The organism is Pseudomonas anuradhapurensis, assembly GCF_014269225.2.
Lineage (GTDB): Bacteria > Pseudomonadota > Gammaproteobacteria > Pseudomonadales > Pseudomonadaceae > Aquipseudomonas > Aquipseudomonas anuradhapurensis.
Map to the genome: position 1 here is coordinate 1041074 of NZ_CP077097.1, position 113431 is coordinate 1154504.

General features: G+C 62.2%; 101 protein-coding genes (2 of these 101 cut by a window edge). 55 read left to right on the forward strand and 46 right to left on the reverse strand.

Annotated elements, in window-relative coordinates; translation table 11 throughout:
- The 5 genes in view from lptB to HU763_RS04830 are tightly spaced (at most 12 nt apart) and all read right to left on the reverse strand, a layout consistent with a single transcriptional unit that may run on beyond the window.
- Nucleotides 1-136: the beginning of an LPS export ABC transporter ATP-binding protein gene (lptB, locus tag HU763_RS04810; RefSeq protein WP_012270657.1), read on the reverse strand. 590 nt of this gene lie to the left of the window's left edge; only the first 136 of its 726 coding nucleotides appear in the window; it begins with the start codon at nt 134-136; the stop codon falls past the left edge of the window.
- The gene (gene lptA / locus HU763_RS04815; protein ID WP_170028407.1) at nt 137-661 is read right to left on the reverse strand and encodes a lipopolysaccharide transport periplasmic protein LptA; all 525 of its coding nucleotides are present in this window, start codon (nt 659-661) and stop codon (nt 137-139) included. It lies immediately after the preceding gene.
- Nucleotides 648-1220: an LPS export ABC transporter periplasmic protein LptC gene (lptC, locus tag HU763_RS04820; RefSeq protein WP_170028408.1), complete on the reverse strand. Its 573-nt coding sequence runs from the start codon at nt 1218-1220 to the stop codon at nt 648-650. The genes lptA and lptC overlap by 14 nt, the downstream gene beginning before the upstream one ends.
- Before the next feature lie 8 nt (nt 1221-1228).
- Complete coding sequence (locus tag HU763_RS04825) at nt 1229-1753, reverse strand: KdsC family phosphatase (RefSeq protein WP_085623989.1); 525 nt, start codon at nt 1751-1753, stop codon at nt 1229-1231.
- A gap of 12 nt (nt 1754-1765) precedes the next feature.
- On the reverse strand, nt 1766-2740 hold the full coding sequence (locus HU763_RS04830) for a KpsF/GutQ family sugar-phosphate isomerase (protein ID WP_170028409.1): 975 nt from the start codon (nt 2738-2740) through the stop codon (nt 1766-1768).
- Nucleotides 2741-2988: 248 nt separating this feature from the next.
- On the opposite strand from HU763_RS04830, the gene HU763_RS04835 reads away from it, so the two are divergent.
- The 10 genes from HU763_RS04835 (at nt 2989) to hisC (ending at nt 11001) form a co-directional block, all read left to right on the forward strand.
- Nucleotides 2989-3798, forward strand: a complete 810-nt coding sequence (locus tag HU763_RS04835; protein ID WP_012270662.1) for an ATP-binding cassette domain-containing protein — start codon at nt 2989-2991, stop codon at nt 3796-3798.
- On the forward strand, nt 3798-4595 hold the full coding sequence (gene mlaE / locus HU763_RS04840; protein ID WP_186673349.1) for a lipid asymmetry maintenance ABC transporter permease subunit MlaE: 798 nt from the start codon (nt 3798-3800) through the stop codon (nt 4593-4595). The genes HU763_RS04835 and mlaE overlap by 1 nt, the downstream gene beginning before the upstream one ends.
- Nucleotides 4595-5080 carry an outer membrane lipid asymmetry maintenance protein MlaD gene (gene mlaD / locus HU763_RS04845; RefSeq protein ID WP_170028411.1) on the forward strand — a complete coding sequence of 162 codons (486 nt, stop codon included), beginning with the start codon at nt 4595-4597 and terminating at the stop codon, nt 5078-5080. Before mlaE ends, mlaD begins: the two co-directional genes overlap by 1 nt.
- Nucleotides 5081-5089: 9 nt before the next feature.
- Nucleotides 5090-5737, forward strand: coding sequence for an MlaC/ttg2D family ABC transporter substrate-binding protein (locus HU763_RS04850; protein WP_170028412.1), 648 nt, complete (start codon nt 5090-5092; stop codon nt 5735-5737).
- The gene (locus tag HU763_RS04855) at nt 5734-6036 is read left to right on the forward strand and encodes an STAS domain-containing protein (RefSeq protein WP_186686203.1); all 303 of its coding nucleotides are present in this window, start codon (nt 5734-5736) and stop codon (nt 6034-6036) included. The genes HU763_RS04850 and HU763_RS04855 overlap by 4 nt, the downstream gene beginning before the upstream one ends.
- 117 nt (nt 6037-6153) lie before the next feature.
- Nucleotides 6154-6393 carry a BolA family protein gene (locus tag HU763_RS04860; protein WP_003255121.1) on the forward strand — a complete coding sequence of 80 codons (240 nt, stop codon included), beginning with the start codon at nt 6154-6156 and terminating at the stop codon, nt 6391-6393.
- Between the two features lie 23 nt (nt 6394-6416).
- Nucleotides 6417-7682, forward strand: a complete 1266-nt coding sequence (gene murA, locus HU763_RS04865; protein ID WP_170028414.1) for a UDP-N-acetylglucosamine 1-carboxyvinyltransferase — start codon at nt 6417-6419, stop codon at nt 7680-7682.
- A 179-nt stretch (nt 7683-7861) separates the two neighbouring features.
- Nucleotides 7862-8497, forward strand: coding sequence for an ATP phosphoribosyltransferase (gene hisG / locus HU763_RS04870; protein WP_051096610.1), 636 nt, complete (start codon nt 7862-7864; stop codon nt 8495-8497).
- Between the two features lie 126 nt (nt 8498-8623).
- On the forward strand, nt 8624-9949 hold the full coding sequence (gene hisD / locus HU763_RS04875; protein ID WP_170028415.1) for a histidinol dehydrogenase: 1326 nt from the start codon (nt 8624-8626) through the stop codon (nt 9947-9949).
- A 2-nt stretch (nt 9950-9951) separates the two neighbouring features.
- Nucleotides 9952-11001 (forward strand): histidinol-phosphate transaminase, encoded by a 1050-nt coding sequence (gene hisC, locus HU763_RS04880; protein WP_186686202.1) that lies wholly within the window; start codon nt 9952-9954, stop codon nt 10999-11001.
- Nucleotides 11002-11050: 49 nt separating this feature from the next.
- Here the strand turns inward: hisC and HU763_RS04885 are convergent, their stop codons facing one another.
- Nucleotides 11051-12247: an alkaline phosphatase family protein gene (locus HU763_RS04885; protein WP_186686201.1), complete on the reverse strand. Its 1197-nt coding sequence runs from the start codon at nt 12245-12247 to the stop codon at nt 11051-11053.
- A 139-nt stretch (nt 12248-12386) separates the two neighbouring features.
- Between HU763_RS04885 and HU763_RS04890 the strand changes: the two genes are divergently transcribed.
- The 3 genes from HU763_RS04890 (at nt 12387) to HU763_RS04900 (ending at nt 14914) form a co-directional block, all read left to right on the forward strand.
- Nucleotides 12387-13037: a FadR/GntR family transcriptional regulator gene (locus tag HU763_RS04890; RefSeq protein WP_170028418.1), complete on the forward strand. Its 651-nt coding sequence runs from the start codon at nt 12387-12389 to the stop codon at nt 13035-13037.
- Nucleotides 13038-13049: 12 nt separating this feature from the next.
- Complete coding sequence (locus HU763_RS04895) at nt 13050-14330, forward strand: CynX/NimT family MFS transporter (RefSeq protein ID WP_186686200.1); 1281 nt, start codon at nt 13050-13052, stop codon at nt 14328-14330.
- 98 nt (nt 14331-14428) lie between these two features.
- The gene (locus HU763_RS04900) at nt 14429-14914 is read left to right on the forward strand and encodes a nuclear transport factor 2 family protein (protein ID WP_186686199.1); all 486 of its coding nucleotides are present in this window, start codon (nt 14429-14431) and stop codon (nt 14912-14914) included.
- Here HU763_RS04900 and HU763_RS04905 read toward each other — a convergent pair.
- On the reverse strand, nt 14893-15669 hold the full coding sequence (locus HU763_RS04905; RefSeq protein WP_186686198.1) for a hypothetical protein: 777 nt from the start codon (nt 15667-15669) through the stop codon (nt 14893-14895). The genes HU763_RS04900 and HU763_RS04905 overlap by 22 nt on opposite strands.
- Before the next feature lie 151 nt (nt 15670-15820).
- On the opposite strand from HU763_RS04905, the gene HU763_RS04910 reads away from it, so the two are divergent.
- Nucleotides 15821-16114 (forward strand): GIY-YIG nuclease family protein, encoded by a 294-nt coding sequence (locus tag HU763_RS04910; RefSeq protein ID WP_225931924.1) that lies wholly within the window; start codon nt 15821-15823, stop codon nt 16112-16114.
- A 183-nt stretch (nt 16115-16297) separates the two neighbouring features.
- On the opposite strand, the gene yejK is transcribed toward HU763_RS04910, so the two are convergent.
- Nucleotides 16298-17305: a nucleoid-associated protein YejK gene (gene yejK / locus HU763_RS04915; RefSeq protein WP_186686196.1), complete on the reverse strand. Its 1008-nt coding sequence runs from the start codon at nt 17303-17305 to the stop codon at nt 16298-16300.
- Between the two features lie 371 nt (nt 17306-17676).
- Here yejK and HU763_RS04920 point away from each other — a divergent pair, with 371 nt between their 5' ends.
- The gene (locus tag HU763_RS04920) at nt 17677-17958 is read left to right on the forward strand and encodes an HU family DNA-binding protein (RefSeq protein ID WP_112250800.1); all 282 of its coding nucleotides are present in this window, start codon (nt 17677-17679) and stop codon (nt 17956-17958) included.
- A 50-nt stretch (nt 17959-18008) separates the two neighbouring features.
- On the opposite strand, the gene rlmF is transcribed toward HU763_RS04920, so the two are convergent.
- The 5 genes from rlmF to HU763_RS04945 form a co-directional block, all read right to left on the reverse strand.
- Nucleotides 18009-18962, reverse strand: coding sequence for a 23S rRNA (adenine(1618)-N(6))-methyltransferase RlmF (gene rlmF / locus HU763_RS04925; protein WP_186686193.1), 954 nt, complete (start codon nt 18960-18962; stop codon nt 18009-18011).
- A 179-nt stretch (nt 18963-19141) separates the two neighbouring features.
- Nucleotides 19142-21988 (reverse strand): valine--tRNA ligase, encoded by a 2847-nt coding sequence (locus HU763_RS04930; RefSeq protein WP_170028424.1) that lies wholly within the window; start codon nt 21986-21988, stop codon nt 19142-19144.
- A gap of 210 nt (nt 21989-22198) precedes the next feature.
- Entirely contained in the window at nt 22199-22558 is a 360-nt protein-coding gene (locus HU763_RS04935; protein ID WP_186686190.1) for a DNA polymerase III subunit chi, read from the reverse strand.
- A 5-nt stretch (nt 22559-22563) separates the two neighbouring features.
- Entirely contained in the window at nt 22564-22992 is a 429-nt protein-coding gene (locus tag HU763_RS04940) for a DNA polymerase III subunit chi (protein WP_170028426.1), read from the reverse strand.
- 49 nt (nt 22993-23041) lie between these two features.
- A complete protein-coding gene (locus HU763_RS04945; protein WP_186686188.1) occupies nt 23042-24535 on the reverse strand; it encodes a leucyl aminopeptidase in 1494 nt (497 codons plus the stop codon).
- Nucleotides 24536-24836: 301 nt separating this feature from the next.
- Here HU763_RS04945 and lptF point away from each other — a divergent pair, with 301 nt between their 5' ends.
- Entirely contained in the window at nt 24837-25952 is a 1116-nt protein-coding gene (gene lptF / locus HU763_RS04950; RefSeq protein ID WP_186686185.1) for an LPS export ABC transporter permease LptF, read from the forward strand.
- Nucleotides 25945-27006 carry an LPS export ABC transporter permease LptG gene (gene lptG / locus HU763_RS04955; protein ID WP_170028429.1) on the forward strand — a complete coding sequence of 354 codons (1062 nt, stop codon included), beginning with the start codon at nt 25945-25947 and terminating at the stop codon, nt 27004-27006. Before lptF ends, lptG begins: the two co-directional genes overlap by 8 nt.
- A 179-nt stretch (nt 27007-27185) precedes the next feature.
- Here lptG and HU763_RS04960 read toward each other — a convergent pair whose 3' ends face one another.
- The 10 genes from HU763_RS04960 to HU763_RS05005 all read right to left on the reverse strand — a co-directional run bounded on the left by HU763_RS04960 (nt 27186) and on the right by HU763_RS05005 (nt 38208).
- Nucleotides 27186-27674 carry an RDD family protein gene (locus HU763_RS04960; protein WP_186686183.1) on the reverse strand — a complete coding sequence of 163 codons (489 nt, stop codon included), beginning with the start codon at nt 27672-27674 and terminating at the stop codon, nt 27186-27188.
- 90 nt (nt 27675-27764) lie between these two features.
- On the reverse strand, nt 27765-27977 hold the full coding sequence (locus tag HU763_RS04965) for a cold-shock protein (RefSeq protein ID WP_075043881.1): 213 nt from the start codon (nt 27975-27977) through the stop codon (nt 27765-27767).
- A 358-nt stretch (nt 27978-28335) separates the two neighbouring features.
- Nucleotides 28336-29457, reverse strand: coding sequence for a glycine cleavage system aminomethyltransferase GcvT (gene gcvT / locus HU763_RS04970; protein WP_186686181.1), 1122 nt, complete (start codon nt 29455-29457; stop codon nt 28336-28338).
- 27 nt (nt 29458-29484) lie between these two features.
- Nucleotides 29485-30861: an L-serine ammonia-lyase gene (locus tag HU763_RS04975; RefSeq protein WP_186686179.1), complete on the reverse strand. Its 1377-nt coding sequence runs from the start codon at nt 30859-30861 to the stop codon at nt 29485-29487.
- 111 nt (nt 30862-30972) lie between these two features.
- Entirely contained in the window at nt 30973-33828 is a 2856-nt protein-coding gene (gene gcvP, locus HU763_RS04980; RefSeq protein ID WP_186686177.1) for an aminomethyl-transferring glycine dehydrogenase, read from the reverse strand.
- Between the two features lie 11 nt (nt 33829-33839).
- Nucleotides 33840-34223 (reverse strand): glycine cleavage system protein GcvH, encoded by a 384-nt coding sequence (gene gcvH, locus HU763_RS04985; protein ID WP_186686175.1) that lies wholly within the window; start codon nt 34221-34223, stop codon nt 33840-33842.
- A gap of 328 nt (nt 34224-34551) precedes the next feature.
- Complete coding sequence (locus HU763_RS04990; protein WP_186686173.1) at nt 34552-36006, reverse strand: TrkH family potassium uptake protein; 1455 nt, start codon at nt 36004-36006, stop codon at nt 34552-34554.
- A 153-nt stretch (nt 36007-36159) separates the two neighbouring features.
- Nucleotides 36160-36732: a histidine phosphatase family protein gene (locus tag HU763_RS04995; RefSeq protein ID WP_186686170.1), complete on the reverse strand. Its 573-nt coding sequence runs from the start codon at nt 36730-36732 to the stop codon at nt 36160-36162.
- A 3-nt stretch (nt 36733-36735) separates the two neighbouring features.
- The gene (locus HU763_RS05000; RefSeq protein ID WP_186686166.1) at nt 36736-37782 is read right to left on the reverse strand and encodes an SDR family oxidoreductase; all 1047 of its coding nucleotides are present in this window, start codon (nt 37780-37782) and stop codon (nt 36736-36738) included.
- A gap of 3 nt (nt 37783-37785) precedes the next feature.
- Entirely contained in the window at nt 37786-38208 is a 423-nt protein-coding gene (locus HU763_RS05005; protein WP_186686163.1) for an ester cyclase, read from the reverse strand.
- Nucleotides 38209-38325: 117 nt separating this feature from the next.
- Between HU763_RS05005 and HU763_RS05010 the strand changes: the two genes are divergently transcribed.
- Nucleotides 38326-39195, forward strand: coding sequence for a LysR family transcriptional regulator (locus HU763_RS05010; protein WP_186686160.1), 870 nt, complete (start codon nt 38326-38328; stop codon nt 39193-39195).
- Between the two features lie 11 nt (nt 39196-39206).
- On the opposite strand, the gene HU763_RS05015 is transcribed toward HU763_RS05010, so the two are convergent.
- From HU763_RS05015 to arcD (HU763_RS05040), 6 genes are all read right to left on the reverse strand, one after another.
- Nucleotides 39207-40715 (reverse strand): sigma-54-dependent transcriptional regulator, encoded by a 1509-nt coding sequence (locus HU763_RS05015; RefSeq protein ID WP_186686157.1) that lies wholly within the window; start codon nt 40713-40715, stop codon nt 39207-39209.
- Between the two features lie 221 nt (nt 40716-40936).
- Complete coding sequence (locus tag HU763_RS05020; RefSeq protein ID WP_170028439.1) at nt 40937-41305, reverse strand: DUF5064 family protein; 369 nt, start codon at nt 41303-41305, stop codon at nt 40937-40939.
- A 56-nt stretch (nt 41306-41361) separates the two neighbouring features.
- Nucleotides 41362-42291, reverse strand: coding sequence for a carbamate kinase (gene arcC / locus HU763_RS05025; protein ID WP_170028440.1), 930 nt, complete (start codon nt 42289-42291; stop codon nt 41362-41364).
- Nucleotides 42292-42466: 175 nt separating this feature from the next.
- Entirely contained in the window at nt 42467-43477 is a 1011-nt protein-coding gene (locus tag HU763_RS05030) for an ornithine carbamoyltransferase (protein WP_170028441.1), read from the reverse strand.
- Between the two features lie 68 nt (nt 43478-43545).
- The gene (gene arcA / locus HU763_RS05035; RefSeq protein WP_186686155.1) at nt 43546-44799 is read right to left on the reverse strand and encodes an arginine deiminase; all 1254 of its coding nucleotides are present in this window, start codon (nt 44797-44799) and stop codon (nt 43546-43548) included.
- Between the two features lie 32 nt (nt 44800-44831).
- Nucleotides 44832-46259: an arginine-ornithine antiporter gene (gene arcD, locus HU763_RS05040; RefSeq protein ID WP_170028443.1), complete on the reverse strand. Its 1428-nt coding sequence runs from the start codon at nt 46257-46259 to the stop codon at nt 44832-44834.
- 436 nt (nt 46260-46695) lie between these two features.
- Between arcD (HU763_RS05040) and arcD (HU763_RS05045) the strand changes: the two genes are divergently transcribed.
- A complete protein-coding gene (arcD, locus tag HU763_RS05045) occupies nt 46696-48123 on the forward strand; it encodes an arginine-ornithine antiporter (protein ID WP_186686152.1) in 1428 nt (475 codons plus the stop codon).
- Here arcD (HU763_RS05045) and HU763_RS05050 read toward each other — a convergent pair.
- From HU763_RS05050 to gap, 6 genes are all read right to left on the reverse strand, one after another.
- Complete coding sequence (locus tag HU763_RS05050) at nt 48103-48516, reverse strand: YbaN family protein (protein ID WP_170028445.1); 414 nt, start codon at nt 48514-48516, stop codon at nt 48103-48105. The two genes, arcD (HU763_RS05045) and HU763_RS05050, sit on opposite strands and share 21 nt — an antisense overlap.
- Nucleotides 48517-48571: 55 nt before the next feature.
- On the reverse strand, nt 48572-49165 hold the full coding sequence (locus tag HU763_RS05055) for a biliverdin-producing heme oxygenase (RefSeq protein WP_186686149.1): 594 nt from the start codon (nt 49163-49165) through the stop codon (nt 48572-48574).
- Nucleotides 49166-49365: 200 nt separating this feature from the next.
- A complete protein-coding gene (locus tag HU763_RS05060) occupies nt 49366-51954 on the reverse strand; it encodes a TonB-dependent receptor (RefSeq protein WP_186686146.1) in 2589 nt (862 codons plus the stop codon).
- 242 nt (nt 51955-52196) lie between these two features.
- On the reverse strand, nt 52197-53159 hold the full coding sequence (locus tag HU763_RS05065; protein WP_186686143.1) for a FecR family protein: 963 nt from the start codon (nt 53157-53159) through the stop codon (nt 52197-52199).
- Between the two features lie 74 nt (nt 53160-53233).
- Nucleotides 53234-53746 (reverse strand): RNA polymerase sigma factor, encoded by a 513-nt coding sequence (locus tag HU763_RS05070; protein WP_170028449.1) that lies wholly within the window; start codon nt 53744-53746, stop codon nt 53234-53236.
- Nucleotides 53747-53982: 236 nt separating this feature from the next.
- Nucleotides 53983-54984, reverse strand: a complete 1002-nt coding sequence (gene gap, locus HU763_RS05075; RefSeq protein ID WP_170028450.1) for a type I glyceraldehyde-3-phosphate dehydrogenase — start codon at nt 54982-54984, stop codon at nt 53983-53985.
- A gap of 265 nt (nt 54985-55249) precedes the next feature.
- Here gap and edd point away from each other — a divergent pair, with 265 nt between their 5' ends.
- From edd to HU763_RS05130, 11 genes are all read left to right on the forward strand, one after another.
- Nucleotides 55250-57076 (forward strand): phosphogluconate dehydratase, encoded by a 1827-nt coding sequence (gene edd / locus HU763_RS05080; RefSeq protein WP_186686140.1) that lies wholly within the window; start codon nt 55250-55252, stop codon nt 57074-57076.
- Complete coding sequence (locus HU763_RS05085; protein WP_186686138.1) at nt 57073-58032, forward strand: glucokinase; 960 nt, start codon at nt 57073-57075, stop codon at nt 58030-58032. The genes edd and HU763_RS05085 overlap by 4 nt, the downstream gene beginning before the upstream one ends.
- A 173-nt stretch (nt 58033-58205) precedes the next feature.
- On the forward strand, nt 58206-58931 hold the full coding sequence (gltR, locus tag HU763_RS05090) for a two-component system response regulator GltR (protein ID WP_170028453.1): 726 nt from the start codon (nt 58206-58208) through the stop codon (nt 58929-58931).
- Complete coding sequence (locus HU763_RS05095) at nt 58912-60366, forward strand: ATP-binding protein (RefSeq protein WP_186686136.1); 1455 nt, start codon at nt 58912-58914, stop codon at nt 60364-60366. Before gltR ends, HU763_RS05095 begins: the two co-directional genes overlap by 20 nt.
- 119 nt (nt 60367-60485) lie before the next feature.
- Entirely contained in the window at nt 60486-61733 is a 1248-nt protein-coding gene (locus tag HU763_RS05100) for a D-mannose isomerase (RefSeq protein ID WP_186686134.1), read from the forward strand.
- Between the two features lie 107 nt (nt 61734-61840).
- Nucleotides 61841-63139 (forward strand): ABC transporter substrate-binding protein, encoded by a 1299-nt coding sequence (locus HU763_RS05105; RefSeq protein ID WP_186686132.1) that lies wholly within the window; start codon nt 61841-61843, stop codon nt 63137-63139.
- A gap of 181 nt (nt 63140-63320) precedes the next feature.
- Nucleotides 63321-64229 carry a carbohydrate ABC transporter permease gene (locus HU763_RS05110; protein ID WP_186686130.1) on the forward strand — a complete coding sequence of 303 codons (909 nt, stop codon included), beginning with the start codon at nt 63321-63323 and terminating at the stop codon, nt 64227-64229.
- Nucleotides 64222-65067, forward strand: a complete 846-nt coding sequence (locus HU763_RS05115) for a carbohydrate ABC transporter permease (RefSeq protein ID WP_170028458.1) — start codon at nt 64222-64224, stop codon at nt 65065-65067. The genes HU763_RS05110 and HU763_RS05115 overlap by 8 nt, the downstream gene beginning before the upstream one ends.
- Nucleotides 65068-65070: 3 nt before the next feature.
- Nucleotides 65071-66225: an ABC transporter ATP-binding protein gene (locus HU763_RS05120; RefSeq protein WP_186686129.1), complete on the forward strand. Its 1155-nt coding sequence runs from the start codon at nt 65071-65073 to the stop codon at nt 66223-66225.
- Nucleotides 66226-66266: 41 nt separating this feature from the next.
- Complete coding sequence (locus HU763_RS05125) at nt 66267-67610, forward strand: carbohydrate porin (RefSeq protein WP_170028460.1); 1344 nt, start codon at nt 66267-66269, stop codon at nt 67608-67610.
- A 116-nt stretch (nt 67611-67726) separates the two neighbouring features.
- Nucleotides 67727-68581 carry a D-hexose-6-phosphate mutarotase gene (locus HU763_RS05130; RefSeq protein ID WP_186686128.1) on the forward strand — a complete coding sequence of 285 codons (855 nt, stop codon included), beginning with the start codon at nt 67727-67729 and terminating at the stop codon, nt 68579-68581.
- On the opposite strand, the gene hexR is transcribed toward HU763_RS05130, so the two are convergent.
- The gene (hexR, locus tag HU763_RS05135; RefSeq protein ID WP_169774905.1) at nt 68574-69437 is read right to left on the reverse strand and encodes a DNA-binding transcriptional regulator HexR; all 864 of its coding nucleotides are present in this window, start codon (nt 69435-69437) and stop codon (nt 68574-68576) included. The two genes, HU763_RS05130 and hexR, sit on opposite strands and share 8 nt — an antisense overlap.
- A gap of 211 nt (nt 69438-69648) precedes the next feature.
- Between hexR and zwf the strand changes: the two genes are divergently transcribed.
- The 3 genes from zwf to HU763_RS05150 are packed head-to-tail and all read left to right on the forward strand — an operon-like array spanning nt 69649 to nt 72516.
- Nucleotides 69649-71118, forward strand: a complete 1470-nt coding sequence (zwf, locus tag HU763_RS05140; RefSeq protein WP_186686126.1) for a glucose-6-phosphate dehydrogenase — start codon at nt 69649-69651, stop codon at nt 71116-71118.
- Nucleotides 71105-71818 (forward strand): 6-phosphogluconolactonase, encoded by a 714-nt coding sequence (gene pgl / locus HU763_RS05145; protein ID WP_186686124.1) that lies wholly within the window; start codon nt 71105-71107, stop codon nt 71816-71818. The genes zwf and pgl overlap by 14 nt, the downstream gene beginning before the upstream one ends.
- A 17-nt stretch (nt 71819-71835) precedes the next feature.
- Nucleotides 71836-72516, forward strand: a complete 681-nt coding sequence (locus tag HU763_RS05150) for a bifunctional 4-hydroxy-2-oxoglutarate aldolase/2-dehydro-3-deoxy-phosphogluconate aldolase (RefSeq protein ID WP_170028464.1) — start codon at nt 71836-71838, stop codon at nt 72514-72516.
- Nucleotides 72517-72754: 238 nt separating this feature from the next.
- Here the strand turns inward: HU763_RS05150 and leuA are convergent, their stop codons facing one another.
- The 4 genes from leuA to HU763_RS05170 all read right to left on the reverse strand — a co-directional run bounded on the left by leuA (nt 72755) and on the right by HU763_RS05170 (nt 78085).
- Nucleotides 72755-74428, reverse strand: a complete 1674-nt coding sequence (leuA, locus tag HU763_RS05155) for a 2-isopropylmalate synthase (protein WP_170028465.1) — start codon at nt 74426-74428, stop codon at nt 72755-72757.
- A gap of 431 nt (nt 74429-74859) precedes the next feature.
- Entirely contained in the window at nt 74860-75687 is an 828-nt protein-coding gene (locus HU763_RS05160) for a M23 family metallopeptidase (protein ID WP_186686122.1), read from the reverse strand.
- A 3-nt stretch (nt 75688-75690) separates the two neighbouring features.
- The gene (xseA, locus tag HU763_RS05165) at nt 75691-77070 is read right to left on the reverse strand and encodes an exodeoxyribonuclease VII large subunit (protein ID WP_186686120.1); all 1380 of its coding nucleotides are present in this window, start codon (nt 77068-77070) and stop codon (nt 75691-75693) included.
- A 136-nt stretch (nt 77071-77206) separates the two neighbouring features.
- Nucleotides 77207-78085 carry a LysR family transcriptional regulator gene (locus HU763_RS05170; protein WP_186686118.1) on the reverse strand — a complete coding sequence of 293 codons (879 nt, stop codon included), beginning with the start codon at nt 78083-78085 and terminating at the stop codon, nt 77207-77209.
- A gap of 97 nt (nt 78086-78182) precedes the next feature.
- Here HU763_RS05170 and HU763_RS05175 point away from each other — a divergent pair, with 97 nt between their 5' ends.
- The 8 genes from HU763_RS05175 (at nt 78183) to HU763_RS05210 (ending at nt 88793) form a co-directional block, all read left to right on the forward strand.
- Complete coding sequence (locus tag HU763_RS05175; RefSeq protein ID WP_186686115.1) at nt 78183-78938, forward strand: sulfite exporter TauE/SafE family protein; 756 nt, start codon at nt 78183-78185, stop codon at nt 78936-78938.
- Between the two features lie 50 nt (nt 78939-78988).
- On the forward strand, nt 78989-79546 hold the full coding sequence (locus tag HU763_RS05180; RefSeq protein ID WP_186686113.1) for a sugar ABC transporter ATPase: 558 nt from the start codon (nt 78989-78991) through the stop codon (nt 79544-79546).
- 86 nt (nt 79547-79632) lie between these two features.
- A complete protein-coding gene (gene guaB / locus HU763_RS05185; RefSeq protein WP_085624113.1) occupies nt 79633-81102 on the forward strand; it encodes an IMP dehydrogenase in 1470 nt (489 codons plus the stop codon).
- A 78-nt stretch (nt 81103-81180) separates the two neighbouring features.
- Nucleotides 81181-82758, forward strand: coding sequence for a glutamine-hydrolyzing GMP synthase (guaA, locus tag HU763_RS05190; RefSeq protein WP_170028471.1), 1578 nt, complete (start codon nt 81181-81183; stop codon nt 82756-82758).
- A 307-nt stretch (nt 82759-83065) separates the two neighbouring features.
- Nucleotides 83066-84277: a tyrosine-type recombinase/integrase gene (locus HU763_RS05195; RefSeq protein WP_186686418.1), complete on the forward strand. Its 1212-nt coding sequence runs from the start codon at nt 83066-83068 to the stop codon at nt 84275-84277.
- Nucleotides 84278-84544: 267 nt separating this feature from the next.
- Nucleotides 84545-86185 (forward strand): ATP-dependent nuclease, encoded by a 1641-nt coding sequence (locus HU763_RS05200; protein ID WP_186686111.1) that lies wholly within the window; start codon nt 84545-84547, stop codon nt 86183-86185.
- Nucleotide 86186: 1 nt separating this feature from the next.
- Nucleotides 86187-86999 carry an HNH endonuclease gene (locus HU763_RS05205; RefSeq protein ID WP_186686110.1) on the forward strand — a complete coding sequence of 271 codons (813 nt, stop codon included), beginning with the start codon at nt 86187-86189 and terminating at the stop codon, nt 86997-86999.
- A gap of 465 nt (nt 87000-87464) precedes the next feature.
- Nucleotides 87465-88793, forward strand: a complete 1329-nt coding sequence (locus HU763_RS05210) for a hypothetical protein (RefSeq protein WP_186686109.1) — start codon at nt 87465-87467, stop codon at nt 88791-88793.
- Nucleotides 88794-89239: 446 nt separating this feature from the next.
- On the opposite strand, the gene HU763_RS05215 is transcribed toward HU763_RS05210, so the two are convergent.
- Complete coding sequence (locus HU763_RS05215) at nt 89240-90190, reverse strand: LuxR family transcriptional regulator (RefSeq protein ID WP_186686108.1); 951 nt, start codon at nt 90188-90190, stop codon at nt 89240-89242.
- Between the two features lie 82 nt (nt 90191-90272).
- Here HU763_RS05215 and HU763_RS05220 point away from each other — a divergent pair, with 82 nt between their 5' ends.
- Nucleotides 90273-90491, forward strand: coding sequence for a helix-turn-helix transcriptional regulator (locus tag HU763_RS05220; protein ID WP_186686107.1), 219 nt, complete (start codon nt 90273-90275; stop codon nt 90489-90491).
- Between the two features lie 57 nt (nt 90492-90548).
- Complete coding sequence (locus tag HU763_RS05225) at nt 90549-91688, forward strand: replication protein (RefSeq protein ID WP_225931925.1); 1140 nt, start codon at nt 90549-90551, stop codon at nt 91686-91688.
- Between the two features lie 424 nt (nt 91689-92112).
- Here HU763_RS05225 and HU763_RS24660 read toward each other — a convergent pair whose 3' ends face one another.
- The 3 genes from HU763_RS24660 to trbJ form a co-directional block, all read right to left on the reverse strand.
- The gene (locus HU763_RS24660) at nt 92113-92436 is read right to left on the reverse strand and encodes a hypothetical protein (protein WP_225931926.1); all 324 of its coding nucleotides are present in this window, start codon (nt 92434-92436) and stop codon (nt 92113-92115) included.
- A complete protein-coding gene (gene trbL, locus HU763_RS05230; RefSeq protein ID WP_186686105.1) occupies nt 92433-93998 on the reverse strand; it encodes a P-type conjugative transfer protein TrbL in 1566 nt (521 codons plus the stop codon). The genes HU763_RS24660 and trbL overlap by 4 nt, the downstream gene beginning before the upstream one ends.
- Before the next feature lie 193 nt (nt 93999-94191).
- A complete protein-coding gene (gene trbJ, locus HU763_RS05235; RefSeq protein WP_186686103.1) occupies nt 94192-94986 on the reverse strand; it encodes a P-type conjugative transfer protein TrbJ in 795 nt (264 codons plus the stop codon).
- Between the two features lie 412 nt (nt 94987-95398).
- On the opposite strand from trbJ, the gene HU763_RS05240 reads away from it, so the two are divergent.
- The 5 genes from HU763_RS05240 (at nt 95399) to HU763_RS05260 (ending at nt 102388) form a co-directional block, all read left to right on the forward strand.
- On the forward strand, nt 95399-95779 hold the full coding sequence (locus HU763_RS05240) for a plasmid mobilization protein (protein WP_186686101.1): 381 nt from the start codon (nt 95399-95401) through the stop codon (nt 95777-95779).
- A gap of 285 nt (nt 95780-96064) precedes the next feature.
- Entirely contained in the window at nt 96065-98824 is a 2760-nt protein-coding gene (locus HU763_RS05245) for a class I SAM-dependent DNA methyltransferase (RefSeq protein ID WP_186686098.1), read from the forward strand.
- Nucleotides 98825-98882: 58 nt separating this feature from the next.
- Nucleotides 98883-100949 carry a DEAD/DEAH box helicase gene (locus HU763_RS05250; protein WP_186686095.1) on the forward strand — a complete coding sequence of 689 codons (2067 nt, stop codon included), beginning with the start codon at nt 98883-98885 and terminating at the stop codon, nt 100947-100949.
- Nucleotides 100942-102126, forward strand: coding sequence for a GIY-YIG nuclease family protein (locus HU763_RS05255; RefSeq protein ID WP_186686093.1), 1185 nt, complete (start codon nt 100942-100944; stop codon nt 102124-102126). The genes HU763_RS05250 and HU763_RS05255 overlap by 8 nt, the downstream gene beginning before the upstream one ends.
- A gap of 31 nt (nt 102127-102157) precedes the next feature.
- Entirely contained in the window at nt 102158-102388 is a 231-nt protein-coding gene (locus HU763_RS05260) for a hypothetical protein (RefSeq protein ID WP_186686435.1), read from the forward strand.
- Between the two features lie 117 nt (nt 102389-102505).
- Here HU763_RS05260 and HU763_RS05265 read toward each other — a convergent pair whose 3' ends face one another.
- Nucleotides 102506-103450, reverse strand: coding sequence for a helix-turn-helix transcriptional regulator (locus tag HU763_RS05265; RefSeq protein ID WP_186686091.1), 945 nt, complete (start codon nt 103448-103450; stop codon nt 102506-102508).
- A gap of 176 nt (nt 103451-103626) precedes the next feature.
- Here HU763_RS05265 and HU763_RS05270 point away from each other — a divergent pair, with 176 nt between their 5' ends.
- The 6 genes from HU763_RS05270 to tadA all read left to right on the forward strand — a co-directional run bounded on the left by HU763_RS05270 (nt 103627) and on the right by tadA (nt 108860).
- Nucleotides 103627-104073, forward strand: a complete 447-nt coding sequence (locus HU763_RS05270) for a hypothetical protein (RefSeq protein ID WP_186686089.1) — start codon at nt 103627-103629, stop codon at nt 104071-104073.
- Entirely contained in the window at nt 104070-104735 is a 666-nt protein-coding gene (locus HU763_RS05275; protein ID WP_325166789.1) for a hypothetical protein, read from the forward strand. Before HU763_RS05270 ends, HU763_RS05275 begins: the two co-directional genes overlap by 4 nt.
- Nucleotides 104728-105393, forward strand: a complete 666-nt coding sequence (locus HU763_RS05280; protein WP_186686087.1) for a hypothetical protein — start codon at nt 104728-104730, stop codon at nt 105391-105393. The genes HU763_RS05275 and HU763_RS05280 overlap by 8 nt, the downstream gene beginning before the upstream one ends.
- 31 nt (nt 105394-105424) lie before the next feature.
- The gene (locus HU763_RS05285) at nt 105425-106909 is read left to right on the forward strand and encodes a M48 family metallopeptidase (protein WP_186686412.1); all 1485 of its coding nucleotides are present in this window, start codon (nt 105425-105427) and stop codon (nt 106907-106909) included.
- Between the two features lie 89 nt (nt 106910-106998).
- Nucleotides 106999-108381: a multicopper oxidase family protein gene (locus HU763_RS05290; protein WP_186686085.1), complete on the forward strand. Its 1383-nt coding sequence runs from the start codon at nt 106999-107001 to the stop codon at nt 108379-108381.
- Nucleotides 108381-108860, forward strand: coding sequence for a tRNA adenosine(34) deaminase TadA (gene tadA, locus HU763_RS05295; RefSeq protein WP_170028477.1), 480 nt, complete (start codon nt 108381-108383; stop codon nt 108858-108860). Before HU763_RS05290 ends, tadA begins: the two co-directional genes overlap by 1 nt.
- A gap of 93 nt (nt 108861-108953) precedes the next feature.
- Here tadA and mltF read toward each other — a convergent pair whose 3' ends face one another.
- Nucleotides 108954-110411, reverse strand: a complete 1458-nt coding sequence (mltF, locus tag HU763_RS05300; protein WP_170028478.1) for a membrane-bound lytic murein transglycosylase MltF — start codon at nt 110409-110411, stop codon at nt 108954-108956.
- 326 nt (nt 110412-110737) lie between these two features.
- Here mltF and purL point away from each other — a divergent pair, with 326 nt between their 5' ends.
- A protein-coding gene (purL, locus tag HU763_RS05305) for a phosphoribosylformylglycinamidine synthase (RefSeq protein WP_186686083.1) crosses the window boundary here: on the forward strand, nt 110738-113431 show its 5' portion. The gene runs 1206 nt beyond the window's last position; only the first 2694 of its 3900 coding nucleotides appear in the window; the start codon lies at nt 110738-110740; the stop codon falls past the right edge of the window.

The window sequence follows — 113431 nt, forward strand, 5'->3', positions numbered from 1 at the left end:
AGCAGGTGGTCTTGCCGGCGCCGTTGGGGCCGAGCAGGCCGACGATCTGGCCGCTGTCGATCGACAGGCTGACGTCACGTACGACTTGCCGCCCCTTGTAGCTCTTGGCCAGGTGCTGGGCTTTGAGGGTTGCCATTTACTCGGCCTTCTTCTTGGGCTGGATCACCATGTCGATACGCTGACGCGGCGAAGTCACGTTGCCACCACGACCGGCGGTCGCCACCTGGGTCTTGGTGTTGTAGACGATCTTCTCGCCTTCGGTGGTGTTGCCTTCGTTCTCGACCTTGGCGCGATCGGTGAGCACCACCATGTCCTTCTGCGCCTGGTACTGGATGGTAACTGCCCAGCCTTTCATCTTGTCCGGCTTGGCTGCGCTCTGCTGCTGCTCGAAGTAGGCCAGGTTGCCCACCGAGGTCACCACGTCGATGTCGCCGGAGGCGGAACGGGTGATGGTCACGGTGTTGCCTTTGATCATCATCGAACCCTGGGTGATGATCACGTCGCCGGTGTAGGTGGCCACGCCCTGCTTGTCGTCCAGGTGGGCGTTGTCGGCCTGGATGCGGATAGGCTGGTCACGGTCATTCGGCAGGGCGAGGGCGCTCGCGCTTCCCAGTGCTGCGCTCAGGCTGAGCAAAAGGGGGAGGGTTTTAACGAGCCTCATACTGTCCTCTTACGTTAGAGAGCAAGTCCATCTTGCCTTCTTTCAAATACGCTTTCATTCCTTTACCCGTAGTCGTGCCACCGGCGCCGTCGATTCTAACGGCTTGCTCGGTCTGCGCATATTGCTTCTGCGGGAACACGGTCATGCGTGAGCTGGTAATGATGGTTTCGCGCTGTTTTTCGTCGGTGCGGGCAACCCGCACGTTGTCGATCAGTTCAACTTCGCTGCCGTCCGGGTTGACCTCGGCGCGGGTGCTCTGCACGTGCCAGGGGAACGCGGTGCCGCGGTACAGGTGCAGGTCCGGCGTGGTCAGCAGGGTGATTTCGCTGGCCTTGAGGTGCTCGACCTTGTCGGCGGTCATTTCGTACTGCAGCTTGCCGTCGGGCAGGAACTGCACGCTGTGGGCGTTGACTGCGTAGTAGTCGATGGCGCTCTTGTCGACCTGCGCTACCGGTTTGTCGAGGAAGCTTTCCGGGCTGACATTCCAGTAGCCGATCGCCACCAGCAGGGCGGCGATCACCGCGAGCAGCGCAATGTTGCGGGCTTTCTTGCTGAACATGGGCAGCCTTACAGGTAGTTGGCGTTGGCAGCGTCCAGGGTGCCCTGGGCCTGCATGATCAGTTCGCAGAATTCACGGGCCGCGCCTTCGCCGCCACGTGCCTGGGTCACGCCATGAGCGTGCTGGCGAACGAATGGGGCGGCGTTGGCCACCGCCATGCCCAGGGCGACCCGGCGAATCACCGGCAGGTCCGGCAGGTCGTCGCCGAGGTAGGCCACTTGAGCATAGCTCAGGCCCAGTTCGGCGAGCAGGCCGTCAAGCACCACCAGCTTGTCCTCGCGGCCTTGATAGAGGTGCGGGATGCCGAGGTTCTTCGCCCGGCGCTCGACCACCGGGGTCTTGCGCCCGCTGATGATCGCGGTGGTCACGCCCGAGGCCATGAGCATCTTGATGCCCTGGCCGTCGAGGGTATTGAAGGTCTTGAATTCGCTGCCGTCCTCGAGGAAGTACAGGCGTCCGTCGGTGAGCACGCCGTCCACGTCGAACACTGCCAGCTTGATGTGCTTGCCGCGTTGCATGAGGTCCTGGTTCATTCCATCGTTCCTTTACATTACGCCGGCGCGCAGCAGGTCGTGCATGTTCAGGGCGCCGGTCGGGCGGTCCTCGCGGTCTACCACCACCAGGGCGCCGATCTTGTGGTCTTCCATGATTTTCAGCGCCTCGGCCGCGAGCATGTCGGCGCGGGCCGTCTTGCCGTGCACGGTCATGACCTGGTCGATCAGGGTGGTGTGGACGTCGATGTTGCGGTCCAGGCTGCGGCGCAGGTCGCCGTCGGTGAAGATCCCGGCCAGCTTGCCGTCGGCTTCGACGATCACGGTCATGCCCAGGCCCTTGCGGGACATTTCCAGCAGGGCGTCCTTGAGCAGGGTGCCGCGCGGCACCTGGGGCAGGTCGTCACCGGCGTGCATCACGTTCTCGACCTTCAGCAGCAGGCGGCGGCCCAGTGCCCCACCCGGGTGCGAGAAGGCAAAGTCCTCGGCGGTGAAGCCACGCGCCTCGAGCAGGGCGATGGCCAGGGCGTCGCCAAGTACCAGCGAAGCGGTGGTGGAAGAGGTGGGGGCCAGGTTGAGCGGGCAGGCCTCTTGCTCGACGCGCGCGTCGAGGTTGACCTCGGCAGCCTGGGCCAGGGGCGAATCCGGATTGCCGGTCAGGCTGATCAGCTTGATGCCCAGGCGCTTGATCAGCGGCAGCAGGGTGACGATTTCGGCGGTGCTGCCGGAGTTCGACAGGGCCAGGATGACATCATCGCGGGTAATCATGCCCATGTCGCCATGGCTGGCTTCGGCGGGGTGCACGAAAAATGCCGGCGTACCGGTGCTGGCAAGGGTGGCGGCGATCTTGTTGCCGATGTGCCCGGACTTGCCCATGCCGACCACGACGACCCGGCCCTTGCTGGCCAGGATCAGTTCGCAGGCCTTGACGAAATTGTCGTCGATGCGCGCCAGCAGGGCCTCTACGGCCTCGACTTCCAGGCGCAGGGTGCGTTGGGCGGATTGGATCAGCTCGCTGGATTGGCTCATGTCGAAAAAGCAATGCCTGATGAAAAGGCGGCGATTATAGCTGCAATGAAAGAAACCCTCACGCTTTCGATTGCCCTGGCGAATCTCTCGCCAGCCTGTCACAGGGCTGAACGACTCGTTAGCCGACCTTGGGGCGGCGCTGTCAGCGGTGCTATAGTTCGCCGCTATTCGGCCTGCCAGGGGCGCGTGTGCCTTCCAGAAGGAGGCCGGCGTCCATTAGGACGAGGCTGCATCAGCAAGGAGTCTAGATGAGTGTGGATAGCGCCTACGCGGTCGAGTTGAAGGGGGTTACCTTCAAACGCGGTTCGCGCAGCATTTTCAGCAACGTCGACATTCGCATCCCGCGCGGCAAGGTCACCGGCATAATGGGGCCATCGGGTTGCGGCAAGACCACGTTGCTCCGTCTGATGGGCGCGCAGTTGCGCCCTTCCAGCGGTGAGGTCTGGGTTGCCGGGCAGAACCTGCCGACGCTGTCGCGCAGCGACCTGTTCGACGCCCGCAAGCAAATGGGGGTGCTGTTCCAGAGCGGCGCGCTGTTCACCGACCTCGATGTGTTCGAGAACGTCGCGTTCCCGCTGCGCGTGCACACCCAGCTGTCGGACGAAATGATCCGTGACATCGTGCTGATGAAACTGCAGGCCGTGGGCCTGCGTGGTGCCATCGACCTGATGCCGGACGAACTGTCCGGCGGCATGAAGCGCCGCGTGGCGCTGGCCCGGGCGATTGCCCTGGACCCGCAGATCCTCATGTACGACGAACCGTTCGTCGGCCAGGACCCGATCGCCATGGGGGTGCTGGTGCGCCTGATCCGCCTGCTCAACGATGCGCTGGGTATCACCAGCATCGTGGTCTCCCATGACCTGGCGGAAACCGCCAGCATCGCCGACTACATCTATGTGGTGGGTGACGGCCAGGTACTTGGCCAAGGGACCCCTGACGAGCTGATGGGGTCGGACAACCCGCGCATTCGCCAGTTCATGAAAGGCGACCCGGACGGTCCGGTACCTTTCCATTTTCCCGCGCCTGACTACCGCGCCGACCTGCTGGGGGCGCGTTGATGCGCAGAAAATCCTTACTCGAACGTGTGCGCCTGCTCGGGCGTTCGGCAATCGACGTGCTGGCGGTGCTGGGGCGTTCCTGCCTGTTCCTGTTCCATGCCCTGGTCGGCCGTGGCGGTATCGGTGGCGGATTCCAGCTGCTGACCAAGCAGCTGTACTCGGTGGGTGTGCTGTCGCTGGCGATCATCGTCGTGTCCGGGGTGTTCATCGGCATGGTGCTGGCGCTGCAGGGCTACAGCATCCTGACCAAGTACGGCTCGGAGCAGGCCGTGGGGCAGATGGTGGCCCTGACCTTGCTGCGTGAACTGGGCCCGGTGGTGACCGCCTTGCTGTTCGCCGGCCGCGCCGGCTCCGCGCTGACCGCTGAAATCGGCAACATGAAGTCCACCGAGCAGCTGTCGAGCCTGGAAATGATCGGCGTCGACCCGCTCAAGTACATTGTCGCACCGCGCCTGTGGGCCGGTTTCATCTCGCTGCCGTTGCTGGCGCTGATCTTCAGCGTGGTGGGCATCTGGGGTGGCTCGTGGGTCGCCGTGGACTGGCTGGGCGTCTACGAGGGCTCGTTCTGGGCCAACATGCAGAACAGTGTTTCGTTCACCGACGACGTGCTCAACGGGCTGGTCAAGAGCCTGGTATTCGCCTTCGTCACGACCTGGATCGCCGTATTCCAGGGGTACGACTGTGAGCCCACCTCAGAAGGGATCAGCCGTGCCACCACCAAGACCGTGGTTTATGCCTCGTTGGCAGTGCTGGGTCTGGACTTTATTCTGACCGCCTTGATGTTTGGAGATTTCTGATGCAAAACCGCACCCTGGAAATCGGTGTCGGCCTGTTCCTCCTGGCCGGGATCCTGGCGCTGCTGCTGCTGGCCCTGCGTGTCAGCGGCCTGTCGGCCAGCCCGAGCAGCGATACCTATAAAGTTTATGCGTACTTCGACAATATCGCCGGTTTGACGGTCAGAGCTAAAGTGACCATGGCCGGTGTGACCATCGGCAAGGTTACCGCCATCGACCTGGACCGTGATTCCTATACCGGTCGGGTGACGCTGCAGCTGGACAAGTCGGTGGATAACCTGCCGGTCGACTCCACTGCCTCGATCCTGACCGCTGGGTTGCTGGGCGAGAAGTACATCGGCATCAGCGTGGGCGGTGAAGAGCAGGTGCTCAAGGATGGCGCGACCATCCATGACACCCAGTCGGCCCTGGTGCTGGAAGATCTGATTGGCAAGTTCCTGCTCAACTCCGTTGGCAAGGAACCGAAAGAAGCGCAACCGGCTAATTAAGGAGTTTCCATGATTTCGATCCTGCGACGTGGCCTGCTGGTCCTGCTGGCGGCCTTCCCCCTGATGGCAATGGCCGCGCAGTCGCCGCACGACGTGGTGCAGAGCACCACCACCGAGTTGCTGGGTGAGCTCAAGGCCAACAAGGAGCAGTACAAGACCAACCCGCAAGCTTTCTACGACACCCTTGACCGGATCCTTGCGCCCGTGGTCGATGCCGACGGCATTTCCAGAAGCATCATGACCGTCAAGTACTCGCGCAAGGCCACGCCCGAGCAGATGCAGCGCTTCCAGGAAAACTTCAAGCGCAGCCTGTTCCAGTTCTACGGTAACGCGCTGCTGGAGTACAACAACCAGGGTATCGTCGTAGACCCGGCCAAGGCCGATGACGGCAAGCGCGCCAGCGTCGGCATGAAGGTCACCGGCAACAACGGTGCCGTCTACCCGGTGCAGTACACCCTGGAAAACCTGGCTGGCGAGTGGAAGGTGCGTAACGTGATCGTCAACGGCATCAACATCGGCAAGCTGTTCCGCGACCAGTTCGCCGACGCCATGCAGCGCAACGGTGGCGACCTGGACAAGACCATCGACGGCTGGGCCGGTGAAGTGGCCAAGGCCAAGCAGGCTGCCGACAACTCCCCGGAGAAGACCGTCAAATGAGTGAGGCTGCCGTAAGCATGGCCGAGCCGGGCGTGCTGCGCCTGGCCGGCGTGCTGGACTACCGCAGCGGGCCGCTCCTGCGCAAGCAGGGCAAGGCGCTGATCGGCGCCTGCGGCGAGGCGCAGGTAGTGCTCGATTGCGCGGCGGTGCAGCGCTCCACCAGTGTCGGCCTGTCACTGCTGCTGGCCTTCATGCGTGATGCCCAGGCCGCTGGCAAGGGTTGTCAGGTGCGCAAAATGCCCGACGACATGCGCGAAATTGCCGAGGTCTATGACCTCGACGAAGTGCTGGCAACCTGATGGCGTGACAGGAATGATGGCCCCTCGGTCAGTGAAGCCCTCGTTGGGCTTCGCAGGCGAGGGGCTTTTTTGTATGATGGCCGACCCGTGCGCATCGGGCGCCGATTGAGGTTGAGCATGCAGGCCGTAGAAGTTAAAAGCTTCCTTGAAGAGAAATTGCCGGGTTCCCGGGTCGAAGTTGAAGGCGAAGGCTGCAACTTCCAGTTGAACGTGATCAGCGACGAGTTGGCTGGCCTGAGCCCGGTCAAACGCCAGCAGGCGATCTATGCTCACCTGAATCCGTGGATCGCCAATGGCAGCATCCATGCGGTAACCATGAAATTTTTCAGCAGCGCAGCCTGGGCTGAGCGCACCTGAGCCAACGTGGCGGCGAGATTCCAATGGACAAACTGATTATTACTGGCGGCGCTCGCCTTGATGGCGAGATCCGCATTTCGGGCGCGAAGAACGCAGCCCTGCCGATCCTGGCGGCGACCCTGTTGGCCGACGGCCCGGTCACCGTAGGCAACCTGCCGCACCTGCACGACATCACCACCATGATCGAGCTGTTCGGGCGCATGGGCATCGAGCCTGTGATCGACGAAAAGCTGGCGGTGGAGATCGACCCGCGCACCATCAAGACCCTGGTCGCGCCGTACGAGCTGGTGAAGACCATGCGCGCCTCGATCCTGGTCCTTGGCCCGATGGTCGCCCGCTTCGGCGAGGCCGAAGTGGCCCTGCCTGGCGGTTGCGCCATTGGCTCGCGCCCGGTCGACCTGCACATCCGTGGCCTCGAAGCCATGGGCGCCAAGATCGAAGTCGAGGGCGGCTACATCAAGGCCAAGGCGCCTGAAGGTGGCCTGCGCGGTGCGCACTTCTTCTTCGACACCGTCAGCGTGACCGGTACCGAGAACATCATGATGGCCGCAGCCCTGGCCAAGGGCCGCAGTGTGCTGCAGAACGCCGCGCGCGAGCCGGAAGTGGTCGACCTGGCCAACTTCATCAACGCCATGGGCGGCAAGATCCAGGGCGCGGGTACCGACACCATCGTCATCGATGGCGTCGAGCGCCTGGCCTCGGCCAACTACCGCGTGATGCCAGACCGTATCGAGACCGGTACCTACCTGGTTGCCGCTGCCGTGACCGGTGGCCGCGTCAAGGTCAAGGACACCGACCCGACCATCCTTGAAGCGGTCCTGGAAAAACTCAAGGAAGCCGGCGCCGACATCAACACCGGCGAAGACTGGATCGAGCTGGACATGCATGGCAAGCGGCCGAAAGCCGTCAACCTGCGTACCGCCCCGTACCCGGCGTTCCCGACCGACATGCAGGCGCAGTTCATCTCGCTCAACGCCATTGCCGAAGGCACTGGCGCGGTGATCGAGACGATCTTTGAAAACCGCTTCATGCACGTCTATGAAATGCACCGCATGGGCGCGCAGATCCAGGTCGAAGGCAACACCGCAATCGTCACTGGCGTGAATACGCTCAAGGGCGCCCCGGTCATGGCCACCGACCTGCGTGCGTCGGCCAGCCTGGTGCTGTCGGCACTGGTTGCCGAAGGCGATACCCTGATCGATCGCATCTACCACATCGACCGTGGTTACGAGTGCATCGAAGAGAAACTGCAGATGCTGGGCGCGAAAATCCGTCGCGTACCGGGCTAGTTATCTGCCTGGCACATCCTGTGGGAGCGGGCATGCCCGCGAAGAAGCCTCCGCGGTGCATGGCACCGGCTATGCCGGTGTTCGCGGGCTAGCCCGCTCCCACAGGCTGGGCCTGATGAATTGAATGCGGTCGGGCCCGTGGCCCGGCCGGCAGTAGCCGCTTGAGGACCGACGTTCCAATGTTGACCATCGCGCTTTCCAAAGGCCGTATTCTCGACGATACCCTGCCGCTGCTGGCGGAAGCCGGTATCGTGCCGACCGAGAACCCGGACAAGAGCCGCAAACTGATCATCCCCACCACGCAGGACGACGTGCGCCTGCTGATCGTGCGTGCCACCGACGTGCCGACCTATGTCGAGCATGGTGCCGCCGACCTGGGTGTGGCCGGCAAGGACGTGCTGATGGAGTATGGCGGCCAGGGCCTGTACGAGCCCCTGGACCTGCAGATTGCCCGTTGCAAGCTGATGACTGCCGGCGTGGTCGGTGCAGCCGAGCCCAAGGGCCGTCTGCGCGTGGCGACCAAGTTCGTCAACGTAGCCAAACGCTATTACGCCGAACAGGGCCGTCAGGTCGACATCATCAAGCTGTACGGCTCGATGGAGCTGGCACCGCTGATCAACCTCGCCGACAAGATCATCGACGTGGTCGACACCGGCAATACCCTGCGTGCCAACGGCCTGGAGCCTCAGGAACTGATCGCCACGATCAGCTCGCGCCTGGTGGTCAACAAGGCCTCCATGAAAATGCAGCACGCCCGTATCCAGAGCCTGATCGACACGCTGCGCCAAGCAGTCGAGTCGCGACACCGCGGTTGACTCCTGCGCGCGACCTTCGCTGTCGCGCCCGTCTATCCGCGTCATAGCCTTTTTTCTTGGGTGCCCGCGCGGATCGACTGGTAGCCTAGGGCGCCTGAGCATTCGCCAATAATCGAGGCCCTCGCCATGACCGTGTCCACTGCAATTGCCCGTCTCAACGCTGCTGATCCGGATTTCGCCCGACATCTGGATCATCTGCTGAGCTGGGAAAGTGTGTCCGATGACGCGGTCAACCAGCGCGTGCTCGACATCATCAAGGCTGTGCGCGAGCGCGGCGATGCGGCGCTGGTGGAGTTCACCCAGCGTTTCGATGGTGTCGATGCCAAGTCGATCGACGACCTGATCCTCAAGCGCGACCGCCTGGAACTGGCTCTGACCCGCATTACCCCGGCCCAGCGCGAAGCCCTGGAAAAAGCCGCCAACCGTGTGCGCCTGTACCACGAGCGGCAGAAGCAGGACTCCTGGCAATACACCGAAGCCGACGGCACCGTGCTCGGCCAGAAGGTCACCCCGCTGGACCGCGCCGGCCTGTACGTGCCGGGCGGCAAGGCGTCGTACCCGTCGTCGGTGCTGATGAATGCCATCCCGGCCAAGGTTGCCGGCGTGGCCGAAGTGGTCATGGTGGTGCCCACCCCGCGTGGCGAGGTCAATGAGCTGGTGCTGGCGGCGGCCTGCATCGCCGGGGTCGACCGGGTGTTCACCGTCGGTGGCGCCCAGGCCGTTGCGGCGCTGGCCTACGGTACCGAGAGCGTGCCGCAGGTAGACAAGATCGTCGGCCCGGGCAACATCTACGTCGCCACGGCCAAGCGCCACGTGTTCGGCCAGGTAGGCATCGACATGATCGCCGGCCCATCGGAAATCCTCGTGGTGTGTGACGGCCAGACCGATCCGGACTGGATCGCCATGGACCTGTTTTCCCAGGCCGAGCACGACGAAGACGCCCAGGCGATCCTGGTCAGCCCGGACGCGGCTTTCCTTGACCGCGTTGCCGCCAGCATCGACAAGTTGCTGCCGACCATGGAGCGTGCCGCGATCATCGAGAAATCGATCAATGGCCGTGGCGCGTTGATCCAGGTGCGTGACATGCAGCAGGCCATTGAAGTGGCCAACCGTATCGCGCCGGAGCACCTCGAACTGTCAGTGGCCGACCCGCAGGCCTGGCTGCCGCAGATCCGCCACGCGGGCGCGATCTTCATGGGCCGCCACACCAGCGAAGCGCTGGGTGACTACTGCGCCGGCCCCAATCACGTGCTGCCCACTTCCGGCACCGCGCGTTTTTCCTCGCCGCTGGGGGTGTATGACTTCCAGAAGCGTTCGTCGATCATCTTCTGCTCCGAACAGGGCGCGTCCGAACTGGGCCACACCGCTTCGGTCCTGGCCCGTGGCGAGTCGCTGACCGCCCACGCCCGCAGCGCTGAATACCGTATCCTGACCCAACAGAAGGGGAACTGAGCATGAGTCGATTCTGGAGCCCCTTCGTCAAGGACCTGGTGCCTTACGTGCCGGGCGAGCAACCCAAGCTGGCCCGCCTGGTCAAGCTGAACACCAACGAGAACCCCTATGGCCCATCGCCGAAGGCGCTGGAGGCCATGCGTGGCGAGCTGAACGACAACCTGCGCCTGTACCCGGACCCGAACAGCGACCGCCTGAAGCAGGCGGTGGCCGAGTATTACGGCGTCACCCCGGCGCAAGTGTTCGTCGGCAACGGCTCCGACGAGGTGCTGGCACACATCTTCCACGGCCTGTTCCAGCACGCTCGCGGCCCGTTGCTGTTCCCCGACGTCAGCTACAGCTTCTACCCGGTGTACTGCGGCTTGTATGGCATTGCGTTCGAGCAGGTGGCGCTGGATGAGCAGTTCCAGATCCGCATTGCTGACTACAACAAACCCAACGCCGGGATCATTTTCCCCAACCCTAACGCGCCGACCGGCTGCCTGCTGCCGTTGCAGGCGATCGAGCAGTTGCTGCAAGCCAACCGCGACTCGGTGGTGGTGGTGGACGAAGCCTACATCGACTTCGGCGGTGAAACGGCCATCAGCCTGGTGGATCGCTATGACAACCTGCTGGTGACCCAGACCCTGTCGAAGTCCCGCTCGCTCGCCGGTTTGCGTGTGGGCCTGGCAGTCGGTCACCCGGACCTCATCGAGGCGCTGGAGCGGATCAAGAACAGCTTCAACTCCTACCCGCTTGACCGCATGGCGATCGTGGGCGCTGCGGCTGCCTTCGAGGACAAGGCCTACTTCGAGGCAACCTGCCGCAAGGTGATCGACAGCCGTGAAGCATTGGTGGAACAGTTGGTCGGCAAGGGCTTCGAGGTATTGCCATCGGCGGCCAACTTCATCTTCGCCCGCCACCCCCAGCAGGATGCCGCACAGCTGTCGGCGCGCCTGCGTGAGCAGGGCGTGATCGTGCGTCACTTCAAGCAGGAGCGCATTGCCCAGTTCCTGCGTATCACCATTGGCACGCCGGAGATGAACCAGGCGCTGCTCGATGCCTTGAACTGAGCCGAGGTCTGCAGGAGTGGGGACATCCGCTCCTGCAGGGCCGCCCCGCTCAGTACCTGATTTTCTCGATACTCAATCGCGCGCTGGCTGGCCGGGTGCGCACCGCGACCGGCGTGCCATCAAGTTCGAGCACGTAGTCGTCGGCCTGGCGCATGCCTTCGGGATCGGTCCACTGCTGCAGGTAAGCCTGCGCATTGGCGACGACCTGGCCATTCTTGTGAATGATCACGGTCCCTGGCGAGTCGCTGTTCCACAACAATTTGCCTTCGGCTTCGATGGCCCGTGCCTTGCGTACGCCGGTAGCGCCCAGCAGCGGCGTACCGTCGAGCCGCCATTCCGGCAGCAGGTCGAGCCCCATGTGCCTGAGCACGGTTGGGGCTACCGAGGTCTGCGCTGCGTAGCCATACAAGTTGTTGGGCCCCGGGTTGTCTTCTGGAATGCTGGGTTGGTTCAGCTCTTCATTCAACGGCTTGTTGCTGGCAATGAACACGGTCTTCTCCTGCTCGGTCACACCGCCATGGCCAGTGCCCCAGTAATCCCGACCGTGGTCAGTGCAGACAATCACCAGCCAATCCTCCTGCGGATACTGGGTCATGCGCTGTTCCACCTTGTCCAGCAGGCGCCCCAGGCGCGCGTCAGCTTCGCGCAGGGCTGCCTGGTAGGCCGGCCCGAAGCCACTGGCGTGGCCGGCCTGGTCGGGTTCGTCGAGCTGAATGAAGGTGAAGTCGGCCGGGGTATTGCCCAGTATCTCCAGGGTTCGCGCGGTGACCTGCTCATCATTCAGGCCGCTTTCGCGCAGGTTATTGCCCTGCGCGTCCACCAGCAGGTAGGCAGTGTTGATCGGCGACCAGTTGACGATGCTGGCGATGTAGGCGTTTGGCCGTGCATCGCGTAGCCGCTTGAACAGGCTGGGGAACTCGGGAGCGATGCGCAAGGTTTCGGAGTTGGAGACCACCTTGTGCTTGTTGGCCCACACACCTGACAACAGGGTGATCCACCCCGGGCCGCTGACCGTGGCCTGCTCGCTGGCCCGCCCGGTTATGCCGCCGGCATAGGCCTTGCCATAGAACAGGCGCTTGTGCAGGTTGGTATCGGCGCCCAGCTGTTCGTAATGCTGAAGTTGGACGCCGTCCATGCCGATGATCAGCGTCTTCGGTTGCGTTTGCAGCGGTTTGACGTCGCAGCCATTGACCAGCAGCGCAGCCAGCAGCAGGGCGGTCCAGCGTAGGGCTCTGATGATCGACATAAGTCATGCCTTGATGAGGTCGGGCTCAAGCGTTGCAACAACCCCACGCGCTGACAACTGGTAGAAATGCCAGTTGAATTGCCGTGCGCAAGGCTTTCCATTAAGCTGCACGAATTCATCGGATGATTGGTTGAGTGAAATGAGCAGCGAATTGACCAGGCGCTCACTGGTCGAACTTGCCGTCGAGCGCATGCGCGAACGCATCCTCCAGGGCGACTGGCAAATCGGCCAACGTCTGCCCACCGAACCGGTGCTGGCCGTGGAGCTGGGCATCAGCCGTAATACCGTGCGCGAGGCCATGCGTGTGCTGGCATTCAGCGGCCTGGTGGAAATTCGCCAGGGCGATGGCAGTTACCTGCGCACCGCCCAGGATCCGCTGCAGGCCGTGCAGGCGATGTCACGCTGCTCACCTGAACATGCCCGTGAAACCCGGCACATTCTGGAAGCAGAGGCTATCGGCCTGGCCGCGCTGCGGCGTACCGATGCCGACCTGCAGGCGTTGCGTGATGCTCTGGCGGTCAGTGCCGGGCATTTTCATGGCGATGTTGCCGCCTACGTGGCCTGCGACCTGGTGTTTCACCAACGGCTGGTCGATGCCGCCCACAACCCGGCACTCAGCGAGTTGTACCGCTACTTTTCCGGGGTGGTGGCTGCCGCGCTGCAGCACAACATGACCACCGTTCCGCGCTGCCAGGCCACGTTCGACCTGCACGGGCAGATTCTCGAGGCCATCGAGCAACGCGACGCGGAGCGGGCCAAACGCCTGAGCCGTACCCTCATCGAATCCTGACCCGAGAACGCCATGGCTGAATCCATCACCCGTAACACCCCGCCACCTGAGCGGGAACTCGATGAGCTGCTGATCGATGCCGAGGCTGACGACGAGCAGGTCCAGCAGCAGCCTGTGCTGCTGCGGCGGCCGTGGCTGCTGTTGCTCGGCCTGGTGCTGGTGGCGCTGAACCTGCGCCCGGCGTTGTCGAGCATGGCGCCAGTGCTTGGCCAGGTGTCCGCGGGCCTGGGGCTGAACGCCTCGCTGGCTGGCTTGCTGACCACCTTGCCAGTGTTGTGCCTGGGTTTGTTCGCCCCGTTGGCGCCAGTGCTGGCGCGTCGCTTCGGCAGTGAGCGGGTGATCCTCGGCATCCTCGCCAGCCTGGCGCTGGGCATCGTGGTGCGCAGTAGCTTCGGTGCTATCGGAGTGTTCCTCGGCAGCCTGGTGGCCGGGGCCAGCATCGGCATCATCGGCGTGCTGTTGCCGGGTATCGTCAAGCGCGACTTCCCGCAGCACGCCGGCACGCTGACCGGCGTGTACACCATGGCGCTATGCCTGGGCGCGGCCATGGCAGCGGGGGCCACCGTCCCGCTGGCGCAGCACTTCGACGGCAGCTGGGCGCTGGGGCTGGGCTTCTGGGCGCTACCGGCGCTGCTGGCCATGCTGGTCTGGCTGCCCCAAGCCCGCCAGGGGCATGGCTTGCACAAGGTGGCCTATCGCGTGCGTGGCCTGTGGCGTGATCCCTTGGCCTGGCAGGTGACCTTGTACATGGGCCTGCAATCGTCGCTGGCCTACATCGTGTTCGGTTGGTTGCCGTCAATCCTGATTGGTCGCGGCCTGAGCCCGACCGAGGCGGGGTTGGTGCTGTCGGGGTCGGTGATCGTGCAGTTGCTCAGTTCGCTCAGTGCGCCGTGGCTGGCCACGCGCGGCAAGGACCAGCGGCTGGCGATCGTGCTGGTCATGCTGACCACCCTGGCCGGCTTGTTCGGTTGCCTGTATGCGCCGCTTGGCGGGCTGTGGGGCTGGGCGGTACTGCTGGGCCTGGGGCAGGGCGGTACCTTCGCCCTGGCGCTGACCTTGATCGTGCTGCGTTCGAAAGACGCCCATGTCGCGGCCAACCTGTCGAGCATGGCCCAGGGCGTGGGCTACACCTTGGCGTCGATGGGGCCGTTTGCGGTGGGCCTGGTGCATGACCTGAGCGGTGGCTGGGCCGCCGTAGGCTGGATTTTTGCCGTGCTGGGGGTTGGCGCCATCGTGTTCGGGCTGGGGGCTGGGCGAGCTTTGCATGTGCAGGTGACCAGCGAGAAGGTTTGAAGGGGAACCTGGCCAGTACCGGCCTCTTCGCGGGTACTGGTATAAGCCTGTGGGGCAGATTATCGTGCAGCTTTCCACCCCAGGACGGACCAGCCCTCATGAGCGACGCCAACCGCGAACTCATCACCCGCTTCTACCAGGCCTTCCAGCGCCTTGACGCCGAGGCCATGGTGGCCTGCTACAGCGACGATATCGTCTTCAGCGACCCGGTATTCGGTACCTTGCGTGGCAGGGACGTGGGTGACATGTGGCGGATGCTCACTACCCGGGCGAAGGATTTCACCCTGACGTTCGACGGCGTACGCGCCGATGAGCGCAGCGGTGGCGCACACTGGGTCGCCACCTACCTGTTCAGCCAGACTGGCCGTACTGTGGTCAACGATATCCAGGCGCGTTTCGTGATCCGCGATGGGCTGATCTGCCAGCATGACGACACCTTCGACCTGTGGCGTTGGGCGCGGCAGGCGCTGGGTGCTCCAGGCCTGCTGCTTGGCTGGTCGCCGCTCGTACAGAACAAGGTACGCCAGCAAGCGTTCAAGGGCTTGCGGGCGTATCAGCATGCTCAGGGCAGCGCCACGGCCTGATCACTGTCGTGGTAGCTGAAGATGGCACGCTCAGTGGTGTTGTCCGGTAGGCGGATGCGAATCACCGGAATGAAACTGCCATAGGTCTGGTGCCAGTCCTGCTGGTCGGCCTGAGCCTGCTGCAGGGCACCATGCTCGCCCTCGATGTGGAAAAACGACTGGATCGGCAGGCGATTGGCGCTCGCTTCGTCCCAGGCGCCAATCACCACTTCGTTCCAGGGAAATGGCAGCTCGCGGGCGAACAGTTGTTTGGCGCGCAGGCTTTGATGGAAGGCCTCGGCCCGTTCCGGCACCCTCGCGCGGCGGATGTCGAAGGCGCATTGGCGTTTATAATCCCCGCTCTGCCTGAAGCGCGCGATCCATTGCTCGGCAGTGAACACCTCCTGTTCATGGCAGGCTGCCTCGGTTTCGGCCGTTTGCCGGTTATTGCCGCAACCGCGATTATCGCGTTCCCAGGTGTCGCCGTCGGTGGGCCAGGCGCACAGCATCTCGTAGCGTAGGGAGCCTTGCGGGCGTTGCAGTATCGGGTACAGGGTGAAGCCACTACGGCCATCGGCAGCCAGCCGGGTGGTGGGGATATCGCTGCGCAGGTAGGAGAACGATACGCCGCCCTTGTCCTTGCTGTTCTGGCTATGATGCCAGGTGTGGTAATGCGGTGACGGCCTGGTCGAGCGAAGCAGCACACCCGAGCAGGCGTGGGCAGGTACGGCTTTGCCCTCGCACTGGGCGGGGGTGGCGTCGTAGTTGTCTTGCATTTGTCTGGCGGTTTCCTTTCCAGTCGACGCCTGTGCGGCGAATGCAGCCACAAGCAGTGCTGCACCCAAGCCAATGTGTGGAAGCGAATCAAGCATGATGAAGCCCTCGATGAGTGGGCTCACCAAACTAGTGATGAAAAGAGCAGGCGTCGTGAGTGAACAAGTGCCGGATCAGGCAGTGAAACCCTGGTATGTCTACCTGGTACGGGCTGCCAATGGTTCGTTGTATTGCGGCATCAGCGATGATCCGCAGCGGCGCTTCCTGGCCCACCAGAAAGGGCAGGGCGCACGTTATTTCAAGACCAGCCCGGCCCAGGCGCTGGTGTATATGGAGCAATGGCCGGACAAGGGCGAGGCGTTGCGCCAGGAACGGCTGGTGAAGCGCCTGCGCAAGTCGGCGAAGGAGGCGTTGGTGGCCGGCTATGACAGCGCTTCGTCGCCCTAGGCTCTGTACGAAAAACCTTGATACTTGTTCATGCTGCGTTGAAAACAGCCTCGGAATGCTCATGTACTCCAGTACACTCCGCTTCCTCGGCTGTTTTCGCCTTGCCTGACCTGCGTCTCAAGACTGTTCGTACAGAGCCTAGGGTCGCTTCGCGATGGGGCTGCGCAGCAGCCCCTTGGGCCATCAGTCCTTGCGCCGCTTCAGCTGGTCCACCAGGGTGGTCGGCAGCCCCTTGATGATCAAGGTCCCGGCCGCTTCGTCATATTCCACCCTGTCCCCCAGTAGATGCGCTTCGAAGCTGATCGACAGCCCCTCGGCACGCCCGGTGAAGCGGCGGAACTGGTTGAGGGTGCGCTTGTCCGCGGGGATTTCCGGTGACAGGCCGTAATCCTTGTTACGGATGTGGTCGTAGAACGCCTTCGGCCGGTCCTCGTCGATCAGGCTGGACAGCTCTTCCAGGGTCACCGGCTCGCCCAGCTTGGTCTGGGTGGTGGCATAGTCCACCAGGGTCTGGGTTTTTTCGCGGGCGGACTCCTCCGGCAGGTCTTCGCTCTCGACGAAGTCACTGAAGGCCTTGAGCAGGGTGCGGGTTTCGCCCGGGCCGTCGACACCTTCCTGGCAGCCGATGAAATCGCGGAAGTAGTCGGAAACCTTCTTGCCGTTCTTGCCCTTGATGAACGAGATGTACTGCTTGGAGTTCTGGTTGTTCTTCCATTCCGACAGGTTGATGCGCGCCGCCAGGTGCAACTGCCCGAGGTCAAGGTGGCGCGAAGGCGTCACATCGAGTTCGGCGTTCACCGCCACGCCTTCGCTATGGTGCAGCAGGGCGATCGCCAGGTACTCGGTCATGCCTTGCTGGTAATGGGCAAACAGGATGTGGCCGCCGGTGGACAGGTTGGACTCTTCCATGAGCTTTTGCAGGTGTTCCACGGCCACGCGGCTGAAGGCGGTGAAGTCCTTTTCCTGGTCCAGGTACTGCTTCAGCCAGCCGCTCAGCGGGTAGGCGCCGGACTCACCGTGAAAGAAACCCCAGGCCTTGCCTTGCTTGGCGTTATAGCTGTCATTGAGGTCGGCCAGCAGGTTTTCGATAGCATCGGAGGCGGCCAGCTCGGAGTCGCGGGCATGCAGCACGGCGGGGCTGCCATCGGGCTTTTTGTCGATCAGGTGAACGATGCAATGACGGATTGGCATGGAATTCTCGGCGGGCTGCAAAAGGTGCCAAGTTTACCCCAGACGCCAGGTGATGCAGTGGCCGGATGTTGGCAGAAATGCCGGTTGTTCGTTTTTTGTGCAAATTCGCGCGTTCGAGGCTAAAACCCCCGAAAAACCTGCATTTAATCGAAGTGCGCAGCGGATATTTATCCGTTCCTGTGGTAGCTTTGCGCGGTCTTGCGCCCAGCATGTGGCGCATTGCTGGCAACGTGCTGCCGGCGTGTCGAACCAAACGCCGATTTGCGTATCTACATACGCGATTGGCGCGGCCCTCCACTTTCAGGGGCTGGCCCGATAACGTCGTTAGTCCGCTGCATAACCATCGAATTTGATAGGGAAGGAACACCACCATGGCATTGACCAAAGACCAACTGATTGCCGACATCGCCGAATCGATCGCCGCGCCAAAAGCCACCGCCAAGAACGCTCTGGAGCAACTGGGCCAGATCGTTGCCGACCAGCTGGAAAACGGCGCTGAAATCACTCTGCCAGGCATCGGCAAGCTGAAAGTCACCGAGCGTCCTGCCCGTACCGGCCGCAACCCGTCGACTGGCGCTGCCATCGAAATCGCTGCCAAGAAAGTCGTCAAGTTCGTTCCAGCCAAAGTGCTGACCGACGCCATCAACAAGTAATTGTTGAAGCTTTGACGAAACCGCGCCCGGCTTGCCCGGGCGCGGTTTTTTCATGCCTGTTGTCTACGCCGGGCGTGCCAGGCCTGGCGTGCCGCCTCGTCGAGGAAGCTCCAGGCGACCATGCGGCTCTGTTTCTGCCCCTGGCCCATTTCGGCAACGCGCACGGCCTTGGCGCCGGCCTTCTTCAGCGCGGCCTCGATCCCTGGCAGGTTGCTGGCCTTGGACACCAGGCTGGTGAACCACAGCACCCGTTCTGCGTACTGCACGCTTTCGCCAACCAGCTGGGTGACAAAGCGGATCTCGCCACCTTCGCACCACAGTTCATTGTTCTGGCCACCAAAGTTCAGCACCGGCAACTTGCGCTTGGGGTCCTGCTTGCCGAGGTTCTTCCACTTGCGCTGGCTGCCGCGCGTGGCTTCGTCGCGCGAAGCGTGGAAGGGCGGGTTGCACAGGGTCAGGTCAAAGCGTTCGTCCTCCTGCAGCAAGCCGCTGAGGATGTGGGCACGGTTGGCCTGGTGGCGCAGGGTGATGGCCTTGTCCAGGCGGTTGGCCTGGACGATGGCCTTGGCCGAGGCCAGGGCCACCGGGTCGATGTCCGAACCGAGGAAGCGCCAGCGGTAGTCGCTGTGGCCGAGCAGCGGATAGATGCAGTTGGCGCCGACGCCGATGTCCAGTACGCGAACCTGCGCGCCCTTGGGGATCTCGCCGGCATTGTCGTCGGCCAACAGGTCGGCGGCCACGTGGAGGTAGTCGGCGCGGCCGGGGATCGGCGGGCACAGGTAGTCGGCCGGGATGTCCCAGTGCTGGATGCCGTATTGGGCCTTGAGCAGGGCGCGGTTGAATACCCGTACGGCTTCGGGGTTGGCGAAGTCGATGCTGGGCTTGCCGTAAGGGTTGGTGATGGTGAAGCGCGCCAGCTCGGGGAGGGCCTTGATCAGGCTGGGGAAGTCGTAGCGGCCCTGGTGGCGGTTGCGCGGGTGCAGGGTGGGTTTGTTCGGGGTCATGGCAGTGTCCAGCCCTATACGAGCGGTGGCTGATAGAGTCTGGGGCTGCTGTGCAGCCCTTTCGCGACACAAGGCCGCTCCTGCAGGATAGCGGCGCCCTTCAAACCGGCGCCGTCCCTGCAGGAGCGGCCTTGTGTCGCAAAAGGGCCGCACAGCGGCCCCAGCTGTTTCTCTAGTGATTAAAGCGCCGCAATCCGCGCGTGCTGCTCGGTGAAGTTGGCCAGGGCCTGTTCGGACTCGGCCAGCTTGGCGCGTTCCTTCTCGATCACCGCAGGCGGAGCCTTGTCGACGAAGGCAGCGTTGGACAGCTTGCCGCCCACGCGTGCCACTTCACCTTGCAGGCGCTGGATTTCCTTGTTCAGGCGCGCCAGCTCGGCATCCTTGTCGATCAGGCCGGCCATCGGCACCAGCACCTGCAGGTCACCGACCAGGGCGGTGGCCGACAGCGGTGCTTCGTCGGCATCGCTCAGCACGGTGAACGACTCGACCTTGGCCAGCTTCTTCAGCAGGGCTTCGTTTTCCTGCAGGCGACGCTGGTCGTCGGCGTTGGCGTTCTTCAGGAACAGCGGCAGCGGCTTGCCCGGGCCGATGTTCATCTCGGCGCGGATGTTGCGCAGGCCGACCATCAGCTCCTTGAGCCATTCGATGTCGCCTTCGGCGGCCGGGTCGATGCGGCTTTCATTGGCCACCGGCCATGGCTGCAGCATGATGGTCTTGCCGCTGATGCCGGCCAGCGGCGCGATGCGCTGCCAGATTTCCTCGGTGATGAACGGCATGAACGGATGCGCAAGGCGCAGTGCCACTTCCAGCACGCGCACCAGGGTACGGCGGGTGCCACGGGCGCGCTCGACCGGTGCGTTTTCGTCCCACAATACCGGCTTGGACAGTTCCAGGTACCAGTCGCAGTACTGGTTCCAGATGAACTCGTACAGTGCCTGGCTGGCCAGGTCGAAGCGGAACTGCTCCAGCTGGCGGGTCACTTCGGCTTCGGTGCGCTGCAGCTGCGAGATGATCCAGCGGTCGGCCAGCGACAGTTCGACGGCCTCACCGTTCTGGCCGCAGTCCTCGCCCTTGTCCAGCACGTAGCGGGCGGCGTTCCAGATCTTGTTGCAGAAGTTGCGGTAGCCTTCGACGCGGCCCATGTCGAACTTGATGTCGCGGCCGGTGGAGGCCAGCGAGCAGAAGGTGAAGCGCAGGGCATCGGTGCCGTAGCTGGCAATACCTTCAGGGAACTCGGCCTTGGTCTGCTTGGCGATCTTCTCGGCCAGCTTCGGCTGCATCATGCCGCTGGTGCGTTTTTCCAGCAGGGCGTCGAGGGTGATGCCGTCGACGATATCCAGCGGGTCCAGCACGTTACCTTTGGACTTGGACATCTTCTGGCCCTGGCCGTCCCGCACCAGGCCGTGCACGTACACGGTCTTGAACGGTACCTGCGGGGTGCCGTCTTCGTTCTTGATCAGGTGCATGGTCAGCATGATCATGCGCGCAACCCAGAAGAAGATGATGTCGAAGCCGGTCACCAGCACATCGGTGGAGTGGAACTTCTTGAGGAATTCGGTCTGCTCCGGCCAGCCCAGGGTGGAGAAGGTCCACAGCCCGGAACTGAACCAGGTGTCGAGCACGTCGTCGTCCTGGCGCAGGGCAACGTCGGCGCCCAGGTTGTGCTTGGCGCGCACTTCTGCCTCGTTGCGGCCGACATAGACCTGGCCGGCCTCGTCGTACCACGCCGGGATACGGTGGCCCCACCACAGCTGGCGGCTGATGCACCAGTCCTGGATGTCGCGCATCCAGGAGAAATACATGTTCTCGTACTGCTTGGGCACGAACTGGATGCGGCCGTCTTCCACGGCAGCGATGGCAGGTTCTGCCAACGGCTTGGTGGAGACGTACCACTGGTCGGTCAGCCATGGCTCGATGACGGTGCCCGAACGGTCGCCTTTCGGCACCTTCAGGGCGTGGTCGTCGATGCTCACCAGCAGGCCCTGGGCGTCCAGGTCGGCGACGATCTGCTTGCGCGCGACGAAGCGGTCGAGGTTGGCGTACTGGGCGGGCAGGCGGGTGTCGACCTGCTCGTTGACGCTGCCGTCGAGGTTGAAGGCCTGGGCGCTGGCCAGCACGAAGGCGTTCTTGTCGAAGATGTTCAGCAGCGGCAGGTTGTGGCGCTTGCCGACTTCGTAGTCGTTGAAATCGTGGGCCGGGGTGATTTTCACGCAACCGGTACCGAACTCGGGATCGCAATAGTCGTCGGCGATGATCGGGATGCGACGGCCGACCAGTGGCAGTTCGACGAACTTGCCGATCAGCGCCTGGTAGCGCTCGTCGTTCGGGTTGACCGCTACCGCGGCGTCACCCAGCAGGGTTTCCGGACGGGTGGTGGCGACGACCAGGTAATCCTTGCCTTCGGCGGTCTTGGCGCCATCGGCCAGCGGGTAGCGCAGGTTCCACAGGTGGCCCTTCTCGTCGTGGTTTTCCACTTCGAGGTCGGAGATGGCCGTGTGCAGCTTGGTGTCCCAGTTGACCAGGCGCTTGCCGCGGTAGATCAGGCCGTCCTCGTGCAGGCGCACGAAGGCTTCCTTGACCGCTTCGGACAGGCCGTCGTCCATGGTGAAGCGCTCGCGGCTCCAGTCTACCGACGAGCCCAGGCGGCGGATCTGGCGGCTGATGTTGCCGCCGGACTGGTCCTTCCATTCCCAGACCTTTTCCAGGAACTTTTCGCGGCCCAGGTCATGGCGGTTCTGGCCCTTGGCCTCGAGCTGGCGCTCGACCAGCATCTGGGTGGCGATACCGGCGTGGTCGGTGCCAGGCTGCCACAGGGTGTCGCGGCCTTGCATGCGGCGGAAACGGATCAGGGCATCCATGATCGCGTTGTTGAAGCCGTGGCCCATGTGCAGGCTGCCGGTCACGTTCGGCGGCGGGATCATGATGGTGTAGGACTCGCCTGCACCTTGTGGGGCGAAATAATTCTCGGACTCCCAGGTGTTGTACCAGGAAGTTTCGATGGCGTGCGGCTGGTAGGTCTTATCCATGCGCGGCGGGACCCTGTGCATTTATTCGGGAAAGCCGGGAAGTATAACCAAGCTGGGGGCCGCAGGCGACAAGCTGCTGCTATCTGGCACGGCAGGGATGGCCTATTCGCGGGTAAACCCGCTCCCACAGGACCGGCGCAAGTCTCAAAGCTTGCGCCGGTCCTGTGGGAGCGGGTTTACCCGCGAAGAAGGTACCGCCGAATTTCGGTTTTACTCGGAACGCTTGATCAACCGCTCGATCCGCGCATCCAGCCGGCGTTTGATCTCGTTCTCGATATGCGGGGTAAAGTCGTTGATCACGTCCTGCGTGATCATCTGCGCCGCGGCACGCAGCTCGCTTTCCAGGTGCAGCAGGGTATCCTGGCGGCGGGTCTGCGGATCGTCTTCGGGCTCGACCGGTTCGGCCGCAGGCGCGGGGTTGCCGGGCGCTTCTTCCAGCAGCAGTGGGATCTGCTCCACTGTCTCGGTCAGCAGTGGCGGTTGCAGGTCGGCATCGCCAAGCAACTGGCGGATCGACTCGAGGTCATCGAGCAGATGGGCGGAATCGGGTAGCGGGGAGGGTTTGTCCATCGTCGTCAAAGTCGCTGTAAGCGGTGGTCTTGCAGAGCATAGCCCTGTTCACGGTAGAAACGGAATCGCTCACGTGCCGATTGGCGGATGCCAGGTTCTTCGACGACGATCTCGGCGATGCGCTCGAACTGGCCGACGAAGCCCGGCACGCCGGCGCCCAGGTTGATCAGCAGGTCGCGATGGTCGCCGGCGTCGTCGGCCAGGCCCAGGGCCACGCGCGCGTCGGCGTGCACCTCTGCCAGGTCGTGAGGCACGAAAGCTTCGCCCTTGAAGTGCCACAGGCGTTGGTCCAGCTGGTCGCGCTGGTCGGCATCCTGGCAATGCAGGTAGACCCGGTGGCCGAGGCGCCAGGCCTTTTCACACAGCTTGCAGGCGAAGTCCAGGCGCGCCGACAGTGCGTCGGTGGGCAGGATGTAGAAATCGACTTTGCTCATGGTGGTATCGCCGGCCGATGGCGCACGAGGCGCCACCGGCTGCACGGCGTCAGGCGCCAGCGCGGTCCAGCAGGTACTGGGTCAGCAGGGGCACCGGGCGGCCGGTGGCGCCCTTGTCCTTGCCACCGCTGACCCAGGCCGTGCCGGCGATGTCCAGGTGCGCCCAGTCGTAGGCCTTGGCGAAGCGCGACAGGAAGCAGCCGGCGGTGATGGTGCCGGCTTTCGGCCCACCGATGTTGCCCATGTCGGCGAACGGGCTGTCCAGCTGCTCCTGGTATTCATCGAACAGCGGCAGCTGCCAGGCGCGGTCGTCGGCGCGCTTGCCGGCGTCGAGCAACTGGCCGACCAGGTCGTCATTGTTGCCCATCAGGCCGGAGGTGTGGCTGCCCAGGGCGACGATGCAGGCGCCGGTGAGGGTGGCGATGTCGATCACCGCCTGGGGCTTGAAGCGTTCGGCGTAGGTCAGGGTGTCGCACAGCACCAGGCGGCCTTCGGCGTCGGTGTTGAGGATTTCCACGGTCTGGCCGCTCATGGTGGTGACGATGTCACCCGGGCGGGTGGCGCCGCCGCTCGGCATGTTTTCGGCACAGGCCAGCAGGCACACCAGGTTGATCGGCAGTTGCAGCTCGAGCACCGCACGCAGGGTGCCGAGCACGCTGGCCGCGCCGCACATGTCGTATTTCATCTCATCCATGCCGGCACCTGGCTTGAGGCTGATGCCGCCGGTGTCGAAAGTAATGCCCTTGCCCACCAGCACGAACGGCTTTTCGGCTTTCTTGCCGCCCTGGTAGTTGAGCACGATCAGGCGTGGCGGCTGGTCGCTGCCCTGGCCGACGGCGTAGAACGCGCCCATGCCCAGGTCCTTGATCTTCTTCTCGTCCAGTACCTCGACCTTCAGCGCCTTGTGCGCCTTGCCCAGGTCCTTGGCCTGTTCGGCGAGGAAGCTTGGGTGGCACAGGTTGGGCGGCAGGTTGCCGAGGTCGCGGGTGAAGGCCATGCCGGTGGCGATGGCACTGGCGTGCTTGACCGCGCGCTCGACGTCGGCCTGGCCGGCCTTGTCGGCCAACAGGGTGACCTTTTTCAGGGCGCGCGGCTCGGCCTTCTGGCTCTTGAAGCGGTCGAACGTGTATTCGCCATCGAGCAGGGTTTCGGCCAGCAGGCGGTATTTGCCGTAGTGGGCGTCGCGGTTGTTGACCGCAATGTCATCCAGGGCCAGCACTGCATCGCTGCCGTTCAGGCCCTTGAGCACGCCGGCGACGCTGCTGACCAGTTTGCGCCAGGCGCGGTCGCCCAGGGCTTCGTCCTTGCCGCTGCCCACCAGCAGCACGCGTTCGGCCTTCAGCCCGGGGACACTCTGCAGCAGCAGGGTCTGGCCCGGCTTGCCGGCCAGGTCGCCACGCTTGAGCACGGCACCGATAGCGCCTTCGCTGGCCTGGTCGACGGCCTTGGCCACGGCGCCGAGCTTGCGGTTTTCACCTACCGGAATGACCAGGGTGGCGGTTTTTACGGATGCAGCAGCTACGCTTTTTACAACCAGTTCCATGTCAGGATCCCCGAATGATCGATGCAGTCGGCGCTGTGTGCTCCAGCGCTCTGGACGGGCCTGGCTGCGTTATCGCGCGCCAGCGGAAAAGCTGCCAGTTTGAGCCTGCGGCAAGCGTGCTGACAACCCCGTTGTACGCCTTCATGCGCAGCGAAGTGACAGGGGCGTTCAATCACAGGATAATGCGCGCACTTTACATGGAGGTTCGCCTTTGGCGAACCGGCATTGGTCTTGGATGTACTAAGTCATTGTCTGGCGCCATTGCTTGGCAGTCCGCCCTGACAACCCAGGAGTGTCTGGTTTGATCGTCTTTCGTTATCTGTCCCGCGAGGTCCTGGTGACCTTGAGCGCCGTCAGCGCCGTGCTGCTGGTGATCATCATGAGCGGGCGCTTCATCAAGTACCTGGCCCAGGCTGCCCAGGGTGTGCTCGACCCGAGCGTGCTGTTCCTGATCATGGGCTTCCGCCTGCCGGGTTTCCTGCAGCTGATCCTGCCTTTGGGGCTGTTCCTCGGCATTCTCCTGGCGTACGGGCGCCTGTACCTGGAAAGCGAGATGACCGTGCTGTCGGCCACTGGCATGAGCCAGCAGCGCTTGCTCGGCCTGACCATGGCGCCGGCCGCCCTGGTTGCCCTGCTGGTGGCCTGGCTGAGCCTGAGCCTGGCGCCGCAGGGCGTTGCCCAGGTGCAGCAGATCATCAGCCAGCAGGATGCCCTGACCGAGTTCGACACCCTGGTGCCGGGCCGCTTCCAGACCCTGCGCGATGGTTCGCGGGTGACCTACACCGAACAGTTGTCTGACGATCGCATCAACCTGGCCGGGGTGTTCATCTCCGAGAAGCGCTTCAACCAGGACAAGACCAAGGACCGCGCTCCATCGGTGCTGGTCGCCGAAAAAGGCCACCAGGAAATCCAGGCCGACGGCAACCGCTACCTGGTGCTGGAAAACGGCTACCGTTACGACGGCAACCCCGGCCAGGCCGACTACCGCGCCATCAAGTACGACACCTACGGCGTGCTGCTGCCCAAGCCGGAGGTCAGCGAGGAAGTGACCGAGCGCGAAGCCATCCCCACCTCCGAGCTGATCGGCAAGCCGGGCCTGCGTGAGCGTGCCGAGCTGCAATGGCGCCTGTCGCTGCCCATCCTGGTGTTCGTGGTCACCTTGCTGGCGGTACCGCTGTCCCGCGTGAACCCGCGCCAGGGCCGCTTCCTCAAGCTGCTGCCGGCAATTCTTCTGTACATGGCCTACCTGACAATGCTGATTTCCACACGCGGCGCCCTCGAAAAGGGCAAGTTGCCGATCGCCCTGGGCATGTGGTGGGTCCACGGCCTGTTCCTGCTGATCGGCCTGGGCCTGATGTACTGGGAGCCGCTGCGCCTCAAGCGCGCCGCCCGCCGTGCGGAGGTGGCCCATGGCTAAGCTCGACCGTTACATCGGCCAGAGCGTGCTGCTGGCCATTCTCGCCGTACTGGGCATCATCCTTGGCCTGGCCTCGCTGTTCGCCTTCATTGATGAAATGAGCGACCTGAGCGATACCTACACGGTGATGGAGGCGGGCAACTTCGTTTTGCTGACCGCCCCACGGCGCCTGTACGAAATGCTGCCGATGGCCGCCCTGATCGGTTGCCTGATTGGCCTGGGCAGCCTGGCCAGCAGCAGCGAACTGACCATCATGCGTGCTGCCGGGGTATCGATCGGCCGCATCGTCTGGGCGGTGATGAAGCCGATGCTGGTGCTGATGCTGGTCGGCCTGCTGATCGGCGAATACGTGGCACCGGTGACCGAGAACAAGGCCCAGGCCGACCGTTCGCTGGCCCAGGGTGGGGGTGAGGCACAAAGCTCCAAGCGTGGCATGTGGCACCGCCAGGGTGACGAGTTCGTGCACATCAACGCCGTGCAGCCCAACGGCCTGCTGCTGGGCGTGACCCGCTACCGCTTCGACAGCGAACGCAAGATCGTCACTTCGAGTTTCGCCCGCCGAGCCCAATACCAGGACGATCACTGGCTGCTTGCCGACGTGCGCACCACCTTCTTCCGTGGTGACCATACCGAAGTGGTGAACACACCGCAGGAGCGCTGGGACGTTTCGCTCACCCCGCAATTGCTCAATACCGTGATCCTGGCGCCTGAGTCGCTATCGATTACCGGCTTGTGGGATTACATCCACTACTTGTCCGACCAGGGCCTGAACAACGCCCGTTACTGGCTGGCGTTCTGGACCAAGGTGCTGCAACCGATGGTGACCGCGGCGCTGGTGCTGATGGCGATCTCGTTCATCTTCGGCCCGCTGCGTTCGGTGACCCTTGGCCAGCGCGTGTTCACCGGTGTGCTGGTGGGCTTCGTGTTCCGCATTGCCCAGGACCTGCTGGGGCCATCGAGCCAGGTGTTCGGCTTCCCACCGCTGTTGGCGGTGGTGATCCCGGCCGGCATCTGTGCGTTGGCAGGGATGTGGCTGTTGCGCCGGGCGGGGTAATGGCCTGAACCGTACAAAAAAAGCCGACCTCAGGGTCGGCTTTTTGCTGGCATTTGTGTTGGCTTCTTCGCGGGCGTGCCCGCTCCCACAGGTTCATCACAGCCCCCTGGGCTTGTGAAGTTCCTGTGGGAGCGGGCACGCCCGCGAATAGGCTGGAAGCAGGCAATACAGGTCTCAGCTCATTTGTTCTGCTTCGGCACCCGCACCAGCTGGCTTTCCGAATAGATGTCATGCCAGCCGCGCTTGCGCTTGTCGATCAACGCCCAGAAGAAACCCAGCCCCAGGCACAGCCATGAGGCGATCGACACCACGAAGCGCAACAGCGCCTGCCACAGGCTGATGGCCGTGCCATCGGCGTTCTGCACCCGCACCCCCCACACCTGCATGCCCAGGGTCTGCCCGCCATGGGTCCAGAACTTGGCAAAAAAGCCGAACAGGGCAAACAGCAGTAGCGTCGACAGCAGCGGGTCGCCATCCAGCGCACCGGCCTCGGTCAGCTCGCGCATGCGTGCTTCGCCGATGATTGCCATCTGGATCATCTTGTAGGCGCCAGCGGTCACGATCAGTAGTGCCGTGCACAGCAAAAAGTCGTAGAACATCGCCGCCAGGCGCCGGCCCAGGCCGACCGGCGGAAAATCACCCTGGGGTGTGAGCAGAGGCTTGGACATGCAGAACGGCTCCAGAAGACGAAGCCGATATTCTACGGGCAAAAAAAAGCCCCTGCACTTGGCAGGGGCTTTTTCGAAGTCGGGCTCAGCTTAGCCGATGACCTGAACTTTGTCAGCTTGCAGGCCTTTCTGGCCCTGCACTGCTTCGAAGGAGACCTTCTGGCCTTCTTTCAGGCTCTTGAAGCCGTTGCCTTCAATAGCGCGGAAGTGCACGAACAGATCAGCACCGCTTTCTGGGGTGATGAAACCGTAACCTTTTTCGTCATTGAACCACTTGACGGTACCGTTCTGACGCTCAGCCATTGTCTTATTTCCTATGAAGCTTGAATTTTGATGACAGTTTCTTTTGCAATAAGTAGTAAGCAAAAGATTACTGGGCTGGGTTGCAGGAAAGTAAGAGACGTCAAACGGGTTGTAGCAGATTGCGGCTACTGGCCCAGGTCACGAACTGTTGCGACCCATGCAAACACAGTGCAGTGACTCTACGCCAACTCCCGAGCGAAAAACAAGCCCTTGGTCGTCTGGAAAATCGGCCGTTTGCCGATAACCGACCAGTTTGTCGGAAACGGCATGGCGCCTGGCCTGGCGCCATGTTCAAAAGTTATTAGGCAGGTTCGGAAACGAATAAGCCGAACCTGGCTGCACGCTTCACAAAACGGCTTCAGCCTCGGTAGTAACGTTGCGCCACGAAAGGCATTTTACTGACTTTCAAAGCCACCTTCTTGCCACGCACCACGGCAAACAGTGGCGTGTCGATTGCTGCATGTTCGCTATCGATATAACCCATTGCGACCGGTGCGCCGAGTGTCGGGCCAAAGCCGCCACTGCACACTTTGCCTACCGGGTGATCGTTGGCATCGACAATGTCAGCGCCTTCGCGTACTGGCGTACGTTCCTGCGGCAACAGGCCCACGCGTTTGCGCGGCACGCCATCGCGCTGCTGGGCGAAGATGTGCTCGGCCCCAGGGAAGCCACCGGCACGCGCGCCATCGGCACGGCGTACCTTGGAAATGGCCCACAGCAGGCTGGCTTCGACCGGGGTGGTTTCGCTGTTCATGTCGTGGCCGTACAGGCACAGGCCGGCTTCCAGGCGCAGCGAGTCGCGCGCGCCCAGGCCGATCGGCTGCACTTGCGGCTCGGCCAGCAGGCGACGGGCCAGGGCTTCGGCAGCGTGTGCCGGTACCGAAATCTCGTAGCCGTCTTCGCCGGTATACCCCGAGCGGCTGACGTAGCAGTCTTCACCCAGCAACTTTACTGTGCGGAACTGCATGAAGGTCATGCTGGCTACTTCCGGGGCCAGGCGCGCCAGCACCTCGGCTGCCGCCGGGCCTTGCAGGGCCAGCAGGGCACGCTCCTCGAACAGCGCTTGCACCTCGCAGCGGCCACCGATATGCGCTCGCAGGTGGGCCAGGTCCTGGTCCTTGCAGGCAGCGTTGACTACCAGGAACAGGGTGTCGTTGCCCAGGTTGGCGACCATCAGGTCGTCGAGGATACCGCCTTGCTCATTGGTGAACATGGCATAGCGCTGCATGCCTACCGGCAGGTCGAGGATATCCACCGGCACCAGGCTTTCCAGGGCCTTGGCGGCGTCGCTGCCGTGCAGCTTGATCTGGCCCATGTGCGAGACATCGAACAGGCCGGCCTGCTCGCGGGTGTGCAGGTGCTCCTTGAGCACGCCCAGCGGGTACTGCACTGGCATGTCGTAGCCGGCGAACGGCACCATGCGCGCACCCAGTTCCAGGTGCAGGGCGTGCAGCGGGGTCTTGAGCAGTGTTTCGGACATCGGTGACTCCTTGCTGTAGTTGTCGGGTCAACATTCGATGATGTTGACGGCCAGGCCGCCTCGGGCGGTCTCTTTGTATTTGCTTTTCATGTCGGCGCCGGTCTGGCGCATGGTACGGATCACCTTGTCGAGCGACACGTAGTGCTGCCCGTCGCCGCGCAAGGCCATGCGCACCGCATTGATCGCCTTCACCGAGCCCATGGCGTTGCGCTCGATGCAAGGCACCTGGACCAGCCCGCCAATCGGGTCGCAGGTCAGGCCCAGGTTATGTTCCATGCCGATTTCGGCGGCGTTTTCCACTTGCTGCACGCTACCACCCATCACCTCGCACAGCGCCCCGGCGGCCATCGAGCAGGCCACGCCGACCTCGCCCTGGCAGCCCACTTCGGCGCCGGAGATGGAGGCGTTTTCCTTGTACAGGATGCCGATCGCCGCGGCGGTGAGCAGGAAGCGCACCACCCCGTCTTCGCTGGCGCCTGGCACAAAGCGCATGTAGTAGTGCAGCACCGCCGGCACGATTCCCGCGGCACCATTGGTGGGCGCGGTGACCACGCGCCCGCCGTTGGCGTTTTCCTCGTTCACGGCCAGGGCGTAGAGGTTGACCCAGTCGAGTACCGACAGGGCATCGCGCAGGCTGGCTTCCGGGTGGCCGCTCAACTGGCGGTACAGCGCCGGTGCCCGGCGCTTGACCTTCAGCCCGCCCGGCAGGATGCCTTCATGCCGGCACCCGGCGTCCACGCAGCCCTGCATCACCTGCCAGATGCGCAGCAGGCCGGCACGGGTTTGCGCCTCCGGGCGCCAGGCCGCTTCGTTGGCCAGCATCACCTGGCTTATCGACAGGTTTTGCGCGGTGCAATGGCCGAGCAGCTCCTTGGCGGTCTTGAACGGGTAGAGCAGTGGCGTACTGTCCTCGACGATGCGGTCGTGGCCGGCGGCATCCTCGTCAACCACGAAACCACCGCCCACCGAGTAGTACTCGCGGCTGCGGATCTGCAGGCCGGCTTCGTCGAAGGCGCGGAAGATCATGCCGTTGGGGTGGTAGTCCAGTGGTTTGCGGATCATCGCCAGGTGCTGTTTTTCGACGAACGCGATGCTGCGCTCGCCGAGCAGGTTGATCCGGCCGCTGTCGCGGATCGCCTGCAGGCGGGCGGGGATGGTGTCGGTATCGACGCTGTCGGGGTGTTCGCCTTCAAGGCCCAGCAGCACGGCCTTGTCGCTGCCGTGGCCCTTGCCGGTGGCGCCCAGCGAGCCATACAGCTCGGCTTTGACGCTGCGGGTACGGGCGAGCAGGCCATCACGGCGCAGCCCCTCGGCGAACCGTGCTGCAGCGCGCATCGGGCCGACCGTGTGGGAGCTGGAGGGGCCGATGCCGATCTTGAACAGGTCGAAGACGCTCAGTGACATGGGAGACCTCCAGCCAGGAATATTGGGCGGATTTGGTGAACCCTGTGGGAGCGGGCACGCCCGCTCCCACAGAGGCCCACACCTCAAGCAAGGTAGCGGGCCCGAGGGCTATCAGGCGTCCTGATAGCTCTCGATCGACGGGCAGGCGCAGACCAGGTTGCGGTCGCCGAACACGTTGTCGACCCGACCGACCGGCGGCCAGTACTTGCCTTCCACCAGGCTCGGCAGCGGGTACACCGCCTGCTCGCGGCTGTAGCCGTGGGCCCATTCGCCAACCAGCTCGGCCGCAGTATGTGGCGCGTTCTTCAGCGGGTTGTCGTCCTTGTCCAGGCTACCGTTCTCGACCGCGCGGATTTCTTCGCGGATCTGGATCATCGCGTCGCAGAAGCGGTCCAGTTCTTCCTTGGACTCGCTTTCGGTCGGTTCGATCATCAACGTACCGGCCACCGGGAAGGACATGGTCGGGGCGTGGAAGCCAAAGTCGATCAGGCGCTTGGCCACATCGTCAACGCTGATGCCGCTGGTGTCCTTCAGCGGGCGCAGGTCGAGGATGCACTCGTGGGCCACCAGGCCATTGCCGCCGGTGTACAGAACAGGATAGTGCTCTTCCAGGCGGCGAGCGATGTAGTTGGCGTTGAGGATCGCCATCTGCGAGGCACGCTTGAGGCCGGCACCGCCCATCATGCGAATGTACATCCAGGTGATCGGCAGGATGCTGGCGCTGCCGAACGGTGCGGCACAAACCGCGCCTGCGGTGTTGTCGAGCTGCGCGTGGCCGGGCAGGAATGGTGCCAGGTGCGACTTGACGCCGATCGGGCCGACGCCTGGGCCGCCGCCGCCGTGCGGGATGCAGAAGGTCTTGTGCAGGTTCAGGTGGGAAACATCGCCACCGAACTTGCCCGGCGCGCACAGGCCGACCATGGCGTTCATGTTGGCGCCGTCGATGTACACCTGGCCGCCGTTGTCGTGGATGATCGCGCAGATTTCGCCGATCGCTTCCTCGAACACGCCGTGGGTCGACGGGTAGGTGATCATGATCGCGGCCAGGCGCTCGCGGTGTTCGATGGCCTTGGCGCGCAGGTCCTCGACATCGACGTTGCCGCGGGCGTCACAGGCGGTGACCACCACGCGCATGCCGGCCATGTGCGCGGTGGCCGGGTTGGTGCCGTGGGCCGACGACGGGATCAGGCAGATGTCGCGGTGGCCTTCGCCACGGCTGCGGTGGTAGGCGCGGATGGCCAGCAAGCCCGCGTACTCGCCCTGCGAACCGGCGTTGGGCTGCAGCGATACGGCGTCATAGCCGGTGGCGGCGCAGAGCATGGCCTCCAGCTCGGTGGTCAGCTGCAGGTAGCCCTGGCTCTGCTCGGCCGGGGCGAACGGGTGCAGGTTGCCGAACTCGGCCCAGGTGACCGGGATCATTTCGCTGGCAGCATTGAGTTTCATGGTGCACGAGCCCAGCGGGATCATGCTGCGGTCCAGCGCCAGGTCCCTGTCGGCCAGGCGGCGCAGGTAGCGCATCAGCTCGGTTTCGCTGTGGTAGCGGTTGAATACCGGGTGCTGGAGGATGGCCGACTGACGCAGCAGCGCCGCAGGCAGCAGCGAGCCGGTGCTGCTGGCCAGGGCGTTGAAGTCTGGCTGCGCCTGGTCGCCACCGAGCAACTGCCACAGGGCTTCGACATCGGCCTGGCTGCTGGTTTCGTCAAGCGACAGGCCGAGGTGCTCGGCGTCGATCTGGCGCAGGTTGATAGCCTGGGCACGGGCCTTTTCATGCAGGCTGGCGGTGGCACTGCCGGTGGCCAGGGTGAGGGTGTCGAAGGCGCTGCTGCCGACTACCTGGAGGCCCAGTGTCTTCAGGCCGGCGGCCAGGATCGCGGTCAGCGCATGGGTGCGTTCGGCGATGCGCTTGAGGCCGGCCGGGCCGTGGTACACGGCGAACATGCTGGCGATGTTGGCCAGCAGCACCTGGGCGGTGCAGATGTTGCTGGTGGCCTTCTCGCGGCGGATGTGCTGCTCGCGGGTCTGCATGGCCAGGCGCAGGGCGGTCTTGCCGAAGCGGTCGATCGACACGCCGACCAGGCGGCCCGGCATGTCGCGCTTGAACGCATCGCGGGTGGCGAAGTAGGCCGCATGCGGGCCGCCGAAGCCCAGTGGCACGCCGAAGCGCTGGGCGCTGCCGATGGCCACGTCGGCGTCGAACTCACCCGGCGGGGTCAGCAGGGTCAGGGCCAGCAGGTCGGCGGCCACGGCGACCAGCGCATTGGCTGCGTGGAAGCGCTGCACCACCTCGCGGTAGTCGAACACTTCACCATTGCTGGCCGGGTATTGCAGCAGGGCGCCGAAGAAGGGGCTGACATCACCCAGTTCGCGCTCGTCGCCGACCACGATCTCGATACCCAGCGGCTCGGCACGGGTGCGCAGCACGTCGAGGGTTTGCGGGTGGCAGTGCACCGAGGCGAAGAAGGCATGGCTGGCCTTGTTCTTCGACAGGCGTTTGCAGAAGGTCATGGCCTCGGCCGCGGCGGTGGCTTCGTCGAGCAGCGAGGCGTTGGCAATCGGCAGCCCGGTCAGGTCGCTGATCAGGGTCTGGAAGTTCAGCAGCGCTTCCAGGCGGCCCTGGGAGATTTCTGGCTGGTAGGGGGTGTAGGCGGTGTACCAGGCCGGGTTTTCCAGCAGGTTGCGCAGGATCGGTGCCGGGGTGTGGGTGTTGTAGTAACCCTGGCCGATGTAGCTCTTGAACAGCTGGTTCTTGCCGGCAATGGCCTTGAGCGCAGCGAGCGCGTCGGCTTCGCTGTGGCCGTCGTGCGCACCCAGCACGCTGGTGCCCTTGATGCTGTCGGGGATGACCGCGTCGGTCATGGCGTCCAGCGAGTCGAAGCCGAGGGCGGCCAGCATGGCTTGTTCGTCAGCGGCACGCGGGCCGATGTGACGGGCGATGAATTCGTTGGCGGTGCCGAGGTTGATGGTCATGGTGCAGGTCCTCAGGCGTCGTCGTTGGCTTTGATCAGGCGGTTGTAGGCGTCCTGGTCGAGCAGGGCGGCTACGGCACTGGCATCGGCGGGAATGAAGCGGAAGAACCAGCCTTCACCCAGCGGGTCTTCGTTGACCAGTTCCGGGCTTTCTTCAAGCTGGCCATTGACCTGCACCACTTCACCGGTCAGCGGCATGTATACGCCGCTGGCGGCCTTGACCGACTCGACGGTGGACGCTTCGCTGCCTTTCTCATACGGCTGCAACTCTGGCAGTTGCACGAAAACCACGTCGCCAAGGGCGTTCTGGGCGTAGGCGGTAATGCCCACGGTAACGCTGCCATCGGCTTCGACGCGCAGCCATTCGTGATCTTCAGTGAAACGCAACTCGCTCATGGGGAATCCTCGGGAAGCAGGGGCGTTGGGCGCGGTGGTTCCGCGCTCTTGGGTTGGGATTCCCTTAGCAAAAATGCGGCCAATCAAACAAAAGCCTTTTAAATCAATCGGTTATGTTTTTTGCTAGCGCTTGTCGTGTCCACGCTGGAATGAAAACGCTACACGTAATCGTTGCGGGAAAAGCGTTGGAGGATCAAACCCTTGTCCAGCGCCTCCCAGGCTAGCCTGTAGCGAATCCAATACAGTGTAATGAAATAGATACAGTGGTGCCCGTCAGCACCACAGGCCGTCGCGCCTGAACTACCCGGCAGGCGCGTCTCAGGTGTGCCTAGAAGCGCCAGAATGCCGGCGCGATGAGTACCAGCACAGTAAGGATTTCGAGCCGGCCCAGCAGCATTCCGATCGTCAGCAACCACTTCGCTGCATCGGGTAGCGAAGCAAAATTGCCGGCCGGTCCAATCAGATTGCCCAATCCGGGCCCGACATTGCACACGGCGGTGGCGGCACCGCTCAAGGCCGTGGTCCAGTCGAGGCCGATCAGGGTCAGCAGCAGGGCGATCACCGCGATGGTGATGAAGAAGAAAAACGAAAAGGTCAGCAGCGAACGCACGATATCTTCGTCGATGGGGTGGCCATTGTACTTCTTCGAAATCGTCGCGCGCGGATGGATCAACTGCTTCAGGCTGCTGACCAGCAACGATGCCGCCACCTGGAAGCGAAAGATTTTCAGGCCCCCGGCCGTCGACCCTGAACAGCCCCCGACGAAGGTCAGGTAGAAGAACAACAGCACGGCAAAGCTGCCCCACAGCGTGTAGTCACCGACCGCAATCCCCGTCGTGGTGACCACCGAGGTGACATTGATCGCCACGATCCGCAACGCGTCCCACCACGACAAGTCGCTGTGCCAGCAGAGCCACGTGCCCACCGTGACCGACACGAAAGCCAGAAAGCCGAGGAAGCCGCGTACCTGATGATCCTTGATCAAGGCCCGGCGGTGGCCGCGCAAGGTCGCCACATACAAGGTGAAGGGCAGGCTGCCGAGGATCATGATGACCACCGCCACCCAGTGCACTGCGGGCTGGGTCCAGTGCCCGAGCGATGCATCGGAAGTCGAGAAGCCACCGGTCGAGATCAGTGACATCGCATGGTTGATGGCTTCGAACGGGGTCATCCCGGCGGCCCACAGCGCCAGCGTGCCGACTGCGGTGAGCCCCAGGTACACCGCCAGAATCATCTTCGCCGCGACGTGCGAGCGTGGTGTGACTTTGTCCGACCAGTCCGAAGATTCGGTCTGGAACAGGCGCATGCCACCGACGCGCAACAGCGGCAAGACCGCGACGGCCATGCCAATGAAGCCGATGCCGCCGAGCCAGTGCAGCATCGAGCGCCAGATCAACAGCCCGGGCGAGGCGCTGTCGAGGCCGGTCAGGACCGTGGAACCGGTGGTGGTGATGCCCGACATGGTTTCGAAGAATGCATCGGTGTAGCTGATGTGCCGGATCAGCACCATGGGCAAGGCGGCGAACGCGCAAACCACGATCCAGCTCGCGGTGGTCAGGAAATACATGTCCCTGGCGCGGATCTGCGGCGCCTCAGGTACGCCGCGGGCTACCAGCACCAGGCCAGCGCACAGCGCGATCAGGCTCGACCAGAGAAATGCGCCAAGATCGTCGCTGCGGCTGTACAGGATCAGCGTGGCCATGGGCACGACCATGCTGAGGGACAACGTGATCAGGAAGACACCGATGATGAAGGCGATGAAGCGCAGCGCGGGGAGAGGCATCGAACAAGCTCGCTTGGAATATGCCGGGCAGTATTTACAGCGCCACGGCATTGTCGAGTAAAAAAACCGTAAAGGTCCTGACCCGGCCGGCGCATCGTAAGGGTTGTTCGACAGTGTATCAGCGCTGCGTTTGTGTCATCGGGCTTTCCCTTTTCAGGTTGGGCCGTCAATGCGCTTGGCGAGCACAACTGCGCTCCAGTAGTGGCTGCCGTTGTGGCTCCGGCGAGTCCACCCCTGAGCCATCAGTTGCCTGGCGATCATCCGGTTCATGAGCCCATGACCCAGCAGCATCACCGGCCCCTCGCTGGCAAGTGACAGTAACCGTTGCGCTGCGATGCTGGCACGGAGCCTGGCAGCGCTGACGGTTTCGACATCGCGCGAGTAACCGCACAACCACAGCAGGCGAAGAATGAATGCCCAGGTAAACGGTGAAAGTCGAGGTAACCTCCATTGGCCAAACGGCAGCTGCGCTTCACAAAAAAGTGCATCGACGTGGCTGGGCGCAAGACCAAGCGCCTGTAGCGAGCTCAGTGCACGTGGCGCTGTGCTCGACACGATCACCCGTGCCCGCGTGGCAAGCTGCAGGCTGGCGGCCGGGACGGGCTGGTCGGTGATTCCGGCGCGGTCGTAGCCGTCGATCCAGCCCTGCATATCCCGTGCGGACACTTTTTTGCCGGCAACCAGTGCCGGCTGGCCGTGGCGCATCAGGATTATTTCCCTGTCCATGGGCTATTGACTTTCCTGTTTCGTGAGCGAGCCGTGTCGTGCAAACCAGCCGTGGTCTCGATACCACGCCACGGTATCGGCGACAGTCAGTTCCAGCGCCCTGAAACTCAGGCCGAGCGCGTGTTCGCTTTTGCTGTGGTTGAAGCGCGTACGGTCCTTTTCCCGCACCAGCAGGCGCAGCGTGGCCAAGCTTAGCAGGATGGGCTTGCCGGTGAGCCGCGCATACATTTCCTGGACTGCGGTCAGGCAGAACAGCAACGGCAACGGCAAATGCCGAGTAGGCGTCGGTACGCCGGCCAGACGGCCGACTATCGGTACCAGTTCGGCCATGGTCATATGCCGCCCTGCGGCCAGGTAGCGTTCACCGCTGCGTCCCTGGGTGGCTGCGGCAATCTGCGCCAAAGCCACATCGCGGGCATCCACCACCGAAAAACTACCCGGGATCAAGCCAGGCAGCTTGCCCTGCACCACATCGTTGACCAGTTGCCCGGCCGACGTCGGGCCGATGTCGCCAGGGCCCCACATCCAGCCTGGGAGTACCATGCAGGCGTACATGTCGGGGTGGGCCTGGAGAAACGCAGCCACCACACGGTCAGCGAGGATCTTGCTGCGGTAGTAGTCATCGGCATCTGCTTCGGCCCGCAGGCATGTCTCATCGATGGCTGTGCCAGGTGCGCCGTCGAGCACCGCAATGGACGAGGTGTGAATGAACCGGCGGATACCGGCCTGGTAGGCCTGTTCCAGCAGACGGCGGGTGCCGCTCACATTGATCTGCTCAAGTGCCTGCCAATGGCTGCCGCCCTTGTAGTTGTCGCGAAAGAATGCCGCCGTATGGAATACCGTATCGCAGCCGTGCAACGACGCCGCGAAGGCATCGACATCGGCCATGTCGCCCTCGACCAGCTCCACTTCGGGCAGATCGGCAAACTGCTGTCGGCCCTTTGCGCTCGACCGCACCAGCCCTTTGACCGTGTAGCCACGTGCGACCAGTTCACGCACCAGGTTGTTGCCCAGCAAGCCGGTTGCGCCGGTCACGAACACATTGCGCATGGCTCAACCCTCGCCCTGTTCGGCAGATGGCCGCAACGTGGCACTGTCGAAAAACACCGTTTCGCGAACCGCCAGGCCGTTTCTGAAGGTGAAGTGGGCCGCATACTGCAGGCAGACCCGGCGCCCATGGGCCGGAACGATCACCCCTGCCGGCAGCCACAGCGGCGAGCTGAAGGTGCCGGTCAGGACGGCGCTCATGGCCAGCCGATCGTCCGCGACCATGAACGGGGTCAGGGCCACCTGGGCATCAGGGAAAGCGCTGAACAACGCCAACTCGCGGGCGCGCATGGCTTCGCGCCCGGTTTGCCTGGTCATGCCATCCAGGTACACGAAGTCTTCGTCAACCAATGCCAGCAGCCCTTGCACATCACGCTGGTTGAAGGCGTTGGCGGCACGCTGGGCATAGTCCTTGGGGCCAGTCATCATGCATTGCATTCCATTCGTTCAGGGAGGGCCCAAGGTACTCCCGGGCTTGCTGTCGAAAAACAGCGGCTATTGCATAATCGCTTTGCATATCCGCAAAGCGTGGAGAGGCCGGCACAGATGGCGTTGCAGGAAAACTGGGATGATCTTCGGCTGCTGCTGGCGGTAGCGCGGCGTGGCAGCTTTCTTCGCGCTGGCGAGTTGCTGGGCATCGCGGCGTCGACCGTGTCGCGTCGCCTGACCCAGCTTGAGGCCGCACTGGCCGAGCCGCTGGTAGAGCGGGGCGTAGAAGGTTGCAGGCTGACTTCGCGCGGCCAAGCGCTGGTAGAGGTGGCCCTGGCAGCAGAAGCTGGCCTGCGCCGGCAAACCCGAGGCGGCGACGACGATCTGCCTTGTGCACTCTCTGGCACTGTCCAGGTGAGCGCAGGGGACGGCTTCTCGACGAGCGTGCTGGAGGCGGCCGATCGCTTTACCAGCCTGCACCCGGGTTGTTCGGTGGAGCTGACCGTGACCGCCGACTTTCACAAGATTGCCCGCGGCGTGGCGGATATTGCCGTGCGCACGGTCCACCTGGGGGAACCCTCACTGATCTATCGGCTCGTGGGCCGGCTTGGCTATGGCGTGTTCGCCGCTGCTGGTTACCTGCAGCGCTACCCGGGCGTTACCCCGGCGACGGCGGTCAATATCGGCCTGCTGCCGCCGCTGGATGCGTTACCGCAACTGCGTGCGGCCAAGGCAGGGGGGCTGGATCGGGCGCCCATCCGCGTGAGTTCGTTCACCGCACAACTCGAATCGGTGAGACGAGGCATGGGCGTTGCCGTACTGCCGAGGATACTGGCGAACGATCTGATCGAGCTGTTCCCGGACCTGCGCCTGCCAGACATGGAGGTCTACATGGTTACTCGGCCGCAGGCCTTGAAGCAGGCCCACATAAGGGCGTGTTTCGTAATCCTTGAGCAGGTGCTGCAGGAAGCCCTGGGAACCGGCTGAACAACATCCGATCAAGCCTTGCCGGGTATGCCATATTTACGCAGGCGCTGGGCAATGGCGGTGTGCGAGGTTTGCAAGCGCCCGGCCAGTTGCCGTGTCGATGGGTAGCTGGTGTACAGGCGTTGCAGCAGCTCGCGCTCGAAATCGGCCACCGCCTGCTCCAGGCTGGCCACTTCGCCGTCCTGGCCACGCGCCACCGAGGTGCCGGCGATGTCCAGGTCGCCGATATCCACCAGGTTGCCCTCGCAGATGGCCGCAGCGCGAAAGATCACGTTCTGCAACTGGCGCACATTGCCTGGCCAAGGGTTGGCCAGCAGTGCCGAATGGGTGGTCGGGGTCAGCCGGCAGGGCGGGCGCTGGATCTGCGTGCAGGCCTGTTGCATGAAGAAATGCGCCAGCATCAGGATGTCCTGGCCTCGGTCGCGCAGCGGCGGTACCTGCAGGTTGAGCACGTTGAGGCGGTAGAACAGGTCTTCGCGGAAGCTGCCATCGGCAACCATGCGTTGCAGGTCGCGGTGGGTGGCGCTGATAATGCGTACATCCACTTTCACTTCACGGTCGCCGCCCACCCGGCGGAAACTGCCATCGCTGAGAAAGCGCAGCAGCTTGGCCTGCAGGTACGGCGACATTTCGCCGATTTCATCGAGAAACACCGTGCCCTGGTTGGCCAGCTCCATCAGCCCGGGCTTGCCGCCTCGTTGCGCGCCGGTGAAGGCTCCTGGGGCGTAGCCGAACAGTTCGCTTTCGGCCAGGCTCTCGGGCAGCGCAGCGCAGTTCAGCGCCAGGAAGGGCGCCGCGTGGCGGCTGCTGATGGCGTGGCAGGCGCGGGCTACCAGCTCTTTGCCGGTGCCGGTTTCGCCGTGCACCAGCAGCGGCGCATCGAGCGTCGCCACACGCAGGGCTCGGGCCTTGAGGGTACGGATGGCCGGCGACTCGCCGAGCAAGGCATCGAAGCCTTCGGCATGGTCGTGGTGCAGGGCCGACAGGCGTTCGCCCATGCGTGTGGGTGGGTACAGGGTCAGCAGGCCACCGGCGTTGGTGATCGGCGTGGCGTCCAGCAGCAGGCTCTGGCCGTTGAGCTGCATCTCGCGCATCGGCAGGTGGAAGTTGTTGTCCAGCAGTGCCTGCAGCAGTGCCGGGTCGCCGAACAGCTCACCCACCGAGCGCCCCGCGGATTCGCGGCCGCACAGTTCGATCAGTGCCGGGTTGGCCAGCAGTACCTTGCCGGCACTGTCCACCGCCAGTACCGGGTCGCTCATCGCCGCGAGCAGGGCGTCGAGCTGCAGGTGGCGGCGTTGGCCGGGAAGGATGTCGACCACCTCCACCGATTGCACGCCCTGTACCTCGAATAGCGCGTCGTGCAGTTCTTCGAGCACGGCGGGGCTGAGGGTGGGGGCGTCGATGTAGACGTTCGGCGGGACCATCTCTACTGCGTCCAGGTTGAGGTTGCGGGCACCGAGCAGGGCGAGGACTTCCTGGGTGATGCCGACGCGGTCGATGAAGCTGACGTGGATGCGCATGGGGACGAAGAGGTGGTGGCTGGGGACGGCGGTAGTATGCCTCAACAACGCCGGGGCCGCTTTGCGGCCCATCGCGACGCAAGGCCGCTCCTACAGGGGAATGAGCTGCGCCCCAATGTCGGACATATGTCCCACCATCTGGGCGCAGCTCAAAATACATCACCTTTGTAGGAGCGGCCTTGCGTCGCGATGGGCTGCACAGCAGCCCCAGAAGGGTGGCATCACTCCAGATGTTCAGGCTTGATCGGGTCGCCCGACTTCACATCGAGTTTTTCACGGATGTCCGAGAACATATGGTCGTAGAGTTTGTGCGGCGAACCCAGGCTTTCGAATTTCTTGGGCGGCGCCAGGTATGACTGGGCCTTGCGGCTCAGGACCATGAGAAAACTGGGTAGCACCTGATCCTTGGCCAGGAAGAACTTTTCTTCCACTGGCTTGCCCTCGATGCTGCCATGCATACGAAACTGGATGCCTCTGCCTTCCTTGGGGTCCGACGCAGCCTCGTATTCGATGTTCAGGTCATAGCTGTGGTCGTTCTTGTTCAGCGCGGTGCGCTCGATATGTACATGACCGGGTTGGTACTGGGCCATGGCAAGCTCCTTTGGAAGGTCGAAAATGGCGGGCATCAAGCGCCCGCCCACTGCATTCAACGGTAGCTGATACCCGGCTTCGCGGTGGAAACGCGCGTACCGGCGGTGCCTTTGACGATGTCCTCGATGTTTTCCAGCGAACTGATCACCGCCACCTTGCCGGTGTGGCGGGCAAAATCGCAGGCGGCCTGCACCTTGGGCCCCATGGAGCCGGCGGCGAAACCCAGGCGTTCGAGTTCGTCGGGGTGGGCCTGGGCGATGGCTTTCTGCGTGGGTTTGCCCCAGTCAATATAGGCGGCATCGACATCGGTGGCGATTATCAGAAGGTCGGCATCCAGCTGCTCGGCCAGCAGGGCTGAGCACAGGTCCTTGTCGATCACCGCCTCGATACCCTTGAGCTTGCGGTTTTCGTCGTACATGGTGGGGATGCCGCCACCGCCGGCGCAGATCACGATGCTGTTTTTTTCCAGCAACCACTTGATCGGGCGGATCTCGAAGATGCGCTTGGGTTTCGGGCTGGCCACCACGCGGCGGTACTTGTCGCCGTCGGCCTTGACTACCCAGCCTTTCTCCTTGGCCAGGCGCTCGGCCTCTTCCTTGGCATACACCGGGCCGATGAACTTGGTCGGGTCCTTGAAGGCGGGGTCGTTGGCGTCCACCTCCACCTGGGTCAGCAGGGTGGCGAACGGCACTTCGAAGGCCAGCAGGTTGCCCAGCTCCTGCTCGATCATGTAGCCGATCATGCCCTCGGTCTCGGCACCGAGCACGTCCAGCGGGTAGGCCTCGTCGGGCTTGTAGGAAAGCCCTTGCAGCGACAGCAGGCCGACTTGCGGGCCGTTGCCGTGGGCGATGACCAGTTCGTTGCCAGGGTGGATCTTGGCGATCTGCTCGGTGGCGGTGCGGATATTGGCGCGCTGGTTGTCAGCGGTCATGGGCTCGCCGCGACGCAGCAGGGCGTTGCCGCCCAATGCAACAACGATACGCATGGGGAATGTCCTTTAACGAAAAGAATGAGCTGCCGCTACACGGGGGTTGCAGGGTTCCCTGTGGGAGCGGGCGTGCCCGCGAAGAGGCCAGGCACCATCACTGGTGCGGCTGACGCATTCGCGGGCATGCCCGCTCCCACAAGTACAGCGCAGTCCCCCGGTAGGCGGGCGAGGCTTACAGGTCAGCCAGGGTCGACACCAGGATCGCCTTGATCGTGTGCATGCGGTTTTCCGCCTGCTCGAAGGCGATGCAGGCCGGCGACTCGAACACGTCGTCAGTCACTTCGATACCGTTGGCCAGGTCCGGGTATTGTTCGGCGATCTGCTTGCCCACCTTGGTTTCGGAGTTGTGGAACGCCGGCAGGCAGTGCATGAACTTGGTCCGCGGGTTGCCGGTGGACTTCATCAGCTGCGTGTTGACCTGGTACGGCTTGAGCAGCTTGATGCGCTCGCCCCAGGCCTCGATCGGCTCGCCCATCGATACCCAGACGTCGGTGTGCACGAAGTCCACGCCTTTGACCGCGGCCACCGGGTCCTCGGTGAGGGTGATGCGCGCGCCGCTTTCCTCGGCGTACTTGCGGCAGCGCTCGACCAGGTCGTCATGCGGCCACAGTGCCTTGGGCGCGGCGATGCGCACGTCCATGCCGAGCTTGGCACCGATCAGCAGCAGCGAGTTGCCCATGTTGTTGCGGGCATCGCCCAGGTAGGCGTAGCTGATGTCGTGCAACGGCTTGTCGCTGTGCTCGCGCATGGTCAGCACGTCGGCGATCATCTGGGTCGGGTGGTATTCGTCGGTCAGGCCGTTGAACACCGGCACGCCGGCGAACTTGGCCAGCTCCTCGACGATTTCCTGCTTGAAGCCACGGTACTCGATGGCGTCGTACATGCGCCCGAGCACGCGGGCGGTGTCCTTCATGCTTTCCTTGTGGCCGATCTGCGAGGAGGTCGGGTCAATGTAGGTGACGTTGGCGCCTTGGTCATAGGCGGCCACTTCGAAGGCGCAGCGGGTACGGGTGGAGGTTTTTTCGAAGATCAGGGCGATGTTGTTGCCCTTCAGGTGCTGTTGCTCGGTGCCGGTGTACTTGGCGCGCTTGAGGTCGCGGGACAGGTCCAGCAGGTAGCGCAGCTCGCGGGTGGTGTGGTGTTCCAGGCTGAGCAGGTTGCGGTTGTGAATGTTGAACGCCATGACTTATCTCCTTGAGTTTGGTGAACGCACCGGCCGCCGCTGGGTATGGGCGGCCGGGGGTATGGTCGTTAGTAGTCGATCGGGTCGCGTACGATCGGGCAGGTCATGCAGTGGCCGCCGCCACGGCCGCGGCCCAGTTCACCGGCGCTGATGGTGATGACTTCGATCCCGGCCTTGCGCAGCAGGGTATTGGTGTAGGTGTTGCGGTCGTAGCCAATGACCACGCCCGGCTCGATGGCCACCACGTTGTTGCCGTCATCCCACTGTTCGCGTTCGGCGGCGAAGCTGTTGCCGCCGGTTTCGACCACGCGCAGCTTGACCCCCAGTTGCTCGCCCACCACCTCGATGAACGACTTGTGTTCGCGGCGCACGTCCATGCCATATGGCTTGCTCTCGTCCGGGCGAATGATGAACGGCACGATCTCCTTGACCACTTCCGGGAAGACCGTGACCAGGTCGCGATCGCAGAAGCTGAACACGGTATCCAGGTGCATGGCGGCACGCGATTTGGGCAGGCCGGCAACAATGACCTTTTCCACCGCGCCCTTGGCGAACAGGTTCTGCGCCAACTGGCCGATGGCCTGGCGCGAGGTGCGCTCGCCCATGCCGATCAGCACGATGCCCTTGCCGATTGGCATGACATCGCCGCCTTCGAGGGTGGACTGGCCGTGCTCCTTGTCCGGGTCGCCGTACCACACCTGGAAGTCGGCGTTGGTGAACTGCGGGTGGAACTTGTAGATGGCAGTGGTCAGCAGGGTTTCCTGACGTCGCGCCGGCCAGTACATCGGGTTCAGTGTCACGCCGCCGTAGATCCAGCAGGTGGTGTCACGGGTGAACTGGGTGTTGGGCAGCGGTGGCAGGATGAAGCTGGAGTGGCCCAGATAGTCGTTGTACATCTTGACCACCTCGGCACCTTCGCTTTGCGGCAGGTCCTGGCCAGCCACGCCGCCAATCAGGAACTCGGCCAGATGGCGCGGTTCGAGGCCTTCGAGCCAGCTGCGCACTTCGTTGGTCAGGCCGACACCGACAGTGTCGGGGGTGATCTTGCGATCGAGAATCCACTTCAGCGCTTCGGGTTGCTGGACGATGTCGGTCAGCAGGTTGTGCATCTCCAGCACATCCACGCCCCGTTCGCGCATCTTGGTGACGAAGTCGAAATGGTCACGCTTGGCCTGGTCGACCCAGATCACATCGTCGAACAGCAGCTCGTCACAGTTGCTCGGCGTCAGGCGCTTGTGCGCCAGGCCCGGCGAGCAAACCATCACTTTGCGCAGTTTGCCGGCTTCGGAGTGGACACCGTACTTCTGTTTTGCAGCGGACATGGTTCATTCCTCCAATTGAACGAAGACGTGGATCACAGGGTCAGGAAGCCGTCGTACAGGCCGAAGGCTGCCACCAGGGCACCGATGACCACGGCTGCGAAGATCAGTTTTTCCACGTTGGTGAAGACAGGCTGGCCAACCTCACGCTTGGCCTTGGCGAACAGGATCGCGCCAGGTGCGTAGAGCAGGGCCGAGAGCAGCAGGTATTTCACGCCGCCGGCGTACAGCAGCCAGATCGCGTACACCAGGGCGATGCCACCGATGATCAGGTCCTTCTGCCGTTCGGCCAGGGCCTGTTCGTAGGTTTCGCTGCGCACTGCCAGCAGCACGGCATAGGCGGCCGACCACAGGTAGGGCACCAGGATCATCGACGTGGCCAGGTAGATCAGCGACAGGTAGGTGCTTTCGGAGAACAGCGTGATCACCAGGAAGATCTGCACCATGGCGTTGGTCAGCCACAGGGCGTTGGCCGGTACCTGCTTGGCGTTCTCGCGGCGCAGGAACTCCGGCATGGTGTGGTCCTTGGCGGCGGCGAACATGATCTCGGCGCACAGCAGCACCCACGACAGCAGGGCCCCGAGCAGCGAGATGACCAGGCCGACGCTGATCAGCACCGCGCCCCAGTGGCCGACTACATGTTCCAGCACGGCGGCCATCGACGGGTTCTGCAGCTTGGCCAGTTCCGGTTGGGTCATGATGCCCAGCGACAGCACGTTGACCAGTACCAGGAACAGCAGCACGGTCACGAAGCCGATCACCGTGGCCTTGCCCACGTCGCTGCGTTTTTCCGCCCGCGCCGAGAAGATGCTCGCGCCTTCGATGCCGATGAACACCCACACGGTGACCAGCATCATGTTGCGCACCTGGTTCATCACGCTGCCCAGCTCTGGCGTGCCCAGGCCCCAGATGTCGGCGGTGAAGATGTCGAGTTTGAAGGCGAACAGGCAGATCAGGGCGAACAGCACCAGCGGCACCACTTTGGCGATGGTGGTGACCAGGTTGATGAATGCCGCTTCCTTGATGCCGCGCAGTACCAGGAAGTGCACCGCCCACAGCAGCACCGAGGCGCCGATGATGGCGGCCGGGGTGTTGCCTTCGCCAAAGATCGGGAAGAAGTAGCCCAAGGTGCTGAACAACAGCACGAAGTAGCCGACGTTGCCCAGCCAGGCACTGATCCAGTAGCCCCAGGCCGAGGAGAAGCCCATGTAGTCACCAAAACCGGCCTTGGCGTAGGCATACACCCCGCCATCCAGGTCAGGCTTGCGGTTGGCCAGGGTCTGGAACACGAACGCCAGGGTCAGCATGCCGACCGCGGTAATGGCCCAGCCGATCAGCACTGCGCCGACCCCGGCGCTGGCCGCCATGTTTTGCGGCAGCGAGAAGATCCCGCCACCAATCATCGAACCGACGACAAGTGCAACTAACGCGCCGAGTTTTAGTTTTCCGGACGAATCAGACATTTAACAACTCCTGCCAGGAGAAAGTTGACGACAGAGTAAATCCGACGCCGCTGCCATACGCTGACTTAGGTCAGTTCATGGCGACGTGAAGTGGGAAAAATCCTTCACGGTACTCCTGGAGAGTGCCGACAGCTTCTGCTGCAGGCCTTGCGCGCTGGCACCTCCATGTCCTTCTAGAGCAAACGCTCTGTTCTGCCTGCGATGCTTGAAGCTAGTCGCTTTTGCCGCTTTCGCAAATTTTTGACAAGAATTTTGAGTTTTATCAGGCGCTTTCCTAGTTGCCCCGGCAGGTGCTAGTTTTCCCGTAGCTGCGTTATAGACAGAGCAGTTATGAGTACTGTAGCTTCATCGATCTCTAACATTATAAGTAACAATATTTATATAGCCCGCTTGGCTGTTTCAAACCTGTGACAGTGGGCAAAAAAACAGGAGGCACATGAGCGAACCGGGACAGAAGCTGCGCCTCGGCGCGCTGATCGCGCTGGTGGTCGGCTCGATGATCGGTGGCGGGATCTTCTCGCTGCCGCAGAACATGGCGGCGCGTGCTGAAGTGGGGGCGGTGCTGATCGGCTGGGCCATTACCGCGGTCGGCATGCTGGCGCTGGCGTTCGTGTTCCAGACCTTGGCCAACCGCAAGCCGGCGCTGGATTCAGGTGTGTACGCCTACGCCAAGGCCGGCTTTGGCGACTACATGGGCTTTTCCTCGGCCTGGGGCTACTGGATCAGCGCCTGGCTGGGCAACGTTGGCTACTTCGTGTTGTTGTTCAGCACCCTGGGGTTCTACTTCCCTGTGTTTGGCGAAGGCAACACGCCGATCGCCATCGGCTGTGCCTCGCTGCTGCTGTGGGCGGTGCATTTTCTGGTGCTGCGCGGCATCAAGGAAGCGGCGTTCATCAACCAGGTGACCACCGTGGCCAAGGTCGTGCCGTTGCTGATTTTCGTGGTGATTGCAGCGTTCGCCTTCCGTGCCGATATCTTCACCCGGGACATCTGGGGCCTGGGCAACCCGCAGTTCGGCAGCGTGTTGGAGCAGGTGCGCAACATGATGCTGGTTACCGTGTTCGTGTTCATCGGCATCGAAGGTGCCAGCGTGTATTCCGGGCGTGCCCAGCGCCGTGCGGATGTGGGCAAGGCCACGGTGATCGGCTTTCTCGGGGTGCTGGCGCTGCTGGTACTGGTCAACGTGCTGTCCTTGGGCACCATGACCCAGCCGGAGCTGGCCGGGTTGCAGAACCCGTCGCTGGCCTCGGTGCTGGAGCATATCGTCGGGCCCTGGGGCGCCCTGCTGATCAGCCTCGGCCTGGCGGTTTCGCTGCTCGGCGCGCTGTTGTCGTGGGCGCTGCTGTGTGCCGAGATCCTCTACGCCACGGCGCGCGACAAGACCATGCCGCGTTTCCTGGCCAAGGAAAACGCCAACCATGTGCCGGCCAACGCCCTGTGGCTGACCAACTGCATGATCCAGGGGTTTCTGCTGATCACGCTGTTTTCCGCCGGTACCTATACCAGCCTGATCTACCTCGCCTCGTCGATGATCCTGGTGCCCTACCTGTGGTCGGCGGCCTACGCCGTGCTGCTGGCGGTGCGCGGAGAAACCTACGCCGGGCAGCCGGCGCTGCGCCGCAAGGACCTGCTGGTGGCGCTGGTTGCCTTGCTGTATGCCATCTGGCTGCTCTATGCCGGCGGCCTCAAGTACCTGCTGTTGTCGGCGTTGCTCTACGCCCCGGGGGTGATTTTGTTCGCCAGGGCCAAGCGTGAGCAGGGCCAGACCTTGTTCAGCCATTGGGAAAAGCTGATATTTGCCGCCGTGCTGGCAGGCGCCGCATTGGCCGCCTATGCCCTGTACTCAGGGCTGCTGAGCCTGTGAAGGGGCAGGGCTGGGATGCTCGGGGCGTGACCAGATCCACAGGTTGCCCAGGGTCATGCCGGCAATGGCCAAGTATACCGGCCAGTGGTGTTGCAGCAGCGTCAGCATCAGCCCTGCGCACAGCAGCATGCTGAGTGTCGCGCTCACTTTCGCCCGCCGCTGGATCACCTTGCCATTGCGCCAGTTGTACAGGATCGGCCCGAACAGCCGGTGGCTTTCCAGCCAGGCCGACAGCCGCGGTGAACTGCGGGTAGCCGCCCAGGCCGCCAGCAGGATGAATTCGGTGGTCGGCAGGCCGGGAATGACAATCGCCACCAGGCCCACGCCCAGGCTGACATAAGCCAGGATCGCATACAGCAGGCGGGCGAGTTTCGAGCGGGCGGGTCGGGTCATGGTCTCACTGCATAAAAAGCGGTCGGCCACCGACAGGGTGGCCGGGTATGGCCTGTCAAGCCAGCGCGGCATGCGTAGCATAGGCGTGCCTGAGCAGTTCGGTGAAGCGCTCGAAGGCAGCCACTGCGCCGCGTTCGGCAGCAGCCTCGTCGTCGGCCGACAACGCCAGGCCATCAATAATACGGGTGAACTGTTTCCAGCCTTCGGCGCGGCCCCCGGCCGGCTCGCCGAGGTGGCGGGCACCGAAGCTGTCGGACAGGCCCAGGGCCATGGCGCGCTTGATCAGAAACGCCGCGCCCAGTTTGGAGCCTTCGGAGACGAAGATCCAGCCCATTGCCTCGCCCAGGCCTGGATTGCGCAGGGCACCTGGCACGGCGGGTGGCACTTCGGTGTCGAGGTCGGCGAGGTCCAGGCGGGCCTGTTCGGCGCGGCAGCGCTCGGCCAGGTCGGGGACGATGGCGATCAGTTGCGGGTCGTTGTACAGGGCCTGCAGCTCGGCCTGGAACAGGTACTGGGCGATCACGAAGCGGGCGAAGCTTTCGCGGCTGTCGAAGGGTGCGTGGGCTTTGACCAGGGCATCCAGTTCGGCATGGGGGGCGTGGGTGATCTGGTTGAGGCGCTGGGAGCGCAGGGCTGGGCGGTCGGTCATGGGGCAGTCCTTGGAAAGGGGGCATCTAGAGACAAGACGAAACAGCGGGGACGGAACAGTAAAAAATCGGGTTTTCGTGTTGCCTGTACTGGCCTCTTCGCGGGCATGCCCGCTCCCACAGGTCCAGCGCAGGCCCAAGGCTTGCGCAGTACCTGTGGGAGCGGGCGAGCCCGCGAAGAGGCCGTTACAGGTGCAAAGGGTCAGATATCCCAGACCACATTGATGCCGAAGTTGCGCCCCGGCATGCTCAGGCGGTCGATGTTGGCTGGCTGGGTCACTGCCGCTTCACCCTGGCCGTCGTAGCTGCGCACCGAATCCCACTGCCAGTACTTCTTGTCGGTGAGGTTGTACAGGCCAGCGTTGATGGTGACGTCGTCGCTGACCCGGTAGTAGCCGGTCAGGTCCAGTACGCCGTAGCCCGGGGTGCGGAACTTGCTGGCGGAGCCGTCGGGCGAATGGAAGCTGCTGTCGTCGACGCGGGTCTTGCGCTTGACCAGTGTCCAGCTCAGCAGGCCACCATATTGCTGTTGCTCGTAACCCAGGCCGAACACACCCTTGAGCGGGTTGACGCTGTTCAGCGGTGCGCCGCTGTCATCGTTGCGGCCGTAGGTATAGGCAAGCGAGCCCTGGCCATACAGGCCCTGCGGCGCGCCGAAGCGGTCGAGGTTCAGGCGGCCCTTGAACTCGGCGCCCTTGATGGTGGCGTGCTCGATGTTGCTGGCGCGGAAGGTCTGTTCCAGGTTGGCGCTCTGCACCGCGTCTTCATCGATGAAGTCGCGGTACTTGTTGTAGAACACCGCCACATCGAAGCTGCCGGCGTCGAAGTTGCCGCGCAGGCCGGTTTCATAGCTTTTGCTCTTTTCCGGTTCCAGGCCTGGGTTGCCTTCCACGCGGTAGCCCTGGTCGAGGTTCTGGAATTTGCCGAACATGGCTTTGGCGGTCGGCGTGCGGAAGCCTTCGGCGTACTGGCCGTACCAGGTGTAGTTATCGTTGAAGGCATAGGTGAGGCCGAACTTGGGCGAGACACGGTGCCACTTCCTGGTGGAATCGTCCTGGGAGGTGGGCGCCGCACCGGTGGATTCCAGGCCGCGCAGGTATTCCTCGGTGAACCTTGGCTCCATGCGCGTGTAGTCATAGCGTGCACCGGGCAGGAAGGTCCAGTCGTTCCAGCGGATTTCATCCTGCACGAACAGGCTGTAGGTGTTCACGGTCGGGTCGGGGAAGTCGCTGACCAGGGCCTGGCCATCGGCCGGGCGATCAGCACCGGCGGCAGGGCAACCTGCGCCAACGGCCAGGCAGGTACCGGTGCCGCTGCGCGAGCCGGTGACCTTCTCATGCCTTAGGGTGGTGCCGTAGGTCAGCAGGTGGTCGCTGGCGCCAATGCTGAAGGCCTTGTCCAGCTGCGCATCGAACACCCACTGGCGATCCTTGTAGAGGGTATCGCGGGTGCGCAACACCTGGCGGGTAAACGGGGCGTAGATTTCCTCGGTATGCTGGTCGGTCTTGGCAACCTGGTAGTTGAGGCTCCACTTCAGGTGGTCGGCCACCGGCGATGCCAGGCCCAACTCATGGCTGATGCCGAAGCGCTCACGGGTGATGACGTCGTTGCCGCTACGCGCCTTGTAGAACCCCATGCCCTTGCCGCCGCCGATGAACGGCCCGCCCACCGCGCTGAGGATATTCTGCTCGCGGTCATCCTTGTAGTGTTCGTAGGTAAAGCCCAGGCGAGCATCCTCGGCGTAGTCCCAGCCCAGCTTGGCCAGCACGTTGGTGGTGCGTGCGTCCATCGGGTTGGCTTCGCTACGCGACAGCCCGGCGCCGCTGTGGCCGCCGTGGGTCTCGGTCTCATGGCCGTTGCGCTGGCTCAGGTGCAGCAGGCCGTCGACGTCACCTTGGCGAGCGGCGACAGTGGCGGAGGTCAGCCAGCTTTCGTCGGCCGAGCTGTAGCCGCTCTTCAGGCGTGCGCCGGCGTCCTTGCCGGGCTTGATGATGTCGTCCGGGTCGAGGGTGAAATAGCTGACCGCGCCACCGATGGCGTTGCTGCCATACAGCACCGAGGCTGGGCCGCGCAGGATTTCCACGCGTTTGACGATTTCCGGGTCGACGTAGTTGCGCTGGGTCTGGGCGTAGGGGCCATAGAAGAAACTGTCGGGGATCGACACGCCGTCGACCTGGGTGAGGATTCGCTCGCCGTCGATGCCACGGATGTTGTAGCCGTTCAGGCCGCTGCGCTGGCTGGTGCCGGCCACTGACACCCCTGGCTCATAGCGCACCAGGTCGTGGATAGTGTTGACGTTCTGCCGGTCCAGTTGTTCGCGGGTCTGCACGCTGACGGTGCTCGGCACCTGGCTGACGTCCTGGGCGCTGCGGGTGGCGCTGACGGTGACCTGCTGCAGGGCGACCACGTTATTGCCGGCCTGGCGTTCGAGCACCACATTGCCGTTGCCGATCTTGCGCACGCCCAGGCCGGTGCCGTGCAGCAGGCGCTTGAGTGCGGCTTCCGGCAGTAGCGCGCCGTGCACGCCTGGCGAGACTACGCCGTCGGCCAGCTCGGCGCTGAAGCCGACCTGCCAGCCGGTGACCTGGCTGAAGGCATTGATGGCCGTCACCAGTGGTTGCTGGCCGATGTTGAAGCGGTATTCACCCATGCGCGGGCTGCTGGCCTGGGCCGGCTCGGCGGCCAGCGTCGGCAGGCTGCAGGTGCCGCTGGCGAGCAGGGCCAGGGTCAGCAGGGACAGTGGCACTGTACGGCGGGGAAGGGTGGAGGGGCGGGTAGGACCTGTGGACATCGAAAGCGCTCCCTGACGCGCGGACTGTTATAGGTGTTGGCTGTTCCTGTTTTGAAACAAGAATCGGTCGCATTGGCTATAACGAGACGGGCGAGGTGACGCGACCGCGTAAAAATAAATACAAGACCGTGCGCCCTATCGCCGGCAAGCCAGCGCGTTACCTGTAGGAGCGGATTTATCCGCGATGCAGGCGGCGCGGTGTGTGCGGGGTCGCCAGCGATCAAGCCGGCCTAGGCAAAAGATCAGTTCAGGATGACCAGCGCCGGGTACTCATGCAGCCGGGCCGAGGTGATGTGGGCCAGCGCGCGCAGGGTCTGCAGGGGCTGGTCGAGGCGGTAGTTGCCAGTCACCGTCACGTTTTCCAGCTGCGTATTGCGGTTGATGATCCAGCCTGGGTAGTAGCGCCGCAGCTCTGCCAGCACCTGGCTCAGCGGGCAGTCTTCAAACACCAGGCGGCCCTCCACCCAGGCCAGGTCCTTGCGCATGTCGGGGCGCTGGCGCTGGCCAAAACCATGGGGGCCGATGCTGATGCTTTCGCCGGCACTCAGGCGGATACGCTGGTCGCGGGCGCCCTGCAAGTCGACATCGCCGCGTTGCACCCGCACTTGTGCTTCGCCGCCAAGGTAGCGCACGGCAAAGTCGGTATCGCCCACCTGGGCGCGCAGCGGCCCGGCCTGTACTTCCAGTGGCAACCGTGCTTCTCCGGCAACCTGGAAATAGGCCTCACCTTGCAGCAGGCGGGCGACCTGGCGGCCGTCACGGTACTCGCTGGCGAATGCCGAATCGGTGTTGAGCAACACTTTCGCCCCGTTGTCCAGTTGCAGGCGCTGGCGTTCGCCGACCAGCGTCAGGTGATCGGCCTGCAGGCGCAGGGGCAGGTTGCCAAAGGTGCACAGCCCGACCAGCAGCAGCGCGGCGGTAGCCAGCGGTTTCCAGTGGCTGCGCAGGCGCCCACGCCACGACCGGCGCTGTTGCAGATGCATCTGCACGGCCACCTGGCGCAGCGGTGCGCCGTGCCACAGGGCTTCGGCCTCGACATAGGCTTCGGCGTTTTCCGCTGCTGCGCTCAGCCAGGCTTCGAAGGCCAGGGTCTCCTCGGCATCGGCGCATTGCAGGCGTACCAGCCAGTCCAGCGCCTCGTCCATGGCACGGGCACGGGCGTCTGGGCCGGCGGGTGACGGGCGGGGGGCGGGGCTGTCGGTCACGGTGAATCCCTGAATGGTCTTTTCTGCGAATGATCAAGGTTGGGGCGGGTGGGTAGCAAGGGCTTTGCGTCGCCTCACTTGAGGCGGTCGGCAACACCCATGCAGATCGCCATGATCAGTTTCAGTTCCTTCTGGACCGTGCTGGGCGAAACTTTCAGTTGTTCGGCAATTTCCAGGTAGGTGGCGCCATGCAGGCGGCTGAGGATGAAAATGCGTTGCTGGCGTTCGCTCAGCTGGCCAAGGCTGACGCTCAACTGCTTGAGCAACTGTTCGGCATGCGCGGCATCCTCGCTGCTGGAGGCCGGCGCGGCCACGCTATGCAGCACCTCGTCGGGCACATCGTCGACCAGCATGCGCGATTGCACCCGGCGTGCGCGCAGGTGGTCGAGGGCCAGGTTGCGCGCGGTCTGGAACACGAACGGTTCGATGTGTTCGACGCGCCGCTCAGCGAGGGCGCGGGATACCCGCAGGTAGGTCTCCTGCAACAGGTCCTCGGCCGTGTTCGGGTTGCCAACCATGCGCTGCAGGGTACGCAGCAGGCTCAGGCGCTGGACGAGGAAGACGGAATTGAACCGGGACTGACTCACGAGGGGACCTGGGCGACAAGGGGTTAATGATAATGCTTATCATCCTTGTCGAAGGTCAAGCTTGGAAATGTTAGGAAAAGGTAAAGTTTGTGAGTGCCGCGCCTTGCGCGATCCCTGTGTAGGAGCGGCCTTGCGTCGCGATGGGGCGCGGAGCGGCCCCTGGATCGCGACCCCAGCACATTTGGCCGGGGCCGCTTTGCGGCCCATCGCGACGCAAGGCCGCTCCTACCCGGCACTCAGCCGGCCCGGCACAGCGCCAGGCAGTTATCCAGCATGCGGTTGGAGAAGCCCCACTCGTTGTCATACCAGGCCAGCACCTTGAGCATGCGCCCGTTGGCCCGGGTATGGTTGGCATCGAAGATCGACGACAGCGGATTGTGGTTGAAATCGCAGGAAACCAGCGGCAAGGCGTTGTAACCCAGCACCCGCGAATGCTTGCTGGCTTCGAGGAACAGCTGGTTGACCTGCTCGGCCGTGGCCTCGCGCCGGAGGTTGACAGTGAGATCCACCAGCGACACGTTGATCACCGGCACGCGCACCGCCATGCCGGTCAGCTTGCCGGCCAGTTCCGGCAGCACCAGGCCTACCGCCTCGGCGGCCCCGGTCTTGCTGGGGATCATCGACTGGGTCGCCGAGCGTGCGCGGTACGGGTCGCCGTGATACACGTCGGTCAGCACCTGGTCGTTGGTATAGGCATGGATGGTGGTCATCAGGCCCTGCTCGATACCGAACTCGCGGTGCAGCACCTGGGCAATCGGCGCCAGGCAGTTGGTGGTGCAGGAGGCGTTGGAGATGACCTGGTGCGAGGCCCGCAGGACATCATGGTTGACGCCGTATACCACCGTGGCATCGGCGCCTTTGGCGGGGGCCGAGACGATTACCTTGCCTGCCCCCGCAGCCAGGTGCGCGGCGGCCTTGGCGCGCTCGGTGAACAGCCCGGTGCATTCGAACACCACGTCGATCGCCTCGGCCTTCCACGGCAGTTCGGCCGGGTTGCGGATGGCGCTGACGGCGATACGGTCACCATTGACCGTCAGGCTTTCGTGGTCGGCCTCGACGCTGGCGTCAAAGGTGCCATGCACGCTGTCGTATTTGAGCAGATGGGCGTTCATGGCGCTGTCGCCCAGATCGTTGATGGCGACGACCTGCAGGTCCTGGCGGTAGCCTTGGGTATACAGTGCGCGCAGGACGTTGCGCCCGATGCGGCCGAATCCATTGATGGCGATGCGTAAAGTCATGGCAGTACCTCTGGCAGTCCGAGTGAAACCTGTGGCACAAAGGAGCTTCACTGAAACGGTTTTGTTGTTGGAATTACAAGATTATTCACTGGCCGATAGAAAACAAGCCTTTTTAGTGGCAATATTTTGTTTAAACATACAACGAGTGGTCGGGCGACGTGCCTCCACCGATGCAGCGGGCTCCTCTACCTTGAGCCTAGGCCGCAATCGTTTGGAGGGGAAATGCCTGGTAAACCGCCCTTACAATTAGCCTGGAGTCCAGTACATGCATCCGCGCATCCTTGAGGTCACCCAGCGGCTGGTCGAGCGCAGCCGTGCCACCCGCGAACGCTACCTGCAGCTGATTCGCGGCGCGGCCAGTGAAGGCCCCATGCGTGCCAGCCTGCAATGCGCCAACTTCGCCCACGGCGTGGCCGGTTGCGGCAGCGAGGACAAGCAGACCCTGCGCCTGATGAACGCGGCCAACGTGGCCATCGTCTCGGCCTACAACGACATGCTCTCGGCGCACCAGCCGTACCTGCACTTCCCCGAGCAGATCAAGCAGGCCTTGCGCGAAGTCGGTTCGGTCGGCCAGTTCGCCGGTGGCGTGCCGGCCATGTGCGACGGCGTGACCCAGGGCGAGCCGGGCATGGAGCTGGCGATTGCCAGCCGTGAAGTGATCGCCATGTCCACCGCCGTGGCGCTGTCGCACAACATGTTCGACGCTGCGCTGATGCTGGGCATCTGCGACAAGATCGTCCCCGGGCTGATGATGGGCGCATTGCGCTTCGGCCACCTGCCGACCATTTTCGTCCCGGGCGGGCCGATGGTGTCCGGCATCTCCAACAAGCAGAAGGCCGACGTGCGCCAGCGCTACGCCGAAGGCAAGGCCAGCCGCGAGGAGCTGCTGGAGTCGGAGATGAAGTCCTACCACAGCCCGGGTACCTGTACCTTCTACGGCACGGCCAACACCAACCAGCTGGTGATGGAAGTGATGGGCCTGCACCTGCCCGGCGCCTCCTTCGTCAACCCGTACACGCCGCTGCGTGACGCGCTCACTGCCGAGGCCGCGCAGCAGGTCACGCGCATGACCAAGGCCAGCGGCAACTTCATGCCGCTGGGCGAAATTGTGGATGAGAAGGCGCTGGTCAACTCCATCGTCGCCCTGCATGCCACTGGCGGTTCCACCAACCACACCTTGCATATCCCGGCAATTGCCCAGGCGGCGGGGATCCAGCTGACCTGGCAGGACATGGCCGACCTGTCCGAAGTGGTGCCGACCCTGTCCCACGTCTACCCCAACGGCAAGGCCGACATCAATCACTTCCAGGCCGCTGGCGGCATGGCCTTCCTGATCCGCGAGCTGCTCGATGCCGGGCTGCTGCACGAGGACGTCAACACCGTGGCCGGCCATGGCCTGCGTCGCTACACCCAGGAACCGTTCCTCGACGAGGGCAAGCTGGTGTGGCGCGAAGGGCCGCAGCACAGCCTGGACGAAAGCATCCTGCGCCCGGTGGCCCGACCATTCTCGGCCGAAGGCGGCCTGCGGGTAATGGAAGGCAACCTTGGCCGCGGCGTGATGAAGGTGTCGGCGGTCGCCCCGGAGCACCAGGTGGTCGAAGCCCCGGCACGGGTGTTCCACGACCAGCAGTCGCTGGCCGATGCCTTCAAGGCCGGCGAGCTGGAGCGTGATTTCGTTGCCGTGGTGCGCTTCCAGGGCCCGCGCTGCAACGGTATGCCGGAGCTGCACAAGCTCACACCGTTCCTCGGTGTGCTGCAGGATCGCGGCTACAAGGTGGCGCTGGTCACCGATGGGCGCATGTCCGGTGCCTCCGGCAAGATCCCGGCAGCTATCCACGTCTGCCCCGAGGCGTATGACGGTGGCCCGCTGGCGCGGGTGCGCGACGGTGATATCGTGCGCGTCGATGGTGTCGAAGGCACGCTGCGGGTAATGGTGTCGGCCGAAGAACTGGCCAGCCGCGACCTGCCACCCGCACCCCAGGGCAACGACCTGGGCTGCGGGCGCGAGCTGTTCGGCTTCATGCGCATGGCGTTCAGCCCGGCAGAGCAGGGCGCCAGCGCCTTCACCGCGACCCTGGAGAACCTCAAATGAAAGACCTGCTGGTTGGCGACATCGGCGGCACCAATGCCCGTTTCGCGTTGTGGCGTGACAACCAGCTACATGCGGTGAAGGTCTTCGCCACCGAGGACTACACCAGCCCGGAACAGGCCATCGAGGCTTACCTGGAAGGCCTTGGCATCGCTCGCGGCGGCGTGACTGCTGCCTGCCTGGCGGTGGCCGGGCCGGTCAATGGCGACGAGTTCCGCTTCACCAACAACCATTGGCGCCTGAGCCGTCAGGCGTTCTGCCAGCGGCTGCAGATCGAGCAGTTGCTGCTGATCAATGACTTCACCGCCATGGCGCTGGGCATGACCCGTCTGCGCGATGGCGAGTTTCGCGAGGTGTGCCCGGGCCAGGCCGACCTTTCGCGCCCGGCGTTGGTCATCGGCCCGGGTACCGGTTTGGGTGTCGGCTCGCTGTTGCGAGTGGGTGAGCGTTGGTGCGCCTTGCCGGGTGAGGGCGGGCACGTCGACCTGCCGGTGGGCAATGCCCGCGAAGCGGCAATATACCAACAGATTCACGCCCAGATCGGCCATGTCAGCGCCGAAACCGTGCTCAGTGGCGGTGGCCTGCTGCGCCTGTACCAGGCAATCTGTGCACTGGACGGCGACACACCCCGACACAACACCCCGGCGCAGATCACCGATGCTGCGCTGGGCGGCGAACCACGGGCGCTGGCGGTGATCGAGCAGTTCTGCCGGTTCCTCGGCCGAGTGGCGGGTAACAATGTGCTGACGCTGGGCGCGCGCGGTGGGGTCTATATTGTCGGCGGTGTGATCCCACGGTTTGCCGAGCTGTTCCTGCGCAGCGGGTTCGCTGCCAGCTTTGCCGACAAGGGCTGCATGAGCGGTTATTTCGCCGGGGTGCCGGTATGGCTGGTGACGGCGGAGTTTTCCGGGTTGCTGGGGGCTGGAGTGGCCTTGCAACAGGCGCTGGATCACGGCTAGGTGATTGAGGGCCGCTGCGCGGCCATCGCGACCCAACGCCGCTGCTGCACCGGGACCTGGGATTTCCGGCCCGGCGCAGTCGCTGTAGGAGCGGCCTTGGGTCGCGATGGGCTGCGCAGCGGCCCCGATAGCAGGCAACGAAGACCTGTAACCAGACAAAAGGAAAGACCACCTTGAGCACTGCCGGTAAATCGATCCTGATGGTCGACGACGACCAGGAAATTCGCGAACTGCTGCAAACCTACCTGAGCCGTTCCGGCTTCCAGGTGCATGCCGAAGCCGACGGCAAGGGCTTTCGCCGCGCCCTGGAAACCACCCCTTGCGATCTGGTCATCCTCGACGTCATGTTGCCCGACGAAGACGGCTTCAGCCTGTGCCGTTGGGTACGCCAGCACCCGCGCCAGGCACGGGTACCGATCATCATGCTCACCGCCAGCTCGGACGAAGCCGACCGGGTCATCGGCCTGGAACTGGGCGCCGACGACTATCTGGGCAAACCGTTCAGCCCGCGCGAATTGCAAGCACGGATCAAGGCCCTGCTGCGCCGTGCCGAGTTCGGCCAGGCGGCGCCGGGCAGTGCCGTGCTGGCTTTCGACGACTGGCGCCTGGACACGGTCAGCCATCGCCTGTTTCATCGCGACGGCGAGGAGGTGATGCTCTCCGGCGCCGACTTTGCCCTGCTCAAGCTGTTTCTCGACCACCCCCAGCAGATCCTCGACCGCGACACCATCGGCAACGCCACCCGAGGTCGCGAGCCGATGCCGCTGGACCGCATCGTCGACATGGCGGTGAGCCGCCTGCGCCAACGCCTGCGCGATACCGACAAACCGCCCCGGCTGATCCGCACCGTGCGCGGCAGTGGCTACCTGCTGGCTGCCCATGTCTGCAGTGGCTCCTGAGCGGCGCTGGCGGCTGCTGCCGCGCTCGTTGCTGGGGCGCATGCTGCTGCTGACCTTGCTGGTGGTGCTGCTGGCCCAGGGCTTGTCCAGCATCATCTGGGTCGCCCAGTTGCGCGCCAGCCAACTGCAAGGCCTGCGCGCCAGTGCCAGCAGCCTGGCCCACTCGATGAGCGCCAGCGTCAGCTACTTTCGTTCGTTGCCGGTGGGCTACCGGCCCATGGTGCTCGATCAGCTGCGCAGCATGGGCGGCACGCGCTTCTTCGTATCGCTCAACGCCAAGCCACTGGACATGCCGGTACTGCCGGTCACCCCGCGCAAGCAGGTGGTGATCGACGTGTTCCAGCAAGTGCTGCATGAGCGCCTGGGTTCGCAGATGGAAATTTCCGTGGCGTTCGTCAGCCCCGACGACCTGCGCATCTTCAACAGCGGCCTCAAGCTCGACGAGCTGCCGCGCTCGTGGGCGCACTACTCGTTGACCCTGGAACCGCTCAACCCGCCGGTGCTGGTGACACAGATCCGCCTGGGTGAGGGCGAGTGGCTGTACATCGCCTCGCTGCTGCCCGAGCCCTATACCAGCCTGGAGGCCGAACGCCTGCCGCGCCAGCAGATCGGCTTCATCGTGCTGACCACCGTGTTGCTGCTGCTGTTCATCGGCCTGCTGGTGCACTGGCAGAGCTGGCCGCTCAAGCGCCTGGCACGGGCGGCGCGCGAAATGTCGCTGGGTGCCGATGTGGCGCCGGTGGCCGAAGGCGGTGGCAGTGAGGTGGTGGAAGTGGGCCGGGCGTTCAACAGCATGCGCGAACGTATCAGCCGCTACCTGACCGAACGTAGCCAGCTGTTCAGCGCTATCTCGCACGACCTGCGCACGCCGATCACTCGCCTGCGGCTGCGGGTCGAGCTGCTGGAGGACGAACGCCTGCAGGCCAAGTTCAGCCAGGACCTGGATGAGCTGGAGTTGCTGGTCAAAGGGGCCTTGCAGTGCGTGAAGGACACCGACATTCATGAAAACATCGAGCCGGTCGACCTCAACCAGGTGCTGGAAATCCTCGCCGAGCCCTACCTGGGCGATGGTCGCATCACCCTCGAAGGCCGGGCACTGGCACCGTATCCGGGCAAGCCGCTGGCGTTGCGACGGTGCATCGGCAACCTGATCGACAATGCCATCAAGTACGGCGAGCGGGCACGGTTACGCATCATCGACAGTGCCGAGGGCTTCGTGCTGCAGGTCGATGACCAGGGGCCGGGGGTGCCCGAGCAGCAGCTGGAACAGGTGTTCGAGCCGCACTTCCGCCTGGCGGGGCAGCAGCAGGGCTATGGGCTGGGGTTGGGCATCGCGCGCAACATCGCTCATAGCCATGGCGGCGAGGTGAGTCTGCTCAACCTGCGCGAGGGCGGGTTGCGGGTGACCTTGTACCTGCCGCGGGGCATGGACTGAGAGCCGGTGCCGGCAAGCGAAATGTCACTGCGCGGTGACAATCCACCGGCCCTTCGTGACATCCCACCCGACCGCGCTGACTAGAATTCGCCCACGACTGGCAAGGATCAAGCTGGCCCATGAATACGCATAACCTGCCTGCCACCCGTTGGCTCGATGCCCCGGCTCACACCGCCTGGCGCCTGGCCGAAGCACAGCGCCTGCTGGCGTTCGCCAAGGCTGCGAAACTGCCCGATGGCTTCGGCAGCCTGGATGCCAAGGGGCAGCTTGCCCCCGGTGCCCGTGCCGACACCCTGAACACCGCCCGCATGACCCACTGCTTCGCCCTGGCCCAGCTGCAGGGCTTGCCCGGTTGCCTGGCCTATGTCGAACACGGTGTGGCTGCCCTGCGTGGTGCCATGCAGGACGCCACCCATGGCGGCTGGTTCGCCCACCCCGATGGCGCTACCGACAGCGGCAAGGCCGCCTACCTGCATGCCTTCGTCGCCCTGGCCGCCAGCTCGGCGGTGCTGGCCGGCGCTGCCGACGCGCCCGCCCTGCTGGAAGACGCGGTGCAGATGCTTGTCGCGCATTTCTGGAGCGAAGCGGAGGGCGCCCTCTGCGAATCCTTCTCCCGTACCTGGCAGTCGCCCGAGCCGTACCGTGGCGCCAACAGCAACATGCACGCGGTCGAAGCCTTCCTCGCCCTGGCCGATGTCACTGGCCAGCGCCTGTGGCTGCAACGCGCCCTGCGCATCGCCGAACGCGTCATTCATGGCCATGCCGCCGCCAACGGCCATCGCGTCATCGAGCACTTCGATGCCTTCTGGCAGCCACTGCCGCATTACAACCTGGAGCGTCCGGCTGATCCTTTCCGGCCGTATGGCACCACCCCCGGGCATGCGCTGGAGTGGGCGCGGTTGCTGCTGCACCTGGAGGCCAGCCTCGAACGGGCCGGCCTGCCTGCGCCGGGCTGGCTGGTGGACGACGCGCGCGCGTTGTTCGACGCGGCCTGCCAGCACGCGTGGCACGTCGATGGCGCGCCGGGCTTTGTCTATACCCTGGACTGGGCCGATCGGCCGGTGGTGCACGCGCGCCTGCATTGGGTGCACGCCGAGGCCTGCGCCGCCGCAGCGGCGCTGTTGCAGCGTACTGGCGAGGCACGCTACGAGCAGTGGTACCAGCGCTGCTGGGATTTCATTGCCAAGCATTTCATCGACCTGGTTGCGGGCAGCTGGCACCACGAGCTCGATGCACATAACCAGCCAGCCGGGATGCTGTGGCCGGGCAAGCCCGACCTCTACCACGCCTACCAGGCATTGCTGCTGCCGGGCTTGCCGCTGGCGCCGAGCCTGGCCAGCAGCCTGGCCGCCAATGTAACCAGATGATGACATTCACGCGTCGCTTCGTTACCTGACGAGGCGCGCACGCTGTTTAGACTCAATGCAACGCAAGCGACCGACTTGCACGGCATAACAACAAGAAAGGTGCTTCGATGAACTCTACGCTTCGTCTCGCTGCCGCAATCTCCATTGCCTCGCTAGGGGCCTCCCTGTTCCCGCTCACTGCCCTGGCTGCCGATTCCAAAGGCAGTATCGAGGTGGTGCACTGGTGGACATCCGGTGGTGAAAAAGCGGCAGTCGATGTGCTCAAGGCCCAGGTCGAAAAAGATGGCTTCACCTGGAAGGACGGCGCAGTCGCTGGCGGCGGTGGTGCCACGGCCATGACCGTGCTCAAGAGCCGCGCCGTGGCGGGCAACCCGCCGGGTGTCGCACAGATCAAGGGCCCGGACATCCAGGACTGGGCAGCCACCGGCCTGCTCGACGCCGATGTGCTCAAGGATGTGGCCAAGGAAGAGAAGTGGGACACGCTGCTCGACAAGAAGGTCGCCGACACCGTGAAGTATGACGGTGACTACGTCGCCGTACCGGTGAACATCCATCGCATCAACTGGCTGTGGATCAACCCCGAAGTGTTCAAGAAAGCCGGCATCGACAAGGCGCCGACCACCCTCGACGAATTCTACGCCGCCGCCGACAAGCTCAAGGCCGCCGGTTTCATCCCGCTCGCCCATGGCGGCCAGCCGTGGCAGGACAGCACCGTATTCGAAAGCGTGGTGCTGGCCGTGATGGGGGTCGATGGCTACAAGAAGGCCCTGGTCGACCTCGACAGCGAGGCGCTGACCGGCCCGCAGATGATCAAGGCGCTGACCGAGCTGAAGAAGGTCGCCACCTACATGGACCCGGATGGCAAGGGCCAGGACTGGAACCTCGAAGCGGCCAAGGTCATCAACGGCAAGGCCGGTATGCAGATCATGGGCGACTGGGCCAAGAGCGAATGGACCCTGGCGAAGAAAACTGCCGGCAAGGACTACCAGTGCGTGCCATTCCCTGGCACGGACAAGGCTTTCCTCTACAACATCGACTCGCTGGTAGTGTTCAAGCAGAACGACGAAGGCACCGCCGCCGGGCAGCAGGACATCGCACGCAAGGTGCTGGGCCAGGACTTCCAGAAGGTGTTCAGCATCAACAAGGGCTCCATCCCGGTACGCAACGACATGCTCGCCGTCATGGGCAAGTACGGCTTCGATGCCTGCGCGCAAACCTCCGCCAAGGACTTCCTCGCCGATGCCAAGAGCGGCGGGCTGCAGCCGAGCATGGCGCACAACATGGCCACCACGCTGGCCGTGCAGGGCGCGTTCTTCGATGTGGTGACCAACTACATCAACGACCCGAAGGCCGACCCGGCCGATGCGGCGAAGAAGCTGGCGGCGGCGATCAAGGCTGCCCAGTAAAGCAGACGCGATTCCGTTGTAGGAGCGGCCTTGTGTCGCGATGGGCTGCGCAGCAGCCCCATAACCTGCGCACTCGATCTTCAAGGTAGGTAATCGTCCTTGAGTCCTTTGGGGCTGCTGTGCAGCCCATCGCGACACAAGGCCGCTCCTACAGGGGAGTGCGGCGCCTTCGAGGTGAACCATGACTACAGCAACCGCCCAACTGCGGGCCTCACCCCTGGACGCGCTTCAGCGCTGGCTGCCCAAGCTGGTGTTGGCGCCGAGCATGTTCATCGTCCTGGTGGGCTTCTACGGCTACATCCTCTGGACCTTTGTCCTGTCCTTCACCACGTCGACCTTCCTGCCGACCTACAAGTGGGCCGGCCTGGCCCAGTACGCCCGGCTGTTCGACAACGACCGCTGGTGGGTGGCGAGCAAGAACCTGCTGCTGTTCGGCGGCCTGTTCATCGCCATCAGCCTGGTCATCGGCGTGCTGCTGGCGGTCCTGCTGGACCAGCGGATCCGCCGCGAAGGCTTCATCCGCACCATCTACCTGTACCCCATGGCGCTGTCGATGATCGTCACCGGCACTGCCTGGAAGTGGCTGCTCAACCCGGGCATGGGCCTGGACAAGCTGCTGCGAGACTGGGGCTGGGAAGGTTTCCGCCTGGACTGGCTGATCGACCCGGACCGGGTGGTGTACTGCCTGGTGATTGCCGCGGTATGGCAGGCATCGGGCTTCATCATGGCGATGTTCCTCGCCGGCCTGCGCGGGGTCGACCCGTCGATCATCCGCGCCGCGCAGATCGACGGCGCCAGCCTGCCGCGCATCTACTGGCGTGTGGTGCTGCCCAGCTTGCGCCCGGTGTTCTTCAGCTCGCTGATGATTCTCGCGCACATTGCCATCAAGAGCTTCGACCTGGTGGCGGCATTGACCGCCGGCGGCCCGGGCTATTCGTCCGACCTGCCAGCGATGTTCATGTATTCGTTCACCTTCAGCCGCGGGCAGATGGGCATGGGCTCGGCCAGCGCCATCCTCATGCTCGGGGCGATCCTGGCGATCCTCGTGCCTTACCTGTACTCGGAGCTGCGGAGCAAACGCCATGCATAGCCCTGTCGACAAACCGGTGCTGAGCCTCAGCCGCATCGCCATCCACGCGGTGCTGTTGCTGGCCGTGTTGCTGTACCTGGTGCCGCTGGTGGTGATGCTGCTGACCAGCTTCAAGACCCCGGACGATATCAGCACCGGCAACCTGCTGAGCTGGCCGGCGGTGTTCAGCGGTATTGGTTGGGTCAAGGCCTGGGCCACGGTCAGCGGGTACTTCTGGAACTCGATCATGATCACCGTGCCGGCGGTACTGATCTCCACTGCCATCGGCGCGCTGAACGGCTACGTGCTGTCGATGTGGCGCTTCCGTGGTTCGCAGCTGTTCTTCGGCCTGCTGCTGTTCGGCTGCTTCCTGCCGTTCCAGACCGTGCTGCTGCCGGCCTCGTTCACCCTCGGCAAGCTCGGCCTGGCCAGCACCACCAGCGGCCTGGTGCTGGTGCACGTGGTCTATGGCCTGGCCTTTACCACGCTGTTCTTCCGCAACTTCTACGTGAGCGTCCCCGATGCGCTGGTCAAGGCTGCGCGGCTGGATGGCGCCGGGTTCTTCACCATCTTCCGCCGCATCATCCTGCCGATGTCCACGCCGATCATCATGGTCTGCCTGATCTGGCAGTTCACCCAGATCTGGAACGACTTCCTGTTTGGCGTGGTGTTCTCCAGCGGCGACTCGCAACCGATCACCGTGGCCTTGAACAACCTGGTCAACACCAGTACCGGGGCCAAGGAATACAACGTCGACATGGCGGCGGCGATGATTGCCGGCCTGCCAACCCTGCTGGTCTACGTGGTGGCAGGCAAATATTTCGTCCGCGGCCTGACGGCTGGCGCGGTAAAGGGGTAAGTCATGGCAACGCTCGAACTTCGCAATGTGAACAAGACCTACGGCAGCGGCTTGCCGGACACCCTCAAGGACATCCAGCTGTCGATCAAGGATGGCGAGTTCCTGATCCTGGTCGGCCCGTCGGGCTGCGGCAAGTCGACCTTGATGAACTGCATTGCCGGCCTGGAGCAGATCACCGGCGGGGCGATCCTCATCGACCAGCAGGATGTCAGTGGCATGAGCCCCAAGGATCGTGACATCGCCATGGTGTTCCAGTCCTACGCGCTGTACCCGACCATGAGCGTGCGCGAGAACATCGAGTTCGGCCTGAAGATCCGCAAGCTGCCCCAGGCTGCCATCGACGAAGAGGTGGCGCGGGTGGCCAAGCTGCTGCAGATCGAGCACCTGCTGGCGCGCAAGCCGGCGCAGCTGTCCGGTGGCCAGCAGCAGCGCGTGGCCATGGGCCGGGCGCTGGCGCGGCGGCCGAAGATCTACCTGTTCGATGAACCGCTGTCCAACCTCGATGCCAAGCTGCGTGTCGAGATGCGCACCGAAATGAAACTGATGCACCAGCGCCTGAAGACCACCACCGTGTACGTCACCCATGACCAGATCGAGGCCATGACCCTGGGCGACAAGGTAGCGGTGATGAAGGACGGCATCATCCAGCAGTTCGGCACCCCACAACAGATCTACAACGACCCGGCCAACCAGTTTGTCGCCAGCTTCATCGGTTCTCCGCCGATGAACTTCATCCCGGTACGCCTGACCAAACAGGATGGCCGCCTGCTGGCGCTGCTGGACAGTGGCCAGGCGCGCTGCGAACTGCCTTTGGGCCTGGCTGCCGACGAACTCGAGGGGCGCGAGATCATTCTGGGCATCCGTCCCGAGCAGATCGCGCTGGGCACCGGGGAGGGCAACAGCTTGCCGGGCATCCGCGCCGAGGTGCAGGTGACCGAACCTACCGGGCCGGACCTGCTGGTGTTCGTCACCCTCAACCAGACCAAGGTTTGCTGCCGCCTGGCGCCGGATGTGACGTGCCAGGTAGGTGACAACCTGAACCTGCAGTTCGACCCGGCCCGGGTGCTGCTGTTCGACGCCGACAGCGGCGAGCGCCTGCACCTGGCCAGCTCCGCCGCAGCAGTAAAGGACAACGTGGCTCACTTCAAGGGCCGTTGACTCGTCTACACCACCAATAAGAAAAAAGAGGACGCAAAGGGATGGAACAGCGCAAACGCATCAGGACATTGGGCTCGCTGGCCTTGCTTGCCATCGTTGGCAGCAGCGGGGCGCAGGCTGCCGAGGCCTTTTCCAGCGAATCGAAGTGGATGACCGGCGACTGGGGCGGCACCCGCACCGAACTGCTGGAAAAAGGTTACGACTTCACCCTGGATTATGTCGGTGAGGTAGCCGGCAACCTGCACGGCGGCTACAACGACGACAAGACCGCGCGCTACAGCGACCAGTTCGCGCTGGGCGCACACCTGGACCTGCAGAAAATCCTCGGCTGGCACGATGCCGAGTTCAAGCTGGCGATCACCGAGCGCAGTGGCCGCAACCTGTCCAACGACCGCATCAGCGACCCGCGCGCCGGGCAGTTCAGCTCGGTGCAGGAAGTGTGGGGCCGCGGCCAGACCTGGCGCCTGACCCAGATGTGGGTCAAGCAGAAGTACTTTGACGGTGCGCTGGACGTCAAATTCGGCCGCTTCGGCGAAGGCGAGGACTTCAACAGCTTCCCTTGCGACTTCCAGAACCTGGCCTTCTGCGGCTCGCAAGTGGGCAACTGGGTCGGTGGCATCTGGTACAACTGGCCGGTGAGCCAGTGGGCACTGCGGGTCAAGTACAACATCACCCCGGAATTCTTCGTCCAGGTCGGTGCCTTCGAGCAGAACCCTTCCAACCTGGAAACCGGCAACGGCTTCAAGCTCAGCGGCAGCGGCACCAAGGGCGCGATACTGCCGGTGGAAGCGGTGTGGTCACCCAAGGTCAATGGCCTGCCGGGCGAGTACCGCCTGGGTTACTACTACAGCACGGCCAAGGCCGATGATGTATTCGACGATGTCAACGGCAACCCGCAGGCGTTGACTGGCGAAGCCTTCAAGTCACACTCCAGCAAGCACGGCTGGTGGGTCGTGGCGCAACAGCAAGTCACTGCCCATGCTGGCGATGTCAACCGTGGCCTGAGCCTGTTCGCCAACTTCACCGTCCACGACAAGGCCACCAACGTGGTCGACAACTACCAGCAGGTAGGCCTGGTCTACAAGGGCGCCTTCGACGCCCGGCCCAAGGACGATATCGGCTTCGGTGTGGCACGTATTCATGTGAATGACGACGTCAAGAAACGCGCCGAGTTGCTCAATGCCCAGAGCGGTATCGACGATTACGACAACCCCGGCTTCGTGCCGCTGCAACGCACCGAATACAACGCCGAGCTCTATTACGGCTTCCACGTCACCAACTGGCTGACCGTGCGGCCCAACCTGCAGTACATCAAAAGCCCCGGCGGGGTCGATGAGGTGGACAATGCGTTGGTCGCAGGCTTGAAGATTCAGTCGTCATTCTAAGGGCAATTGTTGTAAATTTACGCCAATCCAATTTCGGCTCCCGGCACCCACTGGCCTGCAGTGGGTGCCAGGGATAGGCCGAGACAGCGCTATCTCAAACAACAAGAGCCCTGAACATGCCCGAACATCCGCTTCATCGCTTCTTCACCTCGCAGCGGCCCCGGCCGACATTCGAGTGGGAGCGTTACCAGCAGCGCGATGTGCTGATCATCGACCACCCACGTTGCCAGGCGGTGTTCAGCCGCCAGGGCGCGCAACTGCTGCATTTTCAGCCGGCCGGCGAACGGCCCTGGCTGTGGTGTGCCGAGCAGTGGCCGCAGGTTGGGGCGATCCGCGGTGGCGTGCCGGTGTGCTGGCCCTGGTATGGCCGTCACCCCAGCGAAGACCTGTGGCCAGCCCATGGCTGGGCGCGCCTGCTGGACTGGAAGCTGGTCGACAGCCGCGAGGACGAGGAGGGCGTTACCCTGAAATGGCGGCTGGACCTGTGCGACTGGCAGGTCGACCTGCATGCCCGGCTGGGCAGCCGCATGGAGCTGAGCCTGAGCACCGAGCACCAGGACAGCGAACCCTGCCAGCTGAGCCATGCCCTGCTGGCCTACTGGTGTATCAGTGACGTGTCCGAGATAGCGCTGTCCGGGCTCGAGGACATCGAAGGCTATGACCGCCTCAACCGCCAGGCCTGCCGTGAGGATGGCGCGCTGAAGCTCAAGGGCGGCTGCCAGAAGGTCTACCCCGGCACGCCACGGGTGCAACTGCAGGACCCGGCCTGGCAGCGTGAGCTGTGCATCGACACCGGCGACAGTGACGACACCGTGGTCTGGCACCCGGGCAACCGCCCGCTGATGGGCGTGACTGGCCGCGAATGCCAGCGCTTCGTCTGCGTCGAGGCCGCCAGTGGCAGTGGTGAAGGCCTGAGCCTGGCGCCGGGGCAGCGGGTACACCTGCGTTTGCAGGCGCACCGGCTCAGTTGAGTTCGTCGTCCTCGATCGGGTAGCGGCTGGCGTTGAGGCTTTCCTTGATCTTGCGCAGGTGCGGCTGGAAGTCCACGCCACGGCGCAGGGTCATGCCGGTGGCCAGCACATCGAGCACGGTCAGCTGGATGATCCGCGAGGTCATTGGCATGTAGATGTCGGTGTCTTCCGGCAACGGAATATGCAGGCTCAGGCTGCAGGCATTGGCCAATGGCGAACCGGCGGCCGTCAGGCCCAGCACCGAGGCGCCATTTTCCCGGGCAAGACGCGCCACTTCGACCAGTTCGCGGGTGCGTCCGGTGTAGGAAATGATCACGAACAGGTCGCCGGTGTGGGCGACCGAGGCCAGCATGCGTTGCATCAGTACGTCGGCGTGGGCCGACACCGCCAGGTTGAAGCGGAAGAACTTGTGCTGGGCATCCAGCGCCACCGGGGCAGAGGCGCCGAGGCCGAAGAAGTGGATCTGCCGCGCCTGGATCATCATGTCCACGGCACGGCTGACCTGCTGCGGGTCGAGTTGCTGGCAGGCGCTGTCGAGCGAGGCGATGGCGCTGGCGAAGATCTTCTGGGTATAGGCTGCCGGATCATCGTCGGCCTCCACCGCGCGGCTGACATAGGCGGCGCCACTGGCCAGGCTCTGCGCCAGCTGCAGCTTGAGTTCGGGGTAGCCGCTGACGCCGAACGAGCGGCAGAAGCGGTTGACGGTCGGCTCGCTGACCTTGGCCGCCTGGGCCAGCGCAGCGATGCTGAAACGGGTGGCTTGTTGCGGGTTGAGCAGGATGACTTCGGCGACTTTGCGTTCGGCCTTGTTCAGCTCGTCGAGGCGTCCCTGGATCTGTTCCAGGAGGTTTCGCACGCGGTCCATGGGTGTGTCCTTGGGTCGGGAAGACAGCCGGCTGTGGGAGCAGCAGGCTTTTTGCACGGTCGTCTATCGTACTGTCGGCGCGGTTGGCGTACCACTTGTCTGTAACACTTGTGTCGAATGTTGTGGTTTTTACTACATTATCCCTTGAAAACCGTATGTGAAAGCGGTATTCCTAGACCAACTTTAGGAAAGAACCAACATCATGGCTGCGATCAGTGTCGAACCTTGCACCTTTGCCCTGTTTGGCGCCCTCGGCGACCTGGCATTGCGCAAGCTGTTTCCTGCGCTTTATCAGCTCGACCGGGCCAACCTGTTGCACCCGGATACCCACCTGCTGGCCCTGGCCCGCGAGGCCGGTACTGCGCAGGAACACCTGAACAGTATCGAAGCGCACCTGCGCCGGCATGTACCCGAGGCTGACATAGAGCCTGCAGCGCTGGGCCGCTTCCTTGCCCGGCTGAGCTACCAGCACCTCGACTTCCTCCAGCCCGAGGGCTATCAGGCCTTGGCCGAACAGCTGCAGGGCGAGCAGCCGCTGATCGCCTATTTCGCCACGGCGGCGGCGGTGTACGGCGCCATCTGCGAAAACCTCGACAAGGCCGGTTTGGCTGCGCGCACCCGGGTGGTGCTGGAGAAGCCCATTGGCCACGACCTGGAGTCGTCGCGCCGGGTCAACGACGCCGTGGCACGGTTCTTCCCCGAGAACCGGGTCTACCGCATCGACCACTATCTGGGCAAGGAGACGGTGCAGAACCTGATCGCCCTGCGCTTTGCCAACAGCCTGTTCGAAACCCAGTGGAACCAGAACTCCATCTCCCACGTGGAGATTACCGTTGCCGAGAAGGTCGGTATCGAAGGCCGCTGGGGCTATTTCGACAAGGCCGGCCAGCTGCGCGACATGATCCAGAACCACCTGCTGCAGCTGCTGTGCCTGATCGCCATGGACCCGCCCAGCGAACTGTCCGCCGATGCCATCCGTGACGAGAAGGTCAAGGTGCTCAAGGCCCTGGCACCGATCACTGGCGAAGGGCTGAGCACCCGTGTGGTGCGTGGCCAGTACATTGCCGGCTACAGCGATGGCAAGCCGGTGCCCGGTTACCTCGAAGAAGACAACGCCAACGCCCAGAGCGATACCGAAACCTTCGTCGCCCTGCGTGCCGACATCCGCAACTGGCGCTGGTCGGGCGTGCCGTTCTACCTGCGTACCGGCAAGCGCATGCCGCAGAAACTGTCGCAGATCGTCATTCATTTCAAGGAAACGCCGCACTACATCTTTGCCCCGGAACAGCGTTTGCAAATCGGTAACAAGCTGATCATCCGCCTGCAACCGGACGAAGGCATTTCCCTGCGGGTGATGACCAAGGAGCAGGGCCTGGACAAGGGCATGCAACTGCGCAGCGGCCCGTTGCAGCTGAATTTTTCCGACACCTGGCGCAGCGCGAGGATTCCGGATGCCTACGAGCGGCTGTTGCTCGAGGTGATGCGCGGCAACCAGAACCTGTTCGTGCGCAAGGACGAAATCGAATATGCCTGGAAGTGGTGCGACCAGTTGATCGCCGGCTGGCGTAACGCGGGCGATGCACCGAAACCTTATGCGGCCGGTTCCTGGGGGCCGATGAGCTCGATTGCTCTGATCACACGCGACGGGAGGGCGTGGTATGGGGATATCTGAACTGAAACTGCCCGGCTCGGTGAACGTGCACGAGCTGGCCAACGCCAAGGCCCTGGCCGTGCGCCAGGCACATGACGTGGCTGTTCGCCTGCGCGAGGCGATCGCCAGCAAGGGCCAGGCCTGCCTGGTGCTGTCGGGCGGTCGCAGCCCGGTACCGTTCCTCGAACAGCTGGCCAGCGAAGACCTCGACTGGGCCAGGGTCACCGTCAGCCTCGCCGATGAGCGTTGGGTGCCAGTGGAACACGCCGACAGCAACGCCGGTCTGCTGGCTCGCCACCTGTTCAAGGGCGCCGCGGCCAAGGCCCGTTTCGTTGGCTTGTACCAGCAGGCGCAGAACCTCGACGCCGCTGCCAACAAGGCCGACCAGGCGCTGGCCGAGCTGCCGCCGATCGATGTGCTGGTGCTGGGCATGGGTGACGATGGCCATACCGCCTCGCTGTTCCCCGCCAGCCCCAACCTGGACGCCGCCCTCGACCTGGCCAACCCACGCCGCTGCCTGCCCTTGCTGGCACCGAGCGTACCGCGCCAGCGCCTGTCGATGACCCGCTCGCTGCTGGCCAGTGCCGCTTTCACCGCGCTGTCCGTGCAAGGGCAGGGCAAACTCGCTACCCTGCGCGCCGCGCTGGCTGGCACCGACCTTACGGAAATGCCGATTCGCGCTTTTCTTCACGCCCCCCTGGACATCTACTGGTGCCCATGAGCCAAGGATCCACAGTCATGACCACCCTCGAACGCCCACAGCCCAAGCTCTCGATGGCCGACAAAGCCGCACGGATCGATGCCATTTGCGAACAGGCGCGCATCCTGCCGGTGATCACCATCGCCCGCGAGGACGACATCCTGCCCTTGGCTGATGCCCTGGCCGCTGGCGGTATCCGTACCCTGGAAGTGACCTTGCGCTCCCAGCATGGCCTGAAGGCCATCCAGGTACTGCGCGAGCAGCGCCCGGAGCTTTGTGTCGGCGCCGGCACCGTGCTCGATCGCAGCATGTTCGCGGCGGTTGAAGCTGCAGGGGCGCAGTTCGTCGTTACCCCGGGCATCACCCAGGACATTCTCGAAGCGGGTGTAGACAGCGAGATTCCGCTGTTGCCGGGTATCAGCACGCCCTCCGAAATCATGATGGGCTACGCCCTGGGTTATCGCCGTTTCAAGCTGTTTCCGGCGGAAATTTGCGGCGGCGTTGCGGCGATCAAGGCCTTTGGCGGCCCGTTCGGCGACATTCGCTTCTGCCCGACCGGCGGGGTCAACCCGGCTAACGTGCGCAACTACATGGCGCTGCCGAATGTGATGTGCGTGGGCGGGACCTGGATGCTCGACAGCAGCTGGATCAAGAATGGCGATTGGGCGCGGATCGAGGCATGCAGTGCGGAGGCGATTGCGCTGCTGGACGCCAACTGAATTTGTTGTGTGCTTTACGGCTTATGGGGCGCTTGGTCAGCGCCCCTTTTTTTTGCCTGGAATTCGTCTGCTGTCTGTACCGGCCCTTTCGCGGGCTTGCCCGCTCCCACAAGTATCGCGCTGCTCCAGGTGCCGTGCAGTACCTGTGGGAGCGGGCGAGCCCGCGAAAGGGCCGGCACAGGCCAACAAAAAAGCCCGCATCAAACGATGCGGGCTTTCTTGTTCATCGGGGTACGGTTCAGGCGGCCTTGGCTTCCTGCTGGCTCAGCGAGCGGTTCAGTGCGCTGAACAGCGCCTTGAAGCTGGCGGTGGTGATGTTTTCATCGATACCCACGCCATGCACCGGACGACCGCCGGCTACGCGCAGCTCGATGTAGGCGGCAGCCTTGGCATTGGTGCCTGCGCCAATCGCGTGTTCGTTGTAGTCCATGATCTCGACGGCAATCGGCAGGCCGGCCACCAGGGCTTCCAGCGCGCCGTTACCCTTGCCGCGCCAGTGCAGGGTGGTCTCGCCTTCGCCGGCGACTTCCACTTCCACGGCGCTGTGGCCGTTTTCTTCCTGCAGGCGGTGGCTGACCAGCGCGTACGGCGCGTTGGCCTGGAGGTATTCCTTGTGCAGCAGGTTGTAGATCTGCTGGGCAGTCATTTCCAGGCCCAGGCGGTCGGTTTCACCTTGCACCACCTGGCTGAACTCGATCTGCATGCGGCGCGGCAGGCTGATGCCGTATTCCTGCTCGAGCAGGTAGGTGATGCCGCCTTTGCCCGACTGGCTGTTGACGCGGATCACCGCTTCATAGCTGCGGCCGATGTCGGCCGGGTCGATCGGCAGGTACGGCACTTCCCACAGCTCGCCTTCCTGTTGCTTGGCGAAGCCCTTGCGGATGGCGTCCTGGTGCGAGCCGGAGAATGCGGTGTGGACCAGGTCGCCCACGTACGGGTGACGCGGGTGCACCGGCAACTGGTTGCACTCTTCGACCACCTTGCGCACGCCATCGATGTCGGAGAAGTCCAGCAGCGGGTCGATGCCCTGGGTGTAGAGGTTCAACGCCAGGGTCACCAGGTCCACGTTGCCGGTACGTTCGCCGTTGCCGAACAGGCAGCCTTCGGCGCGGTCGGCACCGGCCATCAGGCCCAGCTCGGTGGCGGCGATGCCGGTGCCACGGTCGTTGTGGCAGTGCAGGCTGATGATCACGCTGTCGCGGCGGTTGATGTTGCGGCAGAACCACTCGATCTGGTCGGCGTACACGTTCGGCGTGGAGACCTCCACGGTGGCCGGCAGGTTGAGGATGATCTTGTGCTCAGGCGTGGGGTTCCATACCTCGATGACCGCGTCGCAGACTTCCTTGGCGAACTCCATTTCGGTGGCGCTGAAGGTTTCTGGCGAGTACTGGAAGGTCCACTGGGTTTCTGGCTGCTGCGCGGCGTATTTGACGAACAGCTTGGCCGCGTTCACCGCGATGTCCTTGACGCCTTGCTTGTCCTGGTTGAAGACGATGCGGCGGAACGACGGGCTGGTGGCGTTGTACAGGTGGACGATGGCCTTCTTCGCGCCGCGCAGCGACTCGAAGGTGCGGGCGATCAGGTCTTCACGGGCCTGGGTGAGCACCTGGATGGTGGTGTCGTCCGGGATGTGGCCGTCTTCGATCAGCGTGCGCACGAAGTCGAAATCGGTTTGCGAGGCAGACGGGAACGAGGCTTCGATTTCCTTCACGCCTACCTGCACCAGGGTCTTCCAGAAGCGCAGTTTCTTCTCCGAATCCATCGGCTCGATCAGCGACTGGTTGCCATCACGCAGGTCGGAGCTGCACCAGATCGGCGCGGCGGTGATGGTCTTCGACGGCCAGGTACGGTCAGGCAGGTCGATGGTCGGGAAAGCACGGTATTTCTTCGAAGGGTCTTTGAGCATGGTCATGGAAGCAATCCTTTTGTGTGCGGCCGAGATCGGGCCTGCCGAGCGATAACGAGATGAATAGGCGAGGCGATGCGATTCAGCCTGGTAGTCGGGCGCTGACCAGGCAGAGGCTGCGATGTTGTCGGAGCAGGATGAGGGTGCTGAAGGTTTTCATGCCTTCAACCCTAACCAGTGGGGTGGGGGATGGCAAGCGTTCACAAAAAATTGAGAGGAATGCTTAAAAAAAGCGCTTCGGCGAGATTTTATAGCTTGATTGAGCTGAGTACTTATTTATTTTTGCGTGGTATTTTTCGATGGCGCAACACGGTTGAACTGATGTCGACTGTGTTGGCCTCTTCGCGGGCGCGCCCGCTCCCACAGGTACGATGCAGCCTCAAGACGCAGCGCAATACCTGTGGGAGCGGGCATGCCCGCGAAGCAGACACGCGGTCTCAGGGCTGGAATGCCCCAATGAAAATCGCCGGATCCACCCGCGCATCATTCAGGCTGACATTCCAGTGCATATGTGGCCCGGTAGCCCGCCCGGTCGAGCCCACCCGGCCGACCACGTCACCCCGGCGCAGTGGTTGGCCCACCTGCACGTCGATCTTGGACATGTGGCAGAACATGCTGATGAAGCCCTGCCCATGGTCGACGAACACCGTGCGGCCATTGAAGAAGTAATCGCCCACCAGGATCACCTTGCCATTGGCCGGGGTCTTGATCGGCGTGCCGGCCGGCACCGCGAAGTCCAGCCCGGCATGCGGGTTGCGTTCTTCGCCATTGAAGAAGCGCCGCACGCCGAACTTGCTCGACAGCGGGCCATTGACCGGTTTGTCGAGGATCAGGTTGCTCGGCAGCGCTGGACTGAAGCTGCGGTAGGCCGCGATCTGCTCGGCCAGTTCGCGGTCGATGCGTTTGAGGTCGGCCGGGTTCGGGTTGACCTGGCGGGTGTTCTTCAGGGTAATGCGCTGTTCGGGGTATTTCTTGCTGGTGACGGTGAAGGGCAGGGTGCGGTCGCCCTGGCTCAGCAGCGCAGTACCCGGCTTCTGGGTCAGCGGGATACCGACGATGGCCAGCCAGTTGTCCTGCTCCTTCACCACCAGCACCGGCTTGCCGTCGAAGCGGGCGCTGGGCGCGCTGGCGGCGGGGCCGAGGTCGACCACTGCAACGCCGCCGGGTACCGGCTTGTTCAGCGTGCGGGTGATATAGCTGGCCTGGGCGCCGCCGGCCAGCAGCAGGAGGGAAAGGGCAAGCAGGGGCGCGAGCAGGCGAGGCATGTGTCAGTCCAGAAGTGAGAGGGTGACCGGGGTCAGGTGGTTGTCTTCGACCCGCACCAACAGCTCGCCTTCGTTCAGGCGCGCGGTCAGGCGCTGGCCATTGCGGGTTTGTCCGGCGCTGCGGATAGCCTGGCCCTGCTCGTCCAGCAGAATGCTGTAGCCGCGGGCAAGCGTGGCCAGGGGGCTGACCACCTGCAGCGTCTGCAGTTGGGCCTGGAAGCGCTGACGACGGTCCTTGAGCACCTCGCGCATGGCCCGTGGCAGGCGTTCGGCCAGGCTGTCCAGGCGCTGGCCCAGCAGTTTCAGGGTGCGACCGGGGTGCTGCGCAGCCAGGCGGGTATCCAGCCGTGCCAGGCGTTCGTGGCGCTGGTTGAGGCTGAGCATGAATGCCCGGCGCAGACGCATGTCCAGGTCATCCAGGCGCTGCGCCTGCTGGCGCAGGCGCTCGCCCGGGTGACGCAAGCGCCGGGTCAGCGATTCGAGGCGCAGGCGGTCGTGGCTCAGGCGGTTCTGCATGCGTAGCAACAGGCGCCGTTGCAGGCCATCCAGGCGTTGCTGCAGGCCGCTGTTGTCGGGTGCCAGCAGCTCGGCGGCGGCCGACGGCGTGGGGGCGCGCACGTCAGCGACGAAATCGCTGATCGAGACATCGGTTTCATGGCCCACGGCGCTGACGATCGGCGTGACGCAGGCCGCCACGGCGCGCGCCACGGCTTCTTCGTTGAAGCACCACAAGTCTTCCAGCGAGCCGCCGCCCCGGGCCAGGATCAGTGCATCGAAACCGAGGCTGTCGGCCAGGCGGATGGCGCGCACGATCTGGGCAATCGCTTCGCGACCCTGCACGGCGGTGGGGATCAGGTTCAGTTCCACTTGCGGGGCGCGGCGGCCGAACACGCTGATGATGTCGCGGATCACTGCGCCGGTGGGCGAGGTGATGATGCCGATGCGCTGCGGGTGGGCGGGCAGCGGTCGCTTGCGTTCGGCGCTGAACAGCCCTTCGGCGCCGAGCTTTTCCTTCAGCGCCTCGAAGGCCAGGCGCAAGGCGCCGTCACCGGCCGGCTCGACGGTATCGAGGATCAGTTGGTAATCGCCACGCCCCTCGAACAACGACACCTTGCCACGTACCCGCACCGCCAGGCCATCGCGCAGGGCCTGGCGCACCCGCGTGGCGTTTTGCCGGAACAGCGCGCAGCGCACTTGCGCGCCGCTGTCCTTGAGGGTGAAGTACATGTGGCCGGACGCCGGGCGGGCGAGGTTGGAAATCTCGCCTTCCACCCACACGCTGCGGAACACGTCTTCCAGCAGCACGCGAGCGCGGCCGTTGAGTTGGCTGACGGTGAGGACCTCGCGGTCCAGGCCGAGTCGTTCGAAAGGGTCTCTGATCATGCCGGGCATCATAAAGGACATCGGCCCCGGTTGTCTGTCCCGGCCCTATCGCCGGCAAGCCGGCTCCTACCGCTATCGCGCTGGCTTGGGCGCCATGCTGTCGCTGTGGCGGCCGGCTTGCCGGCGATGGGGCCGTTCAGGCCTGCATCGCCGTCACGAACTGGCGCACCAGCGGCCCTGCATCACGCCGGCAGGCCAGCGCCACGGTACTCTCACATTCCCCCGCCAGCGCCACGAAGCTGACCGAAGCCGGTGCAATCTCACGCATGCATTCCGGCAACAACGCCACGCCGAAGCCCGCCTGTATCAACTGCAACTGCGTGGTCTTGCGCGACAGCACCTGCGCCGCCTGCGGAAAGAAACCTGCCGCCATGCACAACGAGGCCGCCAGGTAGCTCAGCCCGCCACGGTCCCGATGCGGGATGGAAATGAAACGCTCCTCGCGCAACTGCTCCAGCTGCACCTGTACCGCGCTGGCCAGGGGATGCCCGGCGGCGACCGCCAGCAGCAGGGGCTCACTGAACAGTGCCTGCAGCATCACCCCTTCATGCTGGCGCAGTACTGGCAAGCGCAGCAGGCCAACATCCAGCCGCCCCGCGGCGATATCCTCCAGCTGTGCCTCCGACGATTGCTGGGCGATCTCCAGCGAAATGCCCGGGTTGCCGCTCAGGTAGCTGCCCAGGCGAGCCAGCAGCAGGCCGCTCAGCGGCACCGTACTGGAGTGGTTCAGGCGCAGGCTGCCTTGCCGCCCCTCGCCAATGTCGCGGGTTACCCGCTCGGCCTGCGCCAGTTCCGCCAGCAGCCGGCGCGCCCGTTGCAGGAAAACCTGGCCAGCCAATGTCAGGCGCGGCAGACGTGCCGTGCGCTCGAACAGCGGAGTGGCCAATTGCTGTTCCAGCTCCTTGATTTGCCGGCTCAGTGCCGACTGGGCGATGTACAACCGTTCGGCCGCGGCACTGAAGCTGCCGCATTCGGCGATTTCCACGAAGTAACGCAACTGGCGGATCGACGTCATGTCATGCCTTTTCGAGATGGGTGTGGCAACAAAGGCATATTAGTCGGCATGACTCGTCGCTGGCTAACCTTTGCCTGTATTCCTCGGAACCGCTGCCATGCTCGCTCAATTGTCGTTTTCCGGCCTCGACTGGCTACCCGTCCTGCTGGGTGTAGGCGCCGCCTACATCGTGTTCGGCATTGCCGGGTTCGGCACCGCGCTGGTGGCTGGGCCGATCCTCATCCACTTCATGCCGTTGTCGCGGATCATCCCGTTGCTGGTGCTGCTCGACTTCGTCGCCGCCTTCGGCAACCTGCTGCCCTCGCGCCGCGACGTGGTGCGCGGCGAGCTGCTGCGGTTGCTGCCGTTCATGGCCATCGGTTGCACGCTGGGCGTGGTGTTCCTGTTGCAGTTGAAGTCCGACCTGCTACTGCTGCTGATGGGGCTGTTCGTGACCGCCTATGCCCTGTACGGGCTGGCGGTGAAGGTGCGGCCGGCGAGCCTGTCCGGCGTGTGGGCGGCACCGATGGGCACGGCGGGCGGAATGTTCGGCGCCTTGTTCGGCAGCGGCGGCTTCCTTTACGCGCTGTACCTGAGTGCGCGGCTGGAGGCAAAGGAACAGGTCCGCGCCACCCAGAGCGCGTTGATCAGCTGCAGTACGCTGGTGCGCCTGACGCTGTTCCTGGTCGCCGGCGTGTATGCCGACCAGAGCCTGCTGCTACTCGCCGCCTGCCTGCTGCCGGTGATGGGCGCCGGGCTCTGGGCCGGGCGCAGGCTGACCCACCGCCTGTCCCGTGAAGCCTTCGTGCGCCTGGTCACCTGGCTGGTGCTGGCCAGCGGCCTGGCGCTGATCGGTCGCTACCTGAGTACCTGAGCAGGCGGTAGAATTGCAGCACAACCGCAGTTCTCAGGCTTGCCCCGTTCATGAACACCCAAAGCATCATCGTTCCCAAACTGTCCACGGTCCCGGTGCACGAAGCCCGGGCTCGCGCCATCCTGCGCTGGCTGGTGCGCGAAAAGATCGTCGAGGAGCAACTGACCACCTGTGGTCGCACCGGCAACCGCATGGGCCATGCCTTGGCCGAAGGTGCCCGCAAAGTGGCCCTGCACCCGGAAAGACTGCCCTTCGGCGAGCCGGTCAACGGCCTGGAAGTGATGCTCAAGCGCTGCATCTATACGCCCACCGAAGGTTTCCTCGAAGAAGCCGGTTGCCCGGAATGCCGGCGCGAGGTGGGCGAGCCGCTGTTCGAAAGCCTGGAGGAATGGATGCCGGCGGTGAGCGACAACTTCACCTGCCCGCTGTGCGGCTTCGAAGACGACATCAACGGCTTCATTTTTCTGCAGCCATGTGCCTTTTCCAACCTGGGGTTCATCTTCAACAACTGGGGCGAGGCCGGGTTCACCCCGGCCTTTCTCGACAGCTTCGCCGACTGGCTCGACCAGCCGGTGGCGGTGGTACAGGTAAAACTGCCACAAGGCTGACCGAAGGCCCTTATTTTGCATTGAGCGGCGCGCCGTGCATGAGTATAATGGCGCGCTTCCATTTTTCCCGCCCGGGAGCCCCCGCGATGCTGCGTATCAGCCAAGAAGCCCTGACCTTCGACGATATCCTCCTTGTACCTGGCTATTCCGAGGTACTGCCCAATGAAGTCAGTCTCAAGACCCGTTTGACCCGTGGCATCGAGCTGAACATTCCGCTGGTTTCCGCCGCCATGGATACCGTGACCGAAGCGCGCCTGGCCATTGCCATGGCCCAGGAAGGCGGTATCGGCATCATCCACAAGAACATGACCATCGAACAGCAGGCCAGCGAAGTCCGCAAGGTCAAGAAGTTCGAGGCTGGCGTGGTCAAGGACCCGATCACCATCGACGCCGACGCCACCGTGCGCGACCTGTTCGACCTGACCCGCCTGAACAACATCTCCGGTGTTCCGGTGCTGGCCAATGGCGACCTGGTCGGTATCGTCACCTCCCGTGACGTGCGCTTCGAAAGCCGCCTGGACGCCAAGGTGCGCGACGTGATGACCCCGAAAGAGCGTCTGGTCACTGTCCGCGAAGGCGCCGACAAGAACGAAGTCCGCGAGCTGCTGCACAAGCACCGCCTGGAAAAAGTCCTGATCGTCGACGACAAGTTCAACCTCAAGGGCATGATGACCGTCAAGGACATCGAAAAGGCCAAGGCCTACCCGCTGGCAAGCAAGGATGACCAGGGTCGCCTGCGCGTCGGCGCCGCCGTCGGTACCGGCAAGGACACCGGCGAGCGCGTTGCCGCCCTGGTTGCCGCTGGCGTTGACGTGGTGGTTGTCGACACTGCCCACGGCCACTCCAAAGGCGTTATCGACCGCGTTCGCTGGGTGAAGGAGAACTACCCGCAAGTGCAGGTGATCGGCGGCAACATCGCCACCGGCGCTGCGGCCAAGGCCCTGGCCGAAGCCGGTGCCGATGCCGTCAAGGTCGGTATCGGCCCAGGCTCGATCTGCACCACCCGTATCGTTGCCGGTGTCGGCGTGCCGCAAATCAGCGCCATCGCCAACGTTGCCGCAGCACTGGAAGGCACTGGCGTGCCGCTGATCGCCGATGGCGGCATCCGTTTCTCCGGTGACCTGTCCAAGGCCATCGTCGCCGGTGCTTCCTGCGTGATGATGGGTTCGATGTTCGCCGGTACCGAAGAGGCCCCGGGTGAAGTCGAACTGTTCCAGGGCCGTTCCTACAAGGCCTATCGCGGCATGGGCTCGCTGGGTGCCATGGCACAGGCGCAAGGCTCGTCCGACCGCTACTTCCAGGACTCCTCGGCCGGTGCCGAGAAGCTGGTACCGGAAGGCATCGAAGGCCGCGTTCCCTACAAGGGTGCCCTGGCGGCGATCATCCACCAGCTGATGGGCGGCCTGCGTTCGTCCATGGGCTACACCGGCAGCGCGACCATCGAAGAGATGCGTACCAAGCCGGAGTTCGTGCGCATCACCGGTGCCGGCATGGCCGAGTCCCACGTGCATGACGTGCAGATCACCAAAGAAGCCCCTAACTACCGCGTAGGCTGAGGCTTCCGGCAATACCTGTTAGCGGGGCTGTCACGACAGCCCCGCGTCGTTTCCGATTTCCACTGACGAGATTGAGTCATGGCCCTCGACATTCACGCTCACCGCATCCTGATCCTCGATTTCGGTTCCCAGTACACCCAGCTGATCGCCCGCCGCGTGCGCGAGATCGGCGTGTACTGCGAACTGCACCCGTTCGACATGGACGATGAAGCGATCCGTGCATTCAACCCGCGCGGCATCATCCTCGCCGGCGGCCCCGAGTCGGTCCACGAAGCCAACAGCCCACGTGCCCCGCAGGCGGTGTTCGACCTCAACGTACCGGTGCTGGGCATCTGCTACGGCATGCAGACCATGGCCGAGCAGATGGGCGGCAAGGTCGAAGGTTCCGACCTGCGTGAATTCGGTTATGCCCGCGTGGACGTGGTCGGCAAGAGCCGCCTGCTCGATGGCATCGAAGACCACATCGACGCCGACGGCCTGCTGGGCCTGGACGTGTGGATGAGCCACGGTGACAAGGTCACCCAGATGCCGAGCAACTTCCACGTGCTGGCCAGCACCCCGAGCTGCCCGATCGCCGGCATGTTCGACGACGCGCGTGGCTACTACGGCGTGCAGTTCCACCCGGAAGTGACCCACACCAAGCAGGGCGGTCGTATCCTGTCCCGTTTCGTGCAGGACATCTGCGGCTGCGAAGCCCTGTGGACGCCTTCCAACATCGTTGAAGACGCCATCGCCCAGGTACGTGAGCAAGTCGGTTCGGCCAACGTCCTGCTGGGCCTGTCCGGCGGTGTCGACAGCTCGGTGGTTGCCGCACTGCTGCACCGCGCCATCGGCGACCAGCTGACCTGCGTATTCGTCGACAACGGCCTGCTGCGCCTGCACGAAGGCGACCAGGTGATGGCCATGTTCAAGGAGAACATGGGCGTCAAGGTGATCCGCGCCGACGCTGAAAAGCAGTTCCTCGACAACCTGGCCGGCGAAGCCGACCCGGAGAAGAAGCGCAAGATCATCGGTCGCACCTTCATCGACGTGTTCGACGCCGAAGCCAGCAAGCTGGAAAACATCCAGTTCCTGGCCCAGGGCACCATCTACCCGGACGTGATCGAGTCGGCTGGCGCCAAGAGCGGCAAGGCCCACGTGATCAAGTCGCACCACAACGTGGGTGGCCTGCCAGAGGAAATGAACCTCAAGCTGGTCGAGCCCCTGCGTGAACTGTTCAAGGACGAAGTGCGCAAGATCGGCCTGGAGCTGGGCCTGCCGTACGACATGGTCTACCGCCACCCGTTCCCGGGCCCGGGCCTGGGCGTGCGTATCCTCGGTGAAGTGAAGAAGGAATACGCCGACATCCTGCGTCGCGCTGACCACATCTTCATCGAAGAGCTGCGCAAGGCCGACTGGTACCACAAGACCAGCCAGGCCTTCGTGGTGTTCCAGCCGGTCAAGTCGGTGGGTGTCGTCGGCGATGGCCGTCGCTACGCCTGGGTCGTGGCCCTGCGTGCCGTCGAAACCGTGGACTTCATGACCGCGCGCTGGGCGCACCTGCCATACGAGCTGCTGGAAACCGTCAGCGGCCGTATCATCAACGAAATCGACGGTATCTCGCGCGTGACTTACGACGTGTCGAGCAAGCCGCCGGCGACCATCGAGTGGGAATGATCCCGCGTCTGGCACTGCCCGGCACGATTTAGCAAAAAATGCCCTGAAGCCCGCTTAATTGCGGGTTTTTGGCTTTTTAGGTCTGGCAAGTTCAGGTAGCGTTCTGCATCGCCAAGCATGGTTTTTTTATGGCATGGTACGGGGTACCAACTGCATCCGATGCCATGCATGACGCTTGATACCATGTCCCTTTTTTCAGGATGAGCATGGTATCGAGATAGCTAAGAGGCCCGGTTTTACTGGGGTTAAGCCCCATTCTTCCGCGCTTTTCAAAGCATGGTATTTTTTCATGGAATAAATGGAAGCCATGCTCACTGATACCAAGCTCCGAAACCTCAAGCCGCAAGACAAGCTTTACAAGGTGATTGATCGTGACGGCTTGTACGTCGCCGTCACCCCTGCTGGCTCTATCTCCTTTCGCTACAACTACTCCATCAATGGCCGGCAGGAGACCGTCACCTTTGGTCGTTATGGCTTAGGTGGGATCACCTTGGCGGAGGCGCGCGAGCGGCTAGGAGAGGCGAAGAAGATGATTGCCGCAGGCAAGTCGCCTGCTAAGGAAAAGGCACGTGCGAAGGCGCGCACCAAAGGTGCTGAGACCTTTGATGATTGGGCTGAAAAATGGCTGCGCGGCTATCAGATGGCGGACTCGACACGAGATATGCGCCGTTCAGTCTACGAACGCGAATTGAAGTCGAAGTTTGGCAATCAGAAGCTGGCTGAAATCACTCATGAGGATCTGCGAGCTCTGACTGACGCGATAGTGGAGCGGGGTGCGCCTGCAACCGCCGTCCATTCGCGTGAGATCGTGCTGCAGGTCTTTCGTTGGGCCATTGAGCGTGGTCAGAAGGTTGAAAACCCCGCGGATCTAGTAAGGTCTGCCAGCATCGCTAAATTCGAGCCACGCGACCGGGCGTTGACGCCTGATGAAATTGCGCTGATGTATCAGTACATGGACAGGATTGGTACCGCGACTTCTGTTCGCGCCGCAGCCAAGCTCCTTCTGCTGACGATGGTGCGCAAAAGTGAGCTGACCAACGCGACGTGGAGTGAGATCAATTTCAGCGAGGCGCTATGGACGATCCCCAAAGAGCGGATGAAGCGCCGAAACCCTCATTTGGTGTTTCTGTCCCGGCAGGCATTGGATTTCTTCATCGCGTTGAAGACCCTGGCTGGAGGTTCTGAGTACGTGCTGCCGTCACGCTATGACTCCGATTTGCCAATGAGTGCGGCCACGATCAACCAGGTACTGACGCTGACCTATCGGCTTGCTCAAAAGGAGGGAGTGCCGCTAGGAAAATTCGGCCCCCACGATCTGCGCCGCACGGCCAGCACGCTGTTGCACGAGGCGGGCTACAATTCCGATTGGATCGAGAAGTGTCTTGCGCACGAGCAGAAGGGCGTGCGCGCCGTATACAACAAGGCCGAATACCGGGATCAGCGTCGTGCGATGTTGCAGGATTGGGCCGACATGATTGATGAATGGACGCTTAAGAAACCTAGGAAAATAAATGGATAGCTTGCGTATTCACCCCTCATTTCAGCTAGTCGCTTGAGGGAAAATTGCCATGCACTTGGTCAGAGGTTTTTATCGATGCTGACGAGTCGCGTGCATTGTTTAGGGGTGAGCGGTAATTCACGACTGACCGGCTAACCGCCAGAGACGGACAGTCATCCCAGTAAGTCTGTCCGCAGTTCAGAAAGTGCACCGCTTTTTTCAGACAATATCAGTAGGCCGCTCGCGCTTATAATGTCGCGGCCCGCCCAAGTTAAGATGGATCTTGGAATGCCAGCAAAAAAAAACTCTGACGCTAACCCAAACCAGCCACTGACTTCATTCCTTTTAGATGAGAGCTTCGCGGAGAGCTCCAACGCGGAAGCATTCATTGTTCCGCTGGCCCGTAAATTCAACGATTTCGGCTACCTTATAGCATGCTCTATAGGTTATCGCGATAAACAAGGGCAAATTTATTGGCTTGAAGGGAGGTGTGCAATTCAAGGAGAAAAAGATCTCTTTCAAGCTGTTGGCAGTCTGCTTTCGCCTGACAAACCTGAAATTTACCACCGCGAAATCAAAAAACCATTCCGCACTCTGCTGATAGATGCAAAGTCATACAGTTTTTTGCGGCGGACGCTAGGTGAGTCACAGGCAAGGAAAGTCCTATCTAGCTTACAAGATGTGGCAACGACTAAAAGCCGGACCTTTATAAACAGTTGGCACGATTTCTATAAAGAGGAAGTGTTCACTCATGCGATGATTAGATCAAGCGAAGCCTACTTTGCTTATCGCAAGGCTGAGCGAATATTGCAAGGCTTGCAAGAACTTGATGCTGATGCTCGTCAGCCTTTCAGTGTTGTTTTGAAGGGAGCCGGCCCGCAGGCCCAGTTCGACTTCCAGTTTGACAGCCAAAATTTTCTTAGAGGACGGATCGCAGTCATCATTGGGCAAAATGGCTGTGGCAAAACTTCGGCGCTTGCAAAGCTCTCAAAAGTTTTGGCCGACAAGGAAAGTCGATCTGCTGAAATCATCAATCGCCCCGAACTGAATCAAGTTATAGCTTTCATTCACACTGCCTCTGTTCGACAATTCTCCCCCTCTTCAAAAGAAGGGCTGGCGAGAGCTAGGATTTTTACATTCAATCCAGCAAGTCCCCGGAAGCAAGGCGAGGACTCTGCCACTACATTGCTTGTTGACGTGGCTCGCGGACATGATGCTCAAGGTGCTTTGCTTAACCATCTCTCGGATATTTTGCGCACTGAATTTAGTGAGTTTGAAGTTTTTGTCCCAATGAAAAAAGATAGGCTGGGAGAGTCAGGAAGAATTGCGTCGTACGATGTAGACTATATGCCATTTTCAGAGTGGAAGCGTGGTGGGGAACAACGCATTTTAAATAATGCAGCAAATGTCGCCTCTGGGCAGTCATTGAGGTTTGTCGATAAACACGGAAAGGAACGTAAACTTAGCTTGGGCCAGCAGGCCTTCCTAAAATTCATATTGGTTGCACTAGCTAACTCCGGGCCGGCATCCGCGCTGATTATTGATGAGCCGGAGAATTTTCTGCATCCGAACCTTATATCAAGGTTTATGCGTAGCCTAAATAAAATCTTGAATGGCACACGTTCGATAGCATTCGTCGCCACACACTCCCCATTTGTCGTTCGAGAAGTTCAAAGTGCTCAGGTGCATGTGATGCGTAATGAAGAAGGAGTGCTCACTGTAAGAAAACCGCGCATGCAAACGCTAGGAGCCAATGTCGCATCAATCTCTAATGAGGTATTTGGCGACGATCTGCCCCACCATCTTTATGAAGAATTGTTAGAGTTGACCGAGCAAGAGAGTAATACATTTTCGGAGGCGCTTAATAAATACTCTTCGGAATTGAGTGCCGAAGCTCTCATGCGCCTACGAAGGATGATGGAGCAATAAAATGAGGAAAGTAGATCCGCCCGTCATTCAAGATAATTTGCTTCTCAGCTTTCTGCAGCACTCTAGAAAGGGAAATGCTAAGGCAATTGTGCATCGCATAGCTGATATTGCTGAACGCTATCAAGCATATGATATTTGCAATGGTGATCCTTGGGGTATCGCCGAGGATGCGTCATACATTCCACTAAAAGAGGACCTTAACGAAATTTATAAAGCACCACCATCCGTCCTAAATTTCATTGCGACGCTGCGATCTCAACTTGACGGCGTGTGCCCCGTATGTGGGCGAGACGCACTGGGGACCTTGGATCATTACCTGCCCAAAGCAAATTATGCAGAATTCTCATTTTACTCAAAAAATTTAGTGCCAGCTTGTGATAGATGCAACAACAAGAGAAACAATGCGTTTAAAGGTGTGAACGCAGGAGAACGCCCTCTGCATCCATATTTTGACTACTTCGCAAACAACAAGATCCTCTCTGTACGATTTGAACCTGATTGGAATGCGCCACTGCTGACGCCAATACCTTACAATGTGGTCGGAAGTCAGCTTGCTGTTGTTCAGTGGCACATCGACAATGTCTTAAGACGGGCGGGAATCGATGAATATCTGACGACACAATGGGGGGTCTTGATCAATGGCATAAGGACTTTTCTTCCAGATCGATCTAGCTTGGCAAGCATAAAAACAGAACTTCATCGGCTCGAAAGCTATGAATTTGAATGCGGAAAGTCGGCTAACGGATGGCGTTGCGCCTTCTGGCATGGCTTGAGCTTAAATGATGATGCGCTCAGGTACTTGCAGTTGTTATGAAAAGTACTTTGATCAGTAACAAGAAATAAATCCACCGTGCTTTGGTGAATTTGTTTTATGAAAACTTTGGCCTCTAAAGCCGCTGCGGACGGACTGGTGCAGGAAAGTGGGCTGGATTATTTATTAGAAAAAAAACAGCTTGCGGCCGTTGGCTGGCAAGCGTCCGGGGAAGGCACATTGCGACGGGTTGAACTGTAATCCTGTAGGGTTGAGGTCTCAGTCTGGGATGCAACGTTCGTCTCGCCACGAGCAGGGCTGCAGCAGCTCACTACCGGTAAGACGCGTGCCTAAACTCGCCTGTTAACTCAGTACCATGTCTCATGCGGTATGGCATATTGGTAAGCATGTCGACGCATTCAACTCTCGCATCGATCTCACCCATAATCTCGCACGATGGGTACACGACTTGAGTCGATTGCCCAACGATTGCGTGGATCTAAATCATTGGCAGCGCGGGCGTATTAAATGTTGGATCGTTTTGGAAGGGACACCTCTCACCTCAGGGACTCACAAGAAGAGCATCCTGCTGAATTCGCAACGGGGTGCATCGCGTCGGTTGAAGACCTATTCGGGGCAGAGTGGTTGGAGGGGCAGGAAGGTAAGGAACAACACCGCCTTCAAGCGCTTTGGAAGCGTAAGGATTGGCTCTCTACCTGCGAGCTTTTCGGGCTAGGCAAATGCATCCAGGAACTCGCGCCGAAGCATGCTGGATGGCTCAGGCAGACGGCTAAAAAGGTCAAATCAGGCGTAGCAAATGCCCACGGCTTCACCACCGAAATATTGACCTGCGGTTCTATCAAATCGCAGCAAGGAGAGGTCGCTCCAGCTAAGGGAAATCAGAAAGGCTACGATCTGCAGGTTGAATTTCCGAGCGGTTTCAAATACTACGTTTCCATCAAAAATCAGGGGCTGACTTCGCACGAAGCAGCATTTCATCAGTACGGCGACCGACTCAAAGCGGCATTCGATCAGCGTCTACGCGTGCTAAAGCTAGATGGTGAGCTTTACCTGGAGTCGGATACACACATCGAACCGGAGACATTCGAGCGGCTCATAAAGTTTGTGGGCGACGTACTTCAACGCCCTGATACGTACACGCTCAAAGGTAGCTCACTGACCTTCAAGGTGATGCCACGCTCAAGAGACCCTAGGGCATCGACGTTCAGATCCAGTCAGGTGTCCATGTTGTGCCCCCAACACCGCAACGCGCTTAGAAATGCGGAAACCAGGCTGAAAGAAGCCGCCGAAAACATGGGCGCCCATCTCAAGTACAGTGACGACTATTTTCGATATCTATGGATCCGCGTTCACAGTTCCATTGAAGTCGCAGTGCTCAAGCAGGCAGCTGAATCCATGCTCACAGATGACGCGCAAGACTACGGGTTCGATGGCGTTTTCTTCGTGCAACCATCCGTGGTGAGGCAGGGCTCCAATAGTGTAATCAACACCTATTTTGATGTGGCGATTGCGAATCGACATCCTGGTTTTATCAAAGCTCTGCAAGAAGGCAAAATTGGACTTCTTACACTCGATACACCTGTCGGCCGGCTGTCGCAAGAACCTTCTGAGCTTCAGCTCACCAACGGCCCCTTGAGCCCCCCTGTCCCCCCTCGTCACTATTTCTATCAGAAAGCGGATATCTACGTTCTGATGCAGCGAGACGGCGAGGACATGGTGGGCGAGTGGGCGTCGCCAGCGTCCGGTATACGTCATCACCTTGTATACCGCGACGGCGCCCGCGAGGTGCTGTTTCCTTCGCCGTCTGTTGAGGTTGAGGAAACGTTGATAATTTGAGGAATCAGCTCGGAGCTAAGCTTTCTCGCAGTAAGTGTCTGGCGAACTCATCTTCATCGGAGCCACTGGAGTCTGTCTCAGTCATTGGTATCTGAAAGCGGGGATACCGGCTTGATGAGATCTGGCCCCTGATTTCTTACATTGTCCACATCCTTACTGACCTCATACCAGTGAAAATCGGTCGCTGACCGGCACCCTTTCAATGCGATTTCCGTCGCGCGCTCCGGTGAGGTTTCAGGATCAATCCCGCTTGATGGGCCAAAACTGGTGTCCACTTAAATTAGGTGGACACCATGGCCTTCGGCGGTAGCTTCAGGAAGATGTGTTTGCCGGACGGTTACGTTGGCTGTCAGTCGCGGATAGCTGCTTCGTCCCTAGCCATGTGAAGGCTCGTCAGCTCAAACGCAAGCGTTTGGTCACGTATTCAAATACGCAGCTAGGCGCATTCATGCTGATGGAAGTTGAAAACAATCAGGAGTTGAGCGGAGAGCTTTAGATACTGCCTGGCGCTCGATCTGCAGCCTGCGCGCAATTTCTGACTGGTTAAAACCGAGTTTCTGGAGCACAACTATCTGCTTCTTTCGATCAGAAAATCGTGTGTCGACCATCAGGCGAGCGATATTTCTGAGCTCTGCCTCATCAGCCACCTGAACCGTCAGGCTGAGCATGTACTGAAAGAAGTAAGAATCGACAAGCTCGTCACCTGATTTGGCTTGAGGCTTCGCTCGTATAGCGCACTGTCTGCTCAATCTCGCGAGTTCAAGGTCAAACTGCGCTACGGCTCTCTTTGCTGGCCTGTACGCGGGATTCCAGCTGCCATCATGCGTCTTTGGACGATGCGTTGTGCAGTACAGGTTGCTCAGGCGTAGGTGCTCGTCGGGGTCGCGCTGACCTTCTCCAGTAGCGAAGGATGCTAGCTCGGCTTGATTGCCACAAAACCTACAAAAGCCCTTCAAGCGCTGGTTGTTTAAGCCGCCTACATCTTCAGATGACGGTTTCTTGCGCTTACAGGCCATCACCAATTCGATCAGCGTCTCGAGCGTCGCAATAAAGCAGCGATCTTTCTTTGATTGTTGGTCGTGGGTCAAAACAAAGGCACGTAGCAGTTGCCGCTGCAAGCTGATCATGGCGGGAAACCCTACCAGTTTCATGATCGAACTGAACGCCACGCCTGTACCGGCTCCGGGTATATGCCCTTGGTATCGCGTAGGAATCTTTTTGGCGTACGCCGTCACGGCTGGGTCGATTAGCTCCTCTACCAGCCTCGCGATTGGATAGCGTTTCGAGGCCGTGGAGTAGGCGCTCCAGCGGTCACCGAACTGTTCTATGGCCTCTGAAATGGTGGCGTCACACCCTTCCCAAATGGTTATGGTTGATTGTTTTTTCATGTCAACCATTTTAGCCAATCATTCCGTCGAAGCAATAGGCACCCAAAGGCACGATCAGGCACTCATTCGCAGTGACTGGTAGGGCCTAGCAATGCATGCATTGAACAGAAAACTCATCGACAAAAAGACGCTCTTGTCGATGATTCCGCTGTGTGAGCGCACGATCTATAACTTTGAGATGAAGGGGAAGTTCCCGCGCCGAATTGCGTTGAGTAGCCGCAAGGTCGTCTGGGATTTAGCTGAGGTTGAGCAGTGGATAGATTCATGTAAGGAGGCAGGCCCCGCGCGTAGGCCGGGAAGGGCAGTCTAAGCAGTGCTGGGTGTTATCCCGCAGCTTGCGCTGTTCAGTCCCGGGGAGGAGGCGCAGATGTATCACGATAGTACTAGGAGCGGTTTTTTCTCGTTGCTCGTCGATTCTCGTGGTGGAAAACGGCAGTTCTCTCATCGCTTGGCCGACATGCCGAAGGTGCTCAGTCTGTTGGACAAAAAGGTTGACACTTGGATTTCGCAGGCTGAGTTCATCCGGCCCAATCGGCGCGTCGTCAATCTATTGCGGCTGGGCCTGCTGTTCGCTGACCTCGATACCTACCGCGTGCCCGAGTTGGCCAGCCGCAAGCCCGACGAGCTGGCCGCCTCCGTGCTGTTCCTTTGCGCCGACGCGGGGTTGCCCGCGCCCTCGATACTGATCTACAGCGGCCGTGGCATACAAGCCAAATGGCTGCTGGAGGGCACGATACCTCGGCAAGCCTTACCCCGCTGGAACGCCTGCCAACGTTACCTTGTAGATCGCCTTGCTCACGTAGGCGCCGACCCCATGGCCAAGGACGCTAGCCGCGTGCTGCGCACCGTGGAGACGGTCAACAGCAAGAGCGGCGAGGTCTGCCGTGTGGTTCACGTCCAGGCGGGAACCGATGGCCAGCCAATCCGCTACAACTTCGAGTATCTGGCCGAGACACTGCTACCGGCGGCCCGTTGGACTATCGAGCAGCATCGGCAGGAACAAGCCGAGAGCCGCACCAAGAAAAAGCCTTTCCTTTTGGTGCCCGGAGGCAAAGCCGACAACCTGCGCGGATTCTCAGGTCGACAGCTTGCTTGGGATCGCCTCGAAGACCTGCGCAAGCTGGCCGAGCTGCGCGGCGGCGTCGGAGAAGGCAGCCGGATGCAGCACCTATTCTGGCGGCTCAACTTCCTGCTGCTGTCCGGGGCGACCAACAGCAAGCAGATGTACCACGAAGCCGCTGCGCTGGCCCGCGAACTCGATCCGCAGTGGAACAGCCGTTCCAAGGAACTGATGACACTGTTCAGCAAGGCCAAAGCCTATGAGGCCGGGGAGAAAGTGACCTTTGGCGGCAAGGATTTCACGCCCCTTTACACGCCCAAGAACGATACCCTTATCGACCTGTTCAGGATCACCACCGAGGAACAGCGGCAGCTCAAAACCATTGTCAGCCAAGCCGAAGCCGCAGAACGCCACAGGAAGCGCGCAGACGCGCCGCCGGTGCGGTAGACCGGGATACTTACGAGCAGGCGTCCCTGACCCGCCAGAAGCCTTGGGAGGCCCTTGGGATGAGTCGTCGCAGTTGGTATCGAGCAGGTAAGCCAACGGCCCACGAGCCTGAGACAAGTCCGTGCGTATTACACATAGAAAAACCATCGGGCTGTTGATATCAACACAGTCTGGTTTGCACCAACGGGCGCAGGATCACAGGGGATAACGGTAGTTGGCACAAGTCCGTGCGTATTACTAATGGCGAAGCCCCCGGGTTTTGACGGCGGCCCATTCGCGCAGGTTATCCGCAGCTTCGCCTCACTGATTCTTCATCCTTAGAGGGATGTTCAAAGTCCATGCGTATTACTAATTTTGCTACTACAAGCTCATCTCTGAAAATGGGCGGGGAGTGGTGATGCCCCCACCCTTACTGCTGGATGAGCTACTGACGATTCTCGGGGGCCTCTCGCCTTTGAGCTTTCTGCACCGCTCGTATCGCCATCACAATTTGTTGGGCCTGGGCTGCACTGTTCTTGCTACCCAGCAAAGGAAGGCGATTCAGGTGCTGCGCTCCGGAAAACATGTGAAAGGAGGCCGAAAGGGCCAGCGGGCTTACTCGAAGCTGCAAAGCAGTCCATTGTTGATCCAGTCTATCGAGCAATGGTCCATGGCCTTTGCTCCGTAGCCACCTACCGAGCGCCCACAAGGCGATTGCTGAGGTCGATGCGAACACGGCGAATCCTGCGAACTTCAAAATTGCCATCATGGTTGTTTCTCCGGTTGGTCGTTGCTTGAGGTCGTTCCTGACACATTTAGCGATGTCAGTTGGCCGAGTATGGAATTGCTTTCAGAGGCCGGACGAATAAGGTTGGATTCTGCTTCTGCAGCATCTCCGCTATGGGTCGGAACGGTTGTACTGGACTCATCAGAAGCGGGGGACGAAGAGCCGGCACCGAGAGAAAAAGAGTACGCGTTCTCCATGCCCGGCACGGCCATTGAGGCCATCACTCCGAGTGCCTTTGCTCCGCCATTTGCTGCTTGGGAAAGTGCGTTGCCGGAGCTGACAACGCTTTCTCGCTGTGTCGCTTGTTGGTCTTTGTCATTGCTGCCCAGGACGTTTTTTCCAGCCGGCTCGTTGGCCTGCTTAGCGCTGCTTGCCGTTTGCTGTGGGGCCGCGCTGCCGCCTACTCGAGCACCGGAAGCCGCTGCTCCTTTGGCAGCTGCTTGTCCGCCAATACTTGTACCGATGCCAGCGGTTGCACTGCCGCTGGAGGCGGTCGCCGCAGGCGCACCGGCAAAGCTGGAGTTGATCGAAGTTGCCAGACCGCCGCCAGCCCCACTGGCACCGGCGGCAACGCTAGTCCCAGAAGCACCGAGAGCACCAGCAGCAGGAGCGGCAGCCCCAGCCGTGGCGATAGTGGCCGCAGCAGCTGCCGCCCCGGCAGCACCAGCCACTGCCATTCCACCAATGGCCGAGCCGCCGCCCATTGATGTACCGCTAATCATGCCGCCGATTAGGTCAGGAATCGTCTTCGTCAGGTAGCAGCACACCAAGGCTAAACCGACCATTGTCATCAATGAGGCTTCGTCGTTGGTGTAGGCAGCTAACCATTCTTTGGCCGACTGTACGATCAGCCCGACGATCAGAGTCAAGACGAACAACTTGGCGCCGATTGCCACGGTGAACCGCATGGGAGCAATCGCGAAATCGCGTGTCCATTGCGAGCCACCAAAACCGTAGAACAACACTGACGCGTTGATGATTACGTAGGCCTCTACGAGCGTCACAAACATAAACGCTGCGATAAAGGCGAAGCACGCCAAGACCAGTACCGCGCATACTGCGATCAGAACTCCTTTGCCCGGAGAGAACACTGAAATGCCCTTCACCATAGTGCGGCCGAAGTCCAGGGCTATCGCGAGCATATCGCCGGGTTCTAACGCTCGGCCAAGACCGCTCGCTGATGCGGCCGCGTCGCGGAAGCTGTCAACAATGGCTGTCGACCATTCCACGGAGTAGGTCATTACCGCCAGGAAGAAACCGATCACTATGATGAAGCGCAGCAGCTCTCCGACTATCTCGCCCAAATCAGCTTGTTTCATGACCAGAGGCATAACCGTCCAGATAAATTGGATAGTGGCGAGCAGCCAAAATAATCTTATGGCGTAGTCGTACAGCTTTCCTGACCACTGGTGAGACTGCTGCAAAACGAGATCTAGCAGGCCCTGAACCGAGGTGTCGGCATGGGACAGGTCTGTTGCAGCCATAGCATTTCCGGCCAAGAGCATGCTTGCTAAAGCAATAAATAAGAGCAGGCGACGTTCCATAATCAGTACCCCTTAACGCCGCCGCGAGAGTTAGGACGTGCCTCAAAAGCAGCATCTGCGTCATGCTGTTGCCTATGTTGCTCAGCTGCCACAGCACAGTCGCTATCGCGTTGAATGACCACAGTGACAACCGAGCCCATCATCGCGGCCCCGGCGCAAATGAGGGTCATGACCCATTTCGAGATAACCATCTTCAGTACCCCTTCACACCGCCGCGTTTACTTTCACGCGATTCAAATTGCTGCTCGGCTGCTTCGCTAGCGGCTTTTCGGTCGCCTTGCTGAGCCATGTAATTACCCTGCATATTGATTTGCGTGGCCACCAGATCACGCAGCTTTTGGAGTTGCTGCACGTTCTGCGAAGCTATTTCATTGCCCGCCTGCATGGCTTGCATCCGTCCTGCGGCACTTTGCGAACGTGCCACTATTTGGTTGAGCAGAGCATCTTCTGACTGGAAAGTGCTGGTGTTGATGTTCGCCGCTTCCATAGCTATTTTGGCGTTGTCGCGTCCTTGCTCCGACCATTTTTTATAACGATCTCGCGTTGGAGTTTCTACGGAGTTTGCCGCTTGTTGAAGGTAGGATTCGAAGCCTGGAAATGCAGTATTGAACTGCGCATCCATGTTCTCAATTTGACGGCCCAACGCCTGCGAACGTTGATAGATATTGATCACACTTTTAAGGTCGGCAGCGATGCTCCCGAACATCGAATCGGGTAGGCCAGTGCCTTGTGTGACCATGTTCTGATACTGCTGTATTTGAGTTTGAAGTTGCTGGGCTGTGTTTAGTGCCGTGTTGACTTGTTCGGCATACTCGAACATCTGTTGATAGAACGTCGAGCAATTTGCGCAATAGATGGCGTAAGCAGGGGAGGGCGCAGTGTAAATACCCACTCCGACGAATGTGCTTGCCATCGCGATAGCAAGCCTTAATTTTCGACCTGACTTTCGCGAGGCATAAGCCAAGGGGGTCCCTGATTCCTGATCCATATCGAATTCCTCGTCTGTGGCGCTCGAGGTTCGATTATTCACTGATATGGGATGGTTATAAACATGCGGATAGTTATCTATCCGCATCGACTGAAGTGCATAAAGGGCCGAAATGATCGTAGGGGATTCGTCGCAAGGAAACTAAAGGCAACTAAAGGAAATTCAAAGCAACACAAGGAAACTTAAGAATAATTTAGGAAATTATAAGTTGGTTTTGTTGCGGTGGCGGAAAATTTCCTTAAATTTATGTGAGTTGCACTTATCGGGACGGCAAGATGTGTGTTGTGGGCCCACAAGCTCCGCTTGTTGACCCCCACCACCTTGCATTACTCGCCTTCGGCTCGACGGTATCTTGCTCTGCGAGGCCTACTGTTGCTGCCGCGACTCATCGATCAGAACGAGGAGCATCGAAATGAAGAAAGACAGGACACCAAAAGGTGAGGGTGAGCGGCCGCGCCGCGAGGTGCCTCCAATCAAGGTTTTTGTGACTGATGACGAGAAAGCAGAGTTGTCCAGGCGAGCAGCGTCGTGCGGTTTATCCAGTGCCGCTTTCATGAGAGCTGCCGGCCTGAATCACCCTGTAAAAGCGCGGGCCGATCTTGAAGCGATTGGCGAGCTGGTGAAGCTGAACGGCGACCTTGGTCGAGTCGCTGGCTTATTAAAGCTCTGGCTCGCGGAAAAGCGTGGCCAAGGAGCGAGTGCCGTTGAGGTCGAGCGTATGATGATTGAGTTTCGCGAGTTGCAGCAGGGCATTCGGGAAAAAATGAGCTGCATCGTCTCTGCTCGAAGGTAGCCGAGTGATCAACGTGCTGGTCGGCTTTGGATTGTGCGTCCAATGCCCGAGTTGATGGGCTATAAGTGAGTCTGCACTCCCGCCGTAGTCTGCTGAAAGGCAGTGGGTCGCGCCTATCCGAGCTGTGTGGGGCCGCTTGATTGGGATGGTGGCGCCATTTGCGTAAAACCGGGCATTGGGAGTTCGTCCCTTGCACACTCTTTGCCGTATCATCCATCCATTTGTATTGACGGCGGGTAATGCCCGTCGTTGCGGACTTGGCAGCAGTGACCGGAACAGCACCACATGAACGCCGTAGAAATCGAACAAGCCATCACCGACCTAGCCAGCCAGCCCTTTGATCGTGTCGAGTTCCCTTATGCCTTCCTGCAGGCCTTCGGTAACAAGGAAACCACCCTCAAGCGCCTGCGTTCGGGAGCAACCAACAAGTCCGATCTGGGCGGCGTGTTGCAAACCAGTAATATCCATCTGGCGGTGTGTGAGCCCGGCAAGGTCACTGAGACGCTGGCGGCGCTCAAAGCTAGCCCTGCTACTGCGCGCGCCAAGGCCAAGTACGTACTCGCCACCGATGGTGAAACGCTGGAGGCCGAAGAGCTGGAAAGCGGTGAGACGGTTGCCTGTGACTATCCACAGTTCCCCGACCACTTTGGCTTTTTCCTGCCATTGGCAGGCATTTCCACGGTCAAGCAGATCCGCGAAAACTCTTTTGACATTCGGGCCACCAGCCGCCTGAACCGGCTCTATGTGGAGCTGCTCAAGGACAACCCGATTTGGGGCACCGCCGACCGCCGTCATGAAATGAACCACTTCATGGCGCGACTGATCTTCTGCTTCTTCGCTGAAGACACCGACATTTTCAACGGCACTGGCCTGTTCACTGACACCCTTACGCAGATGAGCGACCGTGATGCGAGCAATCTGCATGAAGTGATGGGCGAGATCTTCCGCGCCATGAACACGCCGATTGCGCAGCGTGCCTCGGCTAACCTACCGCGCTGGGCGGATGGTTTCCCCTACGTCAACGGCGGTCTGTTCTCTGGCGAGCCGGACGTGCCGCGTTTTTCACGGATTGCCCGTAGTTACCTGCTACATATCGGCGCACTGGATTGGAAGCAGATCAACCCTGATATCTTCGGCTCCATGATCCAAGCCGTGGCGGACGATGAGGAGCGCGGTGCCCTGGGCATGCACTACACCAGCGTGCCCAATATTCTCAAGGTACTGAACCCGCTGTTTCTCGATGAGCTGCGCGCCAAGCTTGAAGAGGCCAGCGACAACCCGCGCATGTTGATCAATCTACGCAAGCGCCTGGCACGCATTCGTGTATTTGACCCGGCCTGCGGCTCCGGAAATTTTCTGGTTATTGCCTACAAGCAGTTGCGTGAGATTGAAAACACCATCAATGAACGCCGCGGTGAAACGGGACGCAAAAGTGATATTCCCCTAACCAATTTTCGGGGCATCGAGCTGCGGGATTTTTCTGCCGAAGTTGCTCGCTTGGCATTGATCATTGCCGAGTATCAATGCGACGTGCTGTATCGGGGTCAAAAGGAGGCTCTTCTGGAATTTTTGCCTCTAAGCAACCAGAACTGGATTACTTGCGGAAATGCCTTGCGACTAGACTGGTTAGGTATCTGCCCGCCCACTGGCACCAGCGTAAAGCTTGCTGCTGACGACCTATTTGAAACTCCGCTTATGCAAGCGCAGATTGATTTTGAAAATGAGGGCGGAGAGACGTATATCTGCGGAAATCCGCCCTATAAAGGCAGCCAGACGCAGACTAGCGAGCAAAAGGCGGACTTAGCTGCTGTCTTCGACCCATACGGAATATCACCCAAGCAGATCGACTATGTCGGTGGCTGGTTTATGAAGGCTGCGGCTTTTGCGCAAAAGACACATGCAGAGTCGGCATTTGTTAGCACCAACTCCGTATGTCAAGGCCGTATCGTTCCTATTCTATGGCCAGCGCTTTTTAGCTTGGGCTCTATCATTCGATTTGCTCACACATCCTTCAAGTGGGCGAATCTGGCCAGCCACAATGCTGGTGTTATGGTCGCCATTGTTGGCTTGACAACAGATGCAAGAAAAAAACGGCTTCTCTATGACCTTGGGCGGGATGGCGAAACCTCTTATAGAGAAGCAGAGAACATTACCCCATACCTCACCGTTGGTGAGAGTCTAGTGGTCGAAGGTCGGCGTGAGAGCGTTTCCGGGCTGCCGTCCATGTCGTTCGGAAATATGCCTGTAGATGGCGGGAACCTTCTTTTTTCGGCAAGTGATTTGGCTTCACTTTGTCTGCGTAAGCAAGAAGAAGATGTTTTCATTCGACGAATCTACGGTTCTGCAGAGTTCATTCGCGGGGTTGTCCGGAAGTGCCTGTGGATTACTGACGAAAATCTGTCACGCGCACTGTCGATAGATTCAATTCGCTCTCGAGTTGATGGCGTCCGACAGATGCGGTTAAAGAGCAAAGACGCGGGCACAAAGGAAATGGCATCGCGCGCGCATCAGTTTCGCGAGATGTATTGCGCCAAGAAACATACGCTGATTCTCCCCGGTGTTTCTTCGGAGGGGCGTGAGTACTTGCCTGTAGGTCTTATCGATAACCAATCCGTTGTTACAAACCTTGCCTTCGCTCTGTATGACGCCCCCCTCTGGAACTTGGCCCTGATCGCTTCACGCCTGCATCTGGTTTGGATTGCCACAGTTTGCGGCAAGCTCAAAACCGACTTCCGTTATTCCAACACTTTGGGCTGGAATACCTTCCCTGTACCTCCTCTGACCGAGAAGAACAAAACCGATCTCACCCGTTGTGCCGAAGACATCCTTCTGGCTCGCGAAGCTCATTTTCCGGCCACCATTGCTGATCTCTACGACCCAGAGTCCATGCCGGACAATCTGCGTGCAGCCCATGAGCGCAACGACGAAGTGCTGGAGCGCATCTATATCGGTCGCCGCTTCAAGAATGACACCGAGCGTCTGGAAAAACTGTTCGAGCTGTATACCAAAATGACGGCTAACCAGAAGCCGCGGAAGGCCAAGTGATGTATGACCTTATCCCTATTGAACACGCGGGCATGAAGCCCTGAATGGAAGCGTAGCCATGACCCAAACCGTTCCTTCCGTTTCCGTCTCCTATGCCCAAAACGGATGTTCTACCAAAGCCAACGAGCTTGGCATGCGTCCTATGCAGGAGCGCGTCTTCGAGCGACGTGGTGAGCAGTACCTGCTGATCAAGTCGCCGCCTGCATCCGGTAAAAGCCGGGCATTGATGTTCATTGCTCTGGACAAGCTGGCGCACCAGCACATCAAGCAGGCCATCATTGTGGTGCCGGAAAAGTCCATTGGTTCGAGCTTTCACGATGAACCACTCAGCCGCCATGGTTTCTGGGCCGACTGGCATGTGGAGCCACGATGGAATCTGTGTGATGCCCCAGGCACCGACGATGGCGGTAAGGTAAATGCGGTAGGCGCGTTCCTGGAAAGCAGTGACCAGGTGCTGGTTTGTACCCACGCCACCTTCCGTTTTGCAGTGGAAAAATTCGGGGTGGCGGCGTTCGATGACCGCTTGATCGCCGTGGACGAGTTCCACCATGTTTCTGCCAACCCGGAGAACAGGTTGGGCACGTATCTGGGCGAACTGATCGCTCGCGACAAGGTACATATCGTGGCGATGACCGGCTCTTATTTCCGGGGCGATGCCGAAGCTGTGCTGTCACCCGCTGACGAAGCCCGCTTCGATACTGTGACATACACCTACTATGAGCAGCTCAACGGCTACGAGCACCTGAAGAAGCTGGACATTGGTTACTACTTCTACTCTGGGGCTTACTCCGACGACATCCTCAAGGTGCTCGACCCGAACGAAAAGACTATCCTCCACATACCCAACGTGAACTCCCGTGAGAGCACCAAGGACAAGATCCGCGAGGTTGAGCACATCATCGAGGAGCTGGGCGAGTGGCAAGGCACCGATCCGGTAACGGGCTTCCAGCTGGTGAAAAACGCCAATGGGCGCGTGCTGCGTATTGCCGACCTAGTGGATGACGACCCGGCCAAACGTGATAAAGTCTCGGCTGCCTTGAAGGATCCGGCTCAGAAGAACAACCGCGATCATGTCGACATCATCATTGCGTTGGGCATGGCCAAAGAAGGCTTTGACTGGATCTGGTGTGAGCACGCCCTCACAGTCGGCTACCGCTCCAGCCTTACCGAAATCGTGCAGATCATCGGGCGGGCGACACGCGATGCACCTGGCAAGGCACGGGCACGCTTCACCAACCTCATCGCCGAGCCGGATGCCAGTGAGAAGGTGGTGGCCGAGGCCGTAAACGATACGCTCAAGGCGATTGCCGCCAGCCTACTGATGGAGCAGGTGCTGGCACCGCGCTTCGAGTTCAAGCCGAAAACTCCCACCAGTGGACCGCAGGAAGGCTTTGACTACGGGTATTCGGGTTATCAACCCGATAAGTGCAACGTAGGCTTCAACCACGAAACCGGTCATCTGCAGATCGAGATAAAAGGGCTAACCGAGCCCAAGAGCCCTGAAGCCAACCGTATCTGCCAGGAAGACCTAAACGAGGTCATTGCCAGCTTCGTACAGGACAAGATCAACATCGAGCGCGGTCTGTTCGATGAGGAGCTGGTTCCCGAAGAGCTCACCCAACTGCGCATGGGCAAGATCATCCGCGACAAGTATCCCGAGCTGGACGCCGAGGATCAGGAAGCCGTTCGTCAACACGCCATTGCGGCACTGAATTTGACTCAGCAAGCCAAACAGCTAGTGCTGGGTGATGACCTGCAAGGTGCGCTCGCCGGGACGAATGGAGCCCCCAGCACAGCTCTGATTGATGGCGTGCGCAAGTTTGCGATGGATGTGCGCGAACTGGATATCGACTTGATCGACAGGATCAACCCGTTCAGCGAGGCATACGCCATTCTGGCCAAGACCATGAGCGAGGGGAGCCTCAAGCAGGTTGCGGCAGTGATTGGCGCCAAACGCACCCGCCTGACGCCTGAAGAGGCCAAAGATCTCGCTGTGCGGGCTGTAAAATTCAAGAAAGATCATGGCCGGGTGCCTTCCCTGACTGCTCAAGACCCTTGGGAGCGGAGTATGGCGGAAGGTGCTGCAGCCTTTATGCGTTTCAAGAAAGAGGGCCGTTATGGCTAACGAATTTGATCTGGATGAGCTGGAAGCGGAGCTTTCCGATTTCGCCACTTCAGACAAGAAGGCTGGGCGTACTCCTCGCGAGGAGCGCATCGTTGCCGGCTTCGAGGATATTCAACGCTTTGTTGAGGGGCACGGCCACCCGCCGTGCCACGGCGACGATAAAGACATCTTCGAGCGCCTGTATGCCGTGCGCTTGGATCGTCTGCGCGAGCAGGAAGAGTGCCGCACCCTGCTAATACCACTCGATCATCAGGGCCTATTCAATGGGCTTGAGCTGCGGGAGCCGCAAGGCGTCTACACCATGACGGACGATGAGCTATTGGCGGAACTGGCAGGCGATGACGATGGTTCGGACATTCAGAACCTCCGTCATGTTCGCAGCAATGCCGAAAAGCGTGAGGCCGAGGAGATTGCGCAACGCGAGCGTTGTGAAGACTTTGAGCGGTTCCAGCCGTTGTTTGAGCAAGTGCAGCGCGAGCTGCAATTGGGCATTCGAGTTACCCGCACCTTCATCCGTGATGCGAGCATCGAGGAAGGTCAGTTCTTCATTCTTGGTGGGCAGACGGTTTATGTCGCTGAGATTGGTGAGACCATTAAGGCACCGAATGGTGAAAGCGATGCCCGGCTTAGGGTGATTTACTCCAACGGAACCGAGAGCAACCTACTGCGAAGATCCTTGCAGCGTGCGCTCTATAAGGACGATGCCGGCCGTCGTATTACCGATGCAGATGCTGGCCCGTTGTTTGGTGAGACACTGGAGTCTGACGACATCGAGAGTGGCACCATTTACGTGCTGCGCAGCCACTCAACGCATCCCTTCGTAGCCGAGCATCGGGAGCTGATCCACAAGATCGGGGTCACCGGCGGCAAGGTGGAGACACGCATCGCCGGGGCTGACAAGGACGCCACCTATCTGCTGGCAGACGTTGAGGTTGTGGCTACCTACAAGCTGCACAACATCAATCGCACTCGGATGGAAAATCTGTTCCACCGGCTGTTCAGCTCTGCCCAAGTCGATCTAACGATTGCTGACCGCTTTGGTAATCCGGTAAAGCCTAGAGAATGGTTCCTGGTGCCGCTCCATGTGATTGATGAGGCAGTGGAGCGAATTCGGGATGGCTCTATCACCGAGGTAACCTACGATCCACGGACTGCGCGTCTTGCTCAGCTAAATTGATCAGTAAGGGGTTGGGCAACCGGAGGTAGTGATGAGAGACCGCAGTAAGGATGAGGCGATGGTAGAGGTTTTCCAGGCTGATCCGTCATACGCGATGGAGTTGCTGGCCGAGGTTGTCCGTGATGGTGATACGGATGAGTTGGCAATCCTGGAGCGGCAGCTATCGGCTGCCTTTGCTGCGGGTAGCCCGAACCCCGTGTCTTGGCCGGCTTTTTGGCCCCGAATGGTATTTTTCATGGTCTTACTTTTAGGTTCGGCCTGAGCGGGCTGATTTATAAGGCCTGAATGGCGCAATTGATAATAGAGTGGGAATGATCCCGCCTCGCGGTTGAACGAAACGGGCCTGCATTGCAGGCCCGTTTTGTTTTATCCGGCAAACCTACTCGGCCCCGGGCGGATGCCCGAAATACGCCTTGTAGGCATGGCAGAAGTTAGCCGGGTTGGCGTAGCCGACGTGATAGGCAATTTGCGAAACCTGCCAGCGACGTTCCAGCAGCAGGGCACGGGCCAGTTCCAGGCGCTGTTGCCGCACGTATTGCAGGATCGAGCGGCCAAATTCCTGGCTGAATGCGCGGCGCAAGGTGGTCTCGCTCACGCCCAGCTGGCGGGCCAGGGTTGCAGCCGTCGGTGCGGCGCTCAGGTTGGCATCGAGCTGGCGGCGCGCTTCGATGGCCAGGTCGCGCCAACCCCGGTCCCGGGTTTTTCCGCTGAACCGGTGGCCGATGAGCTGGTTGGCCAGCTCCAGCACGATGGCCAGGCTCAAGCTTTCGCAATGCAGGCGCCGGAGCCCGCCGGTGTAGGGCGACAGATACAGCTGCTGGAACAGGCGACTGACCGTTGGCCACTGCGGCAACTGGTCGAAACGCATGCCATCCGCGGACAGCGCCAGCAATGGCTTGAGCTGCAGGTCGTCGCGGACCAGTTCGACCAGGTAATCACCAGCAAGACGGACCCCGGCCATGCGGGCGTGGCTGTTGGCGGGTAACTGGTCCTGCGCTTCCAGGCTTTCACCCAGGCCCAGCATGTGCAACCGGCCAGGGGCATAGCTGTTGAGCTGGCCGTCGATCTTGTGCTGCCACGCGCCGTCGAAAACCTGCACGAAACACAGGCTTTGTGGCAGCACCTTGTCGATCCTCAGCGGTTCGGGGAACTGCAGGTTGCAGTCGAAGTACTGCAACCCGCCATGCACCGTCTGCGCCTGATAATGGCCGGTCGCGCTGCCCATCACCCGCGCGCTGCGTGCATCCAGCACCCCGGCCTCGGCAAGTGAGCCGGGGCTGTCGAAGGAAAAGGCGGTGTCGAGGTAAGGGCTGTTCGATCGCATGTGCGCTTCGCATCCTTGGCTGAGGGCGGCATGGCCGCAAATGGTAACGCGTGCACATATTCAGCGACAGCCATTGTGCGCAAGGCGTTGTCTGTTGTGCGAACCGGTCAGCGGGGTTGGCAGCGCGGACAAGGCTTATTTCAATGTGCGTTTGTTCCAATTCAGGATGAAAAGACATGCTCGCTTATCGCAAATTCGCAGCCCTGCTGGTGGCTTCGCTCACCCTGTGGCTGGGCCAGGCTCACGCTGAACAACGGCCGCAAGTGGCCGACCAGGTAGTGGCTTACACGAGCACGCAAGGGGCCAAGGTATGGACGCTGCGCATTGGTGAACGCGCCGCCAACGAGGCGCTGGTACAGGTTGAAGGCGTCGACCACGACTGGAACATGCGCATTCAGAAAATGCAGGTGGAGAAGACCAGCCGGGATACCCGTTATTCCACCACCGTGGATGGCAAGAAATTCGTCGTGCTGATCGTCCAGGGCAGCTGGGGTGGCGAACTCTACCTGCCGGGCGAGGCGCAAGCGCTGCAAGTCGGCTATTCGCAAGAGCTGTCGCAGCAGGGTAATGCGCAGGCATTCCTTACCGATTACCTGGCGGCACAGAACCAGGAGGGGCAATGACCATGGGCGAATTCACCGACCCGATGTCTGACCTGTCCGGTTCGCTCGGCCAGGACTACGAGCATAGCCGTGCCGCCCAGCGCGACCGGGTGATCGCCGAGCTCAAGCAAGTGATCGAGCGCGTGCCCGAGCAGAGCGAGTTCACCAACTCCCGACGTTACCGGGTGTGGGGGCCGATACTGTTGCTGGGGGCCCTGATTATCACGGCCGTCACCTTCAACCCAGAGCGCTTGGGGGCGGTGGCAGCGGGGGTCTTCATCACCCTGATTGCTGCAGCGGTAACCTGGCAACACCGCAATGCCGGCACCCAGGTATTCATGCGCCTGACCCGCCGGCAGTTGTTCGTCGATACGCTGGATGCGCCGGTAGACCTGGCGGAAGTGGAAGATGTTTCGGTCAAGGATGAAGGGCTGGTCACGGTGCAGACGCTGGAGATGAGCAGCGAAGCCGCCCTGCCGAAGCATCATGTGGTGAAACTGCAGTTCTTCGGCAACCAGGCCATGGTGCTGAAAAAACCGCGCCCGCAGATCCGCATCATGTCCGCAGGCCTGGCCAGCAACGGGCGCAAGCTGGACAACGAGGAAGTGCTTGCGGTGCTGGCGGCCTATCGCGATGCGGCACATGCACAACGGCAACTGGAGCTGCTGCAGGCTGATGGATAACGACGAACGCGAAGCTCACCTGACGTACCTGCAGGCGCAGGCCGACGGCCCCACCGACAGCTTCGAACTGCTGGAACACTCGCTCGGCAAGGCGCTGGCCTGCGCCGTGATTGGCCTGTTGCTCGGCGGACTGGGGGCCTGGCTGGTCGCCCTGGCGGTGCAGTTCAGTGCCAATGCCAGCCGCGGTGCCATCTGGCTGCTGGCTGGTTTCGGCCTCGCCTTGGTCGGTGCCGGGGTGGCGGCGCTGGCCTGCGCCGCCGTGCTCTACCGCCGGCACGGCAAGCGGGTGCTGAGCGTGACGCCCGATACGCTGTGCTTTGCCAACGCACAGGCACCGACACCCCTGCATGACTTTGACGGCTTCGAGGTCGAGCAGGGTTATTTCACCACCCGGCTGATCTTTACCGTGTCGGCGTTCAGCCACGCGCCCGCCCTGGCGCCGGCCTGTTTCAAGGCATTGGCCTCGCCTGACGCGGTGGCCATCGCGGGCGGCTTGCGGGTCAGGCTGTGGTTGTGCACGCCCGTGGTGGGCGGGCGCCGCCTGAGCCTGCAGGAACTGGTGGATCTGCTTTATGCCTATGTGCAGGCGGCCCAGGCCAGGCGGAGCTTGGCGCAGCTGTTTCCGGGCGTGGCGCGCCTGGGCGAAACGGCCAGATGAGCCGGGTCGGGACTAGCGGCGTGTGCTGGCGATGAGGCGCCTGGGTTGGGGCCTGGCCCTGCTGTTGCTGCCACTGGCGCTGTTCGGCTGGGGGCAGCTGCAACATTGGCGCGCCGACACGGCGCAGGAGCAGGCACGGATCATCCGCCAATGGCTGGCTGCACCCAGCGATGCCTTGCTGCAAAGCCTGCCTTGGGCCGCGCGCAAGCAGCTCAACGGGCGCCTCGACAGGCGCGAAGCGCTGCAGGCGCAGTTAGCCGTGCTCGACGCCGACCGTCACTGGCTGGGCGTGCGTAAATGGATGGCCAGCCTCAGCGGCTGGTTGGCACTGGGGGCTTTGTTCACCGGTATCGGCGCCTGGCTCAGGCTGAGGATCGACGCCTGGCGAGCGCTACGCTCAGCGCAGTACCTGCACGGCCACATGACCGCCAACTGGCTGGTGCTGGGCCGCTGGCTGAGTGCCTACCTGGTCCTGCTCGCCGGCTCGCTGAGCCTGTCATTGCTCTATGAGACCAGCCTCGGGCTGAGCCAAGCCGCGCAGGGCGGCCTGACCGTTCTGATCGTGGTGCTGCCGCTGACGTCTGTGCTCTTCGTCTGCATGCGCACCCTCTGGCGCTTGCGCCAACAGTGGCCGGGCATGGGCGCGCCGAGTGCGAGCTTTCTTGGCCGGCCACTCCACAGGCAGGCGGCGCCAGCGCTGTGGCGCTGGGTCGAGGGCCTGGCTGCGCAACTGCATGCGCCTGTGCCCGACCATATCGTGGTCGGGCTTGATCAAGGCTTTTTCGTCACCAGCGTGCCTGTCGTGCTGCAGCCCAGCGGCAGCCAGCTCAGCGGGCGGACCCTGTATCTGCCGCTGCCTTGCCTGACGGCCATGAGCCAGGCGGAGGCGGCTGCGCTGATCGGCCATGAGCTGGGCCATTTCCGCCGCCGTGACACTGAGCGAGGGAGTGAGATCTGCGCGCGTTTCAGCCTGATGTATGCGCACTATCAGGCCATGCTCGGCGCCGACAGCGCCCCGCCTTGGGCGGTGCGCCCGATCCTGTGGATGGCCGGGCAGTTCCTGCATCACTTCCAGGTTGCGGTGCACCATTGGGGGCGGGCGCAGGAATTGCTGGCCGACCGGGCGGGTGCCGAGGTCGGTGGGCCGAAGCTGTTCATCCAGGCGTTGCTGCGGGCGATTGCCCTGGGCCGGGTGATCGATGGGTTACTGCATGCTCGCGGTGGCGAAGGCCTGCCGCAGGCGTTGGCGTTGCACTTGCAACGCGCCCCGTTGCAACTGGGTGAAGAGGCGCTGGCGCTGACCATTACCCATCCGTTCGATACCCACCCCGACACCGCCACGCGCTTGCAGAACCTGAACGTCCTGCTCGACCCGCAATTGCTGCAGGCGGCCTTGCGCGCGCCGTCCAGCGATGACCAGCGGTGGTTCAACGAGCTTTGCCTGGCCCCCGATGGCAGTGCCGATGGCAGTGCCGATGGCAAGGCTGCGGGCGGGGTTGCCAGAGACTTCACTTAATCTTTCCCATTTGCAGGTGTATCGTATTCGCCCTTCATCGCCAGCCATGCTGGCAGCTTGATTGCGCAGAACATGAGGTACCCGCACCGATGTCCTTCACCCGTCGACAAATGCTCAAAGGCCTGACCGGCCTGGTTGTGGTTGGCCTGGGCGCCGGTGGCGCGGCGCGTTACTGGCTGGGCCGGGTCGAGGACGACAATGCCGGGCATGATTACGAATTGATCGCCGCGCCGCTGGATGTCGAGCTGGTACCGGGGTTCAAGACCGAGGCCTGGGCGTTTGGCCCCTCGGCCCCGGGCACCGAGCTGCGGGTGCGCCAGGGTACCTGGCTGCGGGTGCGCTTCATCAACCACCTGCCGGTGGAAACCACCATCCATTGGCACGGCATTCGCCTGCCGCTGGAAATGGACGGCGTGCCTTATGTGTCGCAGCTGCCGGTCAAGCCGGGCGAGTACTTCGACTACAAGTTCCGCGTGCCGGATGCCGGCAGCTACTGGTACCACCCGCATGTCAGCAGCTCCGAGGAGCTGGGTCGCGGCCTGGTCGGCCCGCTGATCGTCGAGGAGCGCGAACCCACCGGGTTCCGCCATGAACGTACCCTGAGCCTGAAGAACTGGCACGTGGACGAGCAGGGCGCCTGGCTGCCGTTCAGCATCCCCCGCGAGGCCGCGCGCAACGGCACCGCCGGGCGGTTGATCACCATCAATGGCCAGGCCGATTCGGTCACCGAGCTGCCGGCCGGGCAAGTGGTGCGTGTGCGCCTGTTGAACCTGGACAACACCTGGACCTACCGCATCAACCTCAAGGGCAATTGTGAGGCAATGATCTATGCCCTGGACGGCAACCCGGTGACGCCACGGCCGCTGGACGACGACTACTGGCTTGGCCCAGGCATGCGGATCTGCCTGGCCATCCGCATTCCCCAGGCAGGCGAGGAGATCTCCCTGCGTGACGGCTTTGTCCGCCTGGGCACGCTGCGTTCGCTGCCCAGCAGCGATGCACCAAGCGACTGGCCGCCGGCGCTGCCGCCCAACCCGATTGCCGAACCGGATCTGGAGAACGCCGAAAAGCTCAACTTCAATTTCGAATGGGCGGCCAAGGTTTCTGTCAGCACAGACCAGGACAAACCCTCGAGCATGTGGCAGATCAACGGCCAGGCCTGGGACATCACCGACAAGACCTGCGCCGACCGGCCGATCGCCACGTTGAAGAAGGGCAAGAGCTACATCTTCGAGCTGAAGAACATGACCCAGTACCAGCACCCGATCCACCTGCATGGCATGAGTTTCAAGGTGATTGCCTCGAACCGCCACGACATCAAGGAGCCGTGGTTCACCGACACCTACCTGCTGGGCCGTAACGAGCGCGCCCAGGTGGCGCTGGTGGCGGATAACCCGGGCACCTGGATGTTCCACTGCCACGTCATCGACCACATGGAAACCGGCCTGATGGCCGCGATCGCGGTGGTCTGATGCGCCCGCAGATCATCGACCGCAGCCGCGATCAGGAATTCATGCGCCTGGCCCTGGCCCTGGCCGCCGAGGGCGCGGCCCTGGGCGAAGTGCCGGTGGGCGCGGTACTGGTACAGCATGGCCAGGTGATCGGCCAGGGTTTCAACCGGCCGATCATCGACAGTGACCCCAGCGCGCATGCCGAGATGGTGGCGATCAGGGCGGCGGCCAGGTCGGCCAGCAATTACCGCCTGCCTGGCAGCACCCTATACGTGACCCTGGAACCCTGCAGCATGTGTGCAGGGCTGATCGTGCATTCGCGGGTCATGCGGGTGGTGTATGGCGCGCTGGAACCCAAGGCGGGGATCGTGCAGAGCCAGGGGCAGTTCTTCGGGCAGGGTTTTCTCAACCACCGGGTGATGGTGGAGGGCGGGGTGCTGGCCGAGGAGTGCGGGCAGATCCTGACTGAGTTCTTCAGGGCGCGCCGGGCCAAGGGCTGACCTGCACCGGCCGCTACAGCAATACCACTCCGTTGGGGCCAGTGGCCGCACCTGTGGGAGGGCGGGCACGCCCGCGAAAAGACCAGTACAGGCCTACATCGGTGGCGACTGTTCCGCCGGCTTGTCCTTGTTCACCCCCGGCACATGCAGGTTGCCCTCGGCCATCTGGCCTTCGAGCTGCGGCTGGGTCACCCAGGTGAGAATGTCGTAGTAACGGCGGATGTTGGCCACGAAATGCACCGGTTCGCCGCCACGGGCATAGCCGTACTTGGTCTGCCGATACCACTGCTTCTGCGACAGGCGCGGCAGCATCTTCTTCACGTCCAGCCACTTGTTCGGGTTGAGCTTCTCGCGCTTGGCCAGGGTGCGCGCGTCTTCCAGGTGGCCGGTGCCGACGTTGTAGGCGGCCAGGGCGAACCAGGTGCGGTCCGGCTCCTGGATGCTGTCGTCGAGTTCTTCCTTGATCTTCATGAAGTACTTGGCGCCGCCCTGGATGCTCTGCTTCGGGTCCAGGCGGTTGGACACGCCCATCGCTTGGGCGGTGCGCTGGGTCAGCATCATCAGGCCGCGTACGCCGGTCTTGGAGGTGACTTCCGGCTGCCACATCGACTCCTGGTAGCCGATGGCCGCGAGCAGGCGCCAGTCAACCTGCTCGACCTTGGCGTAGCTCTTGAAGTGCTTCTCGTACTTGGGCAGGCGCTGCTGCAGGTGCTGGGCGAAGGTGTAGGCGCCGACATAGCCCAGTACGTCGACATGGCCGTAGTAGCGGTCTTTCAGGCGCTGCAGGGTGCCGTTCTTCTGCGCCTTGTCGAGGAATTCGTTGATCTCGTTGAGCAGGCTGTTGTCTTCGCCGGCGGCGACTGCCCAGCGCTGGTCGCGGGTGTCGCCCAGGTCGAAGGCCACCCGCACGTTGGGGAAGTACACCTGGTTCATCGCCAGTTCGTTGGAATCGACCAGGGTCAGATCGATCTGCCCTTCGTCGACCATGCGCAGCAGGTCGACCACCTCGACGGCGTCGGATTCTTCGTATTCCAGGGCCGGATACTGCTTTTTCAGCTCGGCCAGCTGGTCGGCATGGCTGCTGCCCTTGAGCACCATGATCTTCTTGCCGATCAGGCCGTTGGCGTCGGTAGGGCGGGGGCGGCCGTTGCGGTAGATGACCTGGGGGGTCACGTCCAGGTAAGGGTGGGAATACCTGACCTGGGCCTTGCGCCGTTCGCTGCTGACCAGGCCGGCCGCCGCCAGCACCGGGCCGGAGGGCTTGCCGAGGGCGTCGTACAGTTCGTCTAGGTTGTCGGCGGTCTCGATCTGCAGCTTCACGCCGAGATCGTCGGCGAAGTGCTGGACCAACTCGTACTCGAAGCCGGTTTCGCCGTTGCGGTCCTGGAAGTAGGTGGCCGGGCTGTTGCGGGTGATCACGCGCAGCACGCCATCCTCCTTCACGCGCTCGAGGGTGCTGGGTTTTTCAACGCAGGCACCGAGCAGCAGAAAGAGTCCGGTTGCGAAAAGCCATCTGGCGCAACGCTGGCGCAAAGCAGTGTGGGCGAACATAGGTTGCAGTATACGCAAAGGACTGGCCCAACCATATCTCGACAACTGTTAGCTTGTCTGGTAGCGCATTGTGTGCTGCGGGTGTCGGCCTGAAGATGTGGAGTGCCGGTGAGATCGAGCGCCGCCCGCGCGGCGCTTCGCGAGCTGCGCGTGCGGCGCTCGATCTCACAGGCGCTGAATCTGTCATGCCGGGCCCCCTGGAAATCTGACCCCGAAGTCCGGTTCCACCGCCCGGCAGTCGTGGCTTAGAGCGGGTGCCGAAACCCTTCGAATTAGGCTAGAATGCACGGCCTCTAAGCACACCCCTTCCTGAGGCTGTCCCGACGATGTTGATCCTGCGCGGCGCTCCTGCCCTTTCTGCCTTTCGCCACGGTAAATTACTCGAGCAACTGAGCCAGAAAGTCCCCGCTGTTACTGGTTTGTATGCCGAATTCGCCCACTTCGCCGATGTCGACGGCGAGCTGACCGCCGACCAGCAGCAGGTGCTGGGCCGTCTGCTCAAGTACGGCCCGAGCGTGCCGGTACAGGAGCCGAGCGGCCGCCTGTTCCTGGTCGTACCGCGCCTGGGCACCATCTCGCCGTGGGCCAGCAAGGCCAGCGACATCGCCCACAACTGCGGCCTGCAGGCCATCCAGCGCCTGGAGCGCGGTATCGCCTACTACGTCGCCGGCGACCTGAGCGCCGCCGATGCCGAGCTGATCGCTGCCGAACTGCACGACCGCATGACCCAGCGCGTGCTCGGCCAGCTGGAGCAGGCCGCTGACATGTTCAGCCACGCCCAGCCCAAGCCGATGACCTCGGTGGACATCCTGGCCGGCGGCCGTGACGCCCTGGCCAAGGCCAACATCGACCTGGGCTTGGCCCTGGCCGAAGACGAGATCGACTACCTGGTCAACGCCTTCCAGGGCCTCAAGCGCAACCCGAACGACATCGAACTGATGATGTTCGCCCAGGCCAACTCCGAGCACTGCCGCCACAAGATCTTCAACGCCAGTTGGGACATCGACGGCCAGGCCCAGGAAAAAAGCCTGTTCGGCATGATCAAGAACACCTACCAGATGCACAGCGAAGGCGTGCTGTCTGCGTACAAGGACAACGCCTCGGTGATCGTCGGCAACGTGGCCGGCCGCTTCTTCCCGAACCCTGAAACCCGCCAGTACGGCGCGGTGCAGGAGCCGGTGCACATCCTGATGAAGGTGGAAACCCACAACCACCCGACCGCCATCGCGCCGTTCTCCGGTGCGTCCACCGGCTCGGGCGGCGAAATCCGCGACGAAGGCGCCACCGGCCGTGGTGCCAAGCCCAAGGCTGGCCTGACCGGTTTCACCGTGTCCAACCTGCGCATCCCGGGCTTCGAACAGCCGTGGGAGCAGAACTACGGCAAGCCCGGCCGCATTGTCGACGCCCTCGACATCATGGTCGAAGGCCCACTGGGTGGCGCCGCGTTCAACAACGAATTCGGTCGCCCGGCCCTGACCGGCTACTTCCGTACCTTCGAGCAGGCCATCAACACCCCGCGCGGTGAAGAAGTACGCGGCTACCACAAGCCGATCATGCTCGCCGGCGGCATGGGCAACATCCGTGAAGACCACGTTCAGAAGGGCGAGATCACCGTCGGCGCCAAGCTGATCGTGCTCGGTGGCCCGGCCATGCTGATCGGCCTGGGCGGCGGTGCCGCTTCGTCGGTGGCCACCGGTGCCAGCTCGGCCGATCTCGACTTCGCTTCGGTACAGCGCGAAAACCCTGAAATGGAACGCCGCTGCCAGGAGGTCATCGACCGTTGCTGGCAGCTGGGCGACAAGAACCCGATCGCCTTCATCCATGACGTTGGCGCTGGCGGTATCTCCAACGCCTTCCCCGAGCTGGTCAACGACGGTGGCCGTGGCGGCCGCTTCGAACTGCGCAACGTGCCCAATGACGAGCCGGGCATGGCCCCGCACGAAATCTGGAGCAACGAGTCGCAGGAACGTTACGTGCTGGCCGTCAGCGCCGAGGACTTCGAGCGCTTCCAGGCCATCTGCGAGCGCGAGCGCTGCCCGTTCGCGGTAGTCGGCGAAGCCACTGCAGAACCGCACCTGACCGTTACCGACAGCCACTTCGGCAACACCCCGGTGGACATGCCGCTGGACGTGCTGCTGGGCAAGCCGCCGCGCATGCACCGTTCGGTTACCCGCGAAGCCGAGCTGGGCGATGATTTCGACCCGAGCCAGCTGGACCTGGACACAGCCGTACAGCGCGTGCTCAGCCACCCGGCTGTGGCCAGCAAGAGCTTCCTGATCACCATCGGCGACCGCACCATCACCGGCCTGGTGGCCCGCGACCAGATGGTCGGCCCGTGGCAGGTACCGGTGGCCGACTGCGCCGTCACCGCCACCAGCTTCGACGTCTACACCGGTGAAGCCATGGCCATGGGCGAACGTACCCCGCTGGCCCTGCTGGACGCCCCGGCGTCGGGCCGCATGGCCATCGGCGAGGTGCTGACCAACCTGGCCGGCGCGCGTATCGAGAAACTTTCCGACATCAAGCTGTCGGCCAACTGGATGTCCGCTGCCGGCCACCCCGGTGAAGATGCCCGCCTGTACGACACCGTCAAGGCCGTCGGCATGGAGCTGTGCCCGGAGCTGGGCCTGACCATTCCGGTCGGCAAGGACTCCATGTCGATGAAGACCAAGTGGAGCGAGGACGGTGTCGAGAAGAGCGTCACCGCGCCGATGTCGCTGATCGTCAGCGGCTTCGCCCCGGTGGTCGACATCCGCAGCACCCTGACCCCGCAACTGCGCATGGACAAGGGCGAGACCGACCTGATCCTGATCGACCTGGGCCGCGGCAAGAACCGCATGGGCGCCTCGATCCTGGCCCAGACCTACGGCAAGCTCGGCGCCGAGGCTCCGGACGTCGACGATGCCGAAGACCTGAAGGCATTCTTCGCCGTGATCCAGGGCCTGAACGCCGACGGTCACCTGCTGGCCTACCACGACCGTTCCGATGGTGGCCTGATCACCACCGTGCTGGAAATGGCT

What these genes read in the sequence shown, in the direction of transcription:
- lptA (WP_170028407.1), bottom strand. Translation starts at nt 661, where the DNA reads ATGAGGCTCGTTAAAACCCTCCCCCTTTTGCTCAGCCTGAGCGCAGCA.
- lptC (WP_170028408.1), bottom strand. Translation starts at nt 1,220, where the DNA reads ATGTTCAGCAAGAAAGCCCGCAACATTGCGCTGCTCGCGGTGATCGCC.
- HU763_RS04825 (WP_085623989.1), bottom strand. Translation starts at nt 1,753, where the DNA reads ATGAACCAGGACCTCATGCAACGCGGCAAGCACATCAAGCTGGCAGTG.
- HU763_RS04830 (WP_170028409.1), bottom strand. Translation starts at nt 2,740, where the DNA reads ATGAGCCAATCCAGCGAGCTGATCCAATCCGCCCAACGCACCCTGCGC.
- HU763_RS04835 (WP_012270662.1), top strand. Translation starts at nt 2,989, where the DNA reads ATGAGTGTGGATAGCGCCTACGCGGTCGAGTTGAAGGGGGTTACCTTC.
- mlaE (WP_186673349.1), top strand. Translation starts at nt 3,798, where the DNA reads ATGCGCAGAAAATCCTTACTCGAACGTGTGCGCCTGCTCGGGCGTTCG.
- mlaD (WP_170028411.1), top strand. Translation starts at nt 4,595, where the DNA reads ATGCAAAACCGCACCCTGGAAATCGGTGTCGGCCTGTTCCTCCTGGCC.
- HU763_RS04850 (WP_170028412.1), top strand. Translation starts at nt 5,090, where the DNA reads ATGATTTCGATCCTGCGACGTGGCCTGCTGGTCCTGCTGGCGGCCTTC.
- HU763_RS04855 (WP_186686203.1), top strand. Translation starts at nt 5,734, where the DNA reads ATGAGTGAGGCTGCCGTAAGCATGGCCGAGCCGGGCGTGCTGCGCCTG.
- HU763_RS04860 (WP_003255121.1), top strand. Translation starts at nt 6,154, where the DNA reads ATGCAGGCCGTAGAAGTTAAAAGCTTCCTTGAAGAGAAATTGCCGGGT.
- murA (WP_170028414.1), top strand. Translation starts at nt 6,417, where the DNA reads ATGGACAAACTGATTATTACTGGCGGCGCTCGCCTTGATGGCGAGATC.
- hisG (WP_051096610.1), top strand. Translation starts at nt 7,862, where the DNA reads ATGTTGACCATCGCGCTTTCCAAAGGCCGTATTCTCGACGATACCCTG.
- hisD (WP_170028415.1), top strand. Translation starts at nt 8,624, where the DNA reads ATGACCGTGTCCACTGCAATTGCCCGTCTCAACGCTGCTGATCCGGAT.
- hisC (WP_186686202.1), top strand. Translation starts at nt 9,952, where the DNA reads ATGAGTCGATTCTGGAGCCCCTTCGTCAAGGACCTGGTGCCTTACGTG.
- HU763_RS04885 (WP_186686201.1), bottom strand. Translation starts at nt 12,247, where the DNA reads ATGTCGATCATCAGAGCCCTACGCTGGACCGCCCTGCTGCTGGCTGCG.
- HU763_RS04890 (WP_170028418.1), top strand. Translation starts at nt 12,387, where the DNA reads ATGAGCAGCGAATTGACCAGGCGCTCACTGGTCGAACTTGCCGTCGAG.
- HU763_RS04895 (WP_186686200.1), top strand. Translation starts at nt 13,050, where the DNA reads ATGGCTGAATCCATCACCCGTAACACCCCGCCACCTGAGCGGGAACTC.
- HU763_RS04900 (WP_186686199.1), top strand. Translation starts at nt 14,429, where the DNA reads ATGAGCGACGCCAACCGCGAACTCATCACCCGCTTCTACCAGGCCTTC.
- HU763_RS04905 (WP_186686198.1), bottom strand. Translation starts at nt 15,669, where the DNA reads ATGCAAGACAACTACGACGCCACCCCCGCCCAGTGCGAGGGCAAAGCC.
- yejK (WP_186686196.1), bottom strand. Translation starts at nt 17,305, where the DNA reads ATGCCAATCCGTCATTGCATCGTTCACCTGATCGACAAAAAGCCCGAT.
- HU763_RS04920 (WP_112250800.1), top strand. Translation starts at nt 17,677, where the DNA reads ATGGCATTGACCAAAGACCAACTGATTGCCGACATCGCCGAATCGATC.
- rlmF (WP_186686193.1), bottom strand. Translation starts at nt 18,962, where the DNA reads ATGACCCCGAACAAACCCACCCTGCACCCGCGCAACCGCCACCAGGGC.
- HU763_RS04930 (WP_170028424.1), bottom strand. Translation starts at nt 21,988, where the DNA reads ATGGATAAGACCTACCAGCCGCACGCCATCGAAACTTCCTGGTACAAC.
- HU763_RS04935 (WP_186686190.1), bottom strand. Translation starts at nt 22,558, where the DNA reads ATGGACAAACCCTCCCCGCTACCCGATTCCGCCCATCTGCTCGATGAC.
- HU763_RS04940 (WP_170028426.1), bottom strand. Translation starts at nt 22,992, where the DNA reads ATGAGCAAAGTCGATTTCTACATCCTGCCCACCGACGCACTGTCGGCG.
- HU763_RS04945 (WP_186686188.1), bottom strand. Translation starts at nt 24,535, where the DNA reads ATGGAACTGGTTGTAAAAAGCGTAGCTGCTGCATCCGTAAAAACCGCC.
- lptG (WP_170028429.1), top strand. Translation starts at nt 25,945, where the DNA reads ATGGCTAAGCTCGACCGTTACATCGGCCAGAGCGTGCTGCTGGCCATT.
- HU763_RS04960 (WP_186686183.1), bottom strand. Translation starts at nt 27,674, where the DNA reads ATGTCCAAGCCTCTGCTCACACCCCAGGGTGATTTTCCGCCGGTCGGC.
- HU763_RS04965 (WP_075043881.1), bottom strand. Translation starts at nt 27,977, where the DNA reads ATGGCTGAGCGTCAGAACGGTACCGTCAAGTGGTTCAATGACGAAAAA.
- gcvT (WP_186686181.1), bottom strand. Translation starts at nt 29,457, where the DNA reads ATGTCCGAAACACTGCTCAAGACCCCGCTGCACGCCCTGCACCTGGAA.
- HU763_RS04975 (WP_186686179.1), bottom strand. Translation starts at nt 30,861, where the DNA reads ATGTCACTGAGCGTCTTCGACCTGTTCAAGATCGGCATCGGCCCCTCC.
- gcvP (WP_186686177.1), bottom strand. Translation starts at nt 33,828, where the DNA reads ATGACCATCAACCTCGGCACCGCCAACGAATTCATCGCCCGTCACATC.
- gcvH (WP_186686175.1), bottom strand. Translation starts at nt 34,223, where the DNA reads ATGAGCGAGTTGCGTTTCACTGAAGATCACGAATGGCTGCGCGTCGAA.
- HU763_RS04990 (WP_186686173.1), bottom strand. Translation starts at nt 36,006, where the DNA reads ATGCCTCTCCCCGCGCTGCGCTTCATCGCCTTCATCATCGGTGTCTTC.
- HU763_RS04995 (WP_186686170.1), bottom strand. Translation starts at nt 36,732, where the DNA reads ATGGACAGGGAAATAATCCTGATGCGCCACGGCCAGCCGGCACTGGTT.
- HU763_RS05000 (WP_186686166.1), bottom strand. Translation starts at nt 37,782, where the DNA reads ATGCGCAATGTGTTCGTGACCGGCGCAACCGGCTTGCTGGGCAACAAC.
- HU763_RS05005 (WP_186686163.1), bottom strand. Translation starts at nt 38,208, where the DNA reads ATGATGACTGGCCCCAAGGACTATGCCCAGCGTGCCGCCAACGCCTTC.
- HU763_RS05010 (WP_186686160.1), top strand. Translation starts at nt 38,326, where the DNA reads ATGGCGTTGCAGGAAAACTGGGATGATCTTCGGCTGCTGCTGGCGGTA.
- HU763_RS05015 (WP_186686157.1), bottom strand. Translation starts at nt 40,715, where the DNA reads ATGCGCATCCACGTCAGCTTCATCGACCGCGTCGGCATCACCCAGGAA.
- HU763_RS05020 (WP_170028439.1), bottom strand. Translation starts at nt 41,305, where the DNA reads ATGGCCCAGTACCAACCCGGTCATGTACATATCGAGCGCACCGCGCTG.
- arcC (WP_170028440.1), bottom strand. Translation starts at nt 42,291, where the DNA reads ATGCGTATCGTTGTTGCATTGGGCGGCAACGCCCTGCTGCGTCGCGGC.
- HU763_RS05030 (WP_170028441.1), bottom strand. Translation starts at nt 43,477, where the DNA reads ATGGCGTTCAACATTCACAACCGCAACCTGCTCAGCCTGGAACACCAC.
- arcA (WP_186686155.1), bottom strand. Translation starts at nt 44,799, where the DNA reads ATGTCCGCTGCAAAACAGAAGTACGGTGTCCACTCCGAAGCCGGCAAA.
- arcD (WP_170028443.1), bottom strand. Translation starts at nt 46,259, where the DNA reads ATGTCTGATTCGTCCGGAAAACTAAAACTCGGCGCGTTAGTTGCACTT.
- arcD (WP_186686152.1), top strand. Translation starts at nt 46,696, where the DNA reads ATGAGCGAACCGGGACAGAAGCTGCGCCTCGGCGCGCTGATCGCGCTG.
- HU763_RS05050 (WP_170028445.1), bottom strand. Translation starts at nt 48,516, where the DNA reads ATGACCCGACCCGCCCGCTCGAAACTCGCCCGCCTGCTGTATGCGATC.
- HU763_RS05055 (WP_186686149.1), bottom strand. Translation starts at nt 49,165, where the DNA reads ATGACCGACCGCCCAGCCCTGCGCTCCCAGCGCCTCAACCAGATCACC.
- HU763_RS05060 (WP_186686146.1), bottom strand. Translation starts at nt 51,954, where the DNA reads ATGTCCACAGGTCCTACCCGCCCCTCCACCCTTCCCCGCCGTACAGTG.
- gap (WP_170028450.1), bottom strand. Translation starts at nt 54,984, where the DNA reads ATGACTTTACGCATCGCCATCAATGGATTCGGCCGCATCGGGCGCAAC.
- edd (WP_186686140.1), top strand. Translation starts at nt 55,250, where the DNA reads ATGCATCCGCGCATCCTTGAGGTCACCCAGCGGCTGGTCGAGCGCAGC.
- HU763_RS05085 (WP_186686138.1), top strand. Translation starts at nt 57,073, where the DNA reads ATGAAAGACCTGCTGGTTGGCGACATCGGCGGCACCAATGCCCGTTTC.
- HU763_RS05095 (WP_186686136.1), top strand. Translation starts at nt 58,912, where the DNA reads ATGTCTGCAGTGGCTCCTGAGCGGCGCTGGCGGCTGCTGCCGCGCTCG.
- HU763_RS05100 (WP_186686134.1), top strand. Translation starts at nt 60,486, where the DNA reads ATGAATACGCATAACCTGCCTGCCACCCGTTGGCTCGATGCCCCGGCT.
- HU763_RS05105 (WP_186686132.1), top strand. Translation starts at nt 61,841, where the DNA reads ATGAACTCTACGCTTCGTCTCGCTGCCGCAATCTCCATTGCCTCGCTA.
- HU763_RS05110 (WP_186686130.1), top strand. Translation starts at nt 63,321, where the DNA reads ATGACTACAGCAACCGCCCAACTGCGGGCCTCACCCCTGGACGCGCTT.
- HU763_RS05115 (WP_170028458.1), top strand. Translation starts at nt 64,222, where the DNA reads ATGCATAGCCCTGTCGACAAACCGGTGCTGAGCCTCAGCCGCATCGCC.
- HU763_RS05120 (WP_186686129.1), top strand. Translation starts at nt 65,071, where the DNA reads ATGGCAACGCTCGAACTTCGCAATGTGAACAAGACCTACGGCAGCGGC.
- HU763_RS05125 (WP_170028460.1), top strand. Translation starts at nt 66,267, where the DNA reads ATGGAACAGCGCAAACGCATCAGGACATTGGGCTCGCTGGCCTTGCTT.
- HU763_RS05130 (WP_186686128.1), top strand. Translation starts at nt 67,727, where the DNA reads ATGCCCGAACATCCGCTTCATCGCTTCTTCACCTCGCAGCGGCCCCGG.
- zwf (WP_186686126.1), top strand. Translation starts at nt 69,649, where the DNA reads ATGGCTGCGATCAGTGTCGAACCTTGCACCTTTGCCCTGTTTGGCGCC.
- pgl (WP_186686124.1), top strand. Translation starts at nt 71,105, where the DNA reads ATGGGGATATCTGAACTGAAACTGCCCGGCTCGGTGAACGTGCACGAG.
- HU763_RS05150 (WP_170028464.1), top strand. Translation starts at nt 71,836, where the DNA reads ATGACCACCCTCGAACGCCCACAGCCCAAGCTCTCGATGGCCGACAAA.
- leuA (WP_170028465.1), bottom strand. Translation starts at nt 74,428, where the DNA reads ATGACCATGCTCAAAGACCCTTCGAAGAAATACCGTGCTTTCCCGACC.
- HU763_RS05160 (WP_186686122.1), bottom strand. Translation starts at nt 75,687, where the DNA reads ATGCCTCGCCTGCTCGCGCCCCTGCTTGCCCTTTCCCTCCTGCTGCTG.
- xseA (WP_186686120.1), bottom strand. Translation starts at nt 77,070, where the DNA reads ATGATCAGAGACCCTTTCGAACGACTCGGCCTGGACCGCGAGGTCCTC.
- HU763_RS05170 (WP_186686118.1), bottom strand. Translation starts at nt 78,085, where the DNA reads ATGACGTCGATCCGCCAGTTGCGTTACTTCGTGGAAATCGCCGAATGC.
- HU763_RS05175 (WP_186686115.1), top strand. Translation starts at nt 78,183, where the DNA reads ATGCTCGCTCAATTGTCGTTTTCCGGCCTCGACTGGCTACCCGTCCTG.
- HU763_RS05180 (WP_186686113.1), top strand. Translation starts at nt 78,989, where the DNA reads ATGAACACCCAAAGCATCATCGTTCCCAAACTGTCCACGGTCCCGGTG.
- guaB (WP_085624113.1), top strand. Translation starts at nt 79,633, where the DNA reads ATGCTGCGTATCAGCCAAGAAGCCCTGACCTTCGACGATATCCTCCTT.
- guaA (WP_170028471.1), top strand. Translation starts at nt 81,181, where the DNA reads ATGGCCCTCGACATTCACGCTCACCGCATCCTGATCCTCGATTTCGGT.
- HU763_RS05195 (WP_186686418.1), top strand. Translation starts at nt 83,066, where the DNA reads ATGCTCACTGATACCAAGCTCCGAAACCTCAAGCCGCAAGACAAGCTT.
- HU763_RS05200 (WP_186686111.1), top strand. Translation starts at nt 84,545, where the DNA reads ATGCCAGCAAAAAAAAACTCTGACGCTAACCCAAACCAGCCACTGACT.
- HU763_RS05205 (WP_186686110.1), top strand. Translation starts at nt 86,187, where the DNA reads ATGAGGAAAGTAGATCCGCCCGTCATTCAAGATAATTTGCTTCTCAGC.
- HU763_RS05210 (WP_186686109.1), top strand. Translation starts at nt 87,465, where the DNA reads ATGTTGGATCGTTTTGGAAGGGACACCTCTCACCTCAGGGACTCACAA.
- HU763_RS05215 (WP_186686108.1), bottom strand. Translation starts at nt 90,190, where the DNA reads ATGGTTGACATGAAAAAACAATCAACCATAACCATTTGGGAAGGGTGT.
- HU763_RS05220 (WP_186686107.1), top strand. Translation starts at nt 90,273, where the DNA reads ATGCATGCATTGAACAGAAAACTCATCGACAAAAAGACGCTCTTGTCG.
- HU763_RS05225 (WP_225931925.1), top strand. Translation starts at nt 90,549, where the DNA reads ATGTATCACGATAGTACTAGGAGCGGTTTTTTCTCGTTGCTCGTCGAT.
- HU763_RS24660 (WP_225931926.1), bottom strand. Translation starts at nt 92,436, where the DNA reads ATGATGGCAATTTTGAAGTTCGCAGGATTCGCCGTGTTCGCATCGACC.
- trbL (WP_186686105.1), bottom strand. Translation starts at nt 93,998, where the DNA reads ATGGAACGTCGCCTGCTCTTATTTATTGCTTTAGCAAGCATGCTCTTG.
- trbJ (WP_186686103.1), bottom strand. Translation starts at nt 94,986, where the DNA reads ATGGATCAGGAATCAGGGACCCCCTTGGCTTATGCCTCGCGAAAGTCA.
- HU763_RS05240 (WP_186686101.1), top strand. Translation starts at nt 95,399, where the DNA reads ATGAAGAAAGACAGGACACCAAAAGGTGAGGGTGAGCGGCCGCGCCGC.
- HU763_RS05245 (WP_186686098.1), top strand. Translation starts at nt 96,065, where the DNA reads ATGAACGCCGTAGAAATCGAACAAGCCATCACCGACCTAGCCAGCCAG.
- HU763_RS05250 (WP_186686095.1), top strand. Translation starts at nt 98,883, where the DNA reads ATGACCCAAACCGTTCCTTCCGTTTCCGTCTCCTATGCCCAAAACGGA.
- HU763_RS05255 (WP_186686093.1), top strand. Translation starts at nt 100,942, where the DNA reads ATGGCTAACGAATTTGATCTGGATGAGCTGGAAGCGGAGCTTTCCGAT.
- HU763_RS05260 (WP_186686435.1), top strand. Translation starts at nt 102,158, where the DNA reads ATGAGAGACCGCAGTAAGGATGAGGCGATGGTAGAGGTTTTCCAGGCT.
- HU763_RS05265 (WP_186686091.1), bottom strand. Translation starts at nt 103,450, where the DNA reads ATGCGATCGAACAGCCCTTACCTCGACACCGCCTTTTCCTTCGACAGC.
- HU763_RS05270 (WP_186686089.1), top strand. Translation starts at nt 103,627, where the DNA reads ATGCTCGCTTATCGCAAATTCGCAGCCCTGCTGGTGGCTTCGCTCACC.
- HU763_RS05275 (WP_325166789.1), top strand. Translation starts at nt 104,070, where the DNA reads ATGACCATGGGCGAATTCACCGACCCGATGTCTGACCTGTCCGGTTCG.
- HU763_RS05280 (WP_186686087.1), top strand. Translation starts at nt 104,728, where the DNA reads ATGGATAACGACGAACGCGAAGCTCACCTGACGTACCTGCAGGCGCAG.
- HU763_RS05285 (WP_186686412.1), top strand. Translation starts at nt 105,425, where the DNA reads ATGAGGCGCCTGGGTTGGGGCCTGGCCCTGCTGTTGCTGCCACTGGCG.
- HU763_RS05290 (WP_186686085.1), top strand. Translation starts at nt 106,999, where the DNA reads ATGTCCTTCACCCGTCGACAAATGCTCAAAGGCCTGACCGGCCTGGTT.
- tadA (WP_170028477.1), top strand. Translation starts at nt 108,381, where the DNA reads ATGCGCCCGCAGATCATCGACCGCAGCCGCGATCAGGAATTCATGCGC.
- mltF (WP_170028478.1), bottom strand. Translation starts at nt 110,411, where the DNA reads ATGTTCGCCCACACTGCTTTGCGCCAGCGTTGCGCCAGATGGCTTTTC.